Below are 92,936 nucleotides of genomic sequence, written 5' to 3'. Positions count from 1 at the left end.
GTAAACCGAGTCGACCCCGACCCCGCCTCCGCCAACACCTTCGTAATCGCAGCCGTCAACGTCGTCTTCCCATGATCAATATGACCCATCGTCCCCACATTCACATGCGGCTTCGTCCGCTCGAACTTCTCCTTACCCATGGTGGGTGACTCCTTGTCGTATCTCGATTTCCGTAGCGGCGGGCGGACTTGAACCGCCGACCTCTCGATTATGAGTCGAGCGCTCTTACCGACTGAGCTACGCCGCCTCGATCGGCTGCCGTTCCTCGTTCGTCACTTCGCGGGCCCTCCTCCGGGAGCCGGCTCGCGCCCGTCGGAGGCCGAGCCCCCTCCGGGATTTGAACCTGAAACGCCCACAGTCCCAACCGGGCAAGACGTCCGGTCAGCACGCAAGGCGTACCACGCTCCTCCAGGCGGAGGCCGAGCCCCCTCCGGGATTTGAACCCGGGACCCCTTCCTTACCATGGAAGTGCTCTGCCACTGAGCTAAGGGGGCGTTTCCGCAGGCCCGGCGGTTCCGCACGAGCCGAGCGATTCTAAACGTCGGCCGCCGGCTGCCGGCCACCCACACCCTCGAAGGCGGCCGGCGACCGAGCCTGCCCACTGACGAGGCGGCCCAGTGACCGGCCGGGCCCAGTCACGAGGCGGCCCAGTGACGGGCCGGGCCAAGTGACGGGGCGGCCCGGTGGCGGGCCGAGCCCAGTGCCGGGAGAAGGATTCGAACCTCCGTAGGCGATAGCCGGCAGATTTACAGTCTGCTCCCTTTGGCCGCTCGGGCATCCCGGCTCGGCCCGACAGGTTACATCGGCCGGAGTGGGGCGACTCGGCTCCCGGGCGTCACCGGATGCCCATCGCCATCTCCTCGAGGCGTGCGATGCGCTCGGGGATCGGAGGGTGCGTCGAGAACATCTTGGCGACCCCGCCCATGCGACCGCCGCGGCGCCCGAAGGCCTTGAGGGGGTCGGCGATGAACAGCTGCGAGATGGCAGGGTTCACCTCCATCGGGATCCGCGACGTGCCCGCCTCCAGCTTGGCGAGCGCCGCGGCCAGTGCCATCGGCGAGCCGGTCAGCTGCGCTCCCGAGCGATCGGCTTGAAACTCGCGGGAACGGCTGATGGCGAACTGGATGACCATCGCCGCGAGTGGCGCAACGATGATGGCCACGATGGCGCCGATCGCTCCGAGCGGGTTGTTCCTGTCGTTGCGGCCCATGCCGCCCCAGAACGCCATCCTGCTCAGGAACGACAGGGCGGCTCCGACCGTGGCGGCGATCGACGAGATGAGGATGTCGCGGTTCTTCACGTGCGACAGCTCGTGGGCGAGCACCCCCTCGAGCTCCTGGTACGACATGAGGTCGACGATGCCACTCGTCACCGCCACGGCTGCGTGACGCGGGCTGCGGCCGGTGGCGAAGGCGTTCGGCTGCTGCGATTGGATGAGGAAGATGCGCGGGTCCGGCATGCCCTCGCGTTGCGCCAGCGATCGGACGATCGAGTACACGTTCGGGAGCTCGGCCTCGGTGACCGGCTTGGCCCTGCTGGAGGCGAGCGCGATCTTGTCCGAGAAGAAGTAGATCGCGAGGTTCAGGGCTGCCGCGATGGCGAGTGCGATGACGGCACCGCCCTGGCTACCGAGCGCCCAGCCGACCGCCACGAGCAGACCGCCGAGGAGGCCCATGAGCCCAACGGTCTTCAAGTTGTTGTTCATGGACGGAATCGTATCCGCCCGTGGCCGCTAGTGATGCGACCGCGCCTGGCGTCGCAGGTTCGGGCGGGCCCGCGCACACCGCAGCCCCACCGCGCGAACGCGCCGCGTCGCCGCCGCGACCACTTGCCGCGTTCTCGCGGTGATCGCTAGTGTTCAAACGTGGAGTGTTGGATCGGGCTTGCCCCCGCTCCGCCTAACAGAAGCGTCCGCTAGGGGAGGATGGACATCCGTGTCAAGACGGACCTTCGCGGTACTTGCCGCGCTCGCAATGATCGCCTCGATGATCGCGCTGGTACCGGCTGCGGCCGGCGCCGCGCCACTCTCAGGGGACGATCTCGAGAGAGCTGATGCGAAGATCGCCAGCGAGAACCCGTTCAAGGGCCTCTCCGCCGGTATCTTCATCGTCAGCCTCGACGACGCCCCCGTCGCAACCTACGACGGCGGTGTCGGGAATCTCAAGCCAACAAGCATCCAGGCAACCGGTGCCGACCGGCTCGACGTCGATTCGGCTCCGGCGACGGCGTATCGCGACCACCTCGAGCTGGCGCACGCCAAGCTCCTCGATCGCATGCGTCGCGACCTGGGGCGTGCCGTCGACGCCGAGTTCGAGTACTTCATCGCGACGAACGGACTCGCCGTCTCCCTCACACCGGACGAAGCGGCGCGTGTCCTCCGCATGCCGGGCGTCGCAGACGTGGCACCCCAGCGGATCCACCGTCTCGACACCGACCACGGACCGCAATGGATCGGCGCCCCTTCGATCTGGGACGGCAGCGCCACCGGCGTGTCGACGCAGGGTGAGGGGATCCTCGTCGGCGTCCTCGACACCGGTATCAACCCGCTCAACCCATCGTTCGCCGAGGTCGGTCCTGTCGACGGCTACGTGCACGTCAACCCGTTCGGAGCCGGCAACTTCGTCGGCGTCTGCGACCCGGCGGACCCGGACTTCCAGCCCGGGTTCACGTGCAACAACAAGCTCGTCGGTGCGTACAACTTCACGACCGGCGCCGGACCCACGGACGAGGACGGCCACGGCTCGCACACCGCGAGCACAGCGGCAGGCAACCTCGTCAACGCAACGGTGGCGGCGCCGACATTGACGATCAACCCGACGATCAGCGGGGTTGCTCCGCACGCCAACGTCATCTCCTACGACGTCTGCCCCGGCGAGTCCTGCGAGACGGCGGCGATCCTTGCTGCCATCGACCAGGCGATCGCCGACAGCGTCGACGTCATCAACTACTCGATCGGCAGCGAGACGCCCGGCAACCCGTGGGCAGACTCGGATGATCTGGCGTTCCTCAACGCCAGGGCCGCAGGCGTATTCGTCGCCCACTCGGCTGGCAACGAGGGCCCCGGCGCCGCCACGGTCGGCTCACCCATGGCCCCGTGGATGACCCACGTCGCTGCCCTCACGCACGACCGCAAGTACGACAACTCTCTCGTCGACATGTCGGGTGGGGACACCGCTGCCCCCGCAGACATCCTGGGCGTTGGATTCACGAGCGGGTATGGACCGGCCCCGATCCTGTACGCAGGTGACGTTCCGTCCGGCCTCACGGCCAATCCTGAGTTGTGCGGCGTGGGCGCCCTCGGCGACTTCGTGTCGCCATGGCCTGCCGGCACATTCAGCGGCGAGATCGTCGTGTGCGATCGCGGGGTGTTCGGCCGCGTCGAGAAGGGAGCCAACGTCCTGGCAGCAGGAGCAGGCGGCTTCGTCCTCGTCGACGACGGCGGCGGCCTCGTCGGCGATGCACACGAGTTGCCCGGCGTCCACATCACCGCATCAGACGGTGCAACCCTCGAGACCTGGCTCGCCAGCGGAACAGGGCACACAGCGACGATCACGGGCGCCACGGTGAACGTCGCCGACGCCAACGGCGACATCATGGCCGGCTTCAGCTCACGGGGGCCGAATCGGTCGGCAGACACGATCGCCCCGAGCGTCGGCGCCCCGGGCGTCGACATCATCGCCGCCAACGGTGTCGGCGGCGAGGTCAGCTGGGGCTTCAACAGCGGCACTTCCATGGCGAGCCCGCATGTCGCCGGATCGGCGGCGCTGCTCATGTCGCTGCATCCCGACTGGACGCCGGCGATGGTCGAGTCGGCGCTCATGACCACCGGTAAGAACACCGGCGTCGTCAAGGAAGACGGCGCGACGCCGGCCGACTGGTTCGACATCGGCGGCGGGCGCGTGCAGCTGTTCGACGCCGCCAACGCCGGTCTGGTACTCGACGAGTCGCTCGGCAACTACCAAGGCGCCGACCCGGCGCTCGGCGGGGACCCGACCCAGCTCAACCTGGCGTCGATGTCGAACGCGGCGTGCGTGCTCGGCTGCTCGTGGACGCGTACGGTCACGGCGACGGTCGCCGAGACGTGGAACGTCACGACCTCGGCTGAGGGCGGGGTGGCCCTGTCGGTGACGCCGGCGGAGTTCACGCTCGGCGCCGGCGAGTCGCAGGAGATCACGATCACCGCCGACGTGACCGGTGCGCAGTCCGACACGTACCACTTCGGCCTGGTCGAGTTCGAGCCGGAAGGCTCGGGTACGGGCGGGAGTGACGTGCCGATGGCCCACATGCCGGTCGCGGTGCAGCCCACGACGGGCGACCTGCCCGGCGCGGTCGACATCATGACGCGGCGTAACGCCGGATCGTGGCCCGTCAACGACATCACGGCCCTCGAGATCACGGATCTCACCGTGACGGTCGACGGACTAGCCGCGGCGGACGTCGAAGAAGGCAGCCTCGATCAGGACAGCGACAACGGCAGCCCGTACGACGACCTGTCGGACGGGGTGCTGGTGAAGCTGGTCAGCGTCCCGGCCGGAGCGACATCGCTCCACGCCGACGTGCTGACGTCCGAGGCGCCCGACCTCGACATGTTCGTCGGGTTCGATACGAACGGCGACGGCATCCCGAGCGAGCTCGAGGAAGTCTGCGTGAGCGCATCCGGCACGGCGCTCGAGTCGTGCACCGTCGACAACCCCGACGAGGGGACCTGGTGGGTCATCATCCAGAACTGGGGAGCCTCCGCCTCGCCTCCCGACGGGTTCACGCTGGCGACCGCCGTCAACGACGGTACGGACGCGGGCAACATGACGGTCGAGGGCCCGGCGACGGTGCCACAGCTCGATCCCTTCGACGTCCGAGTGTTCTGGGACATCCCGAGCCTCCAGGAAGGCGACGTCTACTACGGCGCCTTCTCGCTGGGAACCGACCCAGGCAACCCGGGCAACATCGGGACGATCCCCGTCACCTTGACCCGCAAGGCCGACGACGTGACGAAGTCGGTGTCCAGCACGACTGCGGCGCCCGGCGACACCTTGACCTACACGATCACGGTGCAGCCCAACGTCACGGTCGAGGACCTCGAGTACACGATCACCGACTCGATTCCCACCGGCCTCACCTACGTGGACGGTTCGGCGACGAACGGGGCCACGGTGACCGACGGACTGCTCGAGTGGACGGGAGTGCTCCCGAGCCCGGCGCTGGCCGCCGGGGACTACGTCGTGACCACGAGTGCAGGCGACCCGTTGTGCGACACGGGATTCGGCGGCTACGTGAACCTGGAGGACTTCGGGTTCGCGACCGACGCAGGCATCTCAGGCGACACGGTGGCCTTCACCGCCTTCGCTTCGGGTGACCCGTTCGCGTTCTACGGCGAGTCGTACGTGGGGATGGGCTTCACGGACGACGGTTTCGGGATCTTCGACGTCGGCTCGAACTACGCAGGCCAGCCCTGGGTAGCGCAGAGCATCCCGGACGCCGCTGCGCCGAACAACGTCGCAGCTGCTCTGTGGCACGACTTCGAGATCGCCTACGACGCAGGAGCCAATGCGGGCGTGACGCTCGCCACGGCGGGCGCTCCCGGCGGCGTGGCGATCGTCGAGTACGACGACGTCGTCCTCTTCGGAGAGACGAGCTCGGTGGCCGATTTCGAGATCGTGATGGCTAGAGCCGTCGACGATACGCCCGGGTTCTACGAGGTGGTCTACGCGTACGACAACATCTCGATCAATCCGAACCCGGCGACCATTGGCGCCGAGAGCGTCGGCGGCACTCAAGCCGTGGCCCTGCTGAACAACGGCGACACGGCCGGCGTCATCAGCAACGGCTTCCAGGTGTGCCTGGACTGGGTCGGCCCGTCGTTCGACCCCGTCGAGATCTCGTATGACGTGACGGTCGACAGCGACGCCATCGGTGTCCTCACCAACCAGGTGACGCACGACACGGACAACCCGGGCAGCCAGCCTGAGAACACCAGCGTCGACGTCTTCGTCAGCACGCCGTTGCAGGCGATCAAGTCGGTCAAGAAGGCCCTCAAGGACCTCCTCGACAGTGGCGAGCTGAACGAGGTCGACACCGCCAGGACGCTCAAGGCGAGGAACCGCCTCAAGGCAGCCACCAAGGCCAAGTTCTGGGTGGATGGGGACACGCTCGTCGTCCCGGACGGCAAGCGGGTGTTCAACAAGGTCAAGTATGCGATCAACGCCATGCAGAAGGTGAACGGTGAGGATCTGGGCGACCACATCGACCAGCTCGTCGCAGCCACCAGGGCCGTCGCCGCGGCGGCGATCGAGCAAGCGATCGCGGTCGGCGCCCCGGACGATCAGATCGCCAAGGCGCAGAAGAAGCTCGCCAAGGCCGACACGGCGGCAGCCAACGGCAAGCCGAAGCTCGCAGTCTTGCGCCAGCGCAAGGCTTGGGTGAGAGCCACCGATCACATAGGAGGCTGACGACCGGGTCGCCTCGACACGACGGTGGGAGCGCCCCCTCGCGAGGGGGCGCTCCACTTTCGGGAGCCGATCACAACGCCCGCCTCGCCGTCGTCGAGGTGGCTGTGGCGGCTCTTCACCTGTGACGCTCGATCCTGCACACGCCACGGTCCGACATATGCTGGCACCCGCCATCATGTCTTCACCCGAACCAAGCGGATGAACGGCCCGAGTCGGTCCCAGACGAGCGAGCGATCCCGAGCCGGGCCAGATCTCCCGAAGCGTGCACTGCACCTCGCACCCGCCGTGGCGCTCGGTATCCTGCTCCTCGACCTCGTCGGAGGGGTGCCCGGCGGGGTGCTCGCCGCGCTCGTCATGCTCTTGGCGCCCGGCTGGCTCGTGTGGAGGCTCCTTCCGGACGGCGTCGTCCCCGACGCCCCCCTGGCCCTTCCGGGGGTGTGGATCGTCTTCTCGTTCGCCGTGGTCAGCCCGGTGCTGGCGGCAACCGTGTCCTTCGGGCTCGACGCCTTCGCAACCGAGTGGTACCTGCTCGGCGTGCTGGTCGTGCTCGGCGTATTCGCCGGCGACCGGGAAGGCCCGGCGTTGGCGCCGTGGGGCCGCTGGGATGTCGCGGTGGTGGTCGCCGGGGTGGCGGCCCTGGTGTACAGGGTGATGACCTGGCACGACTCGGGCGACGACGTCACCTACCTCGGATTCATGAGGCCGCTCGCCGAGGGAGCCGGGTTCCCGACGTCGAATCCGTTCCTGACCGGTGACGTCCCGCTCCCGCCTCGGTGGCGCCTCGACGGGTGGACGGGACTCACCGGCGTCATCGCCCACCTGGGTGACGCCGATCCCGCCGGCGTCTACTTCGACATCCTGCCGCCGATGCTGCTCGTCCTCGGCGCGTCGGCGCTCTACGGGCTGGCGAGGGTGCTCTCCGACGACAGACGCCTCGCGGAGCTGGCCGCAATCTCGGCGCTCGTCGTCCCACTGCTGACGAGCGACTCGATCAAGTCGGTCTTCAAGTTCTGGTACCAGTCGATCGCTCAGAACAAGTACGCCGCCCTGGTCGTGTTCCTGCCGACCGTCGTCGCCCTTCTCATCTCGGCGACCCGTCCGCCTCGGGCGCTGCGGACGGTGGTCGCGGCCGTGGCGCTGTGGGCTTTGATGTTCGTCCACCCGGTCGTCGCGGTCCTCGCCGTGACCGCCTTCGTCGCCTTCCGGGTGGTCGAGGCGCTGGCTGCCCGGCAGCTCGAGAGGAGCATGGTCGTCTGGTCGCTCGTGGCGATCGTGCCATTCGTGTTGACCGCGGCGGCCGCGTCGTCGATCGGTGAGCGGCACGGGACGAGGATCGGCGACGTCGAGCGCCTCTCCGAGATAGCGCAGCCGACGGTGCACATCGGCCCGATCGACATCTGGGAGCCTCGCCGCCTGACGATCCGCAACACGGAAGGAGCAAGCGTCGCCGCCGTCTTCGTGAGCGGACACGCCATCTCCGATAGGCGGCGCGTCGCCTTTCTGGGCAACGGCTTCCCGATCGCCCACTGGAGCTTGCTCGGGAATCCGGCTAACCTCCTCGTCCTGCTCGCCGTCGGGGTTGTGATCTTCCGGCGCCGTGGCGACCCTGCTGCGTGGTGGATCCTCGCCTCGACCGCCGCCGCCGTCTCGGTCTTCGTGCTGCCCCCGTTCGCCGCGGCAGTCGGCCGATTCATCACACCCTGGCAACTGTGGCGGTTCGCGTGGCTGATGCCGGTCCCGTTCGCCGTCGCCTGGCTCATCTCGCTGATGAGGGCGCCATCGCGCTGGAGAGTCCCCGGCGCCGTCGCCGTCGCGGGCCTGCTCGTGCTGACCTTCGCCCTCTCGTCGCACAGGCACCACCTCCGAACCGGACCGCCCGCCGGAGACCGGCGCCTGGCGCGTCAGGTGGCGGCGCTCGAGGGAGAGGAGGGCGTGCTCCTCGCCAACAACGAGGTCGCCGATGCGGCCGCGTCGGCGTACCGAGACATCGAGGTGGTCTCGTTTCGCGGCCTGACGAGCATGTCGAACGCCTTTCCATCCTCGCGAAGAGACGAGGCATACGAGCGATTCAGCGAAGCCCGGCTCGTCTTCGCCAGGCCGACGTCCGACGACGAGAGAAGGCGGATGTTCGCCAAGTACGGCGCCGACCTCGTCGTGCTCAACTCGGAACAGGTCGACCGACTCGACGAGGAGGCCCTCGGGCTGGAGCTGATCGGCAGGATCGGCGGAGGCAGCAGGCTCTACAGGGTCACGCCATGAGCCGGGACGGCCCCACGGGTTGCCGCGACCGCGCCACGGGTAGAGTCGGCGGGCAGGGTCTCCCGCCTCAGACTCGAGGTTCCTCGCCATGAGTGGCACACCCGCACACATCTCCATCCTCGGCTTCGGGCGGTCCGGTACGACGTGGCTCTCGGACATCGTGTCGAAGGCCTCGGGGCAGGCGTTGCTCTTCGAGCCATGGCATCCCGAGGTGATGGATGCCTCACGGGAGCTCTCCTACCGGTCTGCGTACTCGGAAGAAGAGTCGACTCGGGTGGCGCGGCACCTCGATGCGGCGCTCGCCAAGGAGAAGCGCGTCGCCTGGCTGCTGCGCAATCACCTCCCCTGGCCGCTCCACGAGACCGACCCGGCGCTGATCGGCGAGATCTGGGAGCAGGTCGAGATACTCGGCTTCAAGACCATACGAGCGCCGATGGCGCCCGACTGGATCGTCGAGCATTTCGGGCGGCGGATGCTGTATGTCGTGCGGCATCCCCTCGCCGTCGTCGCGTCCATCCTCAGAAGGAGGAACTTCTGGGAGTTCGGCTGGCCGGACACGTACGAGATCTTCGCCAGGAACGCCTTCGCGGTCCACGACGGCGCCACCGCAGAGGCCCTGGAGGCCTTCGAGAGACGCAGGCCGGCAAGATCCGACGTCGAGAGGATCGCAACGATGTGGGCTGTCACGCACGCCGTCGCCCTGCCGAAGCTCGAGAAGCTCGGTATCGCCGTCCTCCACTACGAGGACTTCTACGACCAGCCGTTCGAGGCGGCGCGGCGTGCCCTGAATCAACTCGGCCTCGAGGATAGGGGGATCCTTCCTACGTACCTGTTCACCCCTGCGATGACCACGTTGCGCACGATGCACGGCCAGGGAGGCCTCAAGGAGACCGGAGGCGCCTCGATACCGCCGGACTTCTTCTGGCGCGACACGCTCACCGGCGAAGACCAGAAGTTGGTGCTCGACGTCGTCGCCGACTTCGGAGTGTGGCTCTACGAGCCAGACGGATCGAAGGCCAGTGCGACCATCTCCTGACGGCGAACGGTCGCGCATGGGGCGAGGGCCACGGCTCGCAATGCTCGCATTCGGGATCGCACTGTTCGTTCTCGTGCTCGCTGTCACGGGCGCAGGCCGCATCGGTGCGATCGTCGATGCCGACCCGGCATGGATCGGTGTCGCGTTCCTCCTCGGCTTCGGGGTGACCATCGTCAGCACGTTCAGGTGGGGGTACGTCACGAACTGCCTCACCGGCCGGGAGACGCTGCGGTGGCCCCAGTACTGGGCCGCCCTCATGACCAGCCGAGTCCTCGGGCTCGTCGTGCCCAGAACGGCCAGCGACCTCGGCGTCCGCTTCGTCACCCTCACCGGGGTCGGCAGGACCACTCCGGAAGTGGCGGCGGCCTCGGTCGCCCTCGATCAGCTGTTCGACATGGCACTGCTGCTCGCAGCGCTCGTGCCGAGCCTCCTCCTGCTCGGGGGGGCGGGCGTTTGGGCCGTGGCGTTCGGAGCGGTCGCGGTCACCACCTCCGTGGTGGCGATGCTCCACCTCGGGAGGGCAGTGCAGTGGTTCTCAGGGGTTCTCGCCACCCTGGCTACCCGGCTCGGGAACCGCGGCGGAGGCGTGGGCGCCTTCTTCCGACGCAGGTCGGAAAGCCTGGTTCGCCTCTCACGGGTCGAGCACTTCACGACTCGCCAGGCGACGATCCTGGCTGCGGCGACCCTCGCTCGGTACGCGCTCAACGCTGCGATGTTCTGGTCGCTCGCCGAGGCACTCGAGCTGCCGATCAGCTTGTGGACGTTCGTGCTCGCAGGGGCGGGGGTCCAGCTGTCGCTCGTCGCCGCCATCACACCTGGAGGACTGGGGATCATGGACCTCGGGTGGGTCGGCCTGCTCACACTCGGTGGAGCATCCTCAGAGGCGGTAGGGCTGTTCATCGTCGGTCAGCGTGCATTCCAGTACACGTTCTTCCCCGTCATGGCAGGCCTCAGCTACGTCACCGTCTTGCGGAGAGGCGATCGTGCCGTCGCCGAGGAGCCGAGCGAGGAGACGGCACCCGGGTAGGCTGCGACGAATCGCCTGCTCCGGACCCCACCCATGAGCGATGCTCCTCTCCCCGTCCTGTTCCTGCTCGGTTCGGGCCGCAACGGCAGCACGGTTCTCGCCAACTTGCTCGGCTCGGCGAACGGCGTGGCGAACGTCGGCGAGATCCACTGGATCTGGGAGCGGGGCGTCGCCCAGAACCGGCTCTGTGGCTGCGGCGAGCCCTTCCTCGAATGCCCTTTCTGGGGAGCCGTGCTCTCACCAGCCGAGGAGCAGGCGGCAGCCGCAGCCCACGAGGCTGGGAGGCGGGCGACACTCGAGGGCTTGCGCCCACTGCGGTTGGTCGGGCGGCATTGGACGAGGCGGGCGTCGGAAGCGCAGCGCCGATACGTGTCCCGCACCGACCGCTTGTATCGCGCCGTCGCATCTGTAGCCGATGCCGGTGTTCTCGTCGACTCCTCCAAGCGACCGGTCTACGCCTTCGCCCTGACGAAGGCCCCATCGCTCGACGTGTACGTGGTTCACCTCGTGCGCGACCCGCGCGCAGTCGTGTTCTCGTGGCGGCGCAGGAAGGTGAACCCAGACATCGTGGGCGGCGGTCTGATGGCCGTTCATCCTGCGTGGAAGACCGCAGCAGGTTGGACCGTGTGGAATCTCATGGCTGAGCTGCTCGGAGCGAAGCGCAGGGGCCGCTACCTGAGGATCAGATACGAGGATTTCGTCGCGGACCCGCTCTCGACGCTCCAAACGATCGGAGACTTGGTCGGCACGGCCGTCGCCCCCGACTTCACATCACCGACCGATTTCGAAGTGGAGCCGAGCCACTCGATCTCGGGGAACCCGAGCCGCTTCGACGTCGGCACGGTCCGCCTCAGCGAGGACATCGAATGGATCGGCGGCATCGGGCGTCGCGATCGAATCACGACGACCGTGCTGACCTGGCCTCTCATGTTGCGGTACCGCTACCCGCTCAGGAGGCGGTCGGGCAGCGGGCGGTGACGCTCACGAGCGGAGCCACACCTTGAGGATCGTCGCCAGGAATCCGAGTGGATAGCCGAGGCGGGCCGGCTTCTTGCTCTCGCCGTGGCTGCGACGGCGAATGTGCACCGGCACCTCGATCATGCGCAGGCCCTTCATCGCCGACTCCATGATGATCTCGGGTCCGTTGAACCGGTCCTCTCTCAGGTCGAGGAGGGCGAGCTTCTCCGCCCTGATGGCCCTGAACCCGTTCGTGCAGTCGGTTATCTCCGTATCGCCGAGCAAGTTGATGACCTTCGTGAAGATCTTGATCCCCACGTCACGGACGCCGCCGGCGTCGTCGTAATCACCGAGAAACCGCGACCCCTGCACGTAGTCGGCCTCACCCGAGAGGAGCGGGGCGAGGAGCACCTCGAGCTGATCCGGCCGGTGCTGGCCATCGGCATCCATGGTGATGACGATGTCGGCGCCCCTCTGCAGCGCGATCGCGAATCCGGTGCGGAGGGCATCGCCCTGTCCCCGGTTGACCCCGTGGGTCGCCACCGAATAGCCGGCCCTTCTCACAACGCCCTCCGTGTCGTCGTCACCTCCGTCCACGACGATGATCGGATCGAGGGTGTATCCCTCGACATCGGGCGGGAGGTCATGGAGGACCCCGCCGATCGCCTGCTCCTCGTTGAAAGCTGCGATCACGACGGCAGCGCTGTCGCGATGATCGGGGTCCTCGTTCTCGCGTTGGAACGACTTGACGGCGTCGTTCCGCACGAGCGACCCGAATCGAACCTCCAGGTGGTGGAGCCGGGATCTCGTCCGAAACAGGATGGCCGCCATGACGCCGGTGACGACGACGAGGGTGGCGGACAGCCTGTTGGGGAGCCGGAAGAGCGAGCTGGAGAGGTCGGCCAGAGCAGGCGCTACCGAGAGTGCGATCGTCCCGCCGGCCGCGACCATCCACAGGAGGGTGTCGCCTCGCGAGAGCCGCTGCCGGCTGCGGAGTACGAGGGTGAGCGCGAGTACGAGCACCCCGATGACGATGCCGACGATGCGCACCGTCACCTGGAGCGATCCTCACGGGACGTCACACCAACTCCTGGCATCTGATGCGAATGGTACCGACCGGAGCCGGCTACGGACCGAGGCTGCACCGGGACCCGAGCAGAAGGTGCTCGGGTACGCGGACCGTCAGGCGTCGGGGTCGCCCGGCAGCGGATCGGACGGGTTCTCGCAGTAGAAGGGATCCTGGTCGCGGGCGGCGTGATAGAAGTACTGGGATCCGTCGACGTCGAGGACGGCACGCCAGCCGTCGACGAGCGCTTGCGTGTAGCCGACTCCGGGCTCGGGGCATCCGATGGCGCCGTTCGGCCAGACGACGTCCTCGGTGAGCAATATCTCGATCTCGCCCGGGTCGATGTCGAGCCGCTCCGCGAGATCGGCGATCGCCTTGGCAACCGGGCCGGTCATGGCCCCATCCTCATCCGGCGGTGCGGTGGTGTCCACCGGCGGCGCCGTCGTGGAAGGTGGCACGGTTGTCGTGTCGTCGGCAGGCGTCTCGGTGGTCGTCGGCGCTGTGGTGGTGCCTGGTGTGTCCGTGGATTCGCCGCATCCGGCCAGCAGAGCAGCGGTGACGGCGACAACGGCGAGCAATCGGATTCTCATGGTTCCCTCCTCGTCTCGTCGTCGATGGGACGGCGCAGGCTCATAGAGAGTTCCCTCCCTTGGTGGCCACGAGCACCCTGAAGTCCCCGAGGCCCCTGGGATGCATGATGGTCTCGGCGTCGCGTAACTCGGAACGCACCGCCAGCCGCTGCCACTCGTCACCCGACCTGGCGAGGTCGAGCTCGCGCCTGCGCAGGTCCGCCAACCGGTCGCGGAGACCGTTGGCGCCGAGGTACTCGTCCTGACGGTGGATCTCGACGGATGCTCCTGCGCCGGCTGCGACGTCGGCGAGTGCCGTGAAGTTCACGTCGACCGTGATGTCCGTCGCTCCAGGTTCGAGAAGTGGATCGGGGCCGAGATGGTGGGATCGGTACGTGCGAAGAGTCCCCGTCGACCGGCGGGGCTGCAGTTCTTCGGTTGTGCCGCCGTAGTCGAAGACGATGACGGCTCCGCGCTCCACGAATCGCAACGCATGTTCGAGCCACCGGCCTGCCGCCAGCTGCACCTCGACGATGACGCCGTCAGCGGGCGGACCGCCGAACCTGTCGGCCCACACCTCCACATCGGGGCGGGCAGGAGCCGAGACGAGCTCGAGACGCCGGCCGTCGAGGCCGACCCAGCGCTCTTCCCAACGCCCCGAGACGCTGACGACGATGCTGACCGGCAAGTTGTCGACGAGCTCGTTTGCAACGACGACACCCTCGACCGTCCGGTCCTCGGGAATGGCTTCGAGCACGCGATCGGCGACGTCGTGTAACGCATCCCTGGCGGCGGGAGACACCTCGACGGCAAGCACTTCGTCCGGTCTCCTCTCGAGCGCTCCGAGGAGCGGCCGCAAGAGGGAGCCCGACCCGGCACCTGCCTCGACGAGCGTGAAAGGCCCACCCAACGTGCGCTGGACCGCCGCCACGGGACGTGCCAGCGTCCTGCCGAACCACGGGCTCACCTCGGGGCTGGTGAGGAAGTCGCCGCGATGCGTCGACCGGACGACGTCCGAAGAGAAGAATCCTCCGTCCGGCGAGTAGAGAGCCAGCGCCATGAATCGCTCGAACGGAATGGGCCCATGCCGAGAGATCTCGTCTGCGATCGAGTCGAGGACCACGACGTGGAAGCGTAGGTGCCGCCGCGACAACGGCGATCGCAGATAACGTCTCGAGCGTGAATCGAGGACTCTTCGCCGCCATGACGGTCCTGTTGGCGTCGTGCACGTCGCCCGCATCGACAACGGGCGTTGCGTCGTCGACCACCGTCGCAACCATGCAATCCCCGGCGACCACCGCCTCGACGGCCGTCGAGGCCACGACTTCGACGCAGACGACCGCCTCGACGGCCGCCACGACCACGACCACGACCAGGACGGCGTGTCCAGCTTTGGGCGGCGAGACATCGGAGGGAGCCGAGATCACCGACGTCGTCCTGGCCGCCTATCCCGTCGAGGGAGGCGACGCCGTCTGGTCGATCCCGCTCAACGGCGAGCTCATCTCGATGGCGATCGGCAACTCGCTCCTCTTCCTCGGGTCCCTCGACGGAGTCGTCACTGCTCTCGACCCCGACACCTGCAGGCAGGAGTGGCGCCGGGTCGTTTCGCCGACTGCGCTGCGAGTGTCGGCGACGCCGGGCGCCGTGGTCGTCGACGGGCTCGGCGTTCTCGCTTCGCTCGACCCGACGACGGGTGAGGAATTGTGGTCCGTGCAGCCTCCGATCCCGTTCGGCGTCGTGGCGGGGGTCTTCGGCCAGGGGATCCTGATGACCGTCGAGGGCTACGGAGCCATGACGTTCGATCTGGCGACGGGCGGCCTCCTCCTCGACCTGCCGTTCGAGAACGCCCCTCTACGGACCGTCACCGCAGACGAGTCGCAGGTGTACGCAGGAGGAGCCGGGATCATCGTGAAGCCCGTCACGGGTGGCGACACCGTTTGGGAGTCCGACGTCGACGCCGACGTCCTGGTGTCAGACGGCGGGCTCCTGTTCGGCGCGACGGACGAGGGCCTCGTCACGGCCATGGACGCCGCGTCCGGCGAGCCGCAATGGCAGGTCCAGCTCGACGGGATCTCCGGGTATCTCGCCCCGCCGGCGGTCGAGCACGACGAGGTCCATCTACTCGACTCCGACAGCCGGCTTCACCACCTGGCGGTCGAGGATGGATCAGAGGTCTTCGTCGGTGAGCTGCCTGCTGCGCTGGCGTTCCCCGAGCTCGACGACGGGTTGGTCCTGGTCGAGGAGCTCGGCGTCGTGACGGCGATAGACCTCCAGCACAGAGAACGATGGGGATTGGAGACCGGGGCGAACGGAGTCGACCGGTTCACCAGGGTCGAGGTGTTCCGCAACCTCGCCATCGCGCTCACGTACTCCGAAACTCTCCTGTAGCTTCGCCGCGGTGCTGCCGTCGAGGCGCCCCCCGGTCCGCTGCGGGAGGCGGCGGCCGGCAGGCATCGGCGGCGATAACCTGACGCTCGGTGCACGACGGGACGGAGGTGGGCGAACGTGGCGAAACCGGTGATCCTGGCGATCGACGACGACCCTCAGGTGCTGGCGGCCGTGCAGCGGGATCTGCGCACGCAGTACGGGGCCACGTATCGAATCATCGCGGCAGGCGGCGGGGCGGACGGCCTCGACACGGTCGCTGAGCTGAAGCGCCGCGGCGACGAGATCGCCCTGTTCCTGGTCGACCAGCGCATGCCGGAGATCTCGGGAACCGAGTTCCTCGGACGGGTGGAGCCGACCTTCCCCGACGCCAAGCGGGTGCTTCTCACTGCTTATGCCGACACCGAGGTCGCCATCCAGGGGATCAACACCGTCGGGCTCGACCACTACCTCATGAAGCCATGGGATCCTCCCGAGGACAGGCTCTACCCGGTCCTCGACGACCTGCTCGACGACTGGGCGGCGGATCGGCCGGCGCCGTTCGACGGAGTGAGGGTGCTCGGACCTCGCTGGTCTGCCCTCACGTACGAGGTCAAGGACTTCCTGGCGTTGAACCAGGTCCCTTACCGCTTCATCGACGTGGAGCGCGCCGAAGGCAAGTCGCTCCTGGACGTCCTCGGTGCCGACGTCGAGTTGCCGGTCATCACGTTCCCCGAGGGCGACCACCTGTCCCGTCCTGACAAACGGGCGCTCGGCACGAGGATCGGCCTCCAGACGGCCCCGATCGACGCCTTCTACGACCTCGTCATCGTCGGGGCTGGGCCGGCCGGCCTCGCAGGCGCGGTGTACGGCGCTTCCGAGGGGCTCCACACCGCCGTCATCGAGCGGGAGGCCACGGGAGGCCAGGCCGGGACCAGCTCCAAGATCGAGAACTACCTCGGGTTCCCGAACGGGATCAGCGGCGCCGACCTCGCAAGGCGGGCCACCGCCCAGGCGAAGCGACTCGGCGCCGAGATCATCAGCCCGGTCGAGGTCGCCGCCGTCCGGATCGAGGAGCCGATGCGCGTCGTCGAGCTGAGCGACGGCGCCGAGGTACGTGGCAGGGCCCTGCTCATCGCCTCCGGAATGACGGTCAGGAGGCTCGACGTGCCCGGCTACGACGACTTCGCCGGGGCGGGGGTGTACTACGGAGCGAGCGTTTCCGAAGCGGCCAACTACCGGGGCGAGGAGGTGTTCATCATCGGCGGCGCCAACTCCGCAGGGCAGGCGGCCATGATGTTCTCACGCTTTGCGGCCAAGGTGACGATCGTCGTCCGCGCCGAGGCGATCGGCGAGAAGATGTCTGCGTATCTCGTGGATCAGGTCGAGGCCCGTGAGAACATCGAGGTCCTCACGAACACGGTCGTCGAGTCGGTGTCCGGCGGGAGCCACGTCGAGAAGATCACGTTGCGCAACGCGGCGACGGGAGACGAGGATCAGCGCCAGGCGAGCGGCGTTTTCGTCTTCGTAGGGGCGCGCCCGCACAGCGATTTCTGCCGCTCCCTCGTCGAGTGCAACCCGCAAGGATTCATCGTGACCGGCTCCGACCTCGTGGTCGACGGCCGTCGGCCGAAGGGCTGGCCCCTCGATCGCGACCCATTCCTGCTCGAGAGCTCGGTGCCTGGGATCTTCGCAGCCGGCGACGTGCGGCACGGCGCAGTGCGCCGGGTTGCCTCGGCCGTTGGCCAGGGCTCGATCTGTGTGTCGTTCATCCACCGCTATCTGGAGACGGTGTGAACCAGATCGACCGGGATCGACTCCGGGGAGTGCCCCTCTTCTCAGATCTCCCGGATGCCGATCTCGACTTGCTCGGCGAGAGCCTGGTCGAGATGACGCTCGAGGACGACGAGGTCCTCTTTCGCGAAGGCGACGAGGGCCGAATCGCATACGTCGTCACGGAGGGCGCCGTCGAGGTGTTGAAGGCGTCGGACCGGCGGGACGTGCTCATCGCAGTCACGGAGGAAGGCGGACTGGTCGGCGAGATGGCGCTCCTCCAGGGGCACCCTCGTCTCGCCACGGTGAGGGCGCGCGGCAAGACGAGGCTCCTCGCCATCGACAAGGTCGACTTCGACCGCCTCCTCGATTCGAGTGCTGCCGCATCCCGGGCGGTGTTCAAGCTCCTCGTGTCGCGAACCAGAGAGCTCGAGGAGCAGATTCGCCAGAACGAGCGAATGGCCCAGCTCGGGACGCTCGCCGCCGGTGTCGCCCACGAGCTGAACAACCCTGCCGCGGCCGTCAAACGAGCAGCAGAAGGTCTCGGGTCGGCCATCGACGCAGACGGCGACGCCGTGGCGGGGATGTGGCGTGCAGAGGTGGATGAGGAGCGAGCCGGTCAGGTCGTGGCGGCCTTCCACCACGCCAAGGAGATCCTCGAGCGTGAGCGCCCTCCCCTGTCCGCACTGCAGCGCAGCGACGAAGAGACAGGCGTCGAGGAAGCCCTTGCTTCGCTCGGTGTCCCCGAGGCGTGGGCACTCGCTCCGGACGCGGTTGCCGCCGGTTTCCGAGCCGAGGACCTGGTGGAGCTGCGGTCCGATCTCGGCGAGGCCGCTGAGCGGGTCGTCCGTGCCGCCATCGCCGACGCGGCCGCCAAGCGCCTCGCCGCCGAGATCGCAGAAGGGGCCGCCAGGGTGTCGACGATTGCTCTCGGCCTCAAGTCCTACGCGTACCTCGACCGGGCGCCGGTGCAGGACGTCGACGTGCAGCGGGGCATCGAGGACACCATCGCCATCCTCGGCCACAAGCTGCGCCAGGTCACCCTCGAACGGGACTTCGACGAGGACCTGCCGAAGATCACCGCCCTCGGGACAGAGCTGAACCAGGTGTGGACGAACCTCATCGACAATGCGGTCGATGCGGTGTCCGAGGTCGCCGGAGGCGTGGTCACGGTTCGTACCCGCCCGGGTGAAGGCACCGTCGTCATCGAGGTGGAGGACAACGGTCCCGGGATACCCGACGAGATCAGACCGCGCATCTTCGACACGTTCTTCACCACGAAGCCGCCGGGAAGCGGCAGCGGCCTGGGCCTCCACATCGTCAGGAACATCGTGGTGCTCGAGCACAACGGAGACCTCACCGTGGAGTCCGAGCCCGGTCGTACCCTGTTTCGCGTGGAGTTGCCCGTGGAGGGCGCCGGCTAGAGGCGCCGGCAGAGCCGCCCGGCGAGGTGGAGCGCGTAGGCCGGGGACGGGCATCCTCCGAGCCCCCCAAGGTCTAGCCATACTGTGCCGCCGCACACCGTGTCGAGGAGGCGCTCCGTGTTCCAGACGCCGTGGCAGGTCGCGATGCGAGCTCGCGACCCAGAAGAGGAAGGCAGGGTCGCCACGACCCAGATGCGTCAGAAGATCGTCGTGGCGTGCACCGCCGGCGGAGGAGCAGTTGCCGGGAATCCTCCGGGACGGACCACCAGGAGTCAGTCGGCCGGGACGAGGCGAATCACGATCTCGGACGACGTGCCGACAAGCGTCAGCGCATCGTCGAGTGCAATGAAGCGGGGGTCCTCTCGCAGGGTTTTGAGGAGTTCGTCTTCGAGGTCCTGGGCCTTCTGGTCGCTGCATGTGTCTGCGGTCGTTCCGATGCTCACCACTATCAGCCGATCACCATCGAGGGAATATCGGCCGTCGAAGTCGTTGCAGCCCCCGCTCCCAGTCACGGTGTCCTCATCGAATCGAACCAGCGGCGTCCGTCCCGCCACCGGTGGTTGCCCATCAATCGACGAAACCAGCCAGGCGGTTCCTGCCAGCGGGTTGGCGTCGACGGTTGGGCTCGAGTCAACGGCGCACGATGTGGCGACAACGACGGCAGCGACCATCGTGAAGAGCGCGGCCCTGTTCGAAGTCACACTAGAAACCGGTCGAGAGCACTGCTGCCACCCGGCGGCGGCGGCGAGTTGCACAGGTTTGGCCATCAGTACCTCCAAATGGCGTTCCCATCGTTGTTCGGTTTCCAATATGAGCATGTCAATGGCCGCCAGTAACCGTCCGCCCCGGACGGCGGCGTAGGCGGGCGGCCCGGTATCAGAACCCTGAGGCGAAGTCCTTGGTGAGGGTCGCCAGGTCGGCGATCCAGGACGGGTTGATCCCGATGGCGATCGTCCCGATCACGGTGAGCACCATGGCGAAACGCAGGCTCGGACCGATGGGACGACCACCGATCTCGACGGCGGGGACGGTCTCCGGCACGGAATCCATGAACGCCGACTTCACGACCTTGGCGTAGTACACGAAGGCGATGACCGAGTTGACGACTGCGATCACCGCCAGGGCGGTCGCCGCCCCACCACCGACCGAAAGCACGGAGCGGAACATGACGAACTTGGCGAACCACCCGGCGAGCGGGGGAATCCCGGCGAGCGAGAAGAAGAAGACGGCGAGCATGGTCGCGATCCCCGGGCTATACGAGAAGAGGCCCGCCCAATCGTCGATCTCGGCGCTCTCGAGCTTGTTGGCGCCGGCGATGACGACTGCGAACGCCCCGAGATTCATGAAGGCGTAGATGAGCAGATACGTGACCGAGGCAAAGAAGGCCTCCTCGAGCTGGGCGCCGGTCACGTCGGAGGCGACGGCTGCCCCGAACGGGACGAGGATGAAGCCACCCTGGGCGATCGAGGAGTAGCCGAGGAGGCGGACGATGTTCGTCTGCCGCAGCGCGGCCAGGTTGCCAACCGTCATCGAGAGCGCCGCCAGCACCCACAGCACCGGGCCCCACAGCGACGCCACTTCGGCGAAGGCCAGGAAGCAGATCGTGAGAAGGCCGACGAACCCCGCAGTCTTCGAGACGACGGAGAGGTACGCCGTGACAGGGATGGGCGCTCCCTCGTACGTGTCAGGCGTCCAGAAGTGGAAGGGCACGGCCGACACCTTGAAAGCGAAACCGAGCAGCGTGAAGATCACGCCGACGATGAACAGCGGCTCGTCGACGAAAGCGGCCGAGGCTGCCCTGATCCCCGTGAACGTCAGCTCGGCCGTCATCCCGTACACGAGGGACATCCCGAACAGGAGCAACGCGGCCGAGAGGACGCCGATGATGAAATATTTCAGGGCGGCCTCGTTCGACTTGGCGTCTCCCTTGCGCCAGCCCGCCATCAGGAACGTCGGCCCGGTGACGAGCTCGAGCCCGACGAAGATCGTGATCAGGTCGCGACTCGACGCCATGACGATGGCGCCGAGCACCGATGCGAGCATCAAGAAGTAGAACTCGCCCTGCCAATAGCGGTCGCTCTCGATGTATCCGACGGACAGCAGCATTGCCACGAAGGCCGAGCCGAGGAACAGGCCCTTGAGCACGAGAGCGAACGTGTCCACGACGTACGAGTCGCCGAACATGATCCGGTTCCCCGTCTCGGTGCAGAAACCGAGACTGTCACAAAAGCCGAGCGTGAGGACCGGAACGAACGCCGCGAACAGCCCGACCAGGCCGACGACTGCGGTGTAGTACTTCGGAACCCTGAGGAGGTCCACGACGAGGACGGCGAGGACGGTGATCCCGAGGATGATCTCGGGGAGGATGGCGTGGTAATCGACGTTCAAGCCATCATCCTCCGATGAACCTCCACCCATTCTGGATGAGCTGAACGACGGCGTCGTTCGTCGAGCCGAAGACGATCCTCGGGAACACGCCGATCGCGATGATCGACACGACGAGAGGCGCCCATGCCGCCATCTCCCACCTGTCGACGTCGTGGAACACACGGCCCTCCCACTCGGCCGGCGGCTCCCCGAAGTTGACTCGCTGCAGCATCCACAGCAGGTATCCCGCCGCCAGGATCGTCCCGACCGCTCCGAGCACCATGAGCGTGCGGAACAGGTTGACCGAGAGCCCCTCGAGCGGGTTGAACGCAGCCAGCAGGGACATGAACTCTCCCCAGAAACCGGCGAGCCCCGGGAGCCCGAGGGAAGCCATGGCCGTGAACCCGAGGATGCCGCCCATGATCGGCATGAGCTTCTGATTGCCGCCGAGGCGCGCCATCTCCCTCGTGTGGTAGCGGTGCGACATCGAGCCTGCCAGGAAGAACAACAGCCCGGTGATCACGCCGTGGGCGACCATGCCGATGATGGCGGCATTGATGCCGATGTCGGTGAGCGTTGCGATTCCCAGCATCACGAATCCCATGTGGCCGACCGATGAGAAGGCGATGAGCCGCTTCATGTCCGTCTGGGCGAGACATGCGAGCGATGCGTAGATGATCCCGATCACGGCCAGGATCCCGATCGCGGGAGCCCAGTTCTCGGCCTCGTCGGGGAGGACCGGCAGGGCGATGCGCACGAATGCGTACGTGCCGAGCTTCAGGAGGATTGCCGCCAAGAGCACCGAGCCGACGGTCGGGGCGGCGGTGTGGGCATCCGGGAGCCAAGTGTGGAACGGGAACATCGGGACCTTGACGGCGAAGCCGAGGAAGAGCGCCGCAAATACCCAGAAGGCGAAAGTGCCGGTGAACAACCCGCTCCGCATGGACAGCTCGAGGATGTCGAACGTCCTATCGGCGCCCGAGTCTCCCGACCGGAAGTAGAGGCCGAGGAAACCGAGCAGCATGAACGCCGACCCGAACAGAGTGAAGAGGAAGAACTTGATCGAGGCGTAGAGGCGCATCTCCGTCGTGCGCTTGAAGACGGGGATCGTCACCTCGTTGCGGTCACCCCAGATCCCGATCATGAAGTACATGGGCAGCAGCACGACCTCGAAGAAGACGAAGAAGAGGATCAGGTCGAGGGCGACGAAGGTCCCCGTCATCCCGGTCGCCAGCACCAGGATCAGCGTGAGGAACGCCTTCGGGTTGTGCGGATCGGGCCAGTGGTTCCAGCTGTAGAGGATGGAGAGCACCGTGATGAACGTCGAGAGGACGACGAGGGGGAGCGAGATGCCGTCGACGCCGATGTGGTAGCGGCTGTTGATCGCATCGATCCACTCCAGGTTGGTGCCGGCCTGGAACTCGTGGGCAGCACCGAAGTCGAACTGGATGGCCAGCACCACTGACAGGATGAACGAGGCGCCGGCGAACCCCAATGCCAAGGCCTTCTGCGCCTCTTCGTTCGCCTTCGGCGTCAGCAGCACCGCCGCCGCGCCGACGACCGGCAGGAAGACGACGAGGCTCAAGAGCCAGCCGTTGTCGAACATCAGAACGTTCCTCCCGTCACGTGGTTAACCCGTTGTAGATCACGAAACCGGCCACGAGCAGCACCGTGCCCGCGAAGAGCAGCGTGGCGTACTGCTGCACCCTGCCCGATTGCAGCAGGCGAAGCCGACCCCCTCCAAAGCTGGTGATCCCGGCCGAGGCGTTGATGGCGCCGTCGAGGGCTCGCTGGTCGAACAAGTACACGAGCTTGCCTGCTGCGCGAGCCAGGAAGCCTGCACCGTTGACGACGAGGTCGATGACGTGGCCGTTGAACCAGTCGACGCCGCGCGCCACCGGCTCGCGGAGCGGCTTCACGACCCCGTAGAAGTAGGCGTCGTCGATGTAGTACTTGCGACGGAGAAGTGGGTACAGGAGAGGGACGCCGAAGGCGTCGCGAGCTCGCTGGGTCTCTTTGTCCTCGAACCAGATGCGGTAGCCGATGAGGATCCCGGCGGCCGCCGCCAGCGTCCCGATGAGCGCCACGCCGAGATCGAGCGACTCGGCGTGGTGCTCGAGCTCGTGGAAGCCGGCGAAGAACCTGGCCCCGACGCCGTCCGTGAAGAGCGAGGTGACCCCTGGGATGTTGATGAGCCCCGCCACCACCGAGAAGCCTGCCAATGCGACGAGCGGGTAGGTCATCACGTTCGGTGACTCGTGGGGGTGGCCGTCCCCCTTGTACTCACCGAAGAACGTGAGCGAGACCGCCCTCGTCATGTAGAAGGCGGTGACGAACGCACCCGCGATGGCGACGACGAGCACGAAGTCGGCGAGCCACGCTCCTCCCTGCGCGACGGTGTAGCCATCCGCCGATCCGGCGAAGCGGATCGACGCCAGGATCTCGTCCTTCGACCAGAACCCGGCGAGGGGGACGATGCCCGCCAGGGCGAGGGCCCCGATGACGAAGGTCGAGTATGTCTTCGGCATGAACCTACGGAGCCCACCCATGTCGGACATGTTGTTCGAGTGGACGGCGTGGATCACCGACCCGGCACCCAGGAAGAGCAGCGCCTTGAAGAAGGCGTGAGTGAACAGGTGGAAGAGACCGGCCGTGTAAGCCCCGGCCCCCATGGCGGTGACCATGTAACCCAGCTGCGAGAGGGTCGAGTAGGCGAGTACCTTCTTGATGTCGTCCTGGACGAGGGCGATGAGACCGGTCAGGAACAGGGTGAGGGTGCCGACGGCGATGATGACCCAGCGCACCTCGTCGGCGAAGCCGTCGACCGCGTAGAACGGGAACATCCTGGCGATGAGGTAGACGCCTGCGGTCACCATCGTGGCGGCATGCATGAGCGCCGAGACGGGCGTGGGGCCCGCCATCGCGTCGGGAAGCCAGACGTGCAGCGGGAACTGGGCGCTCTTGCCCATCGCCCCGATGAAGATGGCGACCCCGCCCCAGAAGGCGAAGCGGCTGAGCGGCGACCCGCTGCCCGACGCGATCACGTCCATGATGTCGGTGAAGCGGAACGAGCCGACCGACAGCCCGACGATGATCGCCCCGATGAAGAGGGCGGCGTCTCCGATCTTGTTCGTCAGGAAGGCCTTGATGGCGGACGAGGAGGCGTCGTGGTCCTCCCAGTAGTGCCCGATGAGCAGCCACGACGCCACCCCGACGAGCTCCCAGCCGACGATGAGCTGGATCAGGTTGGGGGCGGAGACGAGAACGAGCATGCCCCCGCCGAACAGGGTGAAGGAGGCGAAGAACCACGTGTAGCGGGCGTCTCCCTCCATGTAGCCCTTGGCGTACACGAAGACGAGGGTGCCGACGACGCCGACGACGAAGTACATCATGATCGAGAGGCCGTCGACCATCCATCCCCACTCGAAGACCAGTGCGCTGCCGATGTTGTCTCCAAGCGCCTGCGTCCCGATCTCGGCGAGCGTCACCGATCCTTCGTACGTGATGCCCTGTGACATGTTCATGAAGAAGAGGACGATCCCGTAGAGAGCCACGAAGCCCATCGAGCCGACTGCGAGCTCCCAGCCCCGATAGGGGAGCTTCTTGCCCCAGAAGACGATGGCGAACGTCAGCACCATCGGGACCACCGGGATGAGCCAGGCCGCAGAGAGCAAGGGTCCGCTGGTCGTGAGGTCGGCGGCGTGCTCTGCCCCCTCCTCTGCGGTGGCGAGCACGAGCGGCCCGAGTGCGGCGAAGACGCTCACAGCTTCAGCAGGTCCAGCTCGTCGACGTTGGCGGATTGGCGGTTGCGGAAGATGAGCAGCACGATCGCCAGGCCGATGCCGACCTCGGCGGCCGCGACCGCGATGATGAACAAGGCGAATATCTGGCCGCCAGCGAGAACGTCGCCCCAGGCGGCATCGAACGCGACCATGTTGATGTTGACGGCGGCGAGCATCAGCTCGACGGACAGGAGGATGAGGACGGCGTTGCGCCGGGTGAGGACGCCATACACGCCGAGGCTGAACAGGCCCGCCCCGAGCACGATGAACTGGGAGATCAGCACGGGCTCCCCCTCATCGCAGCGCCTCCGACTCTTCGGTCGGGTCACGTCTTGCTAGCACGATGCCCCCGATCAGGGCGGCCAGCAGCACGATCGACACGACCTCGAACGGCATGACGAAGCGCTCGAACATCGCCTGCCCGATGTCGTCCGTCCGCGTGGCTGCTGAAGGCGCCACGACGGCGTCCTCGAAGTAGCCGACGACGGAGGCTGCCAGCAGGACGAACAGGGCGAACGCCACGATCGCAGCCGACACCCTCACCCGGATGGGGTGGCTGAGCTGCACCTCCCTGCCAACCGGTGCCCTCGTGATCATGATCCCGAACAGGAACAGCACGACAACCGCCCCGATGTACACGAGGACGACCGTCCAGGCGACGAACTCCGCTCCCAAGAGCAGGAACAAGGCGGCCGAGCCGCCGAGGGCGACGACCAGGTACAGCACGGCGTGGACGACGTTCGGCGACGTGACCACCCTGAACCCCGCAAAGAGCATGCCGAGCCCGATCACGAGGAACACCCAGTTCTCGGGAGTGCCGGCCCAGTCCGATAGCGTCACCTCACGGCTCCAGCGGTGGCGGTTCGGGGACCGTGGCGAGCCAATCGGTGAGGCGCTCCTTGTCGTGGAGCATCTCGGAGATCTTGTGCTCGCTGTACTCGTAGTCCGGGCTCCAGAAGAGGGCATCGAAGGGGCACACCTCGACGCAGATACCGCAATACATGCAGAGGGCATAGTCGATGTCGAAGCGATCGAGCTTCGCCCTGGTCCTCACCCTGCCGCCCTCGGTCGCCGGAGGGACCTCCTCCTTGTGGCCTTCGATGTAGATGCACCAGTCCGGGCACTCCCTGGCGCACAGCATGCAGACGGTGCAAGCCTCAGGGTCGAGCGCGATCACGCCGCGAGCCCTCGGAACAGGTGTCTCCTTGACGAGCGGGTAATTCACCGTGACCGGCTTCTTGAGCAGCTCGCGCAACGTGACCCAGAGTCCCTTGGCGAGGCCCTTGAGCGGTAGGCCCGACCTCGGGCGGGTGGGTGTGGTTGTCATCAGATCACGACCTTCAGGACGGCGGTGACGACGATATTGGCCAATGCCGCAGGAATGAGCCACTTCCATGCGAGCGTCTGGAGTTGGTCCTCGCGCAGGCGTGGGAAGGTCCAGCGCAGCCAGATGAACACGAACGCCAGCAGCATCACCTTGCTGAGCAGGACGATCGGTCCGGCCACGTTGAGGGCGTCGGTGTCGAGCCACGGCAACCAGTAGCCGCCGAGGAACAGCGTTGCGGTGACTCCGGCGAGCGAGATCATGCCTGCATACTCACCCAGGAAGAACATGGCGAACCGGATCCCCGAGTACTCGGTGAGGTAGCCCATCGTGAGCTCCGACTCGGCGATCGGCATGTCGAACGGGATCCGCGACAGCTCGGCGAGGCTGGCCGTCAGGAAGATGGCGAGGCCGGCGAACTGCAGGATCATGTACGGCGGGACGAGGTTGACCCACTCCGGGGCCGTGTCGAACCACCTCCAGGCCGCTTGCGCATCCACGATCCCGCTGAGGGACAGGGTCTGCGCCTGGATGGCGACTCCGACGACGGCGAGGACGAGCGGCAGCTCGTAGGCGATGAGCTGCGCAGCGGCGCGCAATCCCCCGATGAGCGAGTACTTGTTCCCCGACGACCAGCCCGCCATCAGGACGCCGAGTGTCGAGAAGGAGGACACCGCCAGCAGGTAGAAGATGCCGAGGTCGAGGTTCCTGGCGACGAGGTCGGGCCCGAACGGGAGCACGACGAAGGTGGCGATGGTCCCCATCAGGATGACGTATGGAGCGAGCTTGTAGACCTTCTCGTCGGCCGCGGCAGGGACGAGGTCCTCCTTCTGGAGGAACTTCAGCCCGTCGGCGAGTGGCTGCGCCCAGCCGAAGCGGCCGCCTGCGAAGTAGGGCCCGATGCGGCTCTGCATGTGGGCTGAGATCTTGAGCTCCCCGAAGATGATCACGAGCGCCCCCGGCAGCACGACCGTCAGGATCAGACTGACTTTGATGGCGAGCAGCAGCCAGAAGTTGTCGAGGAGAGCGGAGACGATCATCTGTCGACGTCTCCGAGGACGAAGTCCAGGCTTCCCATGATGGCGACCAGATCGGGAACGAGAGCCCCCTGGAGCACCCAGGGCAGGATCGACAGGTTCGAGAACGAGGCCGACCGGATCTTGACGCGGTACGGGATCCGCCCGCCCTCGGAGACGATGTAGTACCCCATCTCGCCCTTCGGGTTCTCGGCGCGCACGTAAACCTGGCCCTTCGGGACCTTGATGATTCGAGGCACCTTGGCTTGCAGCGGCCCGGACGGGATCTTGTCCACCGCCTGCTGGATGATCCGCGCCGACTGCCTGATCTCCTCGACGCGCAGGATGTAGCGGTCGAAGCAGTCACCGTTGAACGAGACGGCGACGTCGAAGTCGACGTCGCCGTACGGGAGGATGTGCTCCACCTTGCGCAGGTCGAATGCCACGCCGGAGGCCCGCAGGTTGGGACCCGACAGCCCGAACTCGAGGGCCTTGTCGACCGGGATGACGCCGACTCCGATGGTCCTCGCCTGGATCAGCTCGTTGCCGACCACGAGCTCGTCGAGCTCGTCGCACACCGCGACGACCTTGTCCATGGCGTCGCGGGTCTGTTGGAGGAAGCCCGCCGGGAGGTCCTGGATGACCTTCTTCATGTCCGAGCCCCCGCCGGCTGCCGGCTTGACGCCTCCGATCCTGTTGAAGTTCGGGTGGAAGCGGCCGCCCGTGACGCTCTCGATGAGCTCGAGTACCCGCTCCCGCTCACGGAGCGCGTACATCAGCGGGGTCGCCGCGCCGAGCTCGAGCGGGTAGGACGACAGGAACACCAGGTGCGACGAGATCCTCGCCATCTCGGTGAGGATCATCCTGATGTACTGGGCACGCGGAGGAGCCTCGACCCCCATGAGACGCTCGGCGGCTACCACGAACGGGATCTCATTGGCGAAGCCGGACACCCAGTCGATCCGGTTCACGAGCGCGATGATCTGGGCGTACGTGCGAACCTCGGTGAGCTTCTCGTAGCCCCGGTGCATGTACCCGATGACCGGATCGACGTGGTCGACGCGCTCACCGTCGACCCGGGCGACGAGACGCAGCACCCCGTGCGTCGACGGGTGCTGCGGGCCGATGTTGAGCGTCATGTCCGGGGTCTCGAGCTCGACGGACACGGCCACCTCGGAGTAGTGCATCGCAACGCGAGGGTCGAGCTGGGTCACCCTTCTTCTCCAACGTCCTCTGCGTCATCGTCGGACGGCACCGCCCCCGGCATGCCCTCGACGTCGACGGTCCCCGGCCACGGCTTCACCTCTCGGCTCAAGAGGGGGAAGGACTTCCGGAGCGGGTAGCCCTCGAACTGGTCGGGGAGGTAGAGGTTGACGAGATTGGGGTGGTCGCGAAAGTCGATGCCGAACATCTCGGCGGCCTCGCGCTCGTGCCACGCCGCCCCGCCGAAGACGGGGACGAGCGAGTCGATCCACGGGTCGTCCTTCGGGACGTCGGCCACGAACAGCGCGCCGTCTCCCGACGTCACCGACGACAGCCTGGCGAGCACCTGGTAGCGCTCGTGCATCTCGTCCGGCTTCTCGACCGACTCGCCCACACTCACCTGGCGCGACCAATCGATGGCGGAGAGCCACGAGAAGAAAGGGAGCCCGGCGTCCCGAGCGGCCGTGATGGCCTCACGCCATCGCTCTCTGTCCACCGAGACGTGCACCGTCGCGAACTCGGCAGACCACTCGGCGGCGCCGACCACCGACGCCAGCTCGGCTGCGAACACGGCGAGCGCGCCGGCGCCGTCCTCGGGGATCTCGTTGCCGGCTGCCGCAGTCTCGGGGTTCGCCTCAGACGGGCTGTCGGTCACGCTCGTTCCACTTCTCGCGTACGTCTTCTTTCGAGATCTGCTGCTGCAAGAGGACGATGCCCTCCATCAGCGCCTCGGGGCGCGGCGGGCAACCCGGGACGTAGACGTCGACTGGGATGACCTGGTCGACCCCCTTGGTCACCGAGTAGGAGTCCCAGTACGGACCGCCACAGTTGGAGCATGAGCCCATCGAGATGACGTACTTCGGGTCCGGCATCTGGTCGTAGAGGCGTTTGATGGCCGGCGCCATCTTGTCGGTGACGGTTCCCGCGACGACCATCAGGTCTGCCTGGCGAGGTGATGCGGGGAGCGGGATGATCCCGAATCGCATGAAGTCGTAGCGAGGGCTCGAGGCAGCCATCAACTCGATCGCACAGCATGCCAGGCCGAACTGGAAGAACCACAGCGAATACTTCCGCGACCAGTTGAGGAGCCACGAGACGGGCTTCGGGGCCCCGAACTTCTCGATCACTCCCACCGCAGCACCCCTTTGCGTATCGCATAGACGAGGCCGAGCACGAGGACCCCGATGAAGATGACCATCTCGACGAGGATGAATGCTCCGCCGAGCGAGAATCCTTCGACCTTGATGGCCCACGGGAAGATGAACACCGCCTCGACGTCGAAGATCAGGAAGAGAAGGGCGAAGATGTAGTAGCGGATGTGGGTCTGCGACCACCCTCCGCCGACGGGATCGATGCCGCACTCATACGTCTCCGACTTGCCCTTCGACGGCTTGTCGGGGCGCAGCAGCGAGGAGACGAAGAGGCCCCCGCCGACGAGGAGCGCACCGACGGTGACGAACACCGCAACGGTCACGTAGTCGCCGAAGTAGCTCTCCAAGACCCTTCCATACCCCTCGGTCGGCGCCAGACCGCACGCGTGCGGCCCTCGGCGGCGAGTATAGGAGGGGCGATTTGGCCTCCAAAGTCTGCGTCATCAGGCCGAACGAGAGCCCCCGAAATGGGCGCCGAACTCGCCGCGGGACCCCTCGTGCGAGCGTCGCCTTTACCCGCCGAGTGGCGGCCACCCGGCCCTTCGCGACCCACGCCGCTCCACGGCCGCTCTCCTGGAGACACCTCATGCCTGATCGAGGGCCTCAAGGGATGCGGCACGCAAGCCGATGAACACACTGCCGACGTCGTTGGGTCGGCCCGCCAACCAGGGACGCAATGAAGAACCAGCGTGGAGCCGCGCTCGTCGAGTTCGCGGTCGTCCTGCCACTGTTGATCATCCTGCTCTTCGGGATCATCGAGGCCTCTTGGGCATTCGCCCAGCAAAACGATGTGCGCCACGGAACGCGTGAGGCGGCCCGGCTCGCCGCAACGAACTACGGGGATGTGACGGCGGTCGCTCAGGAAGCGTGCGCCCGCATGGACCTCGTCTACGCGCACGCAACACCCAAGGTCACCCTCACGCCGAAGTCCGCGGACGGCACCCTGGGAGGGCTCGCCCAGGTGGAGGTCGAGGCCGGCCTCACCACGCTCACGGGGCTCCTGGACGGCGTGTTCGGCGGCATCGATCTCCACTCCGTCATCGAGTTCCGCCTGGAACAGCCGTACGAGGGCGAAGCCGACTGGTGGAACGGCGGGGCTGGGGGAGCGTTCACGTGCACCTGAGGACTGTGCGACGGCAGCTGCGCCGCGACGAGCGTGGCACGTCGATCGTCCTGGTCGCGGTGACAATGGTGGTGATCGTCGGGTTTGCCGGGCTCGCCGTCGATCTCGCCAACGCCTGGTCGCAGAGGCGCCAGGACCAATCGACGGTCGACACGGCCGGGGTAGCCGGGGCCATCTTCACCGCCGAGCGTACGAAGGCGCAAGCGATCGCGGATGCGTCGGGCGAGGTCATCCGCATCTCGAAGGCGAGCCTGTCGTTAGCGGTCAGCGACACCGAATGGGCAACGGCATGGGCGGCGTGCCAGGACCTCGATCGGCCAACCATCTTCACCGTCATCAGCCCCGCTTCCCCGTGCATCTCGTTCACCGCGACGCTGCAGCGGCTGCGCGTCAACCTCCCGGAGGTAGCGGTCACCACGGCGTTCGGAGGGGTGCTCGGCATCGATGAGATCGCCACCTCGGCGGCGGCCGAGATCGAGATATTCCTGGACCCGGGAGGCGGAGCGATGCCGTTCGGGATGCCAGGCCTCGCCGGCGGGGACGGCGAGATCTGCCTCAAGACGGGATCGAACCCGAACGGCATCCCTCCGTGTGACGGCCCAACCATCGGGAACTTCGCCTTCCTCGACATCACGGAGTTCGGGAACCTCATCCTCCACACGACACAGACCTGCACCGGGAGCTCGAACACGAGGCTGGCTCGCAACATCGCCCAGGGCGCCGACCACCCGATCGGAGTGGCACCGAGCGCAACCTCGGTCTTCAAGTTGGACAGGGACGCCTGCCTCGACGGCAACTTCAACGCCCAGCCGTACACGCTCACGACTGAGACGGGAAACATGGCATCGGCGCTGCACGACGGCTTCGTAGACGGGGTGTCGGGAGTCGCCGGCCGGCTCACGAACAGCACCAACACCATCACGATCGCCGGCAACGCGATCGACGACACGCCGCTCTGGGATTACCTCACAGCCAACGGCAAAGCGATCTGCGGGTCCATCTCCGACCACGATGCGATGGTCGACTGCCTCCAGAACGTGTGGCAGCCGAGCGATGGAGTCATCTTCAGCGGCACGATCGACGACGCCGCCCGGTTCGGATGGGTTCCGCTGTTCTGGGATCTCACCCTGGGCACAGGAACCTCGAACCTCAACATCCAGGAGTTTCGCCCGGTGTTCATCCAGACGACGTTCTGGAAGTGCACCAGCACCGGTTGTAAGTACATCCACGACCCGGGCGAGCCACTCACCCCGTTCGGAGGTGGCGGAGGCTCGGTCAAGGTCGAAGCGTCCACATCGATCCAGATCCCCTTCGCGGCACTCCCCGACGAGATCGTCGAGAACGGGCCCGGCAAGCCGGGCCAGCTCACCTACGCCATCATCGAGTAGCGGCGCAGGCCCGATCGGGCCACGACCCGGACGCTGCGGGCAAACCGTCTGGCAGAATGACCGGCATGTCCGTCCGCGCTCGGTATCTGTCCTTCGATGCCTCCCCTCGGCCGTCGATCGGACGGTCGTGGGGTGTCGCCCTCGACATGCGGGTCGCATGGCGGGCGACGACACCGACAGCAACGAGTTCTGCATCTTGCGGGCACTGCGCCCGGACGAGCAGTAGCTGACGCCATGCCGACCCTGACCTTGCCGGACTACTCCGGCGGTGCGCTCGTCAACGTGATCGCAGAGGTCGAGCACAGGCTCACGGGACGATCGGCCTCGGCACCTCTGCACGAGCACCTCGCCGCCGACGTGAACACGGGGGCAGGCTACGTGCTCGTCCTCTTCGACGGTCTGGGGCACCATCAGCTCATGCATCCTTCCGCGGCACCCCTCGCCGACTCCGAGGCTGCCGCCATCGACTCCGGGTTCCCGGCCACGACGACCGTGAGCCTGGCGACCGTTGCGACTGGAGCGGTGCCGAGGCAGCACGGGCTGATCGGCTACCAGCTGTGGCTACCCGACCCCGGTGTCGTCATCAACACGATTCGCTGGACGACACTGTGGGGCGATCCAATCCCTGCGATCGACGCCGCCGGGTTCCTTCCGGGGCCCAACCTGTGGGAACGGCTCGAGGCGGCAGGCGTCGAGGCGGTGACCGTGCAGCCTGCCAACTTCGTAGCGAGCTCGCTGAGCCGCGCCCTCTACCGGGGATGCCGGTTCGAAGTGGCGTGGACCACCGCCGACCTCGTGGACGCGACGATCGCGCTGGCGGCTCCCGGCAGGCTCGTCTTCGCCTACGTTCCGCACGTCGACTTCGCGGCACACGTCCACGGCCAGGAGAGTGACGAGTACGCCGAAGCGGTCGGGATCGCGGCGACGGTGTGGCAACGGTTGAGCATTCGCCTTCCCGCAGACATCTCGCTCGTGGGCGTCGCCGACCACGGGCACATCGACTTCCCTCCCAAGAGCCAGGTCAGGATCGCCAAGGCGGACCACGAGGGGCGGGAGTTCTTCGGAGACGGCAGAGCGATGCTCGTCAAAGGCGAGGGTGCCTCCCTGGCGGAGACGCTGCCCGCCACTTGGATCCCGATCTCCGCGGCCGAGTCGTGGTGGGGCCCGGGCCCTGCCCACCCGGCGTTCGACGCCCGCAAGCCGGATGGGATCCTCCTCGCCGACGACGACGTCCTGCTGCTCCACCGCTTCAGCGACGATCGCATGGTCGGCAACCACGGCGCCCTTGCCGACGCCGAACGGGTGATCCCGCTGCTGGGGCGGGGATGAGACTCGCCGTGTGCGTGCTCGTGCTCTGCGCAGCAGGTTGCACGGAGAGCACGACCGCCGACACCGGGGCGACGTCGCTGGCGACGACACCCGCTGCGGGGACCGCGGTGCCCGAGGGGGTTCTCGGCCGGGGAGCGCCCCCCGTCGAGCTCGAGTCGTACCGGTCGGAGCTCGTCATCGACATCGAGGTGGCGGAGACGACGGCGCACATCGCTGCGAGCGGGGCGCGCCAGGGCGAGCGCTTCGAGTGCACCACCGAATACGTCGTCGACGGGGAGAGTCGGACGGAACGGATCGCAGGCGACGCCGACGACGTGTGGCTCGGCGAGGGCTCGCTGCTACCCAGCCGCTACGCCGAGGCGGACGTGGCGGCGGTCTTGAGCATCTGCCCGGCGGCCACGGATTTCTGGGTCGAGCTCGAAGTCGGCCGACTCGACGAGGTCACCGCCCTCGAGGTCGTCGAGGTGAATGGCGTCACGGCCGCACGCTACGACCTCGCAGCGGCCATCGCCGACTCCCTCCTCATCGGCGTCGTGCCTGAGCTGTCAGGCGTCGAGTACACCGCACTGCAGGTGTGGCGCCAGCTCGACACCGGTGCGATCGTTCGGCTCGTGCTGGCGATGGAAGCCGACGCATCGACGCTCGCCGAGAGCCTCGGCCTCGACGATGCAGACGTAGAGGGCACGGCTTCCATGCGGCTGACTCTGGACGTCACGTCCGTCGACGATCCGACGGTGGCGGTCACGTTGCCTGGCTGAGCCGTGCTTGCCGCATCCGGCCTGCCGCATCCGGGCGCCCCACGCCGATGGCCGGCTCAGGAGGCGAGGGCGACGAACAGGCGCTCAGCAGCGAAAGGGCCCACGCCCGCCGCGCTCCCGTTGACGCTCACCGTCAGCGCCCCGTGAGGATCGCGCCCGCGCAGCTCGACCGAAGCGCCCGGCCGGAGCCCTGACTCGTCGAGATAGGCCATCATGTCGACGTCGAGCTCGAGCTCCTCGGAGATACGCTCGAGCGGGAGAACCTCGCCGACCACCATCTGGGCGATCGGTTTCATCGGAGGGGGCCGATAACCGGCGCCGGGGATCGGGTTGCCGTGGGGGCACGTCTTGGGGTCGTCCATGACGGCCCACATCGCCTTCTCGACGTCGTCGCTGATCGCCGTCTCCCATACTTCCGCCTCGGCGTGGACCTTCGCCCACGGGAGCTCGAGGACCTCGGAGAGGAAGCGCTCAGCGAGGCGGTGGCGCCTGACCACGACCTCGGCAAGGTGCCGTCCCTCGGGCGTGAGCCGCACCCCCTCACCGACGACGACGACACCCTCCGCCTCCATCTTCTTGATCATCTCGGAGACACTGGCGCGCGACACGCCCAGCCAGTCTGCGATGCGGGCCTGGATCGGCTCGATGTCGAGCTCCTCGAGCTCCCAGACCGCTTCGGCGTACTCGCGGAACTTGACGCTGTAGGTGGTGTCCACCAGGTGAGAGTACTCGTTCGAAATCGTAAGGTAGACCTGACGCCGGGTGTCAGGTGATTTACACTATGGCGGTAGTGTCAATCTCCAAGCAGGCAGAAAGGGACCTCGTGGACAACGTCAGACGCACCATCATCGTGGTGGCGGGCGCATTGCTGGTCGCCGTGAGCCTCACGGCATGCTCGGGTTCGGACAACACGCTCACCGTCTACTCCGGACGCTCGGAGGAGCTGGTCGCTCCCCTGATCGAGCAGTTCGAGGCCGAGTCCGGCCTGGACGTCGAGGTCCGCTACGGCGAGAGCGCCTCGCTGGCAGCCACGATCCTCGAGGAAGGCGAGGACTCCCCGGCAGACGTGTTCTTCGCCCAAGATCCCGGTTCCCTGGGCACGGTGGCCGGAGCGGGCCTGTTCAGGGAGCTTCCCGTAGACGTGGTGGCGCCGGTGCCCCCTCGCTTCCGCGACCGCGACAATCGATGGATCGGTGTCTCCGGTCGATCACGCGTTTTCGTCTACGACGAGACAAGAATCGACGCCGATCAGCTCCCCGCCAGCGAGGACGAGCTGACGAGCGACGAATGGGCGGGCCGCGTCGCCCTGGCTCCGACGAACGGATCGTTTCTCTCGTTCGTGGCGGCGAAGATCATCCTCGACGGAGAGGAGGCCACACTTGCCTGGCTGGAGGCAATGGAAGCCAACGGATCGCCGACGTACGAGGGCAACCTCCCGATCGTCGCCGCGGTCGACGCAGGCGAAGTGGACGCCGGCCTCGTCAACCACTACTACCTGCTCCGGCTGATCGACGAGGGAGGCGACGTGAACGCCGTCAACCACTTCATGGACGGGACGACGGCCGGATCACTCGTGATGCCTGCCGGAGCCGGAATCCTCGTGGGGGGCGGCGAGGACGCCTCGACGCAGTTCATCGAGTTCCTCCTCTCCGAAGAAGCACAGGCGTTCTTCGCAGACGAGACGTTCGAATACCCGCTGGTCGAGGGCGTCGAACCGTACCCGGGGCTGCCACCGATCGACTCGATCGCCACCCCCGACATCGACCTGTCGAGTCTCGCCGACGTGCTCGACCGAGCAACCGACCTCGTGGCCCAGGCGGGGCTGCTGTGACGGTGGCGCCCGTCGCCGACGCGGCCCGGAGCCGTCCGGAGAGCGAGGCCCCTCCCGGCCGTCGAGCGGGGCGGATCCTCTGGGCGTTCGCGCTGATCAGCGTGTTGCCCGCCGTCGTTCCCCTCGTCTCTCTCGTCGTCCGGGTCGCCGGCGCCACCGACTCGGCGTGGAGCGTCCTCTTCAGCGCGAGGACGGCCGGTCTCGTTGGGCGTTCCGTCCTCTTCACGCTGGCGGTCACCGGCTCCGCCGTCGTGATCGGGGTCGCGGCGGCCTGGCTCACCGTCCGAGTCGATCTCCCGGCGAGGCGGGCATGGGCTGTGCTCGTCGGGCTACCGCTCGTTGTTCCCTCCTACGTGATCGCCCTCACGTATCTCGCCTCCTTCGGACCCCGAGGGCTCCTCAGCGACGCCCTCGGTCGACAGCTTCCTTCCGTCGCCGGGTTCCCGGGAGCCTGGCTGGCCCTGACCCTGTCGACCTACCCGTACGTGTTCCTCATCACGAGGTCGGCGCTGCTGCGCTTCGACCCTGCTCTCGATGAAGCGGCGCGCGGCCTCGGTGCCTCGCGGGTGCGCACCTTCTTCTCGATCACGGTCCCGCAGCTGCGGCCGGCGATCGCGGCGGGCGCTCTACTGGCGGCGCTCTACACGCTGTCCGACTTCGGGGCGGTGTCGCTGATGCGATTCGACGTCTTCACGAGGGTGATCTATGCCCAGTACCAGGGCAGGCTCGACCGAACCCCTGCCGCGGTGCTCGCCATCCTCCTCATCGCAGTCGTGCTCATCGTCCTGTGGGTGGAGCAGCGAACCCGTGGCAGAGCGACATACTTCCCGCGCGGTCCGCGAGGCATCGCCCCATCGATCCCGACCTCGAGGAGGGCGAAGGCGGCGAGCCTCACGTTCCTCGCCGGCCTCGTCACGGCAGGGCTCGGCCTGCCGATCCTCACCCTGACCGCATGGCTCGTCCGCGGCGTGGCCCGTGGGGACGAACTCGCCATGCGATGGGGCGCCCTCACAGGGTCGGTGGCCGGGTCAGGCGTCGCAGCACTGATCGCCATGGCAGCGGCGATACCGGTGGCGGTCCTCACGATCCGCCACCGACGCCGGGCGTCGCGTTGGCTCGAGCGAGGTGTGTATGTGATCTTCTCACTTCCCCACATCACGGTTGCGCTCGCCATCGTCTTCTTCGCAGCGTCCTACCTCGGCCCGCTCTACCAGAGCTTCGCGGTGTTGGTGGTCGTCTACGCCGTGCTCTTCCTGGCGCAGGCCGTCGGAGCGACCGGCGCCGCCCTCCTCCAGTCGAACCCACACCTCGAGGAGGCAGCCCGGGGCCTCGGGAGGACTGCCGGCCAGGTCATGCGCCTGGTCACCGTCCCGCTCGTGTGGCGCGGGGTGGCGACGGGAGGCGCCCTCGTCTTCCTCACGACCATGAAGGAGCTTCCGGCGACCCTGCTCCTCCGCCCGACCGGGTTCGACACGCTGGCGGTCCGCATCTGGTCGAGCGCCAACGAGCTGTTCTACGCCCGCGCCGCGGCGCCGGCGCTGCTCCTGGTGGCGGTGTCGGCGCTACCGATGTATCTCGTCATGCGCCGCGCCGGGGAGCCGGTGGTCCGGTCATGACGGCGAGCACGATCCACTGCCACCAGCTCACGAGACGGTTCGGGGACACCGTCGCCCTCGACCGCTTCGATCTGGAGGTGTCGGCCGGTGAGATCTGCTGCCTCCTCGGGCCCTCCGGGTGCGGCAAGACCACTGCCTTGAGGATCATCGCCGGGTTCGAGGATCCCGAGTACGGCAGCGTGCACATCGGGGACGACACGGTCGTCGGTCCCGGCGTCAACCTCCCCCCGGACCGTCGTCGGGTAGGCATGGTGTTCCAGGACTATGCGCTCTTCCCGCACATGACGGTGCGCGCCAACGTCGCATTCGGCATCGGAAAGGGGGCGGCCACCCGAGTGGCTGAGATACTCGAACTGGTCGGGCTGGAGGCCATGGGAGACAGGATGCCCCACCAGCTGTCGGGAGGAGAGCAGCAGCGGGTCGCACTCGCCAGAGCGCTCGCACCCAGCCCGAGCGTGATCCTGCTCGACGAGCCGTTCTCGAACCTCGACGCCTCCTTGCGGGATCGCATGCGCCGCGACGTCCGCCTCATCCTCAAGGAGACCGGCAGCACCGTCGTGTTCGTGACCCATGACCAGGAGGAGGCGCTTGCGATGGCCGACACGGTCGCCGTGATGCGCCATGGCCGGGTTCTCCAGATCGGGGCGCCCCGGGACGTGTACAAGTCTCCCGCCAACCCGTGGGTCGCCGGCTTCATAGGCGAGAGCACTCTCATCGAAGGCACGGCGGAGACGGGCATCGTGACGACCCCGATCGGCCGGTTCCCCCACGCCAGCAAGCTGCGCGGGCCGGTCCTCGTGATGGTCAGGCCGGAGTGGATCCATCCGGTGCCATCGATGGAAGGCAGAGCCACCATCGTCGATCAAGAGTTCTACGGGCACGATCGGCTCGTGACCCTCGAGCTCGAGGACGGGCGCCGGCTCACCTCGCGCCTTGCGGGCACGCCACTCATCGAAGTCGGGGACCGCGTCGAGATCGGCATCGACGAGGTCGTGCTGTTCCCGGCCGGCTGACGGCTCGCTCAACCCGCACGACCTTCAGGCCGATCCCGGGGGGATGCCGAGCAAGAGCACAGACTGGGCGCCGGGCCCCCCACCGGGATCCGACCGGGCCGAGCAGATCGAGATGCTGGCGGCATCGCCCCCTACGCTTCTCGCGCTCGTGAACCTCCGTCGGATCTTCCCAATCGTGCTGTTCACCGGCGTGGCGTCGCTGGCCGTGCAACACACCGTCGACCCCGACATGTGGTGGCACCTGCGCACCGGTGAGCTGATCGTGAGCTCGGGCATTCCTCGCCAGGACGTCTTCTCGTACACGGCGTCGGCGAACGAGTGGGTGGCTCACGAGTGGCTGTCACAGGTGGTCATGTGGCTGACGTACCGCGCCGGCGGTCTCGTCGCGCTGATGATCCTGTTCGCCGTCATCGTGACCGCCACGTTCGCCATCGTGTACCGGATGTCCCCCGGCAAGCCGAACATCGCTTCGCTGGCGACCTTGGTCGCCGCGGGCGGCACCGCCGCGGTCTGGGGGGTGCGTGTCCAGCTGGTCAACCTGCTCCTGCTGGCGGTCTTCCTGTTGCTCCTCGAGCGCCGCAAGGACGGCTCGATCGGGGGTTGGGTGTGGTTTGCCTTCCCGGCTCTCACGCTGCTCTGGGTGAACCTCCACAGCGGCTATCTCCTCGGTGTCGCGGCGCTCGGGGCGTACCTCGCCGGCGAGCTGATCGAGCTGAGAACGACACACCACGATCCGCGCACCCTGCCCGCTCGTGACGTCGCCCGCCTCGGTGCAAGCATCGCCTCGTGCCTCGGCGCCGCACTCGTCAACCCGAACGGGGCCCGCATGCTCGTGTACCCGTTCGAAACGCTCGGCAGCACGGTGCAGCGACGCTTCATCACCGAGTGGCACCCGCCGAGCCCGGATCAGCCGGTCTTCTGGCTGCTGGTGCTGCTCGTGCTCTTCGGAATAGGCGGCATGCTCCGGTCACCTGCGAGGCCGTCGGCCACCGAGCTGCTCATGTTCGCAGGCACTGCCGTAGGTGCCGCTCTCTCGGCGCGCAACGTGCCGATCTTCGCCGTCGTCGCCGGCCCGATCCTGGCCCGCCACTGGTCGGCGGCGCTCGGCTTCGTGGAGCGCGAGCGACCTCGAGGCCGGCTCGACCGGCAGACGGCATTGGCGGCGACGGCGATCGCCGCCCTCGGGATCGCCGTCGCCGCAACGACGATCGCCTCGAACGACGAAGCCGTCGATGCATCCCTCCCCGTCGCGGCGGTCGACTGGCTCGACGACCGCAGCGGCTCCGGCCGGGTCTTCAACGCCTACGGCTGGGGCGGATACCTCATCTGGCGGGGGTATCCCGTCTTCATCGACGGCAGGGCAGATGTGTACCGCGACCAAGGCCTCCTCGACTTTGCCGCCATCTACTACGCCGCGGACGGCTGGCAGGGGAAGCTGGACGCCGCCGCCGTCGACTACGTGCTGGTCGAGCGGGGCTCGACCCTGGGCCAGGTGCTCCGAGGAGACCCCGGCTGGCAAACCGCATACGAGGACCGGATCGCCACGGTGTTCACGCGCCCCGGGTCCTGAGCACCGCTTCGGCGCCCATGCGAGACTGAGCCGGTGCCCGACGAGCTCAACGTCTTCGAGTGGACGGTGCGCCTGGCTACCGCCGCCTTGCTCTCCGGCTTGATCGGCTTCGAGCGCGAGGCGCATCACAAGGCGGCCGGGTTGCGCACCCACATGCTCGTCGGCCTCGGAGCCTCCCTGTTCACGATGCTCTCGGCGTATGCGTTCGGCGGTGAGGACACCACGCGGATCGCCGCCCAAGTCGTCTCGGGCATCGGGTTCCTCGGTGCCGGAGCAATCTTCCGCGAAGGGGCGAACGTGCGCGGGCTCACCACCGCGGCCGGCCTGTGGGCAGTCGCCGCCATCGGGATGACGACGGGCGTCGGCCTGGTGCTCGGCGCAGTCACGGCGACAGTGCTCGGCCTGCTCATCCTGTACGGGCTCGGCTATGCCGAGAAACGCCTGCGCAGTCGGGACCACCTGAGCAGGAGGCCGATCGGGATCCGCCTGGCCAACCTCGGCGAGCTCGACGAGATCGTGTCGATGGCGGCCTCACTCGACCCCACGTCCGGGCCGGTCGAGCTCGAGCGGTATACCGACGGCACGTACCTCGTGATGATCCTGGTGGATACGACGCGGGTAGCAACGATCACGGCAGCGGCCGAGTCGTTCGAGACCGTCTCGGAGGCTTCGGAGATCGACCCGATGTGACCTGCGTCAGCCTGCGGCGCTGATCGCAGCCCACACTCTGGCGGGGGTGAGCGGCATGTCGATGTGTCTGACGCCCAGGTGGCTGAGGGCGTCGACGACCGCATTCTGGACCGCCACGGTCGAACCGATGGTCGCCGCTTCGCCGATCCCCTTCACGCCGAGCGGGTTCATCGGCGTCGGCGTCTCGGTGTGGGCGACCTCGAAGCTCGGGAGGTTGGGCGCCATCGGCAAGATGTACGAGACGAGGTTGGCGGTCAGCGGGTTGGCGTCCTCGTCGTAGCGCATCTCCTCGAAGAGGGCCTGGCCGACGCCCTGGGCGATGCCGCCATGCACCTGACCGTCGAGGAGCCACCGGTTGAGGATGTTGCCGGCGTCGTCGACGGCGACGTGCCGGCTCAGCTCGACGTCCCCGGTCTCGATGTCCACCTCCACGACTGAGATGTGGGTTCCGAACGGATACGTCGAGCCGCCCTGGTCGAAGACGCCCTCGGCGCCGAGGCCGGGCTCCATGCCCTCGGGGAGTCTTCCCCGGTCGGAGGCGATCGCCGCAAGGTCGCCCCACCCGATGGCGGTGTCCGGGACTCCCGCCACCCCGACGGTGCCGTTCTCGAAGACGACGACGTCGCCCACGGCGGCTTCCTCGAGGAACGCCACGATCTCCCTCGCCTTGTCGACGACCTCGACCGAGACCTTCTGGACGGCACTGCCCCCGAGCTGGAGAGATCGCGAGCCGCCGGTGCCTTCTCCGAGAGGGATGACATCAGTGTCGCCGAACACCACTCTGACATCGGTGTATGGAACGTTGAAGATCCCGCCGGCGATCTGGGCGAAGGCAGTCTCGTGGCCCTGGCCGTGGGCGGAGGTGCCGACCCTCACCGTGACCGTGCCATCCTCGTGCACGTCGGCCGCGCCCCATTCGTGCGACCCGTCGGGAGCGGTGACCTCGACATAGCTCGACAGACCGATGCCGAGCTGGCGGCGTGCTCCGCTGGAGCGTCGCCTTGCCTGTTCGGCTCTCAGCTCGTCGTACCCCGCGATCCGGAGCGCCGCGTTCATGGCCTTCTCGTAGTCGCCGGAGTCGTAGCGGGCACCGGTCACGGTCTCGAGGGGGAAGTCCTCGGGGGCGAAGAAGTTGCGGCGCCGCAACTCGACCGGGTCGACGTCGAGGTGGCGGGCGAGCATGTCGAGGATGCGTTCGAGGAATGCCGTCGCTTCAGGTCGCCCGGCGCCGCGGTAGGCGTGGACCGTGGTGGTGTTCGTGGCTACGGCCCGGTACGAGAAGTCGACCTTGGGGATCCGGTACGGACCGCTCGCCATCAGCCGCGTGAATGTCGGGAGGACCGCCCCGAACGAGGGATACGCCCCGACTTCCTGGTCGACTGCCACCCGCAGTCCCACGATCGTGCCGTCTCGCTTGGCACCGATCTCGACGTGCTGGGTCATCGCCCTGCCGTGCACCATTCCGACGAGGTTCTCGCCACGGCGTTCGATCCACTTGACGGGCTTGCCCAGCTCCGTCGCGATGACGGCGGTGAGGATCTGCTCCGGGTATGAGTAGAACTTGGCGCCGAAGCCTCCACCCATGTCCGGGACGCGTCCCCGGACCTTGGCTCGCTCCACGTCGAGCGCCCGAGCGATGGTGTGGCGGTGACTGAAGACGTTCTGGGTGCCCACCCAGACCTCGAGACGGCCGTCGTCTCGTGGGATGGCGAGGGCCGAGTTCCCCTCGAGCGGTATCGGCGCCACCCGCTGGTTGCGGAAGTCGCCCGCCACGACGACGTCCGCCTCGCCGAAAGGGTCACTCGACCCCGTCCCGGCGTCCGTGTGCACTACGTTCGACCCGATCTCGGGCCATATGACCGGGGCCCCTTCCGCGGTGGCGCCTCCGATCGACGACACGGCTGGGAGGGGCTCGATGTCGGCCCACACCAGGTCTGCGGCGTCGGCAGCGGCCTGCGGACTTTCGGCGACCACGACAGCGACGATGTCCCCGACGTGACGGACCCGGCCGCGGGCGACGACGGGACGCGAGGCGGCCCGATCGACCTTCCCGGATGTCGGCGTCGACTTGACGTGGGCGAAGTCCTCGCCGGTGTACACCGCGACGACCCCAGGGGACGACCGCGCACCGGCCACATCGACGGCGCGAATCACTCCATGCGGGAAGACGGACCGCACGGCGTGGAGGTGGAGGACCCCTTCGACGTCGAGATCATCCAGGTATCGCCCCTCGCCCCTGATGAACCTGGGGTCTTCGACCCGCTTGACGTTGTTGCCGAGGATCGAGCCGCGCATCGGCGGGCACGCTACTCGGCTGCCACCACGCCGGCGGCGGGCAACCCGGCGACGGGCGCCGTCCGGCGTTGCGTCCAGGCCCCGACGAGCCAGCCCCCGACGCCCAAGATCAGCCCGCCGAAGTAGAGCAGGATTCCGACGATCGGGAGCAACCAGATCCCGAGCCGCCACACCACCGCACCGACCACGAAGGCCGCGAACAGGCCATAGCGGCCGCGCACGAGCTTGACCCCGGCGGCGGCCACGGCGGGGACCGGCCCGAACAGGAGCGACAGTCCGACCAACAGGAGGAGGGCGACGGCGATCGGGATGCCGACGAGCGACGCCGCCGCGAACACGGCGAACATCGGGACGAGCACGACCGCGGCCAGCCCGACCCCCAGAGCCTTCCACGGGGAGGTCAGCACTGCTCCGACGGCGCGCGGGGCGACCGAGCGAAAGAGCCACAGCAGGATGAGCCCGCCGAGGACGAAGGCAAGTGTCCCGATGACGGTCGCCGCGGTGAGGAACACCCGTACGAAGAACGTTCCTCGTGCCGAGAGGCGCGCCGTCTGCCCTGCGACATTCGAGCCATCGTCGATGCGCGCCTCCGAGTCGGCCCGATACAGGAGATCGCCGCCGATCACTGCGTCCGGGCCGACGGTGATGCGGGCGACGGTGACGTCGACGTCACGCCCGACGGCGCCGTCGAGGTTGCCCGAGACGAAGCGACCCCTGAGGTCGCGGCCGACGGACCCGGTGTCGGCCAGCGACCCGGCGAGGACCAGGACGTCGCGCCCCGCCGTCCCGGAGAAGTCCACCGATGCAGCGACGACGGCGACGTCGTCGCCCACCGTGCCGGAGATGGCGACGCTCCTGGCGAACCCTCTCACGGAACCGGCGACGAGGCCGGAGATCGTCACCTCGCCGTGTGTGGCGACGATGACATCCCCAGTCACCGTTCCCCCGATCGAGAGCCCGCCCGTCACGATGATCAGGTCACCGTCGATCGTGCCGTCCACTCGGCCGGACTCGGCGATCACGTAGACGTCCTCGTCGCGGTGATCGCCCTCGTTTATGAGGAGGATGTCCGTGGCGATCACGTCGACGACAATGGGTATCGGGATGACGAATGCGCCGATCGCGGCGGCCATCAGAAGGCGGCGTCTCATCATGGCAGGGTAGGAGGACGTGGCCGATGTGCCGCTCGGCGTCGATTCACAGCTCGAGGCGGTCCTGGCCGGCTCAGAACGGAAGAGCGCCGCTCACCCAGTCGAGCAGCGGCCAGGGAGCGACGCCGAACGAGATGGTGACGGCCAGGCAAGCGACCAGCACCAGCCGTCCGCCGACTCCCACTTCGGGAGGGGCCGCCGCTGTGCCTGGTGCGTCGGCGGGCTGCTGGAAATACATCAGCACGATCACCCGCAGGTAGAAGAACAGGCCGGCGACGGAGGCGACGAGCCCGACGAGCGCCAGCCACAGGTAGCCGGCGCCGATCGCCGCCGCGAACACCGTGACCTTCCCTACGAACCCGGCGAGCAGCGGGATGCCACCGAGCGACAGCATGAACACCGCGAGCGTCAGCGCGAGTCCCGGCGCCCGCGCCGCCAGTCCGCGGTACGCCTCGAGAGGCGACGCCCCGTTGCGGGGCCCGCTCACGATCGCAGTCACCGTGAAGGCGCCGAGCAGCATGAAGGCGTACGTCGAGACGTAGAACAGCAGCGCAGGCACTCCGTCCTCGACGGCCACGAGCGCCGACAGCATGAACCCGGCGTGGGCGACCCCCGAGTAGGCGAGCATGCGGCGCAGATCGGTCTGGGCGATGGCGAGCGCCGTACCGACGACGACCGACAATGCCGCCACGGCGGCGAGGGGCGGCACCCACAGCCTGTAGGCGAGTTCGAAGGCGGCCACCAGCAACCGGGCGAGCGAGATGAAGGCGGCCACCTTGACCCCGGCAGCCATCAGGCCGACTGCGCCGCCGGGAGCGCCCTGGTACACGTCCGGCGCCCACTGGTGGAACGGGGCGGCCGTCACCTTGAACGCCAGCCCGATGATCATGAGGGCGATGCCGACCCACAACACGCCGCCGCTCGCCCCGAGCGTGAGCACCCGGCCACGGATGAACTCGGTGATCGCACCCTCGCCGTAGATCGAGATCGACCCGGTCGCCGCGAAGACCAGGGCGATGCCGTAGAGGAAGATCGCCGATGCGAACGAGCCGAGCAGGAAGTACTTCATCGCCGCCTCGTCGGAGTTCGGTTCGTCGCGGGTGAAACCGGCGACGACGTAGAGGCTGATCGACGTCACCTCGAGGCCGATGAACAGCAGGATGAGGTTGGCGGAGATCACCATCAGGTGCATGCCGGCAACCGCCAGGAGCACCAAGGCGACGAATTCGGCGCCCTTGGTGTCGAGGGTCGCCACCAGCCTCCAGGCGGCTGTCAACGCGACGCCGCCCACGGCGAAGATGACGATGCCGGCGAATGCGGACAGGTGGTCCATGACGATCATGGGGAGCCGGAGAGCCTCGCCTGTGTAGCTGAGGAAGGCATCGTTGCCGAGCCCGCCGGCGGCGACGAGGTCGGTCAGCTCGTCGACTCGCATCCACTGGGCGACAGACAGCAGCAGCGAGAGCCCCAGGGCCGCCGCGGAGATCGCGGCCCATGCCCTGCGGCCGAGGGTCAGCGTCACCTCGGCGAGCAGAACGAGGACGGCACCACCGAGGAGAACGATCTGTGGGGCGATCGAGATGAAGTCGATGCGCTGCACGGCCTACTCCTCCCCTGCCGCGGCGGGAACGCCCGTGCCGTATCGCGGCGGGTCCCACGCCGTGCCGAGCTGCGTGTCGATTCGCTCGATGACGGCGTCGACGGATGGCTGGATGCGGTCGAGCGCCGGCTTGGGGTAGATCCCGAGGAACACGATGAGGACGGCGAGCGGAGCGAGGATGACGACCTCGCGGAGGCCGAGGTCGAGGAGCTTCTCGTTCGCCTGGTTCGTGATCGGTCCCGTGAAGACGCGCTCGTAGGCCCACAACAGGTAGACGGCAGCCAGCACGACACCGAGGGCGGCGACCACGGCGAGCACCGGGAAGGTGAGGTAGCTGCCGAGCAGCACCTTGAACTCGCCGACGAAGCCGTTGAGGCCGGGGAGCCCTGCCGAGGCGAACGCCATGAACAGGAAAAAGCCGGCGAATACCGGCATCACCTGCGCCAGCCCGCCGTAGTCGGAGATCTGCCTGGTGTGGCGTCTGTCGTAGATCATCCCGATGAGCAGGAACAAACCGCCCGTCGTCAGGCCGTGGTTCACCATCTGGATGACGCCTCCCTGGAGACCCTGTGTGGTCAGGGCGAACAGTCCGAGCACGATGAACCCGAGGTGGCTGACGGAAGAGTATGCGACGAGTCGCTTCACATCAGGCTGCACCGTGGCGACCACGGCGCCGTAGATGATCCCGACAACCGCCAGCGTCGCCAGCCATGGCGCCAGGCGAACCGTGGCGTCCGGGAACAGCGTCAGGTTGAACCGGAGGAAACCGTACGTTCCGAGCTTGAGGAGGACGCCGGCCAGCAAGACCGAGCCGGCGGTCGGCGCCTCGGTGTGGGCGTCCGGCAGCCAGGTGTGCAGAGGGAACAAGGGCACCTTGACGGCGAAGGCGGCGGCGAACCCGAGGAACAGCCAGAGCTGGGCGGTGCGGGACAGCTCGGCCTCGAGGAGGTCCTGGAAGGCGAACGAGATCGACCCGGGAGAAGCGGTCACCGCCAGCCAGATGATGGCCGTGAGCATGAGGGCCGAGCCGAGGGCGGTGTAGAGGACGAATTTGACGGCGGCGTAGACCCGGTTGGCGCTGCCCCAGATCCCGATGAGCAGGTACATCGGAACCAGGGTCACCTCGAAGAAGACGAAGAAGAGCAGCAGGTCGAGGGCGACGAACACGCCGAGGAGCCCGGTCTCGAGGACGAGCATCGAGATCATGTAGAGCTTCACGTCCTTCTCCACGGACGCCGACGCCAGGATCGAGATCGGGAACAGGAGGGCGGTGAGGACGAGGAGGAAGAGCGAGATCCCGTCGATGCCAACGTTCCAGCCGATGCCCCATTCGGGGAACCACGCCACGCGCTCCGTGAACTGGAAGTCGGGGGTACCGGTTTGGAACTCCCACAGGGCGTAGAGCGCCACGGCGAGCGGCAGGAGGGTGATGGCGGCGGTGACGGGCAGCACGAGCTCTTGGCGGCGCCTCGGGATGAGAGCTACGACGACGGCTCCCAGGGCGGGTAGCAGCACGAGCAGGGCGACCACGGAAAAGCTCATGCTCGACCGGCCTCTCGTCGTGCCTCGGCAGCTCCACCGTCGCTCGCCGCCCGGTTGCGCATCCGGGAGCGAGACCGCCGTCTCTCCGGCGATTCGCCGGCGACGCGCCCGACCTCAGCCATCCCGCCCGCGTCGGGGATGCACCACCCAGAGGCCTCGTAGCGGATCCTCGACGTCAACGCCCTCATCCGATCGCACCGCCTCTGACGAGGACCCACAGCACGAAGCCGACGACGCCTGCCGCGATGCCCAGCCCGTAGCTGCGGACGAGCCCCGACTGGATCGGCCGGAGCAGCTGGGCCGCCCTCTGCACGAGCCAACCGACGCCGTCGACGGCGCCGTCCACGATCTTGGCGTCGCCGACGAAGGCGGTGAGCTCGGCGCCGCGGCGGGCCGGGATCACGATGCCCCGCCCGAAGGCGTCGTCGACGTAGTAGCCGTGCTCGAGCCTGTCCCACGCCGCCCCGGTCTCCTCGGGGAGCGCACGCTCGACGTAGCGGCGCCGTGCGTACCAGATGCCGGCCACCCCCGCCGCCACCGAGACGGCGGCGAGCAGCCACGGGGTGGCGCCCTGGGGCACCGCGGCGTGGTCGACGAGCTCGAAAGCCGGGTCGAGGAAGTGCTCGAGGGCCGGGCGGAACGGAGTGTTGACGAGGCCGCCCACGACGGAGAGCCCTGCCAGGACCACGAGCGGACCCGTCATCGTCGCAGGGCTCTCGTGGGGGTGGACGCCCTCGGCCCATCGCGGCTCTCCCCAGAACGTCAGGTACATGAGCTTGCTCATGTAGAAGGCCGTCAGGCCGGCCGTCACCAGGCCGACGATCCACAGCAGGACCCAGGCTCCGCCCCTGTAGAACGTCACCGCCAGGATCTCGTCCTTGGACCAGAAGCCGGCGAAGGGCGGGATCCCGGAGATGGCGAGCCAGGCGGCCACCATCGTGGCGAACGTCACCGGCATCACCTTGCGGAGCCCCCCCATCTTCCACATGTCCTGCTCGTTGGCGAGCGCGTGGATGACCGACCCTGCGGCGAGGAACAGCAGGCCCTTGAAGAACGCATGGGTGAGGAGGTGGAAGACGCCCGCCACGTATGCGGCCGCCCCGACGCCCATGAACATGTAGCCGAGCTGGCTGATCGTCGAGTAGGCGAGCACCCGCTTGATGTCGCGCTGCCCGACGGCGATCGTCGCCGCGAAGAGGGCGGTGAGCGCCCCGACCGTGGCGACCGCCGCGGCCGAGAACGGCGCCAGCTCGAACAGGACCCCGGTGCGCGCCGTCATGTACACGCCTGCCGTGACCATGGTCGCGGCGTGGATCAACGCCGAGACGGGTGTCGGACCTTCCATGGCGTCGGGCAGCCAGACGTGCAGGGGCAGCTGCGCCGACTTGCCGGCCGCCCCGACGAGCAGCAGCAGGGTGATGGCGGTCGCCGCGGCCGTGGAGAGCTGGAGCGAGGCCTCCTCGAAGACGGTCTCGAACGCCAGTGACCCGAAGACCGAGAAGATGATCATGAGCGCCACGAGAAAGCCGAGGTCGCCGATCCGGTTCACGATGAACGCCTTTTTCCCGGCTGCGGCTGCGCTCGGCTTCGTGAACCAGAACGAGATGAGCAGGTACGAGCTGAGACCGACGAGCTCCCACCCGACGAACAGGATCCCGAAGTTGTCGCCGAGCACCAGGATCAGCATCGAGGCGATGAAGAGGTTGAGGTACGTGAAGAATCGCCCGTAACGAGGGTCGCCGTGCATGTACCCGATCGAGTAGACGTGGATGAGCGATCCGACGCCGGTCACGACGAGCGTCATCATCGCCGAGAGCGGATCCCACAGCAGCGAGGCGTCGATGCCGAGGCTGGGGATCCAAGAGAACAGGACGACGTGGGTGGCCTCCCGGCTGCTTCCCGAGATGAGCGGGATGGCGGCGATCACCGCGATGAGAAACCCGACGCCGACGAGGCTCGACGCGACGACCCCGGACGCCGGTTCACCGAGGCGCTTCCCGAAGAAGAGCAGGAACGCCGCCCCGACCAGCGGCAGGAGGATCGTGAGCCAGATCACGTCGACCATCAGCCCCTCATCCCGGACAGCTCGTCGACGCTGGCGGTCGCCCTCTTGCGGAACACGGAGATGATGATCGCCAGGCCGACGGTCACCTCGGCTGCGGCGACCACCATCACGAAGATTGCGGCGATCTGGCCGTCGAGGAGGCCGAGCTCCCTGCCGGCTGCGACGAACGAGACGTTGACGGCGTTGAGCATCAGCTCGATCGACATGAACATCACGAGGGCGTTGCGGCGCAGCAGCAGCCCGGATGCCCCGATGACGAACAGCACGGCCGCCAGCGCCATGTACCACCCGGCGGTGACGGTCACGGGTCACCCTCCTCGGCTGCGTCGTCGACCGCGACCAGACCGTCGCCGCCCCGCCCCGTGCCCGACCCGAGCTCGTAACGGGAGACGCCCTCGACCTCGCCCACCGGGCGCCCGACCACCTGGAGGCCTTCGCCGAAGTGGGCCAGGGCGACCGTGCCGACTGCGGCGATCGTGAGGAGCAGGATCGTCGCCTCGAAAGGGATCAGCCATGTGCCGAAGAGCTCGTCCGAGATCGCCTCGATGGTCCCGCTCACGTCCTCCGACGCGAACGCCGCCTCTCCCGTGACCCAGGCCGCTCTCCCTGCCACCAGCAGGAGCAGGAGCAGGCCGGCTCCGACGATGACCGCCAGGGGCCGCTGCAGGGGGATGCTCTCGTGCGGATCGTCCACCCGATCGACGCCGAGGAGCATGATCACGAACAGGAACAGCGTGATCACGGCGCCTGCGTAAATGAGCACCTGCACTGCGGCCACGAAATGGGCGCCGTTGAGCACGTAGAAGACCGCCACGGAGAACATCGCCAGCAGCAGCCCCATCGCCGAGTAGACCGGGTTACGGGCGGCGACCATCGTGAGCCCGCCGGCGATCGCAGCGATGGCGAACACCACGAAGAGGAGCGTCTCGGCGTTCATTTCCCATCCTCCTCCGGATCGGCAGCCGCGGTCTGGCCCTCCGCCGACTGTCCTCTCTCCGCCGGACGCAGCCCGACGCCGGCGGACGGGGTCCACGCAACCACCCCTTCGTAGGCCGCCCTACCCGAGGAAGCCGTCGCTCGCATCCATCCGTCGGCGATTCGCAGCTCGCCGATGTCGATGAGAGGGTCGTCCGGGTCGAGGTGGTTGGGGGCGCCGTCGCGGTCGACGAGGAGCTGCTCGCGGGTGTAGATCGAGTCCGCCCGATTCGTCACGGAGAACTCGAACAGGTGGGTCATCGTGATCGCTTCGGTGGGACATGCCTCGACGCACAGGCCGCAGAAGATGCACCGCAGCATGTTGATCTCGTAGACGAACCCGTACCGCTCGCCCGGGCTCACGGGGGCGTCGGGCGGGTTGTCCTCCCCCCGGACGTAGATGCACCTCGCCGGGCAGACACCGGCGCACAGCTCACAACCGATGCACTTCTCCATCCCGTCGGGATACCGGTTGAGGACGTGCCTGCCGTGGAAGCGTTGCGGCTTGGCTCTGTGCTCCTTGGGGTACTGCCGGGTGACCCGCGGCTTGCCGATCTGGCGCAACACCGTTGCGAATCCCTTGAACGGGCCGAGCATGTCGGAGAACCAGCCTGCCATCGCTACCCCCTCACGCCCACGGCAGCCAACTCGGCGGGAAGCGGCGCATGGCGATGGCGATGGTCACGAGCACGACCCAGCCGAGCGTCACCGGTATGAGGCGTTTCCATCCGAACGACATGAGCTGGTCGTACCGCATTCGCGGCAACGTGGCCCTGATCCACACGAACACGAAGATGAGCGCAGTCGTCTTGGCGAAGAACCAAAACAGGGGGAGGATCCATGTGAACGGCTGCCCGAGGCCGAAGTCCGGGCCGATCCACCCGCCGAGGAATATCGTCACCGTGAGCGCAGAGATGTTGAACATGTTGATGTACTCGGCGAGGTAGAACAGGGCGAAGCGGAACCCGCTGTACTCGGTGTGGTAGCCGCCGACGAGCTCGGATTCGGCCTCTACCAGGTCGAACGGAGCGCGATTCGTCTCGGCGATGCCCGCCACGAAGAAGATCACGAACGAGGGCAGGAGCACCGCGTTCCACGGTCCCAGGAAGCCGAGGATGTCGCCTCCCTGGGCCGCCACCATCCCCTGCATCGACGTCGTACCCGTGAAGAGGATCACCGGGACGAGCGCCAAGCCCATCGCCGCCTCGTACGAGATCATCTGGGCCGAGGCGCGCACCGCCCCGAGCAGCGGGTACTTCGAGCCGGAGGCCCAGCCGGCGAGCACGACCGCGTACACCGCCAGCGACGAGAGGGCGAGCACGTAGAGGACGGCGACGTTGAGGTCCGTCCCTGCCAGATCGATCACCCGATCGCCGAGGGTGAACGGCCTGCCGATCGGGATCACCAGGAAGATGAGCAGGGCCGGCAGCAACGCAACGACCGGAGCCGCGATGTACAGGGCGAACTCGACCTTGTGAGGAGTGACGTTCTCCTTGAACAGCAGCTTGAGCCCGTCGGCGACGGTCTGCAGCATCCCGTATGGACCTGCCCGGTTGGGACCGATCCTGTTCTGCATGTCGGCGACGACCTTCCTCTCGAACCAGATCACCAGGATCGTGATGTTGAGGAGCAACGCGAAGGCGACGATCACCTTGACCCCCGCCTCCAGGAAGATCTCGAGGCCGGTCACGCATCACCCTCCACGGCGGCGACGTCGACGGCGAGCGCCGAGCCGAGCTGTCTCGTCTTCGCCAGGTTCGCTTGCACGTAGAGCGTTCCGGGAGCGAGAGACGGGTCGAGCCGCAGTGGCAGCTCCACGGACCCGGCATCGCTGGTCACCCTGACGGTGGCACCGTCACCCGCGGCGAGCGCCCCCGCGTCCCGAGGGTGGAGGTGCGCCATCGCCGCCGGTCCGAGCCCGGCGAGCGAAGGCGACATCGCAACCAGCGTGCCGTCGTCGTAGAGCACCCGACCCAAGTGGAGGTTGAACTTGCCTCCCGACGCCAGCGGAGCGTTGTCGACAGGGACGTACTCGAGGGGCTGCGAGCCGTCGGGCGTCGGCACGATCACCCCCATGCGGCCGTCGGCCCAGTCGAGCAGGTCCCACGTGATCCCTCGATACGCGGGCGCGATCGACTCGATCTCCTTGGCCATCGCCTCGGCGGAGGTGGCGCCGAGCATCCCCCCCATGCGCCTCGCCAGGTCGTCGAGCACGGACCACGCCGCCCGGGATTGGCCGGGCCCGGGGACGATCCGATTGACCTTCTGCACCCGGCCCTCGAGGTTGGTGACCGTGCCTTCCGTCTCGGCGAAGCCCTCGACGGGAAGCACGACGTCGGCCGTCGCCGCCGTTTCGCTGAGGAAGATATCGAACGCCACCACGAAGTCCGCCCGCTCGAGTGCCTCGGTGACGAGGAGCCGATCCGGGTGGTCGCGAACCGGGTCGCTGCCGAGAAGCACGAGGGCGCGCAGCTCGCCGTCCCTCAGCCCCTCGAAGATCCCTGTGGCTCCGCGCCCGGTCCCCTCCGGGAGAGGGCCCCACGCCGCTTCGAGGTCCGCCCGGTGGGTCTCGGACGATACCGGCACCCTGCCGGGGAGCAACGTCGGCGCCAGACCCATGTCGAGAGCGCCGAGGAGATTCGGGCGCCGCACGGTCGGGAGAATCTTGGCGCCCGGCAGGTCGCGGGCGAACGCCGCCACCGCCTCGGCGACCCGCGGATCCTCGGTGATGCCCGTCCTGCCGACGATGGCGACGACGGGCCCGGCGCCGAGCAGCTCACGGGCTTCGACGAACCCTCCTTCCCCGACGGCGCCCGACGACAGCTTGCGGAGCGTGTCTCCCCCGTGACCCGGCCGGTATGTGATCTTCACCGAGGCGACGTCGTCGAGCCCTGTCCTTCGTGGATGCACGACGACGAGCCTCGCTCCCCGCTCGACGACGGCGTGGCGGACCCGCAGGTAGAGGACGGGGAGCTCCTCCTTGAGATCGCCGGCCCACACCAGGATCGTCGCAGCCGTGTCGAGGTCGGGGACGGTGGCTCTTGGGACGACGCAGGCGAGGAAGTCCGGGTCGAGCCCGTCGGCGAGCTGGCTGTCGATGTGCGGCGTCACCACGACAGTGCGGAGGAACTTGCCGAAGGCGAAGGCTTCCTCGTTCGTTCCTCTGGCGCCACCGATGCCCGCCACCTCGTCGCCGCGGACGGAGCTGAGCCGCTCTGCCACCAGATCGAGCGCCTCGCCCCACGTCGCATCACGCAGCTCGCCTCCCTCCCGCACCAGAGGGACGCCGAGCCGATGCTCCGAACCCACGTACTCGAAGACGAAGCGGTCCTTGTCGGAGAGCCATCCCTGGTTGGTCGGCTCGTTGTCGACGCCGTTGATCCTGAGCACCCGGTTCTGGCTGACCTGGACCGACACCCTGGAGCCGAACGAGTCGACCATCGAGACCGACTCGACGGCCTCGAGGTCCCACGGTCGCGCCCTGAAGCGGTACGGCTTGGCGGTGAGCGCCCCGACAGGGCAGATCTCGACAGTGTTGCCGGAGAAGTACGAGCTGAACGGCTCGTCGGGGAAGGTGAGCACCTGGGTCGTGTTGCCGCGCTGCTGGAACTCGATGAGCGGATCCCCCGAGACCTCGGAAGAGAAGCGCGTGCACCTGGCGCAAAGGATGCATCGCTCCCGGTCGAGCAGCACGAGGTCGGAGATCGGTATCGGCTTCTCGAAGTGGCGTTTCTCCTCGACGAACCTGCTCTCGCCCGGGCCGTACGACATCGTCTGGTCCTGCAGAGGGCATTCGCCGCCTCTGTCGCACACCGGACAGTCGAGCGGGTGGTTGATGAGCAGGAACTCGAGAACGCCTTCCTGCGCCTTCCTCACCACCTCGGACTCGGTCTCCACGACCATCCCCTCGGCGACCGGTGTCGTACACGAAGTGGTGAGGAGCCTCCCGCGGGGGGTCTCCACCTCGACGAGGCACATCCTGCACATACCGACCGGCTTCATCCTCGGATGCCAGCAGAACCTGGGGATGTACGTCCCCGTGTCCTCGGCGGCCTTGATGAGCAGCTGCCCGGCCGGGACCTGCCGCGGTTCCCCGTCGACGGTGATGTTGACCCGCTGCTCGTCAGCCAACCGCCACCTCCTCCACGGCGGGCGAGTCTTCGGCGGCGGCGATCATCGCCTCGACCTCGTCGCGGAAGTACTTCATGATCGACGTGATCGGCGAAACCGCCGAGGGGCCGAGCGGACAGATCGTCGTCATCGCAGGGGGCCACCGCAGGCCGGGGCTGATGTTGTCGGAGACGTCGAGGAGCATGTCGATGTCCGTCGGGCGGCCGTGGCCGTTGAGGATCCGCCACAACATCCGCTCGAGCCACGACGTGCCCTCGCGGCACGGGGTGCACTGCCCGCACGACTCGTGGGCGAAGAACTTGACGATGCGATGGGCTGCGGCGACGACGTTGGTCGCCTCGTCCATCACGACGATTGCCCCCGAGCCGAGCATGGATCCCTGAGCCGCCGCATCGTCCTTCGTGATCAACGTGTCGAGGTGGCCGGGGACGAACCACGGCGCCGAGGCGCCCCCCGGGATCCAGCACTTGAGCTCCCGGTCCCCCGGGATGCCTCCCCCGATCTCGTAGATCAGCCGGCGCCACGTGATCCCCATCTCGAACTCGTAGTTCCCCGGTTTGCGGACGTGTCCCGAGAGGGAGAACATCCGGGTTCCCGCGGACGCCTCCGGCCCGATCAGCGAGTACTTGTGGCCCGAGTTGGTGACGATCCACGGCACGTTGGAGAGGGTCTCGACGTTGTTGACGATCGTCGGCCTGCCGTACAGGCCTTCGACGGCGGGAAACGGCGGTTTGATCCGTGGCTCACCCCGCTTGCCCTCGAGGCTGTTGAGGAGAGCCGTCTCCTCGCCGCAGATGTACGCCCCGGCGCCCAGGTGGACGGTGATGTCGAGGTCGAACCCGCTGCCGAGGATGTCCTGGCCGAGGAACCCCGACGAGTAGGCCTCGTCGACGGCGTGCTGCACCCTGCGAGCCGGCCGGGCGTACTCGCCGCGGATGTAGACGAAAGCGTGCTCGACACCGAGGGCGTACGACGAGATGATGGTTCCCTCGACGAGCTGGTGGGGATCGCGCTCGAGCAACTGGCGGTCCTTGAACGTCCCCGGCTCCGACTCGTCGGCATTGACGACGAGATAGCGCGGCGTCGCCTTGCCGAGGAAGCCCCACTTGACGCCGGTGGGAAATGCAGCCCCTCCACGCCCCTGGATGTTCGAAGCCTTCACCTCGACGGCGACGTCCTCCGGCTGCTTGCCGAGCGCGGTACGGAGCGCCTCGTATCCGCCGGTCGCCAGGTAGCGCTCCATCGTGTGGCTGTCGGCCGGATGTGCCTCCATACGCGCCGTGAGGATCGGTTCTGCCATCAGCGGGCGCCCTTGGCGGAGCCGTACGGTCCGAATGCGGGCACGGCGGCGACGGCGCCCTCGTTCTCTCGCGGCCCCCACTCGAACGAGCGGACCCCTCCGAAGAGGCTCTGCATCTCGTCTCCGAGGACCGTGTCCGGCTTGGCGTCTCGCAGCCAGCGGCACAGGGCGCGTCCCTTGTCCGGCACGACGCCTTCGACCAGCTCGTAGTTCACCTGGACGGCCGGGGCGCCGCCGCATGCGCCGAGGCATTCGACGTGCTCGACCGAGAACACGCCGTCACCCGATCTCTCACCGTCAGGTGTCCCGGTCTCGTCCTCGATGGCGTCGAGGACGTCGTCTGCGCCGAGGAGGAAGCACGAGATCGACGTGCACACAGACACGAGGTAGCGGCCGACCTCCTCGCGCTTGTACATCGTGTAGAAGCTGGCGACTGCGCTCACCTGGGCAGACGTCAGCCCCGTGAGCTCGGCGACCTGGCGCATCGCGTCGTCGCTCACGTGGCCGTGCTCGAGCGCCGCGACGTACAGCAACGGCATGACCGCTGAGCGAGGGTCCGGGTACGCCCCGAGCATCTTCCTGGCGCGCTCTTGGTTGGGGAGGCTCCAGGTGGGCGGCGCGTGGCGAGCGGTCATCGATCGACGTCCCCGAGGACGGGATCGGTCGACGCCAACGTCGAGATCATGTCGGCGAGGAGGGAGTCCGTCATCATCATGGGGAGCGCCTGGACGTGTGCGAACGAAGGGCCGCGCACGTGCACCCGCCATGGCTTGGCGCCTCCCTGGGCGACCAGGTAGACGCCCAGCTCGCCCCGGGGCGACTCGACTGCCTGGTACACCTCCCCGGCGGGCACCTTGAAGCCTTCGGTGAAGATCTTGAAATGATGGATGAGCGCCTCCATCGACTCGTCGATCCGCTTGCGAGGCGGCGGCGTCACCTTGCGGTCGGCCGTCCTGTAGTCGCCGGGTGGCATGGTCTCGAGCACCTGTTCGACGATGCGCAGCGACTGGCGCATCTCCTCCATGCGAACCAGGTACCTGTCGAACACGTCGCCGTGCTTCCCGAGGGGGACGTCGAACTCGTAGCCGTCGATGCCCGAGTACGGGAAGGCCTTGCGCAGGTCCCAATCGATGCCGCTCGCCCTGGCAATCGGGCCCGTCACGCCGTACGCCCGGCACTCCTCCTGAGTGATGATGCCGATGCCGACCGTGCGGTCCAGGAAGATGGGGTTCTCGTCGAGTATCTCGCGGTACTCGCTCATACCGACCGGGACCTCGCGCAGGATCCGCTCGACGTCCGCCTCCCACCCGTCAGGCAGGTCGGCGGCGACGCCTCCGGGGCGGATGTAGTTGTGGTTCATCCTCAACCCGGTCGTCTTCTCGAAGAACTCGAGGACGATCTCCCGCTCCCGCCACCCGTACAGCATCATCGAGATCGCCCCGATGTCCATGCCCTGGGTCGCCAGCCACAGCAGGTGGCTCGCCACCCGGTTGAGCTCGGTCATGAGCACTCGGATGGCGTCGGCACGCGGCGGCAAGGCGACGCCGAGAAGCTGCTCGACAGCCAGCGAGTACGCCAGCTCGTTGTGGAAGGGGGACAGGTAGTCCATGCGGGTCACGTTGGTCGGGCCCTGCAGGTACGTGAGCGTCTCCGCCGTCTTCTCCATCCCGGTGTGCAGGTACCCGATGATCGGCTTCACCCTGCGGATGGTCTCGCCTTCGAGCTCCAATTGGAGGCGGAGCACGCCGTGCGTCGAAGGGTGCTGGGGGCCCATGTTGATGATCTGGCGCTCGTCGCCCGTGACGTAGTCGTCCGTGACGTAGTCGTCCGACACGACGGTGCCTCGCTGGATCGACAGCCCCGGATCGTCGGTGTCCGGCAGCAGCTCCTGGGCCCCCTCGTCCGTGCCGGCCTTGACCCAGTCGGGCTCCTCCGTGCCGGCCAGCCAGATCTCGTGCACCGCACGCCGCTGGGTGGCGACGGTGGACTCGAGTTCATCGGACTCCGGCGGCTCCGCGATCGGCGCCTCGAGGTCTCCAGTCGCGCGGTCGGGGGTGTCGCTCATGAGGCGTGCGGTGCTCCCTTGAACTGGACCGGGACCGAGCCGACTGCGTAGTCCTTGCGAAGCGGGTGACCCTCCCAATCGTCGGGCATCAGGATCCTGGTGAGGTCGGGGTGGCCTTCGAAGACGATGCCGAACAGGTCGTATGCCTCGCGCTCGAAGAAGTTCGCCCCCGGGTACACGTCCGAGACGGTGGCGACCGTCGGGTTGTCGCCCGGGATCCCGACCCGGATCCGCAGTCGCCTGCGCATCGGGTGTGAGACGACGTTGAGCACGACCTCGAAGCGTGGCTTCCGTCCCAGATAGTCGACGCCGCACAGGTCTGCGAACGTGTCGAAGCGCTCCGAGTGCGCTGCGGAGACGAGGTCGTGGTACCCGGCCCTGTCGACGATGACGACGTCCTGAGCGGGGCCGTTGCCCGGCTCGAAGCGCTCGAAGCGAGAGGCGGGCGCCGCCTCGTGAAGGGTGCTCAACACCGGGTCGGCCGGTGGTGGCGATCCCGGCCGTACCTTGCCGACGCCCCCGTCTGCCGTCTCGAGCGCCGGCGCCTCGTCCGTCACCTGACGATCTCCCCGTCCATGATCTTGTCGTGCAGCGTCAGGATGCCGTGCATCAACGACTGGGGCCCGGGAGGGCAACCCGGCACGTAGATGTCGACCGGCACGACCTGGTCTACGCCCTGGACGAGCGCGTAGTTGTTGAACATGCCGCCCGTCGATGCGCAGGCGCCCATCGATATCACCCATTTCGGCTCGGACATCTGGTCGTACACCTGGCGCAGCACGGGCGCCATCTTCTGCGACACCCTTCCCGCCACGATCATCAGGTCTGCCTGGCGCGGCGACGCCCGGAACACCTCCATCCCGAAGCGACCGAGGTCGTTGTGGGCTGCGCCGGTCGCCATCATCTCGATCGCGCAGCACGCCAGGCCGAACACTGCGCCCCACATCGAGCGGGTGCGCGCCCAATTCACGCCCTTCTCGAGAGTCGTGAGCATCATCCCGGGCGGCGTCGTCTCACCCGCCATCAGGCGGCTTCCTCTGAGGGTGGTGGCTCGATCGCCGCCACCCGGCGGTAACGGGCGCGGTGCGCCACGTTCCAATCGAGCGCACCGCGCTTCCACACGTAGAGCAGCGTCTCGAGCAGGAGGCCGACGAAGACCGCCATGGCGCCGATCCCGGCCCACTGGAACTGGTCGAACCGGACCGCCCATGCGAAGAGGAAGATCAACTCGACGTCGAAGATCACGAACAGCATGGCGACGATGTAGAACTTCACCGGGAATCGCTCGACCGGCTCCTGCAGAGGCACGATCCCGCACTCGTACGGCGCCAGCTTCTCGGGCGTCGGGTTCTTGGGGCCGAGCCTCCACGACAGGTACATCGCGGCTACCGCGAAACCGGTGCCGAGGATGACCATGAGGGCGATCGGGAGGTAGTCCGCGAGCGTCATCGGGGTGCTCCTGTCACCGGCGTGAGATTAGGAAGGGCCATGCAGCGTCCAAAATCAACCTCACCTGCATGGCGCGGACGGCGTGACCGTTACCGTTGCCTGGGCGATCGCACATGTCTGGAGGAATCGATGGGCAGGACGGCCATGGTCCTCGCTCTGCTCGTCGCCGCAGCTGCGTGCGGCGGCGAGGCGGAGACGACGACATCGGGATCACAGCCGGCCGGAACGACCACGCAGGCAACCACCACGACGTCCGTTCCGCCAACGACGACGACCGTTCCCGAGGTCACGACGACGACCGTTCCAGCGACGACGACGACCGTTCCGCCGGCGACCACGACGTCGCTCGCCGGCTCCGTCACTTCTTTGCCGGTGGTCGCCGCAGGGGACGGCGTCGTCGGCTGGTGGGACGGGAGCGAGTGGATCGAGGCGACGGGCGGCCCGCCCGTTCCCGCGTCGGGAGGTGAGGAGTACCAGCTCCTCCTGCTCTCCGAGCCGGTCGCACTCGCAATCGGAGGAGAACCGGGCCCCGGGTGCGAGTTCGTCGAAGGAAGCGCAGACGTGCCGATCGACTTCGGCGAGCTGGACGGATCGGATTGGCCGCGCCCGCGGCCGGTTGCCGTGTCCGCCTCGTGGAACGTGCAGCCGTATCCCGTGACCGTCCTCGATCCGGTCCCCGAGGTCTACGTGGGAGCAGCCTCCGAGCTCCTGGCGTCGCGGGGCATCGACGATCGAGCGCCGACGATCGTCCAGGCGATCAGGACCGACCTCGAGGGCGACGGCGTCGAGGAGGCCTTCGTCGTGGCGGAGCGCCAGGCCAACGGGAGCCTCAACCCGGCCGCCGTCGGCGACTACTCGGTTGCATTCATGCGCAAGGTCGTCGACGAGGTGGTCGAGACTGCGGTCCTCGAGTTGTTCGTCGTCGAGGAGCCAGAGGTCGAAGGGGCGATCATCGCCCTCGACGTCTTCCGATTCGACGCCTTCGGCGACCTGAACGGCGACGGCATCATGGAGTTCGCCGTCGACGATCAGTACTACGAAGGCTCGAGCACGACGATATGGCAGTACGTCGACGACGACCTCGGCCCGGTGCCCGTGATGGCCGTCGGCTGCGGCGTCTGAGCTCGCGCCGCGACCCCGCCACGACGCCCGAGCCCACAGGCGCTGCAGGCCGGTTTCTGTCGTATCCGGGTCGTAGGTTGTGGTCATGTTCTCGATGAGTGAAACGTCGGTTGACACGCTCGAGGAGGAGTTGGTGGCGTGTGAGCGGATCGTCGGGCGCTTGCGGGCCAGGCAGCTCGAGTTGTTGCGGGGGTTGGATGCGGCCCAGGTTCAGCAGGTCGACGGTGCCCGGTCTTTGGAGGATTGGGTGGCGGCTCGCTGTGACGTGTCTCACGAATCGGCTCGTTCGCTGACCCGTGCGATGAAGATCTTGACTGGCGTGCCGGAGGTTTGGGAGGCGCTGATGGTCGGGGACGTGTCGTTCGACCGAGCGGTCGCCACGGGTCGCTTGGCGGCTGCGGGCGGTGACGCCGATCTGCTCGTCGCTTCCGGTGGCTTCGATATCGCCGGGGTGGGCAGGTTGGCCGGTCGTCACCGTCGTGTCACTCGCCGTGACGAGCGCCAGGTCGCCGCCGGGCGGCATCTGGCGATGCAGCCGAGCCTCGACCGGTCGTCGGGGCGGGCGTGGGGGGAGCTCCCCGGTTTCGATTTCGCCACCTTGGAGAAGGCGGTGTATCAGCGTTCGGATGAGTTGCCGTCGTTTCCTGGCGGCGAGTCGCGGGGCGCCAGGTTGGCGGATGCGCTGGTTTCGATCGCCGAGGACTCACTCGACGGTGAGCCGGGGATGGGTGGTCCGCGGGTGCCTGCCGTGACGGTGTCGACGCCGCTCTGGCAGCGGACACCCGGGGCGAGGCAGGCGCCGAGGTCGCCGCCGGTCCGCGGGTCGGGCCGGCCACCCTCGAGATGCTCCTTTGCACCGCCGGGGTCAACGTCGTCGGGATCGGCGACGGCGGTCGTCCGGTCACTGTGACCAGGTCACAGCGGGCCATCCCGGGAGCGGTCCGCAGGTTCGTTGTGTGGCGCGACGGTGCCTGCGCGATCGAGGGGTGCTCGTCGCGTTACCGCCTCCAACCTCACCATGTCATCCCGTGGTCTGAGGGTGGCAGCCACGACGCCGACAACCTGGCCACGCTGTGCTGGTATCACCACCACGTCGTGGTTCACCTGCGCGGCTACACCCTCGACCCCGCGACACCACCGCAACGGCGTCGGCTCCTCCCCCCACGAGCGAACGCACCCCCGTGACGTCGGCCCGGCCGGTCGGAGGCTCTGACCCCCGCCTTCCCGGCACCTCAGCCCGGTTATGGGTCAGGTGACCCAGACAGGTCCCACCGTTCGCATCCGAGTTCGTCCCATCAGGACACGTCGTATCAGCGCAGCCGTCCCGGGGCTTGCCGCGGCGGCCCCGCCGGTTCTACACGACGTGCACCTCGTCGTTGTGGCGGTGCGGTTCGACGCGCAGGGATGGATCTTGCCGGACTTCTGGGCGGCGCCCACTCGGCAAGGCCGCCGCAAACCAACGCGAGGATCACGAGAAATGTCCAACGACGCATACGCACGCGCTCGAAGCGCATGGCTTCCCCCTCCGTGTAGCCCCTGCGACAGCTGACCCGCCGTCTGCACGTGTCAGCGTACCGGCGAGGGAGAAGATGGCAATGGGTCGAAAAGCCCATCGCTCACGGTCGACGGGCACGCATTCTTCGGTGGTGGCTGGGGCGTCCCTGCGGATCGGCCGGAGTGACTCAGGGCTTCAGCAATGGGTCGGGGCCTACCTTCACGACCCGCTCGATGGCATGGTAGACCCGCTCGCTCATCCCCTGGTCCTCCGGTTCGAGGAGGTTCGCCATCACCTTGAGCACCCACTCCATGAGCGGGCGGGAGCGCAGACCGAGCCTGGTCAGCGTCTTCATCACCTTGGGATTGCCGATCGCAATCACGAATGCCCTGGCGACCCTGTTGTAGTCGGAGTACTCGTCCTCGAGCGCCTGGCTGTAGCGATGGAGCAGCGACATGTCTCGAGAGCCGATCGCTCGTCCGACGTGCACCGCCGCCAGCCGGCCCGTCTCGTACGCGTAGTCGATGCCCTCGCCGTTGAACGGGTTGACGGCCCCTGCCGCATCGCCGATCGCGATCCAGTTCGATCCGACCCTCGGGCCCACCGACAGCGCCATCGGCAGCTTGCCCCCGACCGGGCGCGTCAGTTGCGACTCGGCCGTGACCTCCCAGTAGCCGGGCAGGCTGCCAACGTAGGCGTCGAGCACGCGAGACGTGTTCACGTCCTTCCAGCCCTTGAAGCTCGACAGGACACCTGCGCCGACGTTGATGGTGCCGTCGCCGAGCGGGAAGATCCAGCCGTAGCCGGGGAGTGTCCGTCCCTCGGCGTCGAGGATGTTGAGCTGGCTCTCCAGCATCGAGTCCTTCGAGTTGGAGCTCTCGTAGTAAGCCCTGATGGCCATGCCGTACGGGTAGTCACGGCGCCGGCTCGTGCCGAGTGCCCTGCCGAAGCGGGAGAGGGAGCCGTCTGCAATGACGGTCACCTTCGGCGTGACGACGTCGGTGACGACGTCGCGGTCGCCGTCCTTTTCCCTCAGCTCGACTGCGGCGAGCCGCCCCGACTCGACGACGGCGACGGCCTCCGTACGCTGCCTGACGATGGCGCCCTGCTTCTCCGCCAGCGTGGCGACCTGCATGTCGAGGTCGGCGCGTCGGATGACGGCGCCCCAACTCGGGTAGATCGAATGCTCGGGCCACGGGAGCTCGATGGTGAGATCCCCTGCATAGGCGCGCAGGCCCGTGATGCGGTGCAACTCGGGAACGTCGAAGTCGAATCCCATGTCGATGAGTTGCTTCACGGCGCGGGGGGTCAGCCCGTCACCGCACGTCTTGTCCCGCGGATACGCCTTCTTTTCGGCGACGAGGACTGAGAGCCCGGCCTTGGCGAGCCAGTACGCCGCGGCCGCGCCACCAGGTCCGCCTCCGACGACGAGGACGTCCGGCGAGGTCATGGCGGTGACATTAGGGCTTGCGGGGCGGGCCACTGCTCCGACCCCATCACGAGATGGCGACCGGATCCGGCAGGTCGTCGACGTCGACCGACCCGTCGGCCCGCATCTCGAATGTGAACTGCTCGCGATCGGGCGCGAGGCGCGTCGCCACGGCGACGGCTCTCCCGTCGCGTATCTCGAACTCGAGGAGCTCGTAACCGCTCTCGTCGAGCCGCTCGGCGACGGAGAGCACCTGCGACCCCAGCCCGCCGTCGATGCGCCCCGTCTCGACGATCGACTCGATCTGCTCGACGACTGGGGCCGCCTCGGCCGACCGGCGCTCCGCCATCAGCTTCTGCGCCCAGCCGATGAGCGCCTCTGCTGCGACGTTGCCCGGGTCGCGAGCCTCCCGCAGCGCCACCGCCGGCTGCCCTGCGCTGCGGACGGAGTCGAAGACGAAGTAGTTCTGGTACGGGGCGAAGCTGACCTGGAACGCTCTCCTCGCTTCCTGCAGAGCGATAGTGAGCCTCAGGTCGTCGAGCTCGGGCTCCGGGTCCTGGCCGGCCGCCCATTCCGCGAAACCAGTCGACAGCTCGGCGATGCCCGAGCCGAAGGTGACCTGGGCAGCCCGATCGAACCACAACGAGTTGGAGCGTGCCCGCACGGTAGATGAGTAGAACTCGATGAACTGGTCCCAACCGAACCGCTCCACGAGATAATCGACGAGGCCGGCCGCCTCGACGTAGCGTGACTCGTGCTGCATCTCGTCGAAATCGTCGAGGAACTCTGCGAGAGGCACGAAGTGCCCGAGGGCGTGCAGAGCACCGGTACGAGCCGCGATGTCCTCCGGCTTGAAGTGGCCGCCCGTGACATAGACGGCGATCCCCTCCTCGAGCGGCCAGGGGAGGATGCTCTGCTCGAGGTCGTCTGTCATCCAATGCGTGAGCTCGTGAGCAAGTGTCGTCCCGACCACCTCGGCATCCCGCGGCCCGAAGTCCCTGTCGAGGTACGACACCACCACCTCGGTGCCGCTGTAGCCGCCGTTGCCCCACAGCACGTCGATGAGCGTGATGTCGACTTCGGGGAGGGGGCGCTCGAAGCGTTTCTCGACGAACGCAGCCTTGTCGTCGAGGAGCTCCGCTACGGCGTCGAGATCCCGAGCGGCGGCACTGTCCGTGAGGTAGCGGAGCACGCAGCACTCGGTTTGCACGAAGTCCCAGGTGGCCGTGGACTCCTGGGCGGGACGGCGGGAGGCGCTGAGCACCTCGATCCCGGTTCCGACGCGGCGACGGGAGCCATCGATCTCTGCGGTGACGATCACCTCGTGACGGCCGACCTCGCCGGCAGTGTCGAAGGCGTCCGGGAAGACGACGTACCAGCCGAGGAGCGGGTCGCTCTCGAGGATCGCCCGCACCGGCGCCGTCTCGCCGTCGATGGTGAGCGTCGTCGGCCCAAGCTCGTGTGTCCCGAAGTCGCCGAGGGGCAGTTGGAGAGTGAGGACGTCGCCCTCGTAGTGCTCCGGCCCGGGGAACGCCCACAGGCGCTGCTCTTCGAGCCTCGTGGTCGGCGGGGCGGTCGTCGTCGTGGTCGGCACGGGAGCGACCGTCGTCGGCGCCGCCACCTGGGTCGTCGGTGGGACGGTTGCGTCGGACCGCTGATCGGCGGTGCAGGCGCCGGCGAGCAGGGACAACACCAAGAGCAGCGGCCGAGCACGATCCACGCAGAAAATGGTACGTGCGATGACGAGTTAGCTGGGCCGGCTCACGGGGCCGCCACCACGCCGCTCTCTACCGCGCCGCAATCCACCTCGGCCTCCGGAAGCGGCTGGCCACCGAACGCCACTCGCTCGTAGAGGGAAACCGCCTGGATCTCCTCAGGCGTCAGCTGCCCTTCGAATCCCGGCATCTGGGCGCCGCTGCCGCCGACTGGCTTGTTGTTGTCGCCGTAGGTGTTGCCATGCTCGGCAGGCCAGCCCGCCGTCCCGAGTGCCACCCAATCGATGTGGGCGATGCAGTTCCCGGCGTTGAAGGTCGTGAGCACGGAGCCACTGCGCAGGGCGGGCCCTGCGCCGCCCGAGCCGTCTGCGGAATGGCAGGAGACGCACCGAGCGTCGTAGACCTCGCGGCCGATCGTGAAGAAGTTGACGATGTCGACGCCGTACGCCGTCCCGTCGCAGTTCACGGCCGCACCGCTCACAGGATCGATGGCGAGTTGCCCCGCCGTGCCGCACTCAGGGGCGTTCGGCGTGAGCAACGCATAGAGGACCGCGATGCTCGGGATGATGATGAAGGCGGCCGCCAGCCACGTCGGGAAAGAGCTCAACAGGCCGGCGGGCCCGGGCTCCACTTCCGCCTCCGCCTCCGGCGCCGTTGCCTCCGGCTCGAGCACCTCGACCTGCGGCGCAGTGTCCGGCTGTGCCGTCACGGCTTGGTCGGGGGCGGGCACAGCCGGCTGTGGCTGCTCGGGCGCCGCCTCGGCTGCAGGTTGCTCCGCAGGAGCTGCAGGAGCCGCCGGTTGTGCAGGTGGAGGAGCTTCTGCTCCGGCCCACGACGCGACCAGCTCGGCCGTCTCGACGCCGAGCGCTTTGGCTCGCGCCGCGGCGGCGCGACTCAGCAGGTCGGCCGGCACGCCCGTCTCGTCCGCGACCTGCCGCAGCAGCTCGTCCATCACTCCTCCCCATCCGCGATGCTCGCCAGGCCGGCGATGTAGGCGCCGAGGGCGTTCAGATCACGATCGCTGAGGTAGTCGTAGCTCGGCATGATCGACCACGGCCGCAACCGCCGCGGGTCGGCGAGGTGGTCCGTGACGAAGCTGGCACCCGACGTCAGGTCGCGCGAGCCGGCGTGCATCAGGTCGGGGCCGAGCCGCACCCAGCCGACCTGGACGGGCGTTTCCCTTGCGTAGTCGCCCGGTTGACTCACAGCGCCGAGCCCGACGTCGGTGACGATCGGACGTACTGATTGCGTGTGGCACGCAACACAGCCCTCGGCGATGAACACCTGGCGGCCGATCGTCGCCGGAGCACCATCCGGGTAGTAGCGATGGGCGTCGGCGAGGCGCGTGGGTTCGGCCTGGGGCTGATCGAGCGACGGGAGGACCAGTGCGAACAGGGCCGCCACGGCGAACAGCCCGACGTAGCCGGTGCGGAGCCGGCCCAGGCCGAGGGGACGGGCCAGGAGCAGCTCCTGCGTCACCTCGGGCTCGGGACTGTCATCCTGGGCCGCCAACGCCGCAACGGCCCCGGGCCTGGCGATTCCTCCGAAGCTGGCGACGATCCACGCCAGTTGGGCTGCCGTGAACACGGCGACGCCGGTCACCCGGAATGCATGCGGGAGCTCGAGTGTGGCTGCCGTGTTGAGCCACCCGTCCCCGGCATTGATGAACTTCGCCGAGTTGGCTGCCGCCGCCCAGGTGAACCCGGTGACGGCGCCCGCCAAGAGCTGCGATCCGACGACCAATGCGAGTCCGGTGAGCGACGCCACGTAGTGGAACGAGCCGAACCCGCTCGGCCTGCCGAGGACTTCCGGCGCGGCGTGCCTCACCCAGGCAGCCAGCCACAGCGAGCCGGCGCCCAGCACGGCGAGCGACTCGTACGCACCGCCCCAATCCGTGTAGCCGACGACGGTGTTCGAGGACCGCAGCGCCACGATCAGGTTGAGGAGGGGGAGGATCGCAAAACAGACGGCTCCCGCCATCAGCAGGCGGAGGGTGAGCCTGTCGCCGACCCGGTGCCACATGCCCCGCATCGCCGTGACGATGTCGGCGAGGATCACGAGGACCGCGACCAACAGGCAGATCGAGAAGATGATACCGATGGTGTCGAGCCAGTCGCCTCCCGGGCCGTACGTCAGCTCGGCGGGAGCGGTCAGAGCCCACAGGAACGCCAGCGACCAGAAGCCGAGCACCGACATCTGGGTCGCCGTGAAAGCGGGGCGGCCCGTGAGGCGGGGAATCAGAAAGTACGTCACCCCGACGCCGGCGGCGCCCACCCACAGCCCGACGAGGCCCGCCCTGAAGAAGCTCTCCTGGAACATGCTGCTGAGGCCGGTGAGCCCGGGGATGTTGCCGACGACATGGATGAAGAGCAGCCAATGCACGGCGGCGACCAGGTACCACTGGACCGGTGAGAGCGCTTTGACGTCTCCCCCCTGCACCGTCCTGGTGACGACGACCGTTGCCGCGACGAGGCCGAGTGCGACGATGCCGTCTGCCCAGATCGGCATCTCGAGATAGCGGCGGCCCTCGGAGAGGCCGGCTCCGATGCCGGCGACGCCTGCCAGGAGCCCGAGCGTCACGAGACCGAGCGAGACGAGGGCCAACCGCTCACCGTGCAGTGGTGCGCCCGTCGCCCGAGGAACCACATACCACACGGCTCCCAACAGCCCGATCGTGAGCCAGCCGTACAGGAGGAGGCTGGTCACCATCGGCTGCATGCGGCCGTACGACAGGAAGGCGACGCCTCCGAGGAACTCCGGCTCGATCAACTTGACCGCCAGCACCACCAGACCGAGCAGGCCGACGGCGAAGAGCACGAGGGACGCCTGGAGGTGCGCCTTCACTGCCCTGTCGGTGTGATCGTGGAACGGCTCGGGGGCGGGTGCCTCCGCCTCGAGCGTTTCAGCCGTCGTAGTCACGCCTGCCCGTTCCCTCCCACGAGATCGATCCGCATTCGGGCCATGCGGTTCGGCAGGTTAGTTGGGCGGCTCACGCAACCCACTACGGCGGCGATCCGCCGGCGCCGCCGACCCTGCGACGAAGCGAACCGCACAAGTCGGAGGCATCGTTACCGTTCACCTATGCGCACAACCGTCGCCGTCGCCGGGCTCGCCTGGCTGGCGGCGTGCTCGACTGCCGGCGCGACGATCACGACCGGGCCGCAGGCGACTCTCGGGCCGCTCCCGACCGTGACCAGCACGGCCCCGGCTTCGACGACGACCCAGCCGCCACCGACGACCACGACGACCACCGTCCCGGCAGCGACGACGACCGAGTCGCCGCACGCCCGGCCAGAGTGGCTCGGCAGCCGTGTCCTGCCTGAGCGCCCGGACGGCTTCGGCATCGCCCAGCCAACCCCGCCCGAGCTGGAGAACCGGGCTTTCGAGACGATCGACCACCTCCCGCGGCCCGACGCGGACGAGTTCGCAGCGACGAGCGGGCCCGTGCCGGCCGACGTGCTCGCCCGGTCGACCTGGCAGGACGAATGTCCCGTCGCCGCCTCCGACCTGGCGTATCTCACGGTGACGCACCACGGGTTCGACGGGGTCGTCCACACCGGCGAGATCATCGTCAACGCCTCGGTGGCGGACGGCGTCGTTTCCGTCTTCGAGGCGCTCTTCGCGGCCGGCTACCCGATCGAGCAGATGAGGGTCTTGACCGTCGACGAGCTCGACGCCCCGCCGACGGGCGACGGCAACGTCACGGGATCCTTCGAATGCAGACCGGCAACCGGTGGCACGTCGTGGTCGCAGCACGCCTTCGGTCTCGCCATCGACGTGAATCCCTTCCACAACCCGTACATCAAGGGCGACCTCGTGCTCCCGGAGCTGTCCTCGTCGTACGTCGATCGGTCACGCCTGCGGCCCGGCATGATCGAGCGGGGCGACGCCGTCTTCGATGCTTTCGCCTCGATCGGATGGGAATGGGGCGGGGACTGGAACTCCCTGAAGGATTGGATGCACTTCTCGCAGAACGGCACCTGAACACAGGCCTGCGCGCGGGGAACGACCCGGAGCATCGCCGGACCGCTTCTCGCACAGCAGTGGGCACCCCTTACGGTCACTTCGAGGCCGGCGCGACCACTTACAATGGGAGTCCGACCGACCGAGGACAGGCAATGCCACAGGCCGAACCAGGCGAGCTGCGACGCAACGAGCTCATCGGCGTCGGGCTGATCGTGGGCGGGCTCGCCGTCACGATCGGAGGGGCGCTCTTCTCACACTTCACGAGCCTGCCCCCCGTGAACGCCTTCAACGCCGAGATCTACCCGAACATCCCGCGCGGCTGGCTGTGGACCCTCATCGGCCAGACGGTCTCGCTCGGCGGAGGGCTCGCCATGCTGGCAGGCATCACCATCGGCTTCCTCTACAAGCGCCCGATGACGTGGGCCAGGGCTGCCATCGGAGCATCCGTCTTCACGACGCTCATGATCATCCTCTTCGGGATCATCCCGAACCAATGGCTGACCTTGACCCAGGCCGTCTGGGAGTGGACCCCCCAGAAGATCATCCTCACCGTCCCCGAGGCCCTCGTCCTCAACAACGAGGTGAAGATCAGCGCCGCGGTCCTCAAGGACGCCATCGCCGGCGGCTACGTCGTCGTCGTGACCGGGATCATCGCCGTCGGCATGTACCAGTGGCAGGAGAGGTCGAAGCGCGTCGAGACCGCCCCTCCGCCCGCTCCGGTGTCCACCTACGGGCGCCCGCTCACGAAGGTGGGTAGGTAGGCATGGCGAACGAGGTCTGGTTCGAGACTCCTCCGATGCGCGACGACTACCAATTGACGGCGGTCGACGGTGCCTATCTCACTGCCGCGGTCAGACCGAAGCAGTTCCTCCACATCGACCAGTCGGAGTGCATCCTGTGCGAGGGATGCGTCGACATCTGCCCGTGGAAGTGCATCCACTACCTCTCGCTCGACGCCATCGCCGAGGGGGCCAACGTCGAGAACCCGGGTGACAACGCCGAGAACTTCGGGTTCTTCATCGTCGACGAAGACGAGTGCACCAGGTGCGCGCTGTGCGTCGACCGGTGCCCGACGGGGGTCATCACGCTCGGCAAGTTCGCCGGGTCGCTCGCCGAGCAGGCAGAGCAGTTCGGCATGGCTCCCTGGGAGTACAACACGGGCCAGCGGGACTTCAAGAACGGTTACTCGTACGGCATGCGTTGGTGAGCGCGGTCGTTTTGGACGAGCGCCTCGGGCGCGTGAGACTCAGGAGGATGCAGGGAAGGACCCGAGAGGGCTCAGGGGCACGGGCGGAGAGCGGACCGCTCCTCGCCACGAGGTTCCCTGCCGGGTATGTTCCCCGCACTCTCCGGCGAACGAGGGTCTGAGGAGGGCAATTGGCCAACGGCAACGGAGACGGGAGGGTCGGCCTCAAGGAGCGGCTCGCCGACGTGGGCGATCACATCCGTCAGAGCCAGGCGTGGAGCTCGATCTTCCGCCCCGGCTCCCCCTTCAGGCACGGTTACACCGACAGCCCTCGCAACCGCTCCTACGTCATCATGAACAACGTTCTGTATCACCTCCATCCGGTGAAGGTGAAACGGCACAGCGTCCGGCTGTCCTACACGTTGTGCCTCGGCGGCCTCAGCTTCTTCCTGTTCATCTTGCTGACCATCACCGGGATCTTCCTGATGTTCTACTACCGGCCCACCTCGCCGGCCGCCTACCAGGACATCCAGGCGCTCTCGACAGACGTTGCGTTCGGCCAGGTCGTGAGGAACATGCACCGGTGGGGAGCCCACGCCATGGTGTTGACCGTGTTCCTCCACATGTCACGGGTCTTCTATCACGGCGCGTACAAGCCGCCCAGGGAGTTCAACTGGGTCGTCGGCGTCGTGCTCCTCCTCCTCACCCTGCTGCTCTCGTTCACCGGCTACCTCCTCCCTTGGGATCAGCTCGCGGTGTGGGCCGTGACCGTCGGCTCGAACATGGCGGCCTACACCCCTGTATTCGGAGCGCAGGTGTCGTTCGCGCTGATCGGCGGCGTCCAGATCACGCCGGACACCTTGCTTCGCTGGTACGTGTTGCACGTCCTGTTCCTGCCGTTCGTGATCGTCATCTTCATGGCGGTCCACTTCTGGCGAGTTCGCAAAGACGGCGGCATCTCGGGGCCGTTGTGAGGTCGAGGCATGGCTGAGATACCCGAGCACATACTGCGCCGCAGCGCCGAGGCGAGAGCCAGGGCGGAGGGACGCACCGTCAGCGAGGTGCTCGCCGAGATGCGAGGAGACGCTCCCCCCTCCGAAGGCGAGGCCGTCCAAGAATCTCCCGCCGCCTCCGTTCAGGAGCCTCCCGTCGCTGCGGCCGAGACGCCGCCCGCAGAGGCCCCGCCGGCAGAGGCCCCGGCCGCCGACGCACCGGCTGTCCAGGCGGCCCCTTCTGGTCCGGCGCGCGACCTCTCGGCAGAGTCCGAGCAGTACGGCGTTCCGGCCTCGCTGCTCCGCAGGGCCGCACTGGCGCGAGCGCGCCACTCGGGCGAGCCCGCACCTGCGATCGCAGGGGAAGCATCTGCACCGGCTGTGGCGGCGCCCGCCGCGGCGGCGACCGGAGGCGGAGCGGCTGCTGCGACCGCCCCGGCGGCGGCTCCGGCGATTCCGGAGGGCGTGAGGACGCAGCGGCTCCTCACGGTCGTCAAGGCAGGGGCAATCCAGCAGGTCAAGGCCGAGCCGACCGACAAGGTTTCGACGTGGCCCCACCTCGTCGCAGTGGAGTTCGTCGCTCTGATGATCTGCACTGCCGCCGTCTTCGTGTTCTCGGTGTTCGTCGACGCTCCGCTGCTCGAGTTCGCCAACTTCAACGCCCAGCCGAACCCTTCGAAAGCCCCCTGGTACTTCCTCGGCCTGCAGGAGCTGCTTTCGTACTTCGATCCGCAGGTCGCCGGGGTCATCATCCCGGGATTCGGCCTCGCCGGCTTGGCGATCGTGCCGTACATCGACAGGAACCCGTCGGTTCGCCCCTCGGACAGGAAGTTGGCGATCATGATCTTCAGCTTCTTCGTGTTCGCGTCTGCGATCCTCACGATCTACGGCTCGTTCTTCAGGGGCCCCGGTTTCAACTTCACGTTCCCGTGGGACGCAGGCATCTTCTTCGACTTCTGAGGCAGTGATGGAATCAACGACAATCTTCGTGATCGGGCTCATCGCAGCGGCGGTGCTCGTCGCCGGCGGCATCCTCACCGTGGCGGTTCGGCGCGGGGCGGCGGCGGGCCCGATCACAGGCGAGTTCGACAAGGAGGCGGCAGCCAGGGACATGGCCGCCAGGGCGGAACGCCAGGCCAGGATCGCCGCCGCCTCAGGTGGTGTTGCGACTCTGGTGCGCGAGGAGACCGAGCTCGAGGAAGAGACTGAGGGAGTTGGTGAGAGAGAGGCGCCACCCGTCGACCGGCTCCTCGAGAAGGTCGACATCTCCGCCGACGAGTTCGACGTCACGCGCCGACGCTTCCTCAACCGGGCGCTCCTCGGCCTGTTCGGCGGGGCGTTCATGGGCGGCCTCACCATCAGCTTCCTGGCGTTCTTGTGGCCGAAGCTCAAAGGCGGGTTCGGTACGTCCTTCAACGTCGGAACCCTCGAAGACCTCAGGACGGAGATCGTCCAACCGGATGGGACCGTCGTGCCGAAGTTCGTGGCCGCCGCCCAGACATGGCTGATCTCGTTTCCGGAGGACGAGATGGCGGGGAGCTCTTTCGAGGACCTGCCCGTCCTGGTGGGGGCGGGCGGAGGCGAACCGGGGCTGATGGCGCTGTGGCAGAGGTGCGTCCACCTCGGGTGCCGGGTGCCTTCATGCGTCCCTTCGCAGGGCTTCGAGTGCCCATGCCACGGATCGCGCTACAACTTCCACGGCGAATACGAGGCAGGCCCGGCACCCCGCAACCTCGACCGGTTCGAGGTGTCCCTGACTGACGCCGGCGAGCTCGTCGTCAATACGGGTGCCATCTTCCAGACACCTCGCTCCAAGAACAAGACGGCGACATATCCCCAGGGCCCGTCCTGCGTGTGATGCACGACAAGGCCTTCTTCGCAGCCGCCCCGCTGATCCTCGCGGTCGAGGAGGAAGCCCCGGTGGGGCCGAGCAACGTCGGGCTCGGCTCGGTGGTGCTCACGCTGGCACTCGCCGCCCTCCTCGGGTGGGTCGGGTACATCGTCATCAACGCCAGGCGCCGAGCCAGACGCCAGGAGGAGACGCCGCTGAACCTCCGTCCGGGAGTCCCGGACGAGGTGCTCGAGTCCACCAGGCTCAATCGGGTGCTGACGTCCGCAGTCGTGTCGGCAGCGGTCCTGGCGGTCGTGCTCCCGGTCTACTACGTGAACGAGTCCGGGAGACAGGCGGGGGCAGCCGAGAAGTTCGCCGAGAAGGACATCGAGGCGGGCTCCGAGTGGTTCACCGAGTTCGCGTGCGTCAACTGCCACGGCCCGACGGCCGGAGGCGGTGCCGCTCCCTTCCTCGAGAGGCGAAGCGGCATCAACACGTCGTGGCTGGCGCCGGCCCTCGACGACGTCTTCTTCCGTTTCACCGAGGACGAGGTGCGCACCGTCATCACGTATGGGCGTGACGGCACCCCGATGGCGCCTGCCGGTCTCGAGGGCGGAGGATCGATGACGGTCCAGGAGATCGACCAGGTCCTCGCCTTTCTCCACAACCTGCAGCTCTCGCAGGACGAGGCGCTGCTCAGGATCGACAACGCCGTCCAGATCGCCCTCGACAGGATCGTCAACGGAGAAGACGTCGTCGACCTGCTGCTGGCGCAACAGCTGGCCCAACGCGACGACGTCAACGATGCGCCCGACAAGTTCGCCACGATCGAGGGTTTCCCGGCCGAGATCAGGGCACTCTTCGCGGACGACGGGACCTGCACCGACCGGTCGGCGACGCTCGTCGGCCAGTCGTGCATCGGCGCCGGAGCCGACACGGACCGCGACGGGCTCGCCGACGCCGCCGAGCGCCGCCTGACGGAGATCGCCATGGTCGTCCACGAAACCGTGGTCACCCGCCAGGTGTCGGCAACCACGAACGACGACGGAGACCAGGAGCTGGAGGTGAACCTCGTAGCGGTGGATGACTACGGAGTCACGTTCAGGACGGACGACGGATTCACGAACGAGACCACGGATGCGATCCCGATCGCCGACCTCGAGGCAGCTGAGACGTTCCTCACCGAGCTCGACACGTCACGGCTCACCCTCAGCGTGACGACGGATCGTCACGATGTCTTCCTCGGCGGCGTCGAGTCGAGGATCGAGTTCCTCGAGGACGCCAAGGCGATCGCGGCGTGGGAGGTCGACTACGACGACGTGCTCACCGCGATGGAGGGCACAGACGTCGCCGTCCACGACGAGGAAGGGAATGAGAGCACGCTGACGACAGAGGATGCAAGGCGCGCCTTCGGCCTCTTCAACGCCTACTGCGCCAGATGCCACACGGCCGGCTACAGCGCCGGCGTGGCGTTCCAGCAGGCGCCCGGCTCGGGGGCGTGGGGACCGTCGCTCGAGGATGGCAGGGCGCTCCTTCAGTTCCCGGACCCTGCCACCCACATCACGTTCGTCACCGGCGGTAGTGAGTTCGGCAAGAACTACGGCATCAACGGGCTGGGGACGGGGCGGATGCCCGGCTTCGGCCAGGTGCTCACCCAGCGAGACATCGAGCTGATCGTCGCATTCGAGAGGTCGCTGTGAAACCGATGAGGGAGAGGTTCCGAGCACAAGTCCTCGAGGTGGCGGCTCGCCAGGAGGGCCTCACCAGGCTCGAGAAGCTCGGCGTCGCCCTCATCGTCGTGACCGTGCTGTCGTTCATCCCCGCGGCCCGCGGCCTCCTCGGAGACGCCTACGACGGGGTGTTCAAGCGACGCGACGAGGCGGGGGACATCACACAGTTCTCGATCGCCGCTCGCGGCATCCTCATCGCGATCGTTTCGGTCGTCGCTTTCGTCGGAACCGGATTCCTCGTCCTCTCCACGAACCTGGGCAGCCGCCTCGCCTTCCTGATCACCGGTGCGGCCACCTTCGGGTGGCTCGTCATCGGCAGCCTCCTGTTCGTCGTCTACGCCCCCCGCGGGCTGCGTCCCGCCGTGCTCGAAGGCCTCAACGCCTTCCAGATCAGGATCCCGGCCATCGCGGCGATGCTCGGCTCGGCCATCCTGTTCTTCATGTTCGTCGCCGCCCTCGATCGCTACGAGAAGGCAGACGAGGAAGTCTGAACGGCGCCGAGGTCGCCGCGGGGCGCAGACAGCGCCCCCGGCGCTAAGGGCGCCGCGGTCACCGCTGCTGGTGAAACGTGAGGATCTGGAGCTCAGTCGACAGATCGACCCTACGGACCTCGACCCCGTCGGTGACGTGGATGACGGCCGGGGCGAAGTTGAGGATCGAGCGGACCCCGGCTTTCGTCAGCCGGTCGGCCACCTCCTGGGCCGCCCCTGCCGGCGTGGCGATGATCCCGATCGTGATCCCACGTTCGGCGACGATTTCCTCGAGGTGGCTGAGCGGCTCGACCGCGAGGCCTCCGACGAGCTCGCCGACCCTCGCAGGGTCGTTGTCGAAGATGGCGGCGACACCAAACCCCCACGATCCGAACCCGGCGTAGTTGCTGAGGGCCGAGCCGAGGTTGCCGGCGCCGATGATGGCGACGGCGTATCCCCTGGTGAGCCCGAGGGCGTGGCGAAGCTGCTCTCGTAGGTCGGCGACGTGGTAGCCGACGCCGCGCGTTCCGTACGAGCCGAGGTGGGACAGATCCTTGCGCACCTGAGCCGAGTTCACCCCGGCGATCGAGGCGAGTTGCTCGGATGAGCACGTGTCCTGGCTCGGCGGCAGGTCGCCGAGGCTCCGCAGATAGACGGGGAGCCTCGAGACGGTCGCCGCAGGAATGTCGCCCTTCACGCTCGGTGAGGATAGGCCGGGCCTCGGCGCCCGGAATAGGGCCACTCGGTACGGTCGCTCCCGACCTCACACCAGCGATCTGGCGATCGCCCGCAATTGCCGTTCGGTGATCCTGCCCTCCGCCAGCACGTTGCTTGCCGAGTCGAGGAGGACGGGAAGCCGCTCATCGAACATGGCGTGCTCGGCGTGCTCGGCGATGTCGACGATGGCGACCGGACCGGCAACGCCGACCCTGCCGATCGCCCCCAGAGCCTCCTCGCAGAGCCCGCACGCCCGGCGGGTCACCAGGGTCAATCCGGCGGGCAGCGTCGGCTTGCTTCGGCGGAACATCCCCTAACGTCGCTCCGGGATGCGACCAGTCACCTCGATCGTCCTGCTCGTCCTCATGGCTCTCATCGTCGCCGCCTTCCTGTGGCGCCTCTACCTGACGGGGGCGATCCGCTGAATCGGGGTCTCGCTCCCTCGGGCCAGCAGCGTCACCGCCATCCCCTCCTCCACCGGATACGAGGAGTCGGCGCGCCCGTCGCGCACCGCGATGGCGATCTGCCCGTACGAGTCGACATGGATGAGGCCGTCGCCCGGGCCGGCGTCCCCGTAGGCGGCCACCCAGATGAGCGCATGCTCGATGGCGCCGATGCGCAGGGTGACGGCCTCCCCCGGTCTGGCGCCCGTCAGCTCCAGGTCGCTCGGCGCGATGTTCGTCTGGGCGTTCCCGAAGTGGTCGATCCACAGCACTTCGCCTCGCACGATGCCCGGCTCGTTCTCGACGAGCGGCATCATCAACGGAGTCACGCCCTCGGGGCCGAGCTCAGGCCCGAGCTCCTCGATCGGCACCTCGCCGGATGCGAGCACCGCCGCAGCCGGGGCGAAGACGTCCCTGCCTTGGAATGTGGCACCCTCGGCGGGAAGGCGCAGGTCGGGATTGTCGATCGAGACGATCAGGTCGGCGCCGCCGACCATTGCGACCGCCGGGGCGAGCAGTCCGTTGTCCGGTCCGACGAAGGTCCCCCACTCGGTGCGGGCAGCGATCGCCCTGCGGGCAGTGCCCACCCCGGGGTCGATGACGGCGAGGGCGACACCGTGCGGGAGGTATTGGATGGCCCTTAGGAGCGCCAGAGCCCCGGCGCGCACGTCGCCCCGCGGGAAGTCGTGGCCGACGTCGATGACGCGCACCTCCGGGGCGATCCGGGCGATGACGCCGTGGACCACGCCGACGAACTCGTCGGCACGCCCGAAGTCCGACAGGAACGAGATGGGGAGCATTGTGGCCACGTTAGGGCGAGCCTTCGTCGGCGACGTCGAGCTCGGCGCCGATCGAGCTGGGCGGGTTGGCGCGGGAGGGTGGCGGCGCCTCGAGGCGGCTGAACATCCCCGACGGCGTCAACAGCGGCGTCTCTGCTGTCACCGGACCCTCCTAGCATCGAACGGCTGTGCCGGACTCCCCGACCTTCCGCCAATCGATGCGACGCGGCGCCCGCCTCGTCGCACTGCTCGTTCGCATGCACCCGGCCGCCTTCGCGCTCGCCGTCACAGGCGCCGCCTTGTTCGTGAGCGCCATCGTCGCCGCCGCGGTCGTCATCGGTAACGTGACAGACAGCCTCATCGTCCCGGTGCTCGACGAGGGCGCCTCGACGGCCGGAAGGCTGTGGCCCGGCCTGTTGGCGGTGATCGCCGTCGCCACATGGAAGGCCGCAGGGATCACGCTGCGGCGCACCGCCGCCGGCTACCTCCAGTTCCGCGCCAAGGCGGACGTGCGCAACCGCCTCATCGACCACCTGCTCCGGCTCGAGCTCGGCTGGTACAGCAGGCAGTCGACCGGCGACTTGCTGGCCGTCACCGACTCGGACGCCAATCAGGGGACTTTCATCCTCGCCCCCCTTCCATATGGGACGGGTGCCACCCTGCTGCTGATCGGGTCGGTCGTGATGATCCTCTTCATCGATCCTGTCATGGCGCTCGCCGCCCTGGTGATCCTCGTCTCCGTCGTCGCCACCGACCTACGGGGGAGCTGGCGCACCCAGGCGCAGTTCGCGCGGGTGCAGGAGCAGCAAGGTGACGTGGCAGCGATGGCGCACGAGAGCTTCGACGGCGCACTGACCGTGAAGGCGCTCGGTCGCGAGGCATACGAGACGCGACGACTCGCGGCGGCGTCCGACGAGCTGCGCGACACGATCATCACGGTCGACACCCGGTGGAACACCTTCCGGGTCGCCGTCGAGGGGATCTTATCGATCAGCAGTGTGGTGCTCCTCATGCTCGGCGCCTGGCGGATCCAGGCCGGAGCGATCAGCCCAGGCGACCTCATCACGATCGTCTACCTCATCACGCTCCTGTACATACCGGTGCGGCTCATCGGGTTCGTCATCTGGGATCTCACCCACTCGGTGGCCGGATGGGAGCGAGTCGAGGCCGTGCTCGAAGTCCGCGACGTCGTCCCGTACGGCTCGCTGTCGGCGACCGTCCAGGCACACGGCGCCGAGGTCGGCAGCGAGACCCTCGACTTCTCGTACACCGGGGACGACCTCGTCCTCGAAGGAGTCGAGCTGACGATCGAGCCGGGCCGCGTCGTCGCCGTCGTCGGGCCGACCGGCTCTGGCAAGTCGACGCTGGCGGTGCTGCTCGCCCGGCTGTGGGATCCCATGGCGGGGGCGATTCGCATCGACGGGCGGGACCTGCGCGACTTCGCCCGGTCGGCCCTTCCCGGCGAGGTGGCGTTCGTCGCCCAGGAGGCGTTCCTCTTCGACGACACCGTCCGGGGCAACATCGGATTCGGGGTGCACGCCTCGGACGCCGACATCGAGGCGGCGGCACGGCTCGCCAACGCCCACGAGTTCGTCGGCGCGCTCCCCCACGGCTACGAAACCGTCCTCGGAGAGCGAGGGACGACGCTGTCGGGTGGCCAGCGGCAACGGATCGCACTGGCGAGGGCGGTGGTTCGCAAGCCGCGGCTGCTGATCCTCGACGACGCGACATCTGCGGTCGACCCCTCGGTCGAGACCCGCATCCTCGAGGGGCTCCGGCGCGCCGAGCTGCCGTCGACGATCGTGGTGGTGGCGTACCGCCAATCGAGCATCCTGCTCGCCGACGAGATCGTCTATGTCGAGGACGGCCGGATCGTCGCCCACGGCCATCACGACGAGTTGCTGGCGACCGTCCCCGGCTACGCCGAGATCCTCGACGCCTACGACGCCGACGCCAGGAGACGGGCCGAGGAGGCGCGGTGATCGAGGGCAAGGAGATCACCACGTCCCAGGCGCTGCGCCGGGCCCTGAAGGAAGCCCCGGCGCTGCGGCGCGGCCTGCTCGGGACCGTCGGGTTCGCGGTTGTCGGCACGGCCATCCAAGTGGTCGTCCCGATCGTCGTCCAGCAGATCATGGACCACGAGATCCTCGACCCGGCCGGGGTCGACGTAACCGGAGCCGTCGCCAAGGGCGCCGTCGCACTGGTTGCCATGGTGGTGGCGATGTTCGTACGGCGCATCGCGCTCATTCGGCTGGCGACTGCCGCCGCAAGCGGGCTCGCCGAGCTGCGGGTCAAGACGTTCTCCCACATTCACACGCTCTCGGTGCTCCACGTCGAATCGGAGCGGCGAGGAGCGCTCGTGGCCCGGGTCACGTCGGACGTCACCACGATCCAGGACTTCATGAACTGGGGTGGAGTCGGGCTCCTCATCGGTGCCGCCCAGCTTCTGCTGGCGGTCGTCGTGATGTTCTTCTACGGGTGGACGCTGGCGCTGCTGGTCCTCGGGGGCGTCGTCACCTACGCCGCCATGCTCGTCTGGTTCCAGCGCATCCTGCAGCGGGCCCACGACGTGGTGCGGCGCCGCGTCGCCGACAGCCTGGCGGCGCTGAGCGAGGCGATCACCGGTCTGCCGGTGATCCGCGCCTACGGGGCCGAAAACGAGACGGTCAGGAAGGTCGAAGAGGTGCTGGACGCCCAGTTCCGCTCCGAGTACCGCACCGGCAAGCTGGGGGCGATGCTCTTCTCGAGCGCCGAGCTGTTCGCCGGCCTCATCACCGCAGCCGTGATCGGCGTCGGCGTGGTCACCGGCGCCGCCGGCGGAGTCTCGGCCGGCACGCTCCTCGCCTTCCTGTTCCTCGTCAATCTGCTCGTCGACCCGGTCCAGACCCTCGTCGAGACGCTCGACTCGGCGCAGTCCGCCGCCGCCGGCGTGCGGAGGATCCTCACCGTGCTCGACGGGGACATCGACGTCGCCGACCCGGGTGACGAGGGGCTCGACCTTCCACCCGGGCCGCTCGGGCTGGCGCTTCGAGGGGTGCGTTTCCGCTACCCGACCGGGGGCGACGTCCTCCGAGAGATCGACGTGGCGATCCAGTCCGGGCGCTCGGTGGCGGTCGTCGGCGAAACGGGATCCGGCAAGTCGACGTTCGCCAAGCTCGTCACGAGGCTGCTCGACCCCTCCGACGGTGTCGTCGAGATCGGCGGGATCGACGTGGCCCGGGTTCGCTTCGACAGCTTGAGGAGCCGGGTGGCCTTCGTCCCCCAGGAGGGCTTCCTCTTCGACTCGACCGTGGCGGAGAACGTCAGGTATGGAGACATCGACGCCTCGGACGACGAGATCAGGCAGGCATTCCGTGAACTCGAGCTCGACGACTGGATCGAGACGCTCCCGGCAGGCATCCACACGCCGGTTGGCGAGCGGGGGGGCAGGCTCTCTGCCGGAGAGCGGCAGCTCGTCGCCCTCACCAGGGCCTGGATGGTCGACCCGGACCTGCTGGTACTCGACGAGGCGACGTCGGCCGTCGACCCCGCCCTCGAGGTGCGCCTCCGCAGGGCGATGGAGCACCTGACGGAGGGCCGGACGAGCATCACGGTGGCACACCGCCTCTCGACCGCAGAAGCGAGCGATGAGATCCTCGTGTTCGACGAGGGCCGCCTCGTCGAACGGGGCACCCACGTCGAGCTGCTCAGCCTCGGCGGCGTCTATGCCGCCCTCCACACCGACTGGGCGGCAGGCGTCGCCGGCTGAGGCCTCTTTCCGTTCTTGCGTCCGTCCGTCGCTTATGTGCGACGCCGGTACGCCAGAGCCCGCCGGAGTGTTCGTCGCCACAAACCGGTAGCGTTCAACGCGATGACGAACCGACCGATACCGCCTGCCAGCAAGCCGCCTGCCGGCCGGGACGGCGAAGAGACCGAAGGCTCGCGCCCGCGACTCCCCAAGATGCCGGGAGGTCGCTGGTTCTGGATCGTGCTGCTGGTGTCGCTCGTGGTCAACTGGGTGATCTCGAACTCACTGCTGGCGCCCGAGGCGCGCATCAGGATCCCCTACACGACGTTCCTCGAGCAGCTCGACGCTGCCAACGTCGAGACGGTGGTCACCACCGGCGACACGATCCAGGGGGATTTCGCCGAAGCCGTGGCGTCGCCCGACGACGCCGAGGTCACGTCGACGCGCTTCGAGACGGAGCGGCCGTCGTTCGCGGAGGACGACCTGCTCCGCAGGCTGATCGACCAAGAGGTCACCGTCAACGCCGAGCCGCCGGACCAGGCAGCGCCCGTCTGGCAGCAGCTCCTGTTCGGCTTCGGCCCGACGCTCCTGATCGTGTGGCTCCTGATCAGCGTCTCGAGGAGGGCGACACAGGGCCTCGGCGGGCTCGGCGGGCTCGGCAGGTCGAGGGCGAAGCTCTATGAGGCGGGTGACGGTGCCAAGGTCGACTTCAGCGACGTGGCGGGGATCGACGAGGCTGAGGAACAACTCGTCGAGGTCGTCGACTTCCTGCGCAACCCCGAGAAGTACACGAAGCTCGGCGCACAGATCCCGCGGGGCGTGCTCCTGAGCGGCCAGCCCGGGACGGGAAAGACGCTGCTCGCCCGGGCAGTCGCCGGCGAGGCGAACGTGCCGTTCTACTCGATGGCCGCCTCCGAGTTCGTCGAGATGGTCGTCGGCGTCGGGGCGAGCAGGGTGCGGGACCTCTTCGAGCAGGCCAAGAAGAGCGCGCCCGCCATCGTGTTCATCGACGAGATCGACGCCATCGGTCGGGCCCGGGGCGGAGCGATGTCGTTCGGAGGACACGACGAGCGAGAGCAGACGCTCAACCAGATCCTCACCGAGATGGACGGGTTCTCGGGATCCGAAGGCGTGATCGTCGTGGCGGCGACGAACCGGCCTGACGTGCTCGATCCGGCGTTGTTGCGGCCCGGCCGGTTCGACAGGCACGTCTCCGTATCGCCCCCGGACCAGGTCGGCCGCAAGGCGATCCTGGAGGTCCACAGCCGCCACGTGCCGCTCGGCGCCGACGTCGACCTCAACTCGATCGCCTCGTCGACGCCCGGCATGGTCGGCGCCGATCTGCGCAACCTGGTGAACGAGGCCGCCCTGCTGGCGGCACGCCGTGGGCATCCGCAGGTGCAGATGAACGACTTCACCGACGCCCTCGAGAAGATCGTGCTCGGGGCGGAGCGCAAGATCATGATGACGCACGAGGACAGGCGCAGGACCGCCTACCACGAGTCCGGCCACGCCATCCTCGGGATGCTGCTGCCGGGAGCAGACCCGGTGCGCAAGGTGTCGATCATCCCCCGAGGCCGAGCGCTCGGGGTCACGTTCCAGAGCCCCGACGCCGACCGCTACGCATACAGCAAGCCGTACCTGGAGGGCCGTATCGTCGGGGCGCTCGGTGGCCGGGCAGCCGAGGATCTCGTGTTCGGCGAGATCACGACCGGCGCGGAAAACGACCTCGTGGTGGCGACTCGGATCGCCAGGCAGATGGTGGGGCGGTGGGGCATGTCGAGCGAGATCGGCCCGGTGGCGGTCATCGGCGAGGACGATCCAGGTGCGTTCCCGTTCGGCCGGCAAGACGTGTCCGAGCACACCCAAGAGCTCGTCGACACCGAGATCCGCCGCATCATGGACGCCTGCTACGAGACGGCCATGGAAACGCTCACGAAGGAGCGGTGGCGCCTCGATGCGCTCGCCGAAGCGCTCCTCGAGAAGGAGACCCTCGACGAGGACGACGCCTACCGCATCGCCGGCGTCGACCAGGAGCGCTCGAAGACGCCTGCCTGAGGCCCCTCTCAGCCGTTCCGGCGTACCGGCGTCGCACAAATGCGATGGGAGGACGCCAGAACGGAAAGCGCCCGGCCCCCAGCCGCTCCGACGTACCGGCGTCGCACATGTGCGATGAGGGGACGCAGGAACGGACAGGTCACCTGGGCGGGAAGGGCCCCGACTTCGTGACAGCCCCGGGCAGATCCTGGCCGAGGAGCGTCCCGAGTGTCCTGGCGACGGCGAGCACGGCGTCGAGGTCCTGGGCCGCATCGACGCCGGAACGCTCCAGGAGGTACAGCAGGTCCTCGGTGGCGACGTTGCCGCCTGCGCCGGGCGCGAACGGCGACCCGCCGAGTCCCCCAACGGAGGCGTCGAAATCGGCGACCCCGATCTCCAACGCCGCCCACACGTTGGCCATGGCGGTGCGGCGCGTGTCGTGGAAGTGAAGGCGGAGAGCGGCGTCACCCAGCACGGGGCGAACCTGGCCGATGAGCGAGACGACCGCCTTCGGGACGGCTGCGCCGATGGTGTCCGCCAGGGCGACTTCGTCGATCCCTGCCTGGACAGAGCGATCTGCCAGCTCGACGAGGCGCTCCGGGGCGACCTCGCCGTCGTACGGGTCTCCGAAAGCGACGCTCAATGTCACGCTCGTGCGCTTGCCCGCCTGCCGGGCGACAGGTGCCATCCGCTCGACCTGAGCCATCACCTCGTGGCTGGGCATCCTGCTGTTGGCGATGCTGTAGCCGTCGGCGGCGGCGACCACGAAGTTGACCTCATCCACCGATGTCGCCAGGGCGCGATCGAGACCGCGCTCGTTGAGGACCAGCCCGATGTAGGAGACGCCCCCGTCGTGGGGCAGCCCGGCGATGACCTCCTCGGCGCCGGCCATCTGCGGCACCGCATCCGCTCGCACGAAGCTGACGGCCTCGAGGCGCTTCGTACCCGCGGCGGCGAGCGACATGATCAGCTCGATGCGCTGGTCGACGGTGAGGACCCGATCGGCGACCTGGAGGCCATCGCGCGGCCCGACCTCGACGATCGTGACCTGATGCGGGAGTTGCGGCACGAGCACGACGGTAGTTGCCGGGGCAATCGCCACGCCGCCGATCCGTCTACAGGTTGCCGCGTTCCGCCTGGTCGCGCTCGATCGCTTCGAACAGCGCCTTGAAGTTGCCCTCGCCGAAGCCGATGGCGCCGCGTCGCTCGATGAACTCGAAGAAGAACGTCGGCCTGTCCTGCATCATCCTCGTGAAGATCTGCAGCAGATGCCCTCCCTCGTCCTGATCGACGAGGATGTTGAGCTCCTGCAACGTCGCCAGGTCGGCGTCCAGGTCGGGCACCCGCCCAGGCACGTCGCCGTAGTACGACTCGGGGACCGTCATCAGCCCCATCCCGCGCCTGCGCGCCTCGGCAACGGTCGAAACGAGATCGCTCGTCGCGATCGCGATGTGCTGGACCCCGGAGCCCCGGTAGAAGTCGAGGTACTCCTCGATCTGGGACTTGCGCTTCCCGGTCGCCGGCTCGTTGATGGGGAGGCGGATCACGCCGGACCCGTCCCAGACCACCTTCGACATCAGGGCCGAGTATTCGGTCGAGATCGCCGCGTCGTCGAAGTGCCGGAGGAGGACGAAGCCGAACACCCGCTCGTAGAACTCGACCCATTCGTCCATCGCCCCCAACTCGACGTTGGCGACGACGTGGTCGATGCGCTCGAGCCCGATGGGTTCGCCGATCGAGTCCGAGCGTGCCCTGAAGTCCGGCGGCGGCCAAGTGAGATCCGGGTTCTCGACCAGGCTGTGCACCGTGTCGCCGTACGCCACGATCGAAGCGGACTTCCATTTGCCGCGTTCGCTCTCGACGGTTGCCGGCTTGTCGTAAGCCGTCGCCCCCCTCTCCATCGCCAGCTCGAATGCAGCCTCGGCGTCCGGGACGTGGATCGCCACGTCGTGCACCCCCGGACCGTGGAGCAGCACATGCTGAGATACGGCGTGCTCAGGACCCAGGGCACCGGTCAGGATGATGCGTACGTCGTTCTGCTGGAGCGCGTGCGACGCGGTGTCGCGCACGCCGGTCTCCGGTCCGCGATAGCCCACGATCCGGTACCCGTGGACCGACCGGTAGTAGTGGGCCGCCTGGTAAGCGTTGTCGACCCAGAATTCGATGTGGTGGAACCCGTTGATCGGGAAGTCGTTCCTGTGAGCGTCGAGTGCCTCATCCACGTACATCACCTCGTCCCCGTCATCCTACGCGCCCTCCGTATCTCACTTCGCGAGAGCGTCGGGAAGCGGGAGAGGCGGCGGAGCGCTGCGCGGGCGTCACTGCTGCTGCCATCGTCCGAGGCGATATCACAAGGCACCGGCGGCGATCTCTGTCGGCGGCCGGGCGACGATCGTCCCGCGGCACTCCCCGAACCCGATCCGCGGGCCGGCGTCACCTCCGCACCAACCCCGGATGACCACCTCGTCTCCGTCGCTGAGGAAGCTGCGCTCCTCTCCGCCTCCGAGCCGGATCGGCCTCGTGCCGTTCCAGGCCAGTTCGAGCATGCTCCCGTACGAGCCGGGATGGTCGTTCGACACGGTCCCGCTGGCGAAGAGGTCGCCCGGTCGGGTGACCGCCCCGTTGCTCGTTGCGTGAGCCAGTTGCTGCGCCATCGTCCAGTACATGTCGCGGAACTCGGCCCGGGAGACGACGGTGCCATTGATCGCCACGTCGAGGTGGATGTCGACGCCGAGGGCACTCTCGTCTCGCAGGTACTGCAGCGGCTCCGGATCCTGGGCGGGCGGCGTGACCCGGTACGGGGCGAGCGCCTCGAGCGTGACGAGCCAAGGGGAGATCGTGGTCGCGAACGACTTGCCGAGGAAAGGCCCGAGGGGTCGGTACTCCCAGCTCTGGATGTCACGAGCCGACCAGTCGTTGACGAGCAGGAGGCCCGCGATGTGCCGCTCGGCGGCCACGATCGGGATTGGTGAGCCCGCCCGAGACCCCTGGCCGGTCACGAACCCGACCTCCACCTCGAAGTCGAGCCGGCGCGTCGGCCCGAACTCAGGATCGGATCCCCCGGACTGCACCTGGCCGTGCGGCCGAACGATGTCCATGCCGCTGGGGACGATCGTGGCGCTCCTCCCGTGGTATCCGATCGGGAGGTGCTTCCAGTTCGGCGGGAGAGGCTCGGCATCGGGGCGAAACATCCTTCCGACGTTCGTTGCGTGCTGCTCCGACGAATAGAAGTCGACGTAGTCACCCACCTCGACCGGCATGACCATCTCGACGTCGTCCATCGCGACGAGTCCTCGGTCCTCGAGCAGCGACAGCTCGTCGTTTCCCGCCGTGAGCAGCTCGGACACTCTTCGGCGCACGGGACCGAGCCCCATGGCGAGCAGCGAGTTGAGAGGGCCACGGGTCATCTCGGCCACAGGCAGCCGCATGACGCCCGAGTCTTGGACTGCGGCGAGATCCAAGACGTGCTCGCCGATCGCCACTCCGACTCGTGGCCCCGGGTCGCCCGCAGTGGTGAACACCCCGAACGGGAGGTTCTGGATTGGGAAGTCGCTTCCTTCCGGCACGGGCACCCACGTGCCGAGGCCGGGATCGGTGGTGGCGTTGGTCACCGGGCGATCATCCTCAGGTCGAGGAGGTCTTCGACGGGTTCGTCGAAGTTACAGCTCCCGAAGGCGACGAAGCCCTCGGCCCTGAGGCGCTTGAGGGCGGGGAGACCGACGGCTCGGCCACGCCACGAGAGCCGCGATGCGACCACCGAGAACGCCGAGTTCTCCGTCTCGGAGAGGATGGCGGCCACGGCGACCTCGTCCTCTCCCTCGCTCGCCAGTGCGGCCGCGAACAGCAGGTTCACGAATCCGTGCCGCATGGCACCGAGCGCTTCATCCACGTGACGGATCGGATGGTGCAGCCCGGCCGTCGCCTTGAAGGGAAGGTCGTTACGAGCACAGCCGACGAGGAACGCAGCCAGCTGGGCGCTCGTCGGGAAGTCGCTCTGATGGGCGCCGCCACAGCGAATCTTGGCCCCGATCGTCCGCAGCTCAGCGGCTCCGGCGACGGACAGCGCTGCCAGGGCGTTGCCGATCCCGTCCCGCCAGGCGTCGCCGACGGCCACCTCGAGATACGGCCGCACGGTGGGGCTCACGGAGAGCGCCGCGCTCACCGTACCCCTGAGCTCCGCCGCCGCAGAAGACGAGGGTCTGCCATCCGAAGCCTGGGGTGGCAATCGAGCTTCCACGATGTCGACGATGGCGGCCGGGCTCATCTCGGCCTCGAAGGCCCTCGCCAGAGTGGCTCCCTCCGCCGGGTTGCCGTCGAGCACCACGCTCAGCGCCCACGGGGCGTCTTCGTGGCGCATCGTCCTGGTGAGTGACTCGGCGAGCTCTTCGAGTCGCGAGGCGGGACAGATGAACCGCCCGAGGATCCACGCGTGTGGCCCGCGCCGTGCGCCCCTGTACTCGGCGACTGCGGCGTCCATCGCCAGCTGTGCGGGAGGGAACAGCCCGGCGTAGTCGACGAGGCCGTCGAAGAGCACCCGCTCCGCGGTCAACAACACGACACCCGCTCCGCGGTCGACGACATGGTGAGCCGAGGGTAGTTGACGCCGGAAGCGGGACTGGAGAGTGGGGTGACTAGTCCGTTTTGGGGCGACGAAAACCCTCCAACCGCCGGATTCGGGCCTGGCTAGATTTCCAGTGGGTCCATGGTGGGAGATCCACCAAGGACGCGGCGGGTAGGACACACCACCGGGCCCTTTGGGCGGGGTTCGGGGGATGGAAGGTTTGAACGTGTATCGGGTCTCGACACCATGACGGCGCGTGCGACGACCTCGCAGGTCGTCGTCCCCCTCCAGTCGCTGCTGGCCACGATGAGCGACGGGGTGCTCATCACGGACGAGCACGGCTTTCGAACGTACGCCAACCCGGCACTGGCGGACCTCGTCGGCGATGACCCGTGCCAGCCGGTCGGCGACCGCACCTCTCCGCAATGGATCGCCCCCGGACACGCTCCGAGATTCGAGGAGTACATCCGGCTCGCCCGCAACGGCAGCATCTCGCAGGAGATCATCTCCCTCGACTGGCGCGTCATCACGGCGAACGGCCGTGAGCTGCCCGCCCTCGTGAAGGTCATCCCGATGCAGGGGCTCGGCCGGGGTCCGATACCGCTCATGTGGCTGATCGTTCCCGACCGCGCCGTTACGAGTGACGGGCACGCTCCGAACCACGCCGACCTCGAGGAGAGCATGCGCCGGATCGCGGCAGAGGTCGACCGCGCCGGTTATGGGACGACCTCGGCATCCCCGGGCTCCGGCACACCGCTCCCCGAGTTGAAGCGGCTGTCGCCGCGGGAGCGTGAGGTGCTCGAGCACCTGCTCAGAGGGCACAGGGTCTCCTCGATCGCCAGGGAGCTGGGCGTCAGCGAGCACACCGTGCGCAACCACCTCAAGTCGATGTTCCGCAAGCTGGCGGTGCATTCGCAGGCGGATCTGGTCCGCCTCGTGCGCACCGGCGAGCGCGACCGCTGAGACGGCTCCGGCCGCGATCGGCGACGCGACACCTCCCAGTCGGCACAGCTACGCTGCCGCGATCGACCGAACCTCCGGGGAGAACCGCGTGGCCACCCTCCGCCTCTTCGCCAATCTGCGAGAAACCGCAGGTGCATCGAGTGTCGAGCTCGACGGCACCACGGTGGGAGAGGTGCTCGACACGGCGACGGCGCGATACGGAGATTCGTTCGCAGCCGGCCTGGAGACTGCCCAGGTCTGGGTCAATGGCAACCAGGCAGACCGGTCTACAGGAGTGGACACCGGAGACGAGATCGCGGTGATCCCCCCGGTGTCGGGAGGCGCGACCGCGACACAGACCCGCCCGGACGTGGTCGGCACCTTGCTGGCACCGGCTCTCGGCGCCACGGTGGCGATCGCCAACGTCCTGAGCTTGCCGTGGCTGGCGGCTGCAGGAGTTGCCGTCGTGATGGTGTGGTTGTGGGATCTCTCCGAGATCGCAGAGTCACGCAGGCGGGGGTTCATGGTGGTGCCCTGCGTCGTAGCAGCGGCCCTCGCAAGCAACGGCGCCTACCGGTGGGGCCGGCCGGGGCTCGCCGGGGCGATCGCCGCGGGAGTCTTCGTCGTCCTCGTGTGGGCTGTGCTCGACCAGCGCCATCGCTCGGTTGACGGGGTGGCGACATCGCTCGTCGTGGCGCTCGTCGGAGCCCTCGCATCGGGCACCTTGGTACTGATGCGCATGGAGTCCGTCGTCGACGTCGCCATCCTCGCCACCGGGCTCGCCGGTGCCGTCGCCCTCACCTTCGCCACCCAGAAGCTCGGAAGCGCCGGCCTCGACCCGAACGTCGCCACACTCGTGGGAGCCGTCACGGCGGCAGGGGTCGCCGGCTGGCTGGCCCAAACCGTGGAGGTCGGTGACGCCGTGCTCGCCGGAGCGCTTGCCGGTGGAGGGATCATCGCAGGGCGCGCCCTGGGGTCGCTCATCAGGGCGGGAGAGGTCGTGCACACGACCCGGGCGCCCGGGGTGCTGACGGCCCTCGACGGCGCCTCGCTCGGTGTCGCCATGTTCTGGGTGGGAACGCTCATCTTCGGCTGACACAAACCTCCAGTCGGCCCCTCACGGTGCCGATTGGATTCCTCGTGGCGGCGTCCGGGTCTATGCTCACCAACTGCATGCGACGAACTCGCACCTCCCCCTGGGCCTTCCTTCTCGTCGTGGTCGCGCTTCTGGCGCTCACACCGGTAGCCGCGTCCGCACAATCGCAGGACGAGGTCGACCGCACCGAGGCGGCCAAGCAGGAGGCGTACGAAGCCCTCAAAGACGTGAACACCCGCCTCGAGGCGGCGCTCACCGAGTACCAGACGATCAACTCGGAGCTCGAGGCGTTGACGTGGAAGACGACCCAGCTGCGCAAGCGCGTGCAGAGCTACGAGGTCGACGTCAAGGATCTGCGCGATCGGGCCAGGGAGCTGATCGTGGAGGAGTACATGAGCGGCGGGGGCGACCTGATCGAGGTGGCGCTCGAGTCGGAGTCGATCCAGGAGATCCTCACCCGCAAGCTGCTGCTCGACCGGGCCGCCGACCAGGACTTCGTGTCGATCTCCCGCCTCGACAGTGTCCGTCGTGAGATGGATCGCCTCAAGGCACAGCTCGACGTCGACCTCGACCGGGTCGCCGAGTTGCGGGTGGCTGCCGAGGTGGCGGTGCAGAACCTCGACGCCGTCCAGCGCGAGGCGGCGGCCGTGTTCGCCAAGGCGAAAGCCGAGGCCGCAGACGCCCTCAAAGAGTTCCAAGAGGCCGAGCGGCTCCGCAAGCTGCGTGAGGAGGCCGAGAAGAACGGCGGTTCCGACGGCATCCCCGACGAGGTGACGCCCGGGTTCCAGTGCCCGGTGCCCGGGTCTCATTTCATCAACGACTGGGGCTTCCCGCGCCCCGGTGGTCGCCGGCACCAGGGTAACGACATGTTCGCTCCGCGCGGCTCGAAGAACGTCGCCGTGGCGGACGGCGTCGTGTCGCTCGGGACGAACACGCTCGGCGGGATCACGGTCTGGCTCCGTGCCGACCACGGCGTCAGCTACTACTACGCCCACCTCGAGGGCTACGCCAGCGGGCTCCGCTCCGGCCAGCGTGTCGAGGGCGGCCAGACGGTCGGGTACGTCGGCAACACGGGCAACGCAGTCGGACTGGCGACGCACACCCACTTCGAGATCCACCCGGGCGGCGGGCGGGCGGTGAACCCGTACTTCACGCTCGTGAAGCATTGTTAGCCTCTGGGCAGGCGGGGCGTCCCGAGTGGGATGCGCCCGATCGTCTGAGACTGAAAGGCCCGAGCCCTGGAAGAACCGCAGCGTCGCCGCATAGACATCGTCACCGACCCGGTCTTCGTCGACGACATCACGAGCATCGACATCGACGAGTTGCGCAGGCGCCGGCAGTTGTGTGACTCGCTCGACACCGAGCTCTCGTTCTACCGCAGGCTGTTGCACGGGCGCATGGACTTGCTGGCTTTCGAGTTGCGGCGCCGCCGCGGCGAAGAGACACGCTCGCTCATCGATGCACTGCCCGAGATCCTCGCCGATCCGGACGAGGACGCCGCCGTGAGGGACATCCACGCCAAGTCGCTGCCGATCGAACCGCCGGACATACCGGGTGAAGGCAGGAGAATCGTCGATCAGGTGCTGGGTGACGACTTCCTCGCCCACCTGCCTTCGATGTCGGATCACGAGCTCGAGGTGATCCAGAGCTCGCTCACGGAGGTCGAGGTCGAGATCTCCAGCCAGAGGCGGGCCGTCTACGACTCTCAGGAGAAGATCAACGAGGAGCTGACGAGGCGGTACCGGGACGGCCTGGCGAGCGTCGACGAGCTCCTGAGCCGCTGACCGACCCGCGGATGCGAGGGAGCTCCAACGACCCCCTCGTCGTTCGAACCGTCCGTTCCGGACTGACCGAGAGCCTGGACGACGCCACCGCAGTCGTCGTCGACGCAGACGGGCGGGTCTTGGCGTCCTGGGGAGACCCGGACACACCGCTGTACTACCGGTCGGCCATCAAGCCCATCCAGGCGAGCGTGAGCCAGGAGCTGGGAGCTGCCCTCGTACCCGAGCACCTCGCAGTCGCCTGCTCCAGTCACAGCGGCCACCCGGTGCACCTCGAGATCGTGCGAGCCATGCTGCGCTCCGGCGGGTTGACCGAAGCCGACCTGGGGACCCCGCCGAGCTGGCCGCTCGCCGAGGCTGCGAAGGCGCTGCTCCTCTCCACGGGACACAGGGCGCCGCTTCCCGTCTATCACAACTGCTCCGGGAAGCACGCCGGGTTCCTGCTGGCATGCGTCGCCCAGGGCTGGCCGGTGGATACGTATCGCAGCCCGGACCATCCACTGCAACGCCGGGTCCTGGCGACGGTCGCCGAGGCCACCGGGCAACCGGTCGAGCCCGTCGGCATCGACGGGTGCGGAGCGCCGACCCTGCGTGGCTCCTGCCGGGGACTGGCGACGGCCTTCGCGGCGATGACGGTCGACAGGCGCTTCGCCGAGGTTGCTTCAGCCACGAGTCGTTTCCCATCGCTCGTTGCCGGCAACGAGCGGCCTGACGGCCGCCTCGGCGCCTGGTGGGGTGGCCCGCTGAAGGCAGGAGCGGAGGGCCTGATCGGAGCGGCGAGACACGGGGTGGGGATCGCGGCGAAGAGCCGTTCCGGGTCTTCTAGCGTTGCCGTCATGGCGATGATCGAGGTCATGCGGTCGATGGGCCTCCTGTCCGGTGCGGCCATCGAGGCGCTCCAGGACCTCGCCACACCCCCGGTGCTCGGCGGAGGCGACCCGGTCGGATCCCGAACGGTCGATGGGTCGGCGTGACGGGCCCCTCGGTTCACCTCGACTGGAAGAGCGCCGGGTTCGAGCTCGAGCCGGTCGCCGGACGAGTCGGCCCGTTCCCGAGGGCTCCCTTCCTCGAGGCGTGGGCGGGTCACCGAGCCAACGGTGCCGTGGAAATCGTGGAAGGAAGCGACGCCCTCATGGTGTTGCACGTCGTCGATGGCGTCGTGGAGTTCGCCGGTGACGAAGACCTCACCGACTATCACAGCCCGCTCGGGGAAGGCAGCTCCGAGCTCCTGGCGTCCTACGCCAGCGGCAGGGCAGGCCGTT

Annotated in this window: 79 protein-coding genes, 3 tRNA genes and 3 pseudogenes; 36 read left to right on the top strand and 49 right to left on the bottom strand. The window is 67.9% G+C overall.

What is annotated here, in order from left to right; translation table 11 throughout:
• The 5 genes from VGC47_11135 to VGC47_11115 all read right to left on the bottom strand — a co-directional run.
• Window positions 1-140 (bottom strand): GTP-binding protein (locus tag VGC47_11135; GenBank protein HEX9855857.1); only part of this gene is annotated, 140 nt, incomplete at its 3' end.
• A gap of 33 nt (window positions 141-173) precedes the next feature.
• A tRNA-Met gene (locus VGC47_11130) sits at window positions 174-247 on the bottom strand.
• A 175-nt stretch (window positions 248-422) separates the two neighbouring features.
• Window positions 423-494 (bottom strand) — tRNA-Thr (locus VGC47_11125).
• Window positions 495-701: 207 nt separating this feature from the next.
• A tRNA-Tyr gene (locus VGC47_11120) sits at window positions 702-784 on the bottom strand.
• Window positions 785-835: 51 nt separating this feature from the next.
• Window positions 836-1,705, bottom strand: coding sequence for a M48 family metalloprotease (locus VGC47_11115; GenBank protein HEX9855856.1), 870 nt, complete (start codon window positions 1,703-1,705; stop codon window positions 836-838).
• A 229-nt stretch (window positions 1,706-1,934) separates the two neighbouring features.
• Between VGC47_11115 and VGC47_11110 the strand changes: the two genes are divergently transcribed.
• The 5 genes from VGC47_11110 to VGC47_11090 all read left to right on the top strand — a co-directional run bounded on the left by VGC47_11110 (window position 1,935) and on the right by VGC47_11090 (window position 11,746).
• On the top strand, window positions 1,935-6,446 hold the full coding sequence (locus VGC47_11110; protein HEX9855855.1) for a S8 family serine peptidase: 4,512 nt from the start codon (window positions 1,935-1,937) through the stop codon (window positions 6,444-6,446).
• A 285-nt stretch (window positions 6,447-6,731) separates the two neighbouring features.
• Entirely contained in the window at window positions 6,732-8,705 is a 1,974-nt protein-coding gene (locus tag VGC47_11105; protein ID HEX9855854.1) for a hypothetical protein, read from the top strand.
• 88 nt (window positions 8,706-8,793) lie between these two features.
• The gene (locus VGC47_11100) at window positions 8,794-9,741 is read left to right on the top strand and encodes a sulfotransferase (protein HEX9855853.1); all 948 of its coding nucleotides are present in this window, start codon (window positions 8,794-8,796) and stop codon (window positions 9,739-9,741) included.
• Between the two features lie 16 nt (window positions 9,742-9,757).
• Window positions 9,758-10,768: a lysylphosphatidylglycerol synthase transmembrane domain-containing protein gene (locus VGC47_11095; protein ID HEX9855852.1), complete on the top strand. Its 1,011-nt coding sequence runs from the start codon at window positions 9,758-9,760 to the stop codon at window positions 10,766-10,768.
• Window positions 10,769-10,801: 33 nt separating this feature from the next.
• Window positions 10,802-11,746 carry a sulfotransferase gene (locus VGC47_11090; protein ID HEX9855851.1) on the top strand — a complete coding sequence of 315 codons (945 nt, stop codon included), beginning with the start codon at window positions 10,802-10,804 and terminating at the stop codon, window positions 11,744-11,746.
• Window positions 11,747-11,749: 3 nt separating this feature from the next.
• On the opposite strand, the gene VGC47_11085 is transcribed toward VGC47_11090, so the two are convergent.
• The 3 genes from VGC47_11085 to VGC47_11075 all read right to left on the bottom strand — a co-directional run bounded on the left by VGC47_11085 (window position 11,750) and on the right by VGC47_11075 (window position 14,483).
• Window positions 11,750-12,781, bottom strand: coding sequence for a DUF2304 family protein (locus tag VGC47_11085; protein ID HEX9855850.1), 1,032 nt, complete (start codon window positions 12,779-12,781; stop codon window positions 11,750-11,752).
• A 126-nt stretch (window positions 12,782-12,907) separates the two neighbouring features.
• Entirely contained in the window at window positions 12,908-13,381 is a 474-nt protein-coding gene (locus tag VGC47_11080; protein HEX9855849.1) for a hypothetical protein, read from the bottom strand.
• A gap of 40 nt (window positions 13,382-13,421) precedes the next feature.
• The gene (locus VGC47_11075; GenBank protein HEX9855848.1) at window positions 13,422-14,483 is read right to left on the bottom strand and encodes an SAM-dependent methyltransferase; all 1,062 of its coding nucleotides are present in this window, start codon (window positions 14,481-14,483) and stop codon (window positions 13,422-13,424) included.
• A gap of 56 nt (window positions 14,484-14,539) precedes the next feature.
• On the opposite strand from VGC47_11075, the gene VGC47_11070 reads away from it, so the two are divergent.
• The 3 genes from VGC47_11070 (at window position 14,540) to VGC47_11060 (ending at window position 18,921) form a co-directional block, all read left to right on the top strand.
• Window positions 14,540-15,748 carry a PQQ-binding-like beta-propeller repeat protein gene (locus VGC47_11070; protein HEX9855847.1) on the top strand — a complete coding sequence of 403 codons (1,209 nt, stop codon included), beginning with the start codon at window positions 14,540-14,542 and terminating at the stop codon, window positions 15,746-15,748.
• A gap of 117 nt (window positions 15,749-15,865) precedes the next feature.
• Complete coding sequence (locus VGC47_11065) at window positions 15,866-17,521, top strand: FAD-dependent oxidoreductase (GenBank protein HEX9855846.1); 1,656 nt, start codon at window positions 15,866-15,868, stop codon at window positions 17,519-17,521.
• Entirely contained in the window at window positions 17,518-18,921 is a 1,404-nt protein-coding gene (locus VGC47_11060; GenBank protein HEX9855845.1) for an ATP-binding protein, read from the top strand. The genes VGC47_11065 and VGC47_11060 overlap by 4 nt, the downstream gene beginning before the upstream one ends.
• A 272-nt stretch (window positions 18,922-19,193) precedes the next feature.
• Here VGC47_11060 and VGC47_11055 read toward each other — a convergent pair whose 3' ends face one another.
• The 12 genes and pseudogenes from VGC47_11055 to ndhC form a co-directional block, all read right to left on the bottom strand.
• Window positions 19,194-19,688 (bottom strand): META domain-containing protein, encoded by a 495-nt coding sequence (locus tag VGC47_11055; GenBank protein ID HEX9855844.1) that lies wholly within the window; start codon window positions 19,686-19,688, stop codon window positions 19,194-19,196.
• A 109-nt stretch (window positions 19,689-19,797) separates the two neighbouring features.
• Window positions 19,798-21,309, bottom strand: a complete 1,512-nt coding sequence (locus tag VGC47_11050; GenBank protein ID HEX9855843.1) for an NADH-quinone oxidoreductase subunit N — start codon at window positions 21,307-21,309, stop codon at window positions 19,798-19,800.
• Between the two features lie 4 nt (window positions 21,310-21,313).
• Entirely contained in the window at window positions 21,314-22,894 is a 1,581-nt protein-coding gene (locus VGC47_11045) for an NADH-quinone oxidoreductase subunit M (GenBank protein HEX9855842.1), read from the bottom strand.
• Window positions 22,895-22,910: 16 nt separating this feature from the next.
• Complete coding sequence (gene nuoL, locus VGC47_11040) at window positions 22,911-25,052, bottom strand: NADH-quinone oxidoreductase subunit L (GenBank protein HEX9855841.1); 2,142 nt, start codon at window positions 25,050-25,052, stop codon at window positions 22,911-22,913.
• Window positions 25,049-25,354, bottom strand: coding sequence for an NADH-quinone oxidoreductase subunit NuoK (nuoK, locus tag VGC47_11035; protein HEX9855840.1), 306 nt, complete (start codon window positions 25,352-25,354; stop codon window positions 25,049-25,051). The genes nuoL (VGC47_11040) and nuoK (VGC47_11035) overlap by 4 nt, the downstream gene beginning before the upstream one ends.
• 10 nt (window positions 25,355-25,364) lie before the next feature.
• Entirely contained in the window at window positions 25,365-25,910 is a 546-nt protein-coding gene (locus tag VGC47_11030) for an NADH-quinone oxidoreductase subunit J (protein ID HEX9855839.1), read from the bottom strand.
• Between the two features lie 4 nt (window positions 25,911-25,914).
• Window positions 25,915-26,397: pseudogene (locus tag VGC47_11025) on the bottom strand (NADH-quinone oxidoreductase subunit I).
• Window positions 26,397-27,434 (bottom strand): complex I subunit 1 family protein, encoded by a 1,038-nt coding sequence (locus tag VGC47_11020; protein ID HEX9855838.1) that lies wholly within the window; start codon window positions 27,432-27,434, stop codon window positions 26,397-26,399. Before VGC47_11020 ends, VGC47_11025 begins: the two are co-directional and overlap by 1 nt.
• The gene (locus VGC47_11015) at window positions 27,431-28,624 is read right to left on the bottom strand and encodes an NADH-quinone oxidoreductase subunit D 1 (GenBank protein ID HEX9855837.1); all 1,194 of its coding nucleotides are present in this window, start codon (window positions 28,622-28,624) and stop codon (window positions 27,431-27,433) included. Before VGC47_11015 ends, VGC47_11020 begins: the two co-directional genes overlap by 4 nt.
• Window positions 28,621-29,268 (bottom strand): NADH-quinone oxidoreductase subunit C, encoded by a 648-nt coding sequence (locus tag VGC47_11010; GenBank protein ID HEX9855836.1) that lies wholly within the window; start codon window positions 29,266-29,268, stop codon window positions 28,621-28,623. Before VGC47_11010 ends, VGC47_11015 begins: the two co-directional genes overlap by 4 nt.
• The gene (locus VGC47_11005; GenBank protein ID HEX9855835.1) at window positions 29,249-29,746 is read right to left on the bottom strand and encodes an NADH-quinone oxidoreductase subunit B family protein; all 498 of its coding nucleotides are present in this window, start codon (window positions 29,744-29,746) and stop codon (window positions 29,249-29,251) included. The genes VGC47_11010 and VGC47_11005 overlap by 20 nt, the downstream gene beginning before the upstream one ends.
• Entirely contained in the window at window positions 29,737-30,111 is a 375-nt protein-coding gene (gene ndhC / locus VGC47_11000) for an NADH-quinone oxidoreductase subunit A (protein ID HEX9855834.1), read from the bottom strand. The genes VGC47_11005 and ndhC overlap by 10 nt, the downstream gene beginning before the upstream one ends.
• A gap of 329 nt (window positions 30,112-30,440) precedes the next feature.
• Here ndhC and VGC47_10995 point away from each other — a divergent pair, with 329 nt between their 5' ends.
• From VGC47_10995 to VGC47_10980, 4 genes are all read left to right on the top strand, one after another.
• Window positions 30,441-30,887: a TadE/TadG family type IV pilus assembly protein gene (locus tag VGC47_10995; protein ID HEX9855833.1), complete on the top strand. Its 447-nt coding sequence runs from the start codon at window positions 30,441-30,443 to the stop codon at window positions 30,885-30,887.
• Entirely contained in the window at window positions 30,878-32,275 is a 1,398-nt protein-coding gene (locus tag VGC47_10990) for a pilus assembly protein TadG-related protein (GenBank protein ID HEX9855832.1), read from the top strand. The genes VGC47_10995 and VGC47_10990 overlap by 10 nt, the downstream gene beginning before the upstream one ends.
• Window positions 32,276-32,509: 234 nt before the next feature.
• Window positions 32,510-33,604 (top strand): alkaline phosphatase family protein, encoded by a 1,095-nt coding sequence (locus VGC47_10985; GenBank protein HEX9855831.1) that lies wholly within the window; start codon window positions 32,510-32,512, stop codon window positions 33,602-33,604.
• On the top strand, window positions 33,601-34,362 hold the full coding sequence (locus VGC47_10980) for a hypothetical protein (protein ID HEX9855830.1): 762 nt from the start codon (window positions 33,601-33,603) through the stop codon (window positions 34,360-34,362). Before VGC47_10985 ends, VGC47_10980 begins: the two co-directional genes overlap by 4 nt.
• Window positions 34,363-34,418: 56 nt before the next feature.
• Here the strand turns inward: VGC47_10980 and VGC47_10975 are convergent, their stop codons facing one another.
• The gene (locus VGC47_10975; protein HEX9855829.1) at window positions 34,419-35,078 is read right to left on the bottom strand and encodes a metal-dependent transcriptional regulator; all 660 of its coding nucleotides are present in this window, start codon (window positions 35,076-35,078) and stop codon (window positions 34,419-34,421) included.
• Window positions 35,079-35,185: 107 nt separating this feature from the next.
• Between VGC47_10975 and VGC47_10970 the strand changes: the two genes are divergently transcribed.
• The 5 genes from VGC47_10970 (at window position 35,186) to VGC47_10950 (ending at window position 41,082) form a co-directional block, all read left to right on the top strand.
• The gene (locus VGC47_10970) at window positions 35,186-36,193 is read left to right on the top strand and encodes an iron ABC transporter substrate-binding protein (GenBank protein HEX9855828.1); all 1,008 of its coding nucleotides are present in this window, start codon (window positions 35,186-35,188) and stop codon (window positions 36,191-36,193) included.
• Window positions 36,190-37,809, top strand: coding sequence for an iron ABC transporter permease (locus VGC47_10965; GenBank protein HEX9855827.1), 1,620 nt, complete (start codon window positions 36,190-36,192; stop codon window positions 37,807-37,809). Before VGC47_10970 ends, VGC47_10965 begins: the two co-directional genes overlap by 4 nt.
• On the top strand, window positions 37,806-38,822 hold the full coding sequence (locus VGC47_10960; GenBank protein HEX9855826.1) for an ABC transporter ATP-binding protein: 1,017 nt from the start codon (window positions 37,806-37,808) through the stop codon (window positions 38,820-38,822). Before VGC47_10965 ends, VGC47_10960 begins: the two co-directional genes overlap by 4 nt.
• A gap of 148 nt (window positions 38,823-38,970) precedes the next feature.
• Window positions 38,971-40,392 (top strand): hypothetical protein, encoded by a 1,422-nt coding sequence (locus VGC47_10955; GenBank protein ID HEX9855825.1) that lies wholly within the window; start codon window positions 38,971-38,973, stop codon window positions 40,390-40,392.
• Window positions 40,393-40,425: 33 nt separating this feature from the next.
• Window positions 40,426-41,082: an MgtC/SapB family protein gene (locus VGC47_10950; protein HEX9855824.1), complete on the top strand. Its 657-nt coding sequence runs from the start codon at window positions 40,426-40,428 to the stop codon at window positions 41,080-41,082.
• 6 nt (window positions 41,083-41,088) lie between these two features.
• Here VGC47_10950 and VGC47_10945 read toward each other — a convergent pair whose 3' ends face one another.
• The 16 genes and pseudogenes from VGC47_10945 to VGC47_10870 all read right to left on the bottom strand — a co-directional run bounded on the left by VGC47_10945 (window position 41,089) and on the right by VGC47_10870 (window position 59,655).
• Entirely contained in the window at window positions 41,089-43,377 is a 2,289-nt protein-coding gene (locus tag VGC47_10945) for a xanthine dehydrogenase family protein molybdopterin-binding subunit (GenBank protein HEX9855823.1), read from the bottom strand.
• An 11-nt stretch (window positions 43,378-43,388) separates the two neighbouring features.
• Entirely contained in the window at window positions 43,389-44,528 is a 1,140-nt protein-coding gene (locus VGC47_10940) for a hypothetical protein (protein HEX9855822.1), read from the bottom strand.
• Window positions 44,529-44,601: 73 nt separating this feature from the next.
• Complete coding sequence (locus tag VGC47_10935) at window positions 44,602-46,128, bottom strand: NADH-quinone oxidoreductase subunit N (GenBank protein HEX9855821.1); 1,527 nt, start codon at window positions 46,126-46,128, stop codon at window positions 44,602-44,604.
• Between the two features lie 3 nt (window positions 46,129-46,131).
• Entirely contained in the window at window positions 46,132-47,670 is a 1,539-nt protein-coding gene (locus VGC47_10930; GenBank protein HEX9855820.1) for an NADH-quinone oxidoreductase subunit M, read from the bottom strand.
• 184 nt (window positions 47,671-47,854) lie between these two features.
• Entirely contained in the window at window positions 47,855-49,735 is a 1,881-nt protein-coding gene (nuoL, locus tag VGC47_10925; protein ID HEX9855819.1) for an NADH-quinone oxidoreductase subunit L, read from the bottom strand.
• Window positions 49,735-50,040, bottom strand: coding sequence for an NADH-quinone oxidoreductase subunit NuoK (gene nuoK, locus VGC47_10920; GenBank protein ID HEX9855818.1), 306 nt, complete (start codon window positions 50,038-50,040; stop codon window positions 49,735-49,737). The genes nuoL (VGC47_10925) and nuoK (VGC47_10920) overlap by 1 nt, the downstream gene beginning before the upstream one ends.
• On the bottom strand, window positions 50,037-50,672 hold the full coding sequence (locus VGC47_10915; protein HEX9855817.1) for an NADH-quinone oxidoreductase subunit J: 636 nt from the start codon (window positions 50,670-50,672) through the stop codon (window positions 50,037-50,039). The genes nuoK (VGC47_10920) and VGC47_10915 overlap by 4 nt, the downstream gene beginning before the upstream one ends.
• Window positions 50,669-51,328, bottom strand: coding sequence for an NADH-quinone oxidoreductase subunit NuoI (gene nuoI / locus VGC47_10910; GenBank protein HEX9855816.1), 660 nt, complete (start codon window positions 51,326-51,328; stop codon window positions 50,669-50,671). Before nuoI ends, VGC47_10915 begins: the two co-directional genes overlap by 4 nt.
• A gap of 10 nt (window positions 51,329-51,338) precedes the next feature.
• Entirely contained in the window at window positions 51,339-52,400 is a 1,062-nt protein-coding gene (gene nuoH, locus VGC47_10905; GenBank protein ID HEX9855815.1) for an NADH-quinone oxidoreductase subunit NuoH, read from the bottom strand.
• Complete coding sequence (nuoG, locus tag VGC47_10900) at window positions 52,397-54,841, bottom strand: NADH-quinone oxidoreductase subunit NuoG (protein ID HEX9855814.1); 2,445 nt, start codon at window positions 54,839-54,841, stop codon at window positions 52,397-52,399. The genes nuoH and nuoG overlap by 4 nt, the downstream gene beginning before the upstream one ends.
• Window positions 54,834-56,141 carry an NADH-quinone oxidoreductase subunit NuoF gene (nuoF, locus tag VGC47_10895; protein HEX9855813.1) on the bottom strand — a complete coding sequence of 436 codons (1,308 nt, stop codon included), beginning with the start codon at window positions 56,139-56,141 and terminating at the stop codon, window positions 54,834-54,836. The genes nuoG and nuoF overlap by 8 nt, the downstream gene beginning before the upstream one ends.
• Entirely contained in the window at window positions 56,141-56,776 is a 636-nt protein-coding gene (locus VGC47_10890) for an NAD(P)H-dependent oxidoreductase subunit E (GenBank protein HEX9855812.1), read from the bottom strand. Before VGC47_10890 ends, nuoF begins: the two co-directional genes overlap by 1 nt.
• On the bottom strand, window positions 56,773-58,206 hold the full coding sequence (gene nuoD / locus VGC47_10885) for an NADH dehydrogenase (quinone) subunit D (protein HEX9855811.1): 1,434 nt from the start codon (window positions 58,204-58,206) through the stop codon (window positions 56,773-56,775). The genes VGC47_10890 and nuoD overlap by 4 nt, the downstream gene beginning before the upstream one ends.
• Complete coding sequence (locus VGC47_10880) at window positions 58,203-58,763, bottom strand: NADH-quinone oxidoreductase subunit C (protein HEX9855810.1); 561 nt, start codon at window positions 58,761-58,763, stop codon at window positions 58,203-58,205. Before VGC47_10880 ends, nuoD begins: the two co-directional genes overlap by 4 nt.
• A 5-nt stretch (window positions 58,764-58,768) precedes the next feature.
• Window positions 58,769-59,230, bottom strand: a pseudogene (locus VGC47_10875) (NADH-quinone oxidoreductase subunit B family protein).
• Window positions 59,230-59,655 carry an NADH-quinone oxidoreductase subunit A gene (locus VGC47_10870; GenBank protein ID HEX9855809.1) on the bottom strand — a complete coding sequence of 142 codons (426 nt, stop codon included), beginning with the start codon at window positions 59,653-59,655 and terminating at the stop codon, window positions 59,230-59,232. Before VGC47_10870 ends, VGC47_10875 begins: the two are co-directional and overlap by 1 nt.
• A gap of 129 nt (window positions 59,656-59,784) precedes the next feature.
• Here VGC47_10870 and VGC47_10865 point away from each other — a divergent pair, with 129 nt between their 5' ends.
• Together VGC47_10865 and VGC47_10860 are read left to right on the top strand one after the other, a co-directional pair.
• Window positions 59,785-60,777: a hypothetical protein gene (locus VGC47_10865; protein HEX9855808.1), complete on the top strand. Its 993-nt coding sequence runs from the start codon at window positions 59,785-59,787 to the stop codon at window positions 60,775-60,777.
• A gap of 94 nt (window positions 60,778-60,871) precedes the next feature.
• Window positions 60,872-61,687, top strand: a complete 816-nt coding sequence (locus tag VGC47_10860) for a hypothetical protein (protein HEX9855807.1) — start codon at window positions 60,872-60,874, stop codon at window positions 61,685-61,687.
• Between the two features lie 772 nt (window positions 61,688-62,459).
• Here the strand turns inward: VGC47_10860 and VGC47_10855 are convergent.
• The 4 genes from VGC47_10855 to VGC47_10840 are packed head-to-tail and all read right to left on the bottom strand — an operon-like array spanning window position 62,460 to window position 68,335.
• The gene (locus VGC47_10855) at window positions 62,460-63,722 is read right to left on the bottom strand and encodes a geranylgeranyl reductase family protein (protein ID HEX9855806.1); all 1,263 of its coding nucleotides are present in this window, start codon (window positions 63,720-63,722) and stop codon (window positions 62,460-62,462) included.
• Between the two features lie 46 nt (window positions 63,723-63,768).
• A complete protein-coding gene (locus VGC47_10850) occupies window positions 63,769-65,421 on the bottom strand; it encodes a hypothetical protein (protein ID HEX9855805.1) in 1,653 nt (550 codons plus the stop codon).
• A 41-nt stretch (window positions 65,422-65,462) separates the two neighbouring features.
• On the bottom strand, window positions 65,463-66,368 hold the full coding sequence (locus tag VGC47_10845; protein HEX9855804.1) for a cytochrome c: 906 nt from the start codon (window positions 66,366-66,368) through the stop codon (window positions 65,463-65,465).
• Window positions 66,368-68,335, bottom strand: coding sequence for a cbb3-type cytochrome c oxidase subunit I (locus tag VGC47_10840; protein HEX9855803.1), 1,968 nt, complete (start codon window positions 68,333-68,335; stop codon window positions 66,368-66,370). The genes VGC47_10845 and VGC47_10840 overlap by 1 nt, the downstream gene beginning before the upstream one ends.
• 162 nt (window positions 68,336-68,497) lie before the next feature.
• Between VGC47_10840 and VGC47_10835 the strand changes: the two genes are divergently transcribed.
• The 8 genes from VGC47_10835 to VGC47_10800 all read left to right on the top strand — a co-directional run bounded on the left by VGC47_10835 (window position 68,498) and on the right by VGC47_10800 (window position 75,612).
• Window positions 68,498-69,400: a M15 family metallopeptidase gene (locus VGC47_10835; protein HEX9855802.1), complete on the top strand. Its 903-nt coding sequence runs from the start codon at window positions 68,498-68,500 to the stop codon at window positions 69,398-69,400.
• A gap of 134 nt (window positions 69,401-69,534) precedes the next feature.
• Entirely contained in the window at window positions 69,535-70,143 is a 609-nt protein-coding gene (locus VGC47_10830; protein HEX9855801.1) for a hypothetical protein, read from the top strand.
• 2 nt (window positions 70,144-70,145) lie between these two features.
• Entirely contained in the window at window positions 70,146-70,589 is a 444-nt protein-coding gene (locus VGC47_10825; protein ID HEX9855800.1) for a 4Fe-4S binding protein, read from the top strand.
• Window positions 70,590-70,825: 236 nt separating this feature from the next.
• A complete protein-coding gene (gene extP, locus VGC47_10820; GenBank protein HEX9855799.1) occupies window positions 70,826-71,542 on the top strand; it encodes a selenite/tellurite reduction operon b-type cytochrome ExtP in 717 nt (238 codons plus the stop codon).
• 9 nt (window positions 71,543-71,551) lie between these two features.
• Complete coding sequence (locus VGC47_10815) at window positions 71,552-72,520, top strand: menaquinol-cytochrome c reductase cytochrome b subunit (protein ID HEX9855798.1); 969 nt, start codon at window positions 71,552-71,554, stop codon at window positions 72,518-72,520.
• A gap of 7 nt (window positions 72,521-72,527) precedes the next feature.
• Entirely contained in the window at window positions 72,528-73,418 is an 891-nt protein-coding gene (locus VGC47_10810; protein ID HEX9855797.1) for a Rieske 2Fe-2S domain-containing protein, read from the top strand.
• Window positions 73,418-75,091: a c-type cytochrome gene (locus VGC47_10805; protein ID HEX9855796.1), complete on the top strand. Its 1,674-nt coding sequence runs from the start codon at window positions 73,418-73,420 to the stop codon at window positions 75,089-75,091. The genes VGC47_10810 and VGC47_10805 overlap by 1 nt, the downstream gene beginning before the upstream one ends.
• 5 nt (window positions 75,092-75,096) lie before the next feature.
• Window positions 75,097-75,612, top strand: a complete 516-nt coding sequence (locus tag VGC47_10800) for a hypothetical protein (protein HEX9855795.1) — start codon at window positions 75,097-75,099, stop codon at window positions 75,610-75,612.
• A gap of 61 nt (window positions 75,613-75,673) precedes the next feature.
• Here VGC47_10800 and VGC47_10795 read toward each other — a convergent pair.
• From VGC47_10795 to VGC47_10780, 4 genes and pseudogenes are all read right to left on the bottom strand, one after another.
• Window positions 75,674-76,333 (bottom strand): annotated as a pseudogene (locus VGC47_10795) (redox-sensing transcriptional repressor Rex).
• 21 nt (window positions 76,334-76,354) lie between these two features.
• On the bottom strand, window positions 76,355-76,618 hold the full coding sequence (locus tag VGC47_10790) for a glutaredoxin family protein (GenBank protein HEX9855794.1): 264 nt from the start codon (window positions 76,616-76,618) through the stop codon (window positions 76,355-76,357).
• A 90-nt stretch (window positions 76,619-76,708) separates the two neighbouring features.
• On the bottom strand, window positions 76,709-77,551 hold the full coding sequence (locus VGC47_10785; protein ID HEX9855793.1) for an SAM-dependent chlorinase/fluorinase: 843 nt from the start codon (window positions 77,549-77,551) through the stop codon (window positions 76,709-76,711).
• Between the two features lie 10 nt (window positions 77,552-77,561).
• Window positions 77,562-77,693, bottom strand: a complete 132-nt coding sequence (locus VGC47_10780) for a hypothetical protein (protein HEX9855792.1) — start codon at window positions 77,691-77,693, stop codon at window positions 77,562-77,564.
• Window positions 77,694-77,718: 25 nt separating this feature from the next.
• Between VGC47_10780 and VGC47_10775 the strand changes: the two genes are divergently transcribed.
• The 3 genes from VGC47_10775 to ftsH all read left to right on the top strand — a co-directional run bounded on the left by VGC47_10775 (window position 77,719) and on the right by ftsH (window position 83,315).
• Window positions 77,719-79,512 carry an ABC transporter ATP-binding protein gene (locus VGC47_10775; GenBank protein ID HEX9855791.1) on the top strand — a complete coding sequence of 598 codons (1,794 nt, stop codon included), beginning with the start codon at window positions 77,719-77,721 and terminating at the stop codon, window positions 79,510-79,512.
• Complete coding sequence (locus VGC47_10770) at window positions 79,509-81,278, top strand: ABC transporter ATP-binding protein (GenBank protein ID HEX9855790.1); 1,770 nt, start codon at window positions 79,509-79,511, stop codon at window positions 81,276-81,278. The genes VGC47_10775 and VGC47_10770 overlap by 4 nt, the downstream gene beginning before the upstream one ends.
• Before the next feature lie 102 nt (window positions 81,279-81,380).
• Window positions 81,381-83,315, top strand: a complete 1,935-nt coding sequence (gene ftsH, locus VGC47_10765) for an ATP-dependent zinc metalloprotease FtsH (protein ID HEX9855789.1) — start codon at window positions 81,381-81,383, stop codon at window positions 83,313-83,315.
• A 139-nt stretch (window positions 83,316-83,454) separates the two neighbouring features.
• On the opposite strand, the gene VGC47_10760 is transcribed toward ftsH, so the two are convergent.
• The 4 genes from VGC47_10760 to VGC47_10745 all read right to left on the bottom strand — a co-directional run bounded on the left by VGC47_10760 (window position 83,455) and on the right by VGC47_10745 (window position 87,849).
• A complete protein-coding gene (locus VGC47_10760) occupies window positions 83,455-84,396 on the bottom strand; it encodes a hydroxymethylglutaryl-CoA lyase (protein HEX9855788.1) in 942 nt (313 codons plus the stop codon).
• Between the two features lie 13 nt (window positions 84,397-84,409).
• A complete protein-coding gene (gene hppD / locus VGC47_10755) occupies window positions 84,410-85,516 on the bottom strand; it encodes a 4-hydroxyphenylpyruvate dioxygenase (protein HEX9855787.1) in 1,107 nt (368 codons plus the stop codon).
• Window positions 85,517-85,642: 126 nt separating this feature from the next.
• Complete coding sequence (gene fahA, locus VGC47_10750) at window positions 85,643-86,905, bottom strand: fumarylacetoacetase (protein HEX9855786.1); 1,263 nt, start codon at window positions 86,903-86,905, stop codon at window positions 85,643-85,645.
• Complete coding sequence (locus tag VGC47_10745; protein ID HEX9855785.1) at window positions 86,902-87,849, bottom strand: hypothetical protein; 948 nt, start codon at window positions 87,847-87,849, stop codon at window positions 86,902-86,904. Before VGC47_10745 ends, fahA begins: the two co-directional genes overlap by 4 nt.
• 252 nt (window positions 87,850-88,101) lie before the next feature.
• Between VGC47_10745 and VGC47_10740 the strand changes: the two genes are divergently transcribed.
• From VGC47_10740 to VGC47_10715, 6 genes are all read left to right on the top strand, one after another.
• A complete protein-coding gene (locus VGC47_10740; GenBank protein HEX9855784.1) occupies window positions 88,102-88,818 on the top strand; it encodes a LuxR C-terminal-related transcriptional regulator in 717 nt (238 codons plus the stop codon).
• 88 nt (window positions 88,819-88,906) lie between these two features.
• Entirely contained in the window at window positions 88,907-89,893 is a 987-nt protein-coding gene (locus VGC47_10735; GenBank protein HEX9855783.1) for a MoaD family protein, read from the top strand.
• A gap of 77 nt (window positions 89,894-89,970) precedes the next feature.
• Window positions 89,971-91,065, top strand: a complete 1,095-nt coding sequence (locus VGC47_10730) for a peptidoglycan DD-metalloendopeptidase family protein (GenBank protein ID HEX9855782.1) — start codon at window positions 89,971-89,973, stop codon at window positions 91,063-91,065.
• Between the two features lie 168 nt (window positions 91,066-91,233).
• Window positions 91,234-91,677 (top strand): hypothetical protein, encoded by a 444-nt coding sequence (locus tag VGC47_10725; protein ID HEX9855781.1) that lies wholly within the window; start codon window positions 91,234-91,236, stop codon window positions 91,675-91,677.
• 11 nt (window positions 91,678-91,688) lie between these two features.
• Window positions 91,689-92,648, top strand: a complete 960-nt coding sequence (locus tag VGC47_10720) for an asparaginase (GenBank protein ID HEX9855780.1) — start codon at window positions 91,689-91,691, stop codon at window positions 92,646-92,648.
• Window positions 92,645-92,936 (top strand): hypothetical protein (locus VGC47_10715; GenBank protein HEX9855779.1); only part of this gene is annotated, 292 nt, incomplete at its 3' end. The genes VGC47_10720 and VGC47_10715, both read left to right, overlap by 4 nt.

Source organism: Acidimicrobiia bacterium, assembly GCA_036396535.1.
Taxonomy (GTDB): domain Bacteria; phylum Actinomycetota; class Acidimicrobiia; order Spongiisociales; family UBA5794; genus DASWKR01.
The sequence above is the reverse complement of the archived record's forward strand: the minus strand, read 5'-3'. Positions and strand labels throughout refer to the sequence as shown.

Excerpts from the sequence above, each read along its gene's own strand:
- VGC47_10825 (HEX9855800.1), top strand. The coding sequence starts at position 70,146 with ATGGCGAACGAGGTCTGGTTCGAGACTCCTCCGATGCGCGACGACTAC.
- VGC47_10790 (HEX9855794.1), bottom strand. The coding sequence starts at position 76,618 with ATGTTCCGCCGAAGCAAGCCGACGCTGCCCGCCGGATTGACCCTGGTG.
- ftsH (HEX9855789.1), top strand. The coding sequence starts at position 81,381 with ATGACGAACCGACCGATACCGCCTGCCAGCAAGCCGCCTGCCGGCCGG.
- VGC47_10730 (HEX9855782.1), top strand. The coding sequence starts at position 89,971 with ATGCGACGAACTCGCACCTCCCCCTGGGCCTTCCTTCTCGTCGTGGTC.
- VGC47_10830 (HEX9855801.1), top strand. The coding sequence starts at position 69,535 with ATGCCACAGGCCGAACCAGGCGAGCTGCGACGCAACGAGCTCATCGGC.
- VGC47_11095 (HEX9855852.1), top strand. The coding sequence starts at position 9,758 with ATGGGGCGAGGGCCACGGCTCGCAATGCTCGCATTCGGGATCGCACTG.
- VGC47_10865 (HEX9855808.1), top strand. The coding sequence starts at position 59,785 with ATGGGCAGGACGGCCATGGTCCTCGCTCTGCTCGTCGCCGCAGCTGCG.
- VGC47_10860 (HEX9855807.1), top strand. The coding sequence starts at position 60,872 with ATGAGTGAAACGTCGGTTGACACGCTCGAGGAGGAGTTGGTGGCGTGT.
- nuoD (HEX9855811.1), bottom strand. The coding sequence starts at position 58,206 with ATGAGCGACACCCCCGACCGCGCGACTGGAGACCTCGAGGCGCCGATC.
- VGC47_10740 (HEX9855784.1), top strand. The coding sequence starts at position 88,102 with ATGACGGCGCGTGCGACGACCTCGCAGGTCGTCGTCCCCCTCCAGTCG.
- VGC47_10870 (HEX9855809.1), bottom strand. The coding sequence starts at position 59,655 with ATGACGCTCGCGGACTACCTCCCGATCGCCCTCATGGTCATCCTCGGC.
- VGC47_11055 (HEX9855844.1), bottom strand. The coding sequence starts at position 19,688 with ATGGCCAAACCTGTGCAACTCGCCGCCGCCGCCGGGTGGCAGCAGTGC.
- VGC47_10915 (HEX9855817.1), bottom strand. The coding sequence starts at position 50,672 with ATGAACGCCGAGACGCTCCTCTTCGTGGTGTTCGCCATCGCTGCGATC.
- VGC47_10785 (HEX9855793.1), bottom strand. The coding sequence starts at position 77,551 with ATGCTCCCCATCTCGTTCCTGTCGGACTTCGGGCGTGCCGACGAGTTC.
- VGC47_11100 (HEX9855853.1), top strand. The coding sequence starts at position 8,794 with ATGAGTGGCACACCCGCACACATCTCCATCCTCGGCTTCGGGCGGTCC.
- VGC47_10805 (HEX9855796.1), top strand. The coding sequence starts at position 73,418 with ATGCACGACAAGGCCTTCTTCGCAGCCGCCCCGCTGATCCTCGCGGTC.
- VGC47_10940 (HEX9855822.1), bottom strand. The coding sequence starts at position 44,528 with ATGAGACGCCGCCTTCTGATGGCCGCCGCGATCGGCGCATTCGTCATC.
- VGC47_10810 (HEX9855797.1), top strand. The coding sequence starts at position 72,528 with ATGGAATCAACGACAATCTTCGTGATCGGGCTCATCGCAGCGGCGGTG.
- nuoF (HEX9855813.1), bottom strand. The coding sequence starts at position 56,141 with ATGGCAGAACCGATCCTCACGGCGCGTATGGAGGCACATCCGGCCGAC.
- VGC47_10800 (HEX9855795.1), top strand. The coding sequence starts at position 75,097 with ATGAGGGAGAGGTTCCGAGCACAAGTCCTCGAGGTGGCGGCTCGCCAG.
- VGC47_10855 (HEX9855806.1), bottom strand. The coding sequence starts at position 63,722 with ATGACCTCGCCGGACGTCCTCGTCGTCGGAGGCGGACCTGGTGGCGCG.
- VGC47_10835 (HEX9855802.1), top strand. The coding sequence starts at position 68,498 with ATGCGCACAACCGTCGCCGTCGCCGGGCTCGCCTGGCTGGCGGCGTGC.
- VGC47_11020 (HEX9855838.1), bottom strand. The coding sequence starts at position 27,434 with ATGATCGTCTCCGCTCTCCTCGACAACTTCTGGCTGCTGCTCGCCATC.
- VGC47_10960 (HEX9855826.1), top strand. The coding sequence starts at position 37,806 with ATGACGGCGAGCACGATCCACTGCCACCAGCTCACGAGACGGTTCGGG.
- VGC47_10890 (HEX9855812.1), bottom strand. The coding sequence starts at position 56,776 with ATGACCGCTCGCCACGCGCCGCCCACCTGGAGCCTCCCCAACCAAGAG.
- nuoI (HEX9855816.1), bottom strand. The coding sequence starts at position 51,328 with ATGGCAGGCTGGTTCTCCGACATGCTCGGCCCGTTCAAGGGATTCGCA.
- VGC47_10930 (HEX9855820.1), bottom strand. The coding sequence starts at position 47,670 with ATGAGCTTTTCCGTGGTCGCCCTGCTCGTGCTGCTACCCGCCCTGGGA.
- VGC47_10845 (HEX9855804.1), bottom strand. The coding sequence starts at position 66,368 with ATGGACGAGCTGCTGCGGCAGGTCGCGGACGAGACGGGCGTGCCGGCC.
- VGC47_10980 (HEX9855830.1), top strand. The coding sequence starts at position 33,601 with ATGAGACTCGCCGTGTGCGTGCTCGTGCTCTGCGCAGCAGGTTGCACG.
- VGC47_11045 (HEX9855842.1), bottom strand. The coding sequence starts at position 22,894 with ATGTTCGACAACGGCTGGCTCTTGAGCCTCGTCGTCTTCCTGCCGGTC.
- VGC47_10995 (HEX9855833.1), top strand. The coding sequence starts at position 30,441 with ATGAAGAACCAGCGTGGAGCCGCGCTCGTCGAGTTCGCGGTCGTCCTG.
- VGC47_10985 (HEX9855831.1), top strand. The coding sequence starts at position 32,510 with ATGCCGACCCTGACCTTGCCGGACTACTCCGGCGGTGCGCTCGTCAAC.
- VGC47_11080 (HEX9855849.1), bottom strand. The coding sequence starts at position 13,381 with ATGAGAATCCGATTGCTCGCCGTTGTCGCCGTCACCGCTGCTCTGCTG.
- nuoL (HEX9855819.1), bottom strand. The coding sequence starts at position 49,735 with ATGGTCGACGTGATCTGGCTCACGATCCTCCTGCCGCTGGTCGGGGCG.
- VGC47_10720 (HEX9855780.1), top strand. The coding sequence starts at position 91,689 with ATGCGAGGGAGCTCCAACGACCCCCTCGTCGTTCGAACCGTCCGTTCC.
- VGC47_11115 (HEX9855856.1), bottom strand. The coding sequence starts at position 1,705 with ATGAACAACAACTTGAAGACCGTTGGGCTCATGGGCCTCCTCGGCGGT.
- VGC47_11090 (HEX9855851.1), top strand. The coding sequence starts at position 10,802 with ATGAGCGATGCTCCTCTCCCCGTCCTGTTCCTGCTCGGTTCGGGCCGC.
- VGC47_10815 (HEX9855798.1), top strand. The coding sequence starts at position 71,552 with ATGGCTGAGATACCCGAGCACATACTGCGCCGCAGCGCCGAGGCGAGA.
- VGC47_10945 (HEX9855823.1), bottom strand. The coding sequence starts at position 43,377 with ATGCGCGGCTCGATCCTCGGCAACAACGTCAAGCGGGTCGAAGACCCC.